The following is a 114,698-nucleotide window of genomic DNA, read 5'->3' on the forward strand; positions in this document are numbered from 1 at the left end:
TTGTCGTGCATGTCGGCGCCGGTGTCGCGCATGGTGCGGATCACCCGGTCCAGCGAGATGAAGTGCTCGCCATCGCCGCGCAGCGCCATCTGCGCCGCGTTGATCGCCTTCACCGCGGCAATCGCGTTGCGCTCGATGCACGGCACCTGCACCAGCCCGCCCACCGGGTCGCAGGTCAGCCCGAGGTTGTGCTCCAGGCCGATCTCGGCGGCATTCTCCAGCTGCGCCGGGGTCGCCCCCAGCACTTCCGCCAGCCCCGCCGCCGCCATCGCGCAGGCCGAGCCGACTTCGCCCTGGCAGCCCACTTCGGCACCCGAGATGGACGCGTTCTTCTTGCACAGGATGCCCACCGCCGCCGCGCCGAGGAAGAAGTTCACCACGTCGTCCTCGGTGGCCTCGGGGTTGAAGCGCATGTAGTAGTGCAGCACCGCCGGGATGATCCCCGCCGCGCCGTTGGTGGGCGCGGTGACCATGCGCCCGCCGGCGGCGTTTTCCTCGTTCACCGCCAGGGCGTAGAGGTTCACCCATTCCATGGCGCTCATGGTGCTGCCGATCACGTTCGGCTTGCCCAGTTCCTGCAGGCTGCGGTGCAGCTTGGCGGCACGCCGGCGCACGTTCAGCCCGCCGGGCAGGATGCCTTCGTGGCCAAGACCATTGCTCACGCATTCCTGCATGGCGTCCCAGAGTTTCAGCAGTCCGGCGCGGATCTCCGCTTCGCTGCGCCAGGCCTTCTCGTTGGCCAGCATCAGCTCGGCGATACGCAGGTTGTGGCGCTGGCAGAGTTCCAGCAGCTCTTCGGCGCTGGAGAAGTCGTAAGGCAGCTCGGTGGTGTCCTGGTCGAGCTGGCCGGAGCGGGCCTGGGCCTCGTCGACCACGAAGCCGCCACCGATGGAGTAGTAGGTGTCGCGGTGCAGCTCACCCGCCTCGCCTTCGACGATCAGCGTCATGGCGTTGGGGTGGTACGGCAAGTTTTCCTCGAGCAGCAGCAGGTCGCGCTGCCAGTCGAAGGCCACCGGGTGGCTGCCGCCCAACAGCAGTTCGCAGGACGCCTGCAGCGCCTCGATGCGCGGGGCGATCTGCTTCGGGTCGACCCGATCCGGCCATTCGCCCATCAGCCCGACCAGGGTCGCGCGGTCGGTGCCGTGGCCGACGCCGGTGGCCGACAGCGAGCCGTACAGGCGCACCTCGACCCGCGTCACCTGCTCCAGCAGGCCGCGCTCGCGCAGCGCCGTGGCAAACAGCGCCGCCGCCCGCATCGGGCCCACGGTGTGCGAGCTGGAAGGGCCGATACCGATCTTGAACAGGTCGAACACGCTGATAGCCACGAGGCAACTCCGGTAAGGATCACACTTGGCGCCATGATCGACATTTCAACGAAGCAAGGACTTCCCACACCGACTTGCTCGTATCCAAATACGTCGTGCCCGATGCACGGAACGGCCTGCCCTTGCGGGAGCGAATTCATTCGCGAATGGTGTACGCAGTGACTCCACAAGGAAGAAAGGGGCAGGCCCAAGGCCTGCAATCGCGATTGAAATCGCTCCCACAGGCGATCCCGCGCTCCCACCTGTTTCCTTGCATTACCCGCGACAGATAAGTTCTGAGTGCGACCGGGTCGGTAGTCAGGCGATGCGTCTGGCCCGCATCATTCCCGCGCCCGGGGGCGGGGGCCTGCAGCAGTCCGACAGCCACGCGAGTCCGGAAAACGACAATAAATCCTGCTGTGGATGGACCCTTCCCATGACTCGACCCACCACTCCCCTGCTGGCAGCGTCGCTGCTGGCTGTGTCCCTGTTCAGTGCCCAATCGACCCTGGCCGCCGCCGATCCAGAACGCTGTTCCACGGTGCATTTCGCCGACGTCGGCTGGAGCGACATCACCGTCACGACCGCCGTCACCCGCCACGTGCTGAGCGAGCTCGGCTACATCACCAAGGTCAAACGCCTATCGGTGCCCGACACCTACAAGACGATGAGTGACGGCAAGATCGATGTCTTCCTCGGCACCTGGATGCCGGCAAGCGAAAACGACATCCGCCCCTACCTGGATAAAGGCACGGTGGAGAGTCTCGGCGCCAACCTCACCGGCGCCAAGTACACCCTGGCGGTAAACCAGGCGGCCTGGGAAGGCGGTGTCAAGAGCTTCGCCGACCTGGCGAAGTTCAAGCAGCAGTTGGGCGGCAGGATCTACGGCATCGAACCAGGTAACGACGGCAACAAGCTGATCCAGAAGATGATCGCGGGGAACACCTTCGGCCTTGCCGACTTCAAACTGGTGGAGTCCAGCGAGGGCGGCATGCTGTCCCAGGTGAAGCGCGCCGAGCACCTCAAGCAATGGGCGGTGTTCCTCGGCTGGGAGCCGCACCCCATGAACAACCAGTTGCAGATGCATTACCTGGAGGGAGGGGACGACTGGTTCGGCCCGAATTACGGGGGCGCCACGGTCTACACCACCGTGCGCAAGGGCCTGACACAGGAGTGCCCGAACCTGGGGCGACTGTTGAAGAACCTCAAATTCAGCCTGGCCATGGAGAACCACCTGATGGAGGCCATACTGAATCAGAGCACCAATCGTAGACGCGAAGCGAAGGCATGGCTGAAAGCCAATCCCGACACCCTGGCTGCCTGGCTGCAGGGTGTCACCGCGCGTGACGGCAGCGCGCTACCGGTGACCCTTACCCAGGCCAAAGCGCCGTGATGCGTCGCACCCTGCGATATCCATAGGCCATGTCGTCGCGCAACATATGAACGTCGCAAACCGACAATTGCCAAGGCCTCAAGGCTTTATCGTTGAGTCACCCGATTTCGTCGCTGTCGGTTCCCGTGGACCGGCAGACCGTGAGCACACCGCTCCGGACCGAAGAACACAAGCGGCGACCTCCCCCCGAATAGAGGTCGGCCTAATAAGAAATTTCGGAAGTACGCGCACCTCCGGCCGAGGTGCTGAACCCGCCCAGGGAATGGGTTTCGTAACACTGCCAGAGGGCTGCGAGGTTCTCGAAACATTGTTATCCACACAGGCAAGACAGTCGGCATCACCGGGCTGAGCGTCGTCGAGCGCCGGTTCTGGCTCCGTGTAGCTGTCCTGGATGTCTACTGAAGGGGAAATATCCCATGCAGTCTGGAAAGATCGTGGTTCAAAACCTCTACAAGGTTTTCGGGCAACAACCACAAGAAGCAATCGATTTACTCAAGCAGGGCTGGAGCAAGGAAAAGATCCTGGCTGAGCGCGGCGCCGTGATTGGCGTCAGCGACGTGTCTTTCAGCGTCAACGAAGGCGAGATCTTCGTGCTGATGGGCCTGTCGGGTTCGGGCAAGTCGACCCTGATCCGCTTGATCAACCGTCTTATCGAGCCAACCGCCGGTGACGTGTTCATCGACGGGCAGAACGTCGCCAAACTACCCACGTCGCAATTGATCGACCTGCGTCGCCGCGACATGAGCATGGTGTTCCAGTCCTTCGCCCTGATGCCCTCGCGCTGTGTGCTGGACAACGCGGCCTTCGGCCTGGAAGTAGCAGGCAAGAGCAAGAAGGAACGCGAGAAGCGCGCCATGGAAGTGCTGGAGCAGGTCGGCCTGGCCAGCTTCGCCCACAAGTATCCCCATGAACTCTCGGGCGGTATGCAGCAGCGTGTGGGCCTGGCCCGCGCCCTGGCCGTGGACCCGTCGATGATCATCATGGACGAGGCCTTCTCCGCCCTCGACCCACTCAAGCGCCGCGAGATGCAGGATGTGCTGCTGGACCTGCAGAAGAAGCACAGCCGCACCATCATCTTCGTGTCCCACGACATCGAGGAAGCCATGCGCATCGGTTCGCGCATCGGCATCATGGAAGGCGGCAAGCTGATCCAGGTGGGCACGCCCCAGGAGATCATCGAGAACCCGGCCAACGACTACGTGCGCAACTTCTTCAACACGGTCGATACCAGCCGCTACCTCACCGCTGGCCAGCTCAAGTCCGACAGCGTTCCGCTGTTCGTGCACAACGGCAAGGCGCCGGACGCACAGACGGTCTGCCAGAAGCTGCAGGCCCTGGACAAGCACTACGCCTTCATCGTCGACGAGAAGAACAACTTCCGTGGTTCCATCAGCCTCGAGAAGATCGCGCTGCTGGTCGAGGGTGGCCGCACCCTGGACCTGGAGCAGAACCTGCTCAAGCACATCGACCCAGTACCGGAAGACCTGCCACTCGACAGCGTCATCCAGCGCCTGGTGATCAACGAGGGGCCGATCCCGGTGGTCGACCAGAGTGGCCGCTATAGCGGTGCGATCAGCAAAGGCCGCCTGCTGAGCCGCCTGCGGGGAGAATGACGATGAGCGAGAAACTGGATCTTGGCAGCTGGGTGAATGACGTCGTCCAGCACCTGCTCGAAAACTACAGCGGCGCCTTCGAAAGCGTCGGCAACGTGGTCAGCGGCTTCTCCGAGCTGATCGAACGCTTCCTGATGTGGCCGCCGGCCTGGGTGCTGATTGCCGTATTCGTCGGCCTCGGCCTCTGGCGCATCGGCGTCAAGTTCGCCCTGTTCACCGCCGCATCGTTGATCCTGATCGTGCTGACCGGCTTCTGGGAGCAGACCGTGGTCACCCTCGGCCTGACCTTCTCGTCCACCTTGATCAGCCTGTTGCTCGGTATCCCGCTGGGCATCTGGGCGGCCAAGAGCGAGCGCGTCGCCGTGATCATCCGCCCGGTGCTGGACTTCATGCAGACCATGCCTGCGTTCGTCTACCTGATCCCGGCGGCCATGCTCTTCGGCCTCGGTCGCGTGCCCGGCATCATCGCCACGGTGATCTTCGCCATGCCGCCGGCGGTGCGACTGACCGCCCTGGGTATCCGCCAGGTGAACAAGGAAATCGTCGAGGCCGGTCAATCCTTCGGCTGCAACAGCTGGCAACTGCTATACAAAGTGCAGCTGCCGAATGCCATGCCGTCGATCATGGCCGGCGTGAACCAGACCATCATGATGGCGCTGTCCATGGTGATCATCGCGTCGATGGTCGGCGCCGGCGGTCTGGGTAACGACGTACTCGCCAGTATCCAGCGCCTGGACATCGGCCTGGGCTTCGAAAGCGGCATGGCCGTGGTACTGCTGGCGATCATCCTCGACCGCATCACCGAAAGCTTCGGTACCCGCCAGACATCGACCCGTGGCAGTGTCTTTGGCCGGCTCGGAGCCAAACTGCAGCGGCAGCAAGCGCACTAAGAACGCTTCACCTTTTCAATGTCAGGGAGTCGCTAATGAAAAAAATGAAGAAAGTCGCTGCATTGGGCCTGCTGGCCTGCGCGCTGGCCCAGGGTGCCTGGGCTCAGGAGCCGCAGAGCTGCAAGCAGGTTCGTTTCGCCGAGATCGGCTGGGCCGACATTGCCGCCACCACCGGCGTTGCCATGGTGCTGACCGAAGGACTGGGCTACACCCCGCGCAAGATCATGGCGTCTGTGCCCATCGCCTTCACCGGCGTGAAGAACAAGCAGATCGACGTCTTCCTCGGCTACTGGGCGCCCTCCATGGACGCGGTGATCGAGCCCTTCACCAAGGACAACGGCGTGAAGGTGCTGCCGACCCCCAACCTGGAAGGTGCCAAGTACACCCTGGCAGTTCCTACCTATGCAGCTGACGCTGGCCTGAAGAGCTTCCAGGACATCACCAAGTTCAAGGACCAGCTGGGCGGCAAGATCTACGGCATCGAGCCAGGCAACGACGGCAACCTGCTGATCGACAAGATGATCAAGGGCAACCAGTTCGGCCTGGGTGAGTTCCGTATGGTCGAGTCGTCCGAGGCGGGCATGCTGGTCCAGGTGCAGCGCGCGGTGAAGAAGAAGGAGCCAGTGGTGTTCCTGGGATGGGCACCGCACCCGATGAACACCCAGTTCGACATCACCTACCTGGCTGGCGGCGATGACGTGTTCGGCCCGGACTATGGCGCTGCCAAGGTCTTCACCGTGGTACCGCCGGACTACGAACAGCGTTGCGCCAACGTCGGCAAGCTGCTGAACAACCTGCAGTTCAATGTCGAAATGGAAAGCCAGCTGATGGAGAAGATCCTGGAGAAGGAAGATCCGGTGAAAGTCGCCACCGGCTGGCTCAAGGCCAACCCGGCCGTGCTCGACAAATGGCTGGCCGGCGTTACCACCTATGACGGCCAGGACGGCGCTGCTGCCGTGAAGAAACACATCGGCCTGTAATCCCCGGGCTCCTTCACGGAGCCCATTTCCTTGCATTTCGCCAATCGTGGCCCGGCGACGGGTCACGACGGGCACCGTCGCGAACCCGCCAGAGAACGGGCCATCGACCACGTAGTTGGCTGCCAATCCCACCTGATGGAGCAATACGTATGCGCAAGTTGAAATCCCTGTACCTGAAAACCCTCGGCGTCGCCGCCCTTGCCCTCGGCATGGGCATGGCCAACGCCGCTGACAAACCAACCCTGAAGATCGGTTTCGTGAACGGTTGGGACGACAGCGTCGCCGCCAGCTATGTCGCGGGCGAAATCCTCAAAGAGAAACTCGGTTATGGCGTCGAACTGAAGCCCGTCGAGCCGGCGATCATGTGGCAAGGCGTGGCCCGTGGCGATCTGGATGCCACCCTCTCGGCCTGGCTGCCCGCCACCCATGGCGAGTACTTCGAAAAGCTGAAGGACAAGGTCGTGGTGCTGGGCTCCAACTACAAGGGCGCCAAGATTGGCCTGATCGTCCCTGACTACGTGCAGGCCAAGTCCATCGAAGACCTGAACACCTACAAGGCCGACTTCGACGGCAAGATCACCGGTATCGACGCTGGCGCGGGTGTGATGCGCCGCACTGAGGATGCGATCAAGCAATACAACCTCGACATCAAACTGATGCCCAGCTCCGGCCCGGCCATGGCCACCGCCCTTACCCGCGCCGAGAAAGCACAGAAGCCGATCGTCGTGACCGGCTGGATTCCGCACTGGATGTTCGCCAAGTGGAAGCTGCGTTTCCTGGAAGACCCGAAAAAAGTCTATGGCGATGACGAGCACGTCGACACCGTGGTCAACCCTGGCCTGGAAGCCAAGGCCGCCGATGCCACCGCCTTCCTGAAGAAATTCTCCTGGAGCGGCGAAGAAGTGGGGGCCGTGATGCTGGCCATCCGCGAAGGCGCCAAGCCGGAAGCCGCTGCCAAGGAATGGATCGCCAAGAACCCGCAGCGCGTGGAGGAGTGGCTGAAGTAAGCCACGCTCGCGCAGTCCAAACGCCCTCGCCGGCCCTGCCTGCGGGGGCGTTTTGCTTTCAGGGAGTCCTGTGGGGTGAAATCATTCGTCAAGGGCGGCGAAGCTGCCCCTTTCAATCCCAGAGAGCAGGCCGTCCCTTCCCCCGATCAACCCGCTCGATTGATCGATCAATCAAATTCCCCCTAGACTGCGCGCTTCCAATTCCCACGCAAAATGGTGGAAGTACCCGATGCCCAAGGTCGGAATGCAGCCGATCCGTCGCTCGCAGTTGATCCAGGCCACCCTCGAAGCCGTCGACCAGGTGGGGCTCGGCGATGCCAGCATCGCCTATATCGCCCGCATCGCCGGCGTCTCAAATGGCATCATCAGCCACTATTTCCAGGACAAGAACGGCCTGCTGGACGCGACCATGCGCCACCTGATGGGGGCCCTGAGCAGCGCCGTACGCCAGCGACGCGCCGCCTTGCGCGAAGACACCCCCCGCGCGCACCTGCGTGCGATAGTCGCTGGCAACTTCGACGACAGCCAGGTCAGCGGCCCGGCCATGAAGACCTGGCTGGCCTTCTGGGCCGCCAGCATGCACCAGCCTTCCCTGCGTCGACTGCAGCGCATCAACGACCACCGGCTCTATTCCAACCTGTGCTGCGAACTGCGCCGTACCCTGCCCCAGGACCAGGCGCGTTCCGCCGCCCGCGGCCTGGCGGCGCTCATCGACGGTCTGTGGCTACGCGGCGCCCTCTCGGGTGATGGTTTCAATATCGAGCAGGCATTGCAGATCGCCTACGACTACCTGGACCAGCAACTGGCCAAGGCCGAGAGCTGATCCCTGAATTCGTTCGCGATGGGCAGCGCAGCTGACCCATTCAACATACCGGGGCAGACCTTCGGCCTGCTTGGCGATTGAAATCGCCTACAGGACAAGCGCCCAGGCGTCATAAAAAAGCCCGGTCCAGAGACCGGGCTTCTTCATTGCAGAGTTGTTGGCCGATCAGGCCGCTTCGCCATGCAACTGGACGACTTTCGGGTGCTTCGGCGCTTGCTCCAGCGCCGCCACGTCGGCCTTCATCTGCTTGAGCAGGGCGAACATGTAGAGCAGCAGCACTACCGAGAACGGCAGGCCCGCCAACACGACCACTGTCTGCATCGCCGTGAAGTTGCCGGCGAAAAGCAGGCCGATGGTCGCCAGGGTCACCACTACGGACCAGAAGATACGCAGCCAGTTGGGCGCGTCTTCGTCCAGGTCACCTTCCTCGCGAGACAGGTTGGCCAGCATCACCGAGCCGGAGTCGGCAGGCGTGAGGAAGAGCACGAAGCCAACACAGATCGACAGGCCGATCACCGCCTTGGACCAGGGGTAATGCTCCAGCAGCAGGTAGATGGACATGGCCGGCTGCTCCAGCGCGGCTTTGCCGAGATCCGCTGCGTTCTGGTTCATCACCAGGTCGATGGCACTGTTACCGAATACCGACAGCCAGGCCAGGGTGAATCCCAGCGGAATCAGCAGCACGCCGCTGACCAGTTCGCGCACGGTGCGCCCACGGGAGATACGAGCCACGAACATGCCGACGAAGGGCGCCCAGGAAATCCACCAGGCCCAGTAGAAGAGGGTCCACAGGCCCATCCACTCTTCGCTTTTGCCGGACTGGCCGGTGTAGACGTAGAGGTCGAAAGTCTTCAGCACCAGGCCGTTGAGGTAGTCACCGAGGTTCTGCACGAAGCCGTTGAGCAGGTGCAGCGTCTCGCCGGCCAGCAGCACGAACACCAGCAGGCCGCTGAACAGGATGATGTTCAGGTTGGACAGGCGGCGGATGCCTTTCTCGATCCCGGATACCGCGGCCAGGGTGGCTACCGCGCTCATCACCAGGATCACCGCCAGCAGTGAGCCCTGGCTATGGGGCAGGCCGAACAGGTATTCGAGGCCGGAGGACACCTGCAGCGAACCGATACCCAGGTTGGTCACCAGGCCCAGCAGGGTCACGAAGATGCCGAAACAGTCCACTGCATTACCCACCGCGCCCTTCATACGGCGCTCGCCAAACAGTGGGTAGAGCGCCGAACGCAGCGCCAGGGGCTTGTTGTGACGGTAAGCGAAGTAGCCAACCGCCAGGCCCACCAATGCATAGATGGCCCAGCCGTGCACACCCCAGTGAAGGAAGGTCAACTGCAATGCCTGGCGCGCGGCGGCCTGGCTGCCCGGCTCGCCTTCCGGCGGGTTGTAGAGGTGGTCGATGGGTTCGGACGCCGCGAAGTACAGCAGCGAAATGCCGATGCCCGAGGAAAACAGCATGCCGGCCCAGGCGCCGTAGCTGAAGTCCGGACGGCTGTCGTCAGCACCCAGGCGCAGGTTGCCGTAGCGGGAGAAGGCGACATAGAGGACGAAGAACAGGTACGCACCGATGGCCAGCATGTAGTACCAGCCGAAGCTGCGCGACAGCCAGGCCTGGGCCTTGCCGAGCACGCTGCCGGCGCCCTCGGGGAACGCAATCAAGGCAACCGTGAGAAGCATGATCAGCGCAGTGGAGCCGAAGAACACGACCGGGTTCAGGCGCACCTTCTCATGATTTTTTGTTGTTGGAGCTTTACTCATTTGGAAATACCAAGGCAGTGAAAGCAGGCGCCCACAGGGCGCAACGACAGACCCGCGCCCGCGACCGGCGACGGGTGGCAACCCCCGGCCGAAGGCCTGAAATCAGGTGCGGCGAACTGCCGCATCCCGTTCCATGGTGCGCAGCTTATTCTTTGTTGTTTGAACGTTCAATAAAAATAAAGTAGGCTGATTTTCGACCTACCGGAATGGTTCCGGAAGCGGAGGAAACCCATGCCAAAAGTCGGAATGCAGCCCCTGCGGCGCACCCAACTGATTCACGCCACACTCGAGGCGGTGGACCAGGTAGGCATGGGCGACGCCAGCATTTCCTACATTGCGCGGCTCGCCGGGGTTTCCAACGGAATCATCAGCCACTACTTCCAGGACAAGAACGGACTGCTGGAAGCCACCATGCGCTTCCTAATGAACGATCTGCAGGACGCAGTGCGCAAGCGCCGCAAAGCCATGCGCGACGACAGTGCGCGCGGCTACATCCGTTCCATCATCGACGGCAACTTCGACGAGACCCAGGTCAACGGCCCGGCCATGAAGACCTGGCTGGCCTTCTGGGCCAGCAGCATGCACCAGCCGTCCCTGCGCCGTTTGCAACGCATCAACGACCTGCGCCTCTACTCGAACCTCTGCTGGCAGTTCCGCCGCGAACTCGATGTGGAAAGCGCCCGTACTGCAGCGCGTGGCCTGGCCGCCCTGATCGACGGCCTCTGGCTGCGCGGCGCGCTCTCCGGCGAAGCCTTCGAAACCGAGCAGGCCCGCCGGCTCGCCTACGAATTCCTTGATCAACAACTGACCAAGCAGGCGGCCTGAGCCGCCCGCCTTGCGCATACAACACCTAGAGAGGACAACCACCATGGCCCGATTCGAAGAACAGAAGCTCTACATTGGCGGCCGCTACGTCGACTCCACCAGTGGCGCCACCTTCGAGACCATCAACCCGGCCAATGGTGAAGTCCTGGCCAACGTCCAGCGCGCCGGCAAGGAAGACGTCGAACGCGCCGTCGCCTGCGCCATCGAAGGCCAGAAGGTGTGGGCCGCGATGACTGCCATGCAGCGTTCGCGCATCCTGCGCCGCGCCGTGGATATCCTGCGCGAGCGCAATGACGAACTGGCCGAACTGGAAACCCTGGACACCGGCAAGCCGCTGGCCGAAACCCGCGCCGTGGACATCGTCACCGGCGCCGACGTGATCGAGTACTACGCCGGTCTGATCCCCGCCATCGAAGGCGAGCAGATCCCGCTGCGCGAAACCAGCTTCGTCTACACCCGCCGCGAGCCCCTGGGCGTGGTCGCAGGTATCGGCGCCTGGAACTACCCGGTACAGATCGCCATGTGGAAGTCCGCCCCGGCCCTGGCCGCTGGCAACGCGATGATCTTCAAGCCCAGCGAAGTCACCCCGCTGACCGCCCTGAAACTGGCCGAGATCTACACCGAAGCCGGCGTGCCGGACGGCGTATTCAACGTGCTGACCGGCAGCGGCCGTGAAGTCGGCCAGTGGCTGACCGAGCACCCGCAGATCGAGAAAATCTCCTTCACCGGCGGCACCTCAACCGGCAAGAAGGTGATGGCCAGCGCCTCCAGCTCCTCGCTGAAGGAAGTCACCATGGAACTGGGCGGCAAGTCGCCGCTGATCATCTTCGAAGATGCCGACCTCGACCGCGCCGCCGACATCGCCGTAATGGCCAACTTCTTCAGCTCCGGCCAGGTCTGCACCAACGGCACCCGAGTGTTCGTGCCGCGCGCCCTGCAGGCCCGCTTCGAGGACAAGGTGGTCGAGCGCGTGAAGCGCATCCGCCTGGGCAATCCGGAAGACGCCAACACCAACTTCGGCCCGCTGACCAGCTTCGCCCACATGGAAAGCGTGCTCGGCTACATCGAAGCCGGCCGCAAGGAAGGCGCACGCCTGCTGATCGGCGGCGAGCGCGTCACCAGCGGTGAATACGCCAAGGGCGCCTACGTGGCCGCGACCGTGTTCAGCGACTGCACCGACGACATGACCATCGTCCGCGAGGAAATCTTCGGCCCGGTGATGAGCATCCTGGTCTACGACACCGAAGAAGAAGTGATTCGCCGCGCCAACGACACCGACTACGGCCTGGCCGCTGGCGTCGTGACCCGTGACCTGGCCCGCGCCCACCGTGTGATCCACAAGCTGGAAGCCGGCATCTGCTGGATCAACACCTGGGGCGAGTCCCCCGCCGAAATGCCGGTGGGCGGCTACAAGCAGTCCGGTGTCGGCCGCGAGAACGGCCTGACCACCCTGGCCCACTACACCCGCATCAAGTCCGTACAGGTCGAGATGGGCGACTACTACTCGGTGTTCTGACCGACGCCAGCGCCCAGGCGGCCCGGAGCATACCGGGCCGCACCATAGAACAAGATGCCGTGCCCCGGAGGCGACTCCGGTTTTTCTAGCAGGTAAGCCACATGTCCCAAGAATTCGATTACATCATCGTCGGCGCCGGTTCCGCCGGTAACGTGCTGGCCACGCGCCTGACCGAAGACGCCGATGTCAGCGTCCTGCTGCTGGAAGCCGGCGGCCCGGACTACCGCCTGGACTTCCGTACCCAGATGCCCGCCGCCCTCGCCTATCCGTTGCAGGGTCGCCGCTACAACTGGGCCTACGAGACTGATCCGGAGCCCTACATGAACAACCGCCGCATGGAGTGCGGCCGTGGCAAGGGCCTTGGCGGTTCCTCGCTGATCAATGGCATGTGCTACATCCGCGGTAACGCCCTGGACTTCGACGGCTGGGCCAAGGCCCCGGGCCTGGAGGACTGGACCTACCTGGACTGCCTGCCCTACTTCCGCAAGGCGGAAACCCGCGACATCGGCCCGAACGACTTCCACGGTGGCGACGGCCCGGTGAGCGTGACCACGCCCAAGACCGGCAACAACCCGCTGTTCCACGCCATGGTCGAGGCCGGCGTGCAAGCTGGCTTCCCGCGTACCGACGACCTCAACGGCTACCAGCAGGAGGGCTTCGGCCCCATGGACCGTACCGTGACCCCGGAAGGCCGTCGTGCTGCCACCGGTCGCGGCTACCTGGACCAGGCGCGCAACCGCCCCAACCTGACCATCGTCACCCACGCCCTTTCCGACCGCATCCTGTTCAGCGGCAAGCGTGCCATCGGCGTTGCCTACCTCAAGGGCAACAGCGACACCCCGATCACCGCGCGTGCCCGCCGCGAAGTGCTGGTGTGCAGCGGCGCCATCGCCTCGCCGCAACTGCTGCAACGTTCCGGCGTCGGCCCTGCTGCCCTGCTGCGCGATCTCGACGTTCCGGTCGTACATGACCTGCAAGGCGTAGGCGCCAACCTGCAGGACCACCTGGAGCTGTACCTGCAGTACGCCTGCAAGGAGCCGGTGTCGCTGTTCCCCGCCCTGCAATGGTGGAATCAGCCGGCCATCGGCGCACAGTGGCTGTTCCTCGGCACCGGTCTGGGCGCCAGCAACCAGTTCGAAGCCGGTGGTTTCATCCGTACCCGCTCGCAGTTCGAGTGGCCGAACATTCAGTTCCACTTCCTGCCGGTAGCGATCAACTACAACGGCAGCAATGCGGTGAAGGAACATGGCTTCCAGGCCCACATGGGTTCCATGCGCTCGCCGAGCCGTGGTCGCATCCACCTGAAGTCGAAGGACCCGCGCCAGCACCCGAGCATCCTGTTCAACTACATGTCCCACGAACAGGACTGGCAGGAGTTCCGCGACGGTATCCGCATCACCCGCGAAATCATGGGCCAGCCCGCACTCGACCCGTACCGTGGCCGCGAGCTGAGCCCGGGCGCGAACCTGAAGTCCGATGCCGAGTTGGACGAGTTCATCCGAACCCACGCCGAAACCGCCTTCCACCCATCCTGCTCCTGCAAGATGGGCACCGACGACATGGCTGTGGTGGACGGCCAGGGCCGCGTGCATGGCATGGAAGGCCTGCGGGTGGTGGACGCCTCGGTCATGCCGGAGATCATCACCGGCAACCTCAACGCGACCACGATCATGATCGCCGAGAAGATCGCCGACCGAATCCGCGGGCGCAAGCCGTTGCCGCGCAGCACCGCCGACTACTACGTGGCGGGCGACAAGCCGGTGCGCGGAACCCCGGTTCGCAAGCTGTAAGGCACCTGCGCAACAACGAAGGCCCCTGGTGCAGCGCACCAGGGGCCTTTTCGTTTCGGGTCAATTTCCCTTGTGCGAATTCATTCGCGATCCGCGTGGCATCCCATTGCGGTTGAAACCGCTCCCACATCGGATTCCTGTTCGGCAACCCTACTCCGGCAGGTCCTGCCGAATCATCCAGTGCCCGCTGGGCGGCATCAGGCGGCTGATGTCGAATCGCTGAAGGCTGTCCTTGTCGATGACTTCGATTCGCGGGCTGACCCGCTGCGGCGACTGTTTGCCCTCCAGCGCACGGATCGCCAGATCCACTGCGACCCGTGCCTGGATAACCGGCGAGTCAGTGGGCGAGGCGAGGACCGTGCCGTCGGCGATTTCTTCCAGCACCCGCTCCGTGGCATAGAGCGAAACCACCTGGGCCTTGTAGCGGCTGCCGCCAGTACGCACCAGGTGGCCAGCAAAGGCCGCGGCCTCGGCATTGCCAAGGATGTAGTCGAGTCCGGGCTCACGCGCGAGTAACTGGCGCACCAGCACCGCCTGGGTGGAGCGGTCCACCGGGCCGTAGCCACCGCTTATCAGCGTCACCCCAGCCTGCGAGCCGAACTCTTTCAGCCCACGTTCGGCATCAGCGACCCAACCGGCATCCTCAGGGCCCGGCAACCAACCCACGCGCACCGGTCGCCCGCCGCTGTGATCACGGATGTAAGCCATGGCCGCCTTGGCCATATCGGCGAAATCCACCTGGGACATCGCGGTGATGCCCGGGCAGTCGATGCGGTTGATCAGGTCGATCACCGGGACCTTGTCGCGATGCAGCAGGGCGATCTCGTCGCACAGCCCCTTGGCACCGATTGCGGCGATCACATACGCATCGGCGGCGAGCTGGATGCAGCGGGTCAGTTGCGCGCGCTGCATGTCCGGGAACTGGTAACCGCCGGCCTCGTAAACGCCGAGCTGTATGCCCTGGCGCTGCGCTTCCTCATCCAACCCCCAGGCCACGCCCCACCAGTAACGGTCCATGCCGTGGGGCAACAGGGCACAGATGCGCCAGGGCTTGCTCGCGCCGGTGAGCGGCCGGTAGCTGGCATCGCGTCCATCCACCTCGACCTGCAACGGAAACCACTCCGCGGCCAGGCAAGGGGCGGCGCTCATCAAGCTCAGCAGCAGCGCACAGAGGGTCCGCATGGAGACATTCCTTCCATGGTATGGGTTGGGAGGTTCGGATACTGGCAAGCCTAGCAGCCGTCGGCCAGTACGCCGTGATCCTTCGCGGGTGGAAAGGGAAGCGGCCGGCGCCTAAAGTGCGCAGGGTCCCGTAAGTAAGGATCGACATGGCCGAGCCCGTCTCCCTCGATGCCCGCACCACCCGCATGCTGCCCTGGCTGGTGGCGGTGGCCTTCTTCATGCAGGCCCTCGACGGCACCATCCTCAACACCGCCCTGCCCGCCATGGCCCGCGACCTTGCCGAAGACCCGCTGCGCATGCAGTCGGTGATCATCGCCTACATGCTGACCGTGGCCCTGCTTATTCCGGCCTCCGGCTGGATCGCCGACCGTTTCGGAACACGCCGGGTGTTCTTTGGCGCCGTGCTGCTGTTCAGCCTGGGCTCGTTGTTCTGCGCGCTGTCCTCGAACCTGCCGCAACTGGTGGGCGCTAGAGTGGTGCAAGGCCTTGGCGGCGCGCTGATGATGCCGGTGGGCCGGCTGGTCGTGCTGCGCGCCTATCCACGCACGGAGCTGGTGCGGATCATGAGTTTCATCACCCTGCCCGGCCTGGTCGGTCCGCTCATCGGTCCGACCCTGGGCGGCTGGCTGGTGGAATACGTCAGCTGGCACTGGATCTTCCTGATCAACATCCCGGTGGGCCTGGTCGGCGGACTTGCCGCGTGGCGCTTCATGCCCGACCTGCGCGGCAGCGGATCGGTCCGGCTGGACCTCTTCGGCTTCCTGCTCTTCGGCACCGCCATGGTGCTGATCACCATCGCCCTGGAAGGCCTGGGTGAGCTTCACCTGCCCCATGTGCGGGTGATGCTCCTGCTGCTCGGCGGCCTGGCCTGCCTCGCCGTCTACTGGCTGCATGCGGTGCAAGTCGAGCGGCCGTTGTTCGCGCCTTCGCTGTTTCGCACCCGGACCTTCGCCGCCGGCATTCTTGGCAACCTTTTCTCGCGTCTCGGCAGCGGCGCCTTGCCCTTCCTCACACCGCTGCTGTTGCAGGTCGCGCTGGGTTACCCACCAGCCCAGGCAGGGATGACCATGATCCCCCTGGCGCTCTCGGCCATGGCCGCCAAGCCCCTGGCCAAGCCCTTGCTGGACCGCCTCGGCTATCGCCGCCTGCTGCTCGGCAACACGGTGCTGCTGGGGGCGATGATCGCCAGCCTGTCGCTGATCGACGCCAATACACCCTACCCGCTGCTGCTCCTGCACCTGGGAGTACTGGGAGCGGTGAACTCGATGCAGTTCACGGCGATGAATACCGTCACCCTGCTGGACCTCGACGACCACCAGGCCAGCAGCGGCAACAGCTTGCTGTCCGTGGTGATGCAGCTGTCCATGAGCCTCGGCGTAGCGGTGGCGGCGGCGTTGCTCGGCGGCTTTGGCAAACCCGACGCGCCCAGCGTGCTGGAGGCCTTCCAGGCGACCTACTTGTGTGTTGGTGCACTGACCCTGCTGGCGGCGGCAATCTTCTTCCAGTTGCCGCCCGATAGCGGGCGTGCGGTGCGCCGCGTGCACCGCGATATCGACGAGTGACGGGGGAGGCGCGCAGGAGCCTGCTAAACTGCGCGCCATTTAGACTTTCAGGCCCGCCCCGTGACCACCACCGCCTTCTCTTCCCTGCCCCTCTCCGAGGCCACCCTGGCCAACCTGGAGACGCTGGGCTACCGCGACATGACGCCGATCCAGGCCCAGGCACTGCCGTTGATCCTCAAGGGCAAGGACCTGATCGCCCAGGCCAAGACCGGCAGTGGCAAGACCGCTGCCTTCGGCATTGGCCTGCTGGAGCCGCTCAACCCGCGCTTCTTCGGCTGCCAGGCACTGGTGCTCTGCCCCACCCGCGAGCTGGCCGATCAGGTGACCAAGGAAATCCGTCGCCTGGCTCGTGGCCACGGCAACATCAAGGTGCTGACCCTCTGCGGCGGCGTCCCGTTCGGTCCCCAGGTGGGCTCCCTGGAGCATGGCGCCCACGTCATCGTCGGCACCCCTGGCCGTGTCCAGGAGCACCTGCGCAAAGGCACTCTGGTGCTCGACGGCCTCAACACCCTGGTGCTCGACGAAGCCGACCGCATGCTCGATATGGGCTTCTACGACAGCATCGCCGATATCATTGGCCAGTTGCCGGCGCGTCGGCAGACCCTGCTGTTCTCCGCCACCTACCCAGCCGGCATCGCCCAACTGGCCAAGACCTTCATGCGCGAACCGCAGCAGGTGAAGGTCGAAGCCCTGCACGACGACAGCCAGATCGAGCAACGCTTCTACGAAATCGACCCGCGTCAGCGCATGGATGCCGTACTGCGTCTGTTGCAAAGCAACCGTCCGCAGTCCTGCGTCGCCTTCTGCCATACCCGCCAGCAGTGCCAGGAACTGGAAGCCCATCTGCGCGACAACGGCATTTCCGTACAGTCGCTGCATGGCGACCTGGAACAGCGCGAGCGCGACCAGGTGCTGGCCCTGTTCGCCAACCAGAGCTGCAGCGTGCTGGTGGCCACCGATGTCGCCGCTCGAGGCCTGGACATCGCCGGCCTGGAAGCGGTGATCAACGTCGAGCTGTCCCGCGACCCGGAAGTGCACATCCACCGCGTCGGCCGCAGCGGCCGCGCTGGCGAGAAGGGCCTGGCCCTGAGCCTGGTGGCGCCGGCCGAAGCCAACCGCGCCCAAGCCATCGAAGACCTGCAGCAAGCTCCGCTGAGCTGGCAGCGCCTCGATGAATTGATCGTGAAGAACCGCGATCCCCTGCTGCCGCCCATGGCCACCCTGTGCATCAATGGTGGCCGCAAGGAGAAACTTCGCCCCGGCGACATCGTCGGCGCCCTCACCGGCGAGGCGGGGATTCCGGGCAGCCAGGTGGGCAAGATTGCCGTCTTCGACTTCCAGGCTTTCGTCGCGGTCGAGCGCGGGATTGCCAAGCAAGCGCTTAAACGCCTCAGTGAAGGCAAGATCAAGGGACGCACCTACAAGGTTCGCATCCTCTGACCTGCGTCGGAATCCGACCTCTGCGAACCATTCGCAGCGCAGTCATTCCGACGTGCAGGAGGCCTTGTCAGGGGCTGGACAGGCCGTGGCGGGCGAAGATGGACTGATAGGTGCCGTCTTCGCGCATGGCCTCCATGGCCTGGTCGAACTCCTCCACCAATTGCCGATGCCGTGGGTGGCTACGGCGCACCAGGATGTGCAAGCCATTCTCGCTGAGCGGCCGGGGCAGGAACTCCAGCTGGTCGCGAATGCCCGCCAGCTCTCCATTGAGGTAGAAACGCGCTACCAACTCGTCTTCCAGGGTCAGTTGCACACGCCCGGCGGCAAGCATTCGTGCCCCCATCTGGAAGTTCTTCACCGGCACCTTGCTCAGTCCCGCATCGGCATCGAAGCTCGGCAGATAGCTATAGCCACGCACCACGGCAATGCTCTGGTGTTTCAGATCGGCCGACGACTGGAACAGGAAATCGCTGCCCTTGCGCTTGAGGAAGAGGACGCGATTGGTCAGGTACGGCTTGGAGAACTCACCGTAGCCCGCTCGCTCCTCGCTGTACCAGGCATTGACGATCAGGTCGTAATCGCCCACCTGGACTCCGCGTAGGGCGCGAGCCCATGGCACCTGGACAAACTCGGGGCGGTGCCCGGCGCGCTTGAGCGCGGTGCTCACCAACTCGCTCGCAAGTCCATTGCCCGGCAGACTGGCATCGGTGAAGGGCGGCCAGACATCGGCGGCCATGCGCAAGGTTTCAGCAGGGGCACTCGCGGTGGCGAGAAGCAGGGCGAAGAAGGCAAAACCACAGCGTCGTCTCATGCAAAGGCATCCGAGAACAGGTCTGGCCGGCAGGTAGCCAAGACTGCACGAAAACTTCGGCAGCGACCAGATACCCGGTACTTCCGTGCCTGATTCAGCGACCCCGCAATGTGACTCGCGCCGCGCTCCAGCATCGAATGCGACAGGGTGGCTGACAGCGCCACCCGCTGCCCTTAGGCTGTACCCGGCAGCACAGCCGTACACGGACATTCGCCCACAAGGCCCCTATGCCCTCGACCCGATTCACTCAAACGCTGCGCCGCCTCTGGGCGCTGGACAAGTTCAGCTACAGCCTGCGCGTCTTCGTCGCCCTCACTGGGAGCATGGCGCTGTGCTGGCAGCAGGACCGCCTGGACCTGCTCATTCCACTCTTCCTCGGCATCATTGCCAGCGCCCTGGCAGAAACCGACGACAGCTGGCAGGGGCGCCTGACGGCACTGCTGGTGACCCTCGGCTGCTTCAGCGTCGCCTCGCTGTCCGTGGAACTGCTGTTCCCCTATCCATGGGTCTTCGTCGGCGCCCTGGCCGTGGCCAGCTTCGGCCTGACCATGCTCGGCGCCCTTGGCGAGCGCTACGCCACCATCGCCTCAGCGACGCTGATCCTCTCCATCTACACCATGATCGGCGTCGACCAGCGCGGCGGTGTGCTCACCAACCTCTGGCAGGAACCCGCCCTGCTGGTGGCCGGCGCCGCCTGGTACGGCCTGCTCTCGGTACTCTGGCAGGCGCTCTTCACCCACCAGCCGGTGCAGCAGAGCCTGGCCCGGCTGTTCCGCGAGCTGGGACAGTACCTCAAACTGAAGTCAGCGCTGCTGGAACCGGTGCGCCAGCTCGACGTGGAAGCCCGTCGGCTGGAACTGGCGCGGCAGAACGGCAAGGTCGTGGCCGCACTGAACGCAACCAAGGAGATCATCCTGCACCGGGTCGGCAACGGCCGGCCCGGCCCCAAGGTCAGCCGCTACCTCAAGCTCTACTTCCTGGCGCAAGACATCCACGAGCGCGCCAGCTCCTCCCATTACGCCTATAACGAGCTGGCCGAAGCCTTCTTCCATAGTGACGTACTCTTCCGCTGCCAACGCCTGCTGCGCCAGCAAGGCGGCGCCTGCCAGGCACTGGGCCGCGCGATCCAGATGCGCCAGCCCTTCGACTACCTGGACGGAGCCCAGGCCCTGGAAGACCTGAACAAATCCCTGGAGCACCTGCGCATCCAGAGCAATCCGGCCTGGCGCGGCCTGCTGCGCTCGCTCAACGCGCTGGCGCGCAACCTCGGCACCCTTGACCGCCTGCTGATCGATGCCAGCAACCCCGACGCCCTCGCCGAAGCCCAGGACGCCAGCCTGCTGGATCGCTCGCCGAAAGGACTGAAAGACGTCTGGGAACGCCTCAGGCAGAACCTCACCCCCACATCCCTGGTGTTCCGCCACGCGCTGCGCATGGCCCTGGCCCTGACCGCCGGCTATGGCGTGCTGCACCTGATCCACCCCGAGCAGGGCTACTGGATCCTGCTGACCACGGTATTCGTCTGCCAGCCCAACTTTGGCGCCACCCGGCGCAAACTGGTACAGCGGATCGTCGGCACTCTGCTCGGCCTGGCGCTGGGTTGGGCGCTGTTCGACCTGTTCCCCAGCGCCCTGGTGCAATCGGTCTTCGCGGTGGTCGCCGGGGTGATCTTCTTCGCCACCCGCGCCACTCGCTACACCCTGGCCACGGCCGCGATCACGCTGATGGTGCTGTTCTGCTTCAACCAGATCGGCAACAGCTACGGCCTGTTCCTGCCACGTCTGGTGGACACGCTGCTCGGCGCGCTGATCGCCGGCCTGGCGGTGATCTTCATCCTGCCCGACTGGCAGGGTCGCCGGCTCAACCAGGTGGTGGCCAACACGCTCGCCTGCAACAGCCGCTACCTGCGGCAGATCATGCAGCAGTACGCCATCGGCAAACGCGACGACCTGGCCTACCGCCTGGCCCGACGCAACGCCCACAACGCCGACGCGGCGCTGTCCACCACCCTCTCCAACATGCTCATGGAGCCGGGCCACTTCCGGAAGGAAGCGGACATCGGCTTCCGCTTCCTGGTGCTTTCCCACACGCTGCTGAGCTATCTCTCCGCGCTCGGCGCGCACCGCAGCGAAACCCCCGGTGAAGCCCTGACGCCGACCATCAATGAAGCCGCCGAACAGATTGCCGAAAGCCTCGACTGCATCGCCCAGGGCCTGACCGACCGTCGCCCGATCAGTATCCATCGCGACGAGGAGGATGCACTCGCCAAGGCCCTGGAGCAGCTTCCGGAAGACATGGACGACCGCCCACGCCTGGTGCAGACCGAGCTGGGACTGATCTGTCGGCAGCTAGGGGCGCTGCGGACCCTGGCGGCGCATCTGCTGAATGAGGGGAAGGTGGCGTAGGAGAGTCATCCGCCGCCTGCACCACATGCCTTGTGGGAGCGAATTCATTCGCGAATGCTTTCCCACAAGTCGTAGGGGTTCATCCGTTCGCTACATTCAGTGAATTCCCAGCTTCGGCAGGCGCCGGCTTCTGCCACGGACTTTTACAGTCTTTGCCTTCGACATCAGGACGCAATGGACATGCCGAGCAAGGACCTCAGGGCGGGCAGAATTTCTCTGCCCGGCCAGATCTACCACATCACCACCACTACGGAAGGCCGACGGCCCCTGTTCAGGGACTTCACCCACGCCCGAATCGCCATCGCCGAGCTACGTCGCTTGCATGAGCAGAATGTGATCAATTCATTGGCCTGGGTACTGATGCCTGACCATCTGCATTGGCTGTTTCAACTCAGGGGACCCATCTCCCTTTCGACCGTCGTCAAGGTCTTCAAGGGGCGGTCCGCGAGACAGCTCGGAATGCAGTCGGGCATTGACGGCGTGGTCTGGCAGCCCGGGTTCCATGGCCACGGTTTGCGGCGGGGCGAGGATGTGTTGAAGGTCGCTCGCTATATCGTGTCCAACCCTTTGCGGGCAGGATTGGTGGCCCACATCGGCGACTACCCCTTCTGGGACGCACACTGGCTCTGAATGGAACCGAGCTCGTGGGGGCGAGTTCATTCGCGATGCGGGCCACTGGCCAGTCTCATCCTGCCGAATTCATTCGCGGTTTTCGCGAATGAATTCGCTCCTACAGGAAAACGCCCTGAAACCCCGGGTTACGCCCCCATCAACTCCTTGATCGTCTCCCCCACCTTCCGCACCGCCGCTTCGATCGCCGGGGTCGGCTTGGAGGAGTAGTTCATCCGCAGGCAGTTCCGGTACTTGCCGGAGGCGGAGAAGATGCTGCCGGCGGCGATCTGTACGCCTTTGGGCAGCAAGGCGCGGTTCAGGCGCAAGGTGTCGAAATCCTCGGGCAGCTCCACCCACAGCATGAAGCTGCCCTGGGGCCGGCTGGCGCGGGTGCCTTCGGGGAAATAGCGCATCACCCAGTCAATCATCTGGTCGCGGCTGTGTTGGTACTGGCTGCGCATGCGCCGCAGGTGCGGTTCGTAGTGGCCCTTGCCGATGAACTCGGCCAGCGCCAGTTGCGGCTGGGTCGCCGTGGCGCCGGTGGAGATGTACTTCATGTGCAGCACGCGGTCGAGGTAGCGGCCGGGGGCGATCCAGCCGACGCGGATGCCCGGTGCCACTGTCTTGGAGAACGAACTGCAGAGCAGCACACGGCCGTCGTCGTCGAAAGACTTGATGGTGCGCGGACGCGGGTACTGGTAAGCGAGGTCGCCGTACACGTCGTCTTCCAGGATCGGCACGTCGTAGCGCTGGGCCAGCGTGACCAGGGCGCGCTTGCGTGCCTCCGGCATGATGTAGCCCAGCGGGTTGTTGCAGTTCGGGGTGAGCTGGATCAGCTTGATCGGCCACTGTTCCAGGGCCATTTCCAGCGCCTCCAGGCTGATGCCGTTGAGCGGGTCCGTGGGCAGCTCAAGGGCCTTCATGCCGAAGCCCTTCAGGGTCTGCATGGCGCCGTGGAAGCTCGGCGAATCCACCGCGACTATGTCACCCGGCTCGCACGTGGAGCGAATCGCTACCGACAGCGCCTCGTGGCAGCCAGTGGTGATGACGATATCGCTGGCGGGGATCTGGCAACCGGAATCCAGCGCCAGGCGCGCCACCTGTTCACGCAACGCCTCGGTGCCGTAGATGCTGTCGTAGTAGAGGCCGCTGCCGTCCTGGCGTCGGCTGATCTGGCCGAGGCTGCGCAACAAGGGTTTCAAGGTCGGGCTGGTGATGTCAGGCATGCCGCGACCGAGTTGCAGGACGTTGTCCTTGGCGCTGCGCTTGATCAGATCGAGCACGTCGTTCCACTGCGATACATCCACCGGCCGCTGCGGCGCGCGGCTCATCGCCGGCAGCGCGGGTGTCTGACGGCGCGGCGGCACGAAGTAGCCGGACTTCGGCCTGGGTTCAGCCAGTCCGCCATCCTCGAGAATCCGGTAGGCCTGCTGCACCGTGCTCAGGCTCACGCCGTGCTCCAGGCTCAGTGCACGCACCGAAGGCAGGCGGTCGCCGGGGCGGTAATAGCCCTGTTCGATGCGCTCGCCAAGAGTTTCGGCCAGTTTGATGTAGAGCTTCATGACAGTCTCCTGAATCGGAGTTAACACGCAGCAGGACCATTACAGATGGGTGCTGAACTGGGGATTCAGATAGAAAATCACGCAATCTGTATGAAGAAAATATACAGATCGTGAATCTGTATTGTGAAATTGCCGACGGACATCATGTTCTCACCCCGATCCACCACAGGGCATGAGGAACGCAATGATGAACGGCCTGAGCGATGTACGCCTGACTCTCCACGCACGGGAACTGGAACAGGAGCAGCGCACGCCTGTATCCCTCGCATCCGCCCTGTCGGGCAATCGCTGGGACCGTTTCTGGATGCGCCTGCACACCCGTCGCAAGCTGCTGGAACTGGATGACCACGCCCTGCGGGACATTGGCCTGACCCGCGAACAAGCGCTGGATGAGGCCCTCAAACCCTTCTGGAGAGTCTGAGGGCCGGCCCGGCTGCTTCCTCAGGCGAGACGGAAGCGGCCGGTGTTCTGGGTCAGGGCGTGGCTGCCCTGCTGCAGCTGCTGGGCGGCCACCTGGACGGACTGCGCGCCCTGCAGCAACAGGTTGGCGGCCTGGTCCACCTGCTGGATGCTGCCGCTCACCTCGTCCGCCGTGGCGGCCTGCTGCTCGGAAGCGGTGGCAATCTGCGCCAGGCGATCACTCACCCGCTGCACCGCCTCGGCGATCCCGGAAAGGTCGGCGCCCATGGCCAGCACGTTATCCACGTCGGTTGCGGCCTGGCCGAAGGCGGCCTCGATCTGTGCCACGGTCTCGCCCACCACGGTCTGCAACGCTGCGACCGTTTGCGCGATCTCGGCGGTCGAGTCCTGGGTACGCCGGGACAAGCTGCGCACTTCGTCCGCCACCACGGCGAAGCCACGCCCCTGCTCGCCGGCCCGCGCCGCTTCGATAGCGGCGTTCAGCGCCAGCAGGTTGGTCTGCTCGGCGATGCCCTTGATCACATCCACCACCTGGTTGATCTGCCGGGTCTGCTCGCGGAGCTGCTGCAACGCAGCCACGCTGTTGCCCAGGTTGCTGCTGAGCTGATTCATGCTGGCGCTGGTGCGCGCGCTGCGCTGGTTGCTCTGCATGGCGATCTCACGTGTGTGCAGCGCATCACGGGCGGCGTCCTCGCAACTCGAAGCGACGCTCTGGGCAGTTGCAGCCAACTGGGTGGCGGCAGCGGCAATCTGGCTGACCTGGCCCTGCTGCTGTTCCACTGATACCAGCGTATTCCGCGCCTGGTTGCTGAGCTGCTCGACCGTGCCGCCCAGCTGTTCGCTTTCGCGATTCACCCCCAGCAACGACTCGCGCAATTGCGCCAGGGCTGCGTTGAGGGCCTCGGCAATGCCCGCAAGGTCGTCGCGTCCATGGACCCTCGCCGTGACCCTGAGATCACCGCCGCGCAGCCCTTCGGTCGCTTCGGTGATGCTCGCGGTGCCCCGGCGGATGGACTGGTTCAGGCACAGGAGCATGTACAACGCCAGCAGCGTCAGCGCCGCGAACCCCCCCATCACCTCCGTCATGCTGCCCAGCGCTTGTTCGCGATACTCGCCCAGGCGCGACGCCATGCGTGCCTGCAGTGCCTGCTGCAAGTCCTGCAGGCGACCGTTCAGTGCGTCCACCAGACTGACGAACTGCGCAGGTGTCAGGGTGAAAGGCGTTGACTCGAAGACCTGTTTGTCCACCCCGGCGAGGAAGCCGGCCATGCCTTCGTCCGCTGCGGCGAACGGCGCTTCCAGCGCGCTCATGTCACCCGGCGCCAGGGCCAGCGCCTTGCGGGCCTTGCGCAACTGGCGCGCGGTGTCCCCCAGGGCGCGACGCAGGTCGCGCAGAGCCACCCGGCTCTGCAGGGTGAAGTGCTGCGCCACCAACGCCCCATGGCCGTTACTGGCGAAGCTGCCCAGGGTTTCCTGCAGGCGCGGTTGCACGCTGGTGAGCTGCTCCATCATCAGATAGGTGTCGAGCCAGGGATCGAGGATCAGCCCGGAATCGGTGGCAACCTGTTCGCGCAGTGCCTGGAGCACCTGCAGGATGCCCTGGTAGCGCTCCAGCCCGTCGGGAAGCGCCAGGGACAGTACCCCGTCCAGCTTCACCTGACTGGCACGCCCCTGGAGCTCATCGAACAGCACCTGGCTCTGCCCGGCGATGCCTTCCACCTTGAGCTGCACCGCCACCTGATCCAGCGCCTTGGCCAATGCGGCGGCACGCTGTTCCAGCGCCGGGCGCGCGCGCTCGTCGCCACCCTTGAGGCGCGCCAGCAGGAAGCGCTGGCCATCGAGTTCATGCTGCACGACGGAAAGGGCCTGCACGACTCGCAAGCCGCTCAGTTCGCCGTCCACGACCCCGAGGCGATCACGGTAATCACCAACTATCACGGACAGGGCATAACCCAGGGGCAGGATGAACAACAGGAAGAGCAACTGGAACTTGCGGGCGAAACTGAAGCGCTCGAGTAGGCGTACCCCTGGCGTGAGCAAAGCTGTCATTGCGACCCCTCGTCTGGTTCCGGTCACCCGTGCCAGGCGGGAGGGTGTCTCCCGGGCAATGTGTCCGGCCTTTCGTTCTTTTTGTGGAGGACTCCCCTGGGAACGGGGATTAACCGCCGGAGAATAGTAGCTTTGTGCTATTGCACAGAAGAGGCCGGTCACGATCTCGACCGAGGATGTCGCGCGGCTGTATCAGGGCCAGGGCTTCCAGTCCCGAGACGGCTTGTTCAATGGAGCCTGCAGCCGCTGGAAGCCAGGTTGCGCCTGGAGCTTGCGCAAGGCTTCGGTCAGGCGCTTGTCCACGTGGCTGCCACGCGGGGTATCCGGTACCAGCCACCTCACCGGATAGAGGCCGAAATCCTGGGCGCGCAGTTGTTCACGCAGTCCCAGGCGATCGATTTCGTGTTCGGTCTCGTTCACGGCGAAGACGTAGCCATCGATGCGGCCGCGCACCAGCTTCTGCAGGCTGGCCTCGATGCTGTTGCCAGACAGCGCCGGAAAGCCAAGCCAGGGCGCATGGGCGCGATCAGTCTCGACCTTGTAGGGAAAGGCCAGGCTGCGCAGGGCCGGTGTCACGGTCGGCGCGGCGAGCTGCTCCTGTAGCTCATCCACGCGCCAGCTGTGTCCCAGCAGCGGCATCAGTTGCGCCTGCTGGCCGGCATCGAGACCGCTTGCGGCCAGCCGCTCGCTACTGAGCGCATGGGCCGGATCAAGCAACTGGGCGACGCTCAGGCTATTGGCACGCCGGGTGAACAGACCGAATCGAACCTCCCAGAGCAGACCCGAGCCATAGCGCAACCCAGCCGGCAAACGCGGCAGGTTGCCGAGAAACGGCACCTGGAACTCGCACTGACCGTTCTGCAGCAGGTGAAAGGTGCGTGCGAAAGGGATGATCTGCAGCTCGAAATCGATATCCGGGAGCTGCTGGTCCATGGCTCGAACCAGGTCCAGCAGTGGTCCGGTGCCATCCGCTTCGGCCAGTCCGGGGACTTCAGCCACGGCCACTCGCCATTGCTCGGCAGCCGCGACGGTGCCGGCCCAGCACAGGCACAAACCGAGGCACAGCAACGAGAGTCGGCGCATGAAACACCCCAGGGCAGCAGTACGCCTGAGTATAGGTGCGCCCTCTATCGCAGCAGGCTGACCATGCGCTGGATCGCATCCTGGTGCGCGGACACCAGGGCCAGACCACCGTCGGCGTCCAGGGCATCCAGCGGAGGCGCCAGCTTACGGTAGGCGGCCAACTGCTCGATGGCTGGCAGCCGGGCCTGTCGCCCCTCATCGCGCAGGGCGTGGTAGAGCCCCAGGTTTACCAGATCGATCAGGCTGAGCCGGCCGCCACTGTCGACGTCCCACTGCCTGACGCTGCGCACGACGTCGATGTAGCTCTGATCCACCGCCCATTTCTTCAGCACGATCACACTCAGGGACTGGCCGTACTCCTGGCAGAGACGTGCGTAGACCTCTGGGCTCGGGACCTGGCTGGCGTCCTTGAAGGCGGAGAGCACCGCCAGATCGCCGACATCACAGAGCAGGCTGGCCAGCATTGCGTGGTCTGGCGAGGTGAAACCCAGGGGGCGGGCAAGCACCGCACTGATGGCGGCATGACGTGTAAGCCGTCCCCAGACACCGATGAACAGTTGCTTGTGGGCGGCGCTGTGGAGGGTGAAGAGACTTTTCAGGCTGTGGATCAGGGTGATGCGATCCACCTCCTGCAGGCCGAGCAGACGGATCACATCTTCCAGCGTCCGCGGCGGCGTGCTGGAGCGGAACATGATGCTGGAGGCGTGCTTCATCAGCAGCGCGCTGAGTGCCGGGTCCTTGCTGATCACCTGCTTCAAACGCGCGACGGATACGTTCGGGTCGGCCAGGGCGCGGCGGATGTCCAGGGTGATCATTGGCAGGCTGGGGAGTTGCTCCTCGCCATTCATCAGCTGCGTGACCACCTTTCGGTAGATCGAGTAATCCGACTCTGCTGCGCTCAACACGGTTCTCCCCATTTTTTGTGGCCGCAGTGTAGCTATGCGCCATCACGGCGCCCATGGGAGTCTGATGCCAATCGGACGGATTGCTCAGGGCAGCGGCACGCCATAGGGCCTGGCGAGATCCTTCAGCCGACCATCGGCACGCATCTGTTTCAGCACACGACCGATGTCGTCGCGCAGCTGTCGGTGGGATTCCCCCCTGGGCAAGGCGAAGTAGCCGACCTGGGTATCGATCACCGGCGTGAGCTTTCTCACCTTGCCGGAGATGCCCAGCTCCACTATGCGCGGCCGGGAATCGCGCTCGTTGCTCGCGGCCAGGTCGGCGCGGCCCGCCATCAGCAGCCGGAACGCCAGTTCGACCGAGGGCGTTACATGCAGGTCCAGCTGGCCGCGCATAGCCTCGAATCGCTCGCCGTAGATCCAGCCATGGATGATGGCGATCCGTTGTCCCTTCAGGCTTGCCAGGGTGCCGTCCCAGGCGGAGGACGTCTCACTGCGCGCGTAGAACACCACGCTGTCGCGATAGAAGCCGGGCTCGGCAAACTGGAAGCGAAGCTCCCGTGCGGCGGTCCGATAGGGGCCGATCAGCACATCGGCGCGGCCCTCCTCCACCAGCTTCTGGGCGCGCGCCCAGGGGTAGCTTTCGAAGCGCACCTGATCGCCCAGGTCGCTGGCGATCGCACGCATCACGTCGATGCCCAGACCACTGGGTGCGCCCTTGGCATCGAGGACATAGATTCCGGGGAATTCGGTGCCGACCGCGAGCAGTTCACGGCCATCGGCGAAGGGGATCAGGCCCAGCACCCAGAGAATGACGCAGAGGGTACGAAATCTCGGACGCATGTCCGCGGGCCTCGGTCGGCTGCTACCTATGAGCCTAGTCGGGCAGACATTGCTTTTCATGCCCCCGTGCGCTGGAGCCGAACACCGATGCTGGACCGATGGCGCGTGATCCGATCAAAGCGACGAGCCAGCTCCGGTCAGGTCGGCAGTTCTCGCCAGGTAAGGTAGATGCGCAGGTCGAACTCCAGCTGGTGGTAGCCAGGCAGCATGTGCTCGCAGAGCTGGTAGAAGGCCTTGGTGTGATCGCGCTCCTTCAGGTGCGCCAACTCGTGGACCAGGATCATCTGCAGGAACTCCGGAGCGGCTTCCTTGAACAGCGAGGCGACGCGGATTTCCTTCTTCGCCTTGAGCTTACCGCCCTGAACCCGCGATATCGCGGTGTTCAGGCCAAGGGCCTTGTGCACCACATCGAGCTTGTTGTCGTAGAGCACCTTGTCCGGCGCCGGAGCGTTGCGCAGGTGCTCCTGCTTCAGGGCCATGGCGTAGCTGTACAGCGCCTTGTCGCTCTGCACCTCATGCCGTCCCGGGTAACGCCGCTCCAGGTAATCACCGAGACGGCCGGTGGCGATCATTTGCGCGACCTGGTCCTGGAGGCTGGCCGGGTAGCCACGGAGGTACTTGAGACTGGTCATGACGAAACAGGCGGAAATTGAAGGCGCGACAGTCTACCCGAGCAGGGCGAACCGCGAGCGTCTCCCGACCAGTCGACTGCCTCCCGAAAAGTTCCCAGGGGCTTTGCGACGCAGTTCAAGGTTCCAGCAAATTCCCCTTCGAGCGCACCACAGACATCGCTGATAGCACCGAGCCAGAGCCTTTCAAAAAACCGGCGCGGCTGATCAGAAAATTTCCTTATCCATCAAGGCCGGTCATTTCCGGCCGTTTTCTGCTGCCCACGGAAAGGCAATATCGCAATACTGGCCAATGCCAGATTTGACGTATTATTGACGCCAATATGCCGACAATCGGTAACTGACAAAGGCACCAGCGCCTTCGTATAAAGCGCTCGCGAGACGGCCAAACGCCTTCGGACGAAACGGCGGGCAACTGCCACATGCAACCTCACTTTTGGTTCGAGCGACATTGGCCGGAACACTGTCCTGCATTCGTGTGACGTGGACTCGCAGCGCCCGACCGGAAGCTTCTTTCGAGAACTCCGTGATGATCGACCTCTCCACCTGGAACCTGACCCTTCCCGTAGGCGTACCCGCTGTCACCATCGAAACCCCGCTACTGGTGGGCGGCTACCGCGACTACTACTTCCAGAATGACGGCGCCACCGTGCGCTTCTGGGTACCGGTAAACGGCAGCACTACTGCCAACGCCGTCTACCCACGCAGCGAACTGCGCGAAACCTATGCCGATGGCAAGCTGCGCAACTGGACCTACCCCAGCGCCGACAACCTGCTCAGCGCCAACCTTGCGGTCAGCCAGGTACCCTCCACCGGCAAGCTGGTAATCGGCCAGATCCACGCCTACGGCAGCACCAGCCCCATGCTCAAGCTGGAGTACCAGTTCAAGACCAAGACGCAGACCGCCAACATCGTCGCCAAGGTGCGCAACTCTCCCGACAACGAAACCAGCGTGGTGATCCCTTTGCTCAGCGGCATCCCGCTCAACCAGCGCTTCAGCTACGTGATCGACCTGACACCCAACGGCCTGCTCAGCGTCATGGTCAATGGCAGCCTGTGGAGCCAACAGCTCTCCACAGCCTGGGCGCCGAAACCGCTGTACTTCAAGGCGGGGGTGTATGCGCAGGACAACGAAGGATATGAGACGGAAGCGGGAGCGGCGACCTTCTACAGCCTGAAGATCGAGCATCGGGCGCCTTGAGCCCCCTCCCCCCTGGCCCCTCTCCCTGAAGAGGAGAGGGGTGACTCGCGCCTGAATGCATGCAGACGCCGGAAACTGGGCGTGATGCCGAACTCAAACGACGGCCTTGGCACAAACTGGCGCCCCTCTCACTCAGGGAGAGGGGCTGGGGGTGACGGGCTCGACGCACCGCGCCAGCGCCTTCGGATCGAGCAACGAGCAGGGATCACCGCCCAGATAGCTGCGATACACCCTCAGCAGATCCCCTTCGCTGATCCGGCAATCGCCTGCCGGGCACTGGCTGGCGAACTCGAAGCGCCCAGCGGGCGGGTCGGCCAGGCGGATCTTCAACGACGGCCAGCCGGACGGTTTCGCCGCCGACGGCGTGAACAACCAGACGCCCTTGCGCTGCACCAGGGCGCCGCCGGCTTCGGCATAGTCGAAGACGAACATCAGGGTGCGCGATGTCTTGGTGGTGCAGTCGGTGCGATCCAGGCATTGCTGCGGATCGCTGGATACCGGCTCGGGCGGCGGCGCAGGGGCCACCGGCGGCTGGCCGGCGCAACCCGTGAGCAGCAGGGCGAAACCCATCATCAGGGGCAGGCGCATCGGAAACTCCTGTTGCCGGATACGAAAGAGCCCCGCATGGCGGGGCTCCTCGTGAAGCACGACGGGATCAGTTGACCTTGGCGGCCAGCTCACCCTTGGCGTAACGCTGGAACATACCTTCCAGGGAGACCGGCTTGATCTTGGAGGCGTTGCCGGCAGTGCCGAAAGCTTCGTAACGGGCGATGCAGATGTCGCGCATGGCTTCGACAGTCTTGGCGAAGTATTTGCGCGGATCGAACTCGGCCGGGTTCTTGGCCAGGAAGCTACGGATGGCACCAGTGGAGGCCAGACGCAGGTCGGTGTCGATGTTGACCTTGCGCACGCCGTACTTGATGCCTTCGACGATCTCTTCGACCGGCACACCGTAGGTTTCCTTAATGTCGCCGCCGAACTCGTTGATGATCGCCAGCCAGTCCTGCGGAACGGAGGAAGAACCGTGCATCACCAGGTGGGTGTTGGGGATGCGCTTGTGGATTTCCTTGATGCGGTCGATGGCGAGGATGTCACCGGTCGGCGGCTTGGTGAACTTGTAGGCGCCGTGGCTGGTGCCGATGGCGATGGCCAGGGCGTCCACCTGGGTCTTCTTGACGAAGTCGGCAGCCTCTTCCGGGTCGGTCAGCATCTGGCTGTGATCCAGGATGCCTTCCGCGCCAACGCCATCTTCCTCGCCGGCCTGGCCGGTTTCCAGGGAACCCAGGCAACCCAGTTCGCCTTCCACGGACACGCCGCAGGCGTGGGCGAAGGCAACGGTCTGCTGGGTAACGCGGACGTTGTACTCGTAGTCGGACGGGGTCTTGCCGTCTTCACGCAGGGAGCCGTCCATCATCACGGAAGAGAAGCCCAGCTGAATGGAGCGCTGGCAGACGTCGGGGCTGGTGCCGTGGTCCTGGTGCATGCACACCGGGATGTGCGGGAATTCTTCGATGGCAGCCAGGATCAGGTGGCGCAGGAAGGGAGCGCCGGCATATTTGCGAGCACCCGCGGAGGCCTGCACGATCACCGGGGAATCGGTCTTGTCGGCCGCTTCCATGATGGCGCGCATCTGTTCCAGGTTGTTGACGTTGAAAGCCGGAACGCCGTAGCCGAATTCGGCGGCGTGGTCCAGCATCTGGCGCATGCTGATGAGTGCCATGGTGTTTCAGTCTCCCGATTGGGTGGGCTGTCAAATTACAAAGCCTGCCGCAGGGGCAGGCCGGGTTCAAGTTCCCGGGGAGGAGCGGTCATCCGCCAACCCCGGGGGAAATCAAAAACGGGTCAGAGGGCCTTGCAGCCGCGACCGATCAGATCATCGGTCGCCACCCAGTAGACCAGGCCTTCATCACCCTTGGTGTGGAAAGCCAGGTTGCCGTCGCTGTAGAGCGCGCCGGAGCCCGAGGGTTCCCGCTTCAGGCGGTGGACGATGTCACCACCACCCAGGCGCAGGTCGATGCTCTCCTGAGTCGCATCACTGAAACGCCACAGCACTTCGGCCTGGCTGTCGCAGACCCAGCGGGCCCAGTCGTCGCTGGGGGCCTGCTGACCAGCGCAACCCGCCAACAGCGCGACGCCCGCGAAGGCGAACCATCCTTTCATCCACGTCTCCTTGGGGGATGGCTCCGGCCATCCGCGCACCGCTCCGTCATGGGCAGTGCTGTTGTCCTTCATCGCTCATAGTGGGGTCGCCACTGGCCTGAGCCTCCACCCGCTGGTCGTCCTGGTTGCTCGGGACTATCACCTGGGGCGGGCTGATCACTTCACAGGTGCTGGACGGCTTGCCACCGGCACAACCCCAGAGTCCAGCACAGAGAATCAGCAGAATCGCAGCGTAGCGCATGGCAGGCACTCCTCTTTGCATCCCCTATCAAGGGACCACGGGGGCCTGCCATGGTTTAGGCCTTTTACACCAGCGACACTGATCTTCACGGCCTCGCGAGCTAGAAAAGAGCAAGGCGAAAATGGCTGAAGACGCGGAGTTTACGACTGTAAATGAGCAGTCTGAAGCCATTTTCAACGCAGCTATTCCGACGCGCAGCAGGCCGTTACGCCTTGGCGCGCTGCTCCAGCACTTCCACGGCGGGCAGCACCTTACCTTCGACGAACTCCAGGAAAGCGCCACCGCCGGTGGAGATGTAGGAGATCTGCTCGTTCACGCCGTACTTGTCGATCGCGGCCAGGGTGTCGCCACCGCCGGCGATGGAGAAGGCCGGGCTTTCAGCGATGGCCTGGGCCAGGACTTTGGTGCCGTTGCCGAACTGGTCGAACTCGAATACGCCGACCGGACCGTTCCAGAGGATGGTCTTGGAGGACTTCAGCAGCTCGGCGAACTGGGCAGCGGTCTGCGGACCGATGTCCAGGATCATGTCGTCGTCGGCGACGTCGGCAATGGCCTTGACGGTAGCAGCGGCGCTCTCGGCGAACTCCTTGGCAACCACCACGTCAACCGGCAGCGGCACGCTGACCTTCGCGGCGATGGCCTTGGCGGTATCCACCAGGTCGGCTTCGTACAGGGACTTGCCCACCTTGTAGCCGGCGGCAGCGAGGAACGTGTTGGCGATGCCGCCACCAACGATCAGTTGGTCGCAGATCTGCGACAGGGAATTCAGAACGTCCAGCTTGGTGGAAACCTTGGAGCCGGCAACGATCGCGGCCATCGGACGGGCCGGGTTACCCAGGGCCTTGCCCAGGGCGTCCAGCTCGGCGGCCAGCAGCGGGCCGGCCGCAGCGACCTTGGCGAACTTGGCCACGCCGTGAGTGGAGCCCTCGGCGCGGTGGGCGGTGCCGAAGGCGTCCATCACGAAGACGTCGCACAGCGCCGCGTATTGCTGCGCCAGCTCATCGGCGTTCTTCTTCTCGCCCTTGTTGAAGCGCACGTTCTCGAACAGCACCACCTGGCCGGGGGCAACGTCGACGCCGCCCAGATAGTCGGCCACCAGCGGCACTTCACGGCCCAGGGCCTTGCTCAGGTAGTCAGCCACCGGCTTCAGGCTGTTCTCTTCAGAAAACTCGCCTTCGGTGGGACGGCCCAGGTGGGAGCAGACCATTACCGCCGCGCCCTTCTCCAATGCCAGCTTGATGGTCGGCAGGGAGGCAAGGATGCGCGCATCACTCTTCACGACGCCGTCCTTCACCGGCACGTTGAGATCCTCACGGATCAGCACGCGCTTACCCTGGAGGTCGAGGTCGGTCATTTTCAACACGGTCATGGGGTCAGTCCTTCACGGGGGCTGGTAGTTAACGAGAAGCAGCGGAAACCCGCAGATAGTGGTCTGCGGTATCGAGCATACGGTTGGCGAAGCCCCATTCGTTGTCGAACCAGGCCAGCAGGTTGACCAGGCGCGGGCCGGACACACGGGTCTGGCTGCCGTCGACGATGGCGGAATGGGGATCGTGGTTGAAATCGCAGCTGGCGTGGGGCAGCTCGGTGTAGGCCAGGAGACCTTTCAGCGGACCGCTTTCGGCGGCTTCGCGAAGCACACGATTGATTTCAGCGGCCGACGTGTCGCGGGCAGTCTGCAAGGTGATGTCCAGGCAGGACACATTCACCGTCGGCACCCGGATCGCCTTGGCCTGAATGCGCCCGGTCAACTCAGGCAGCAGGCGCTCGATACCACGGGCGAGCCCGGTGGATACCGGAATCACCGACTGGAAGGCGGAGCGGGTGCGGCGCAGGTCTTCGTGGTGGTAGGCGTCGATCACGGGCTGGTCGTTCATCGCCGAGTGGATGGTAGTAATGGAGACGTACTCCAGACCCACGGACTCGTTGAGAAGTTTCAGCAGCGGTACGCCGCAGTTGGTGGTGCAGGATGCGTTGGACACCAGTTTCTCGGTGCCGGTCAAGCTGTCCTGATTGACGCCAAAGACGATGGTGGCGTCGATGTCCGACTCGTTGGACATCGGCTGGGACAGCAGCACACGCGGCGCGCCGGCAGCGAGGAAACGCTCGGCCTGCTCGCGGTGCGTGTACTGGCCGGAGCACTCCAGCACCAGATCCACGCCCAGGGCGGCCCAGTCGATGCCCTCTGGCTCGGCGTGGCGCAGCACCTTCACGCAGTCGCCGTTGATGTGCAGGCAATCGCCGTCCACGCGGACTTCGCCAGGGAAGCGGCCGTGGGTGGAGTCGAAGCGGGTCAGGTATTCGATGCTGGCCTGATCGGCCAGGTCGTTCAGCGCGACGATCTCGAAGCTCGCCCCGCCACTACGCTCGTGGAGCGCGCGCAGCACGCAACGGCCAATGCGGCCGTAGCCGTTGAGGGCGACTTTGAAGGGGCGGTTGCTTGGCATGGTGCGCTCGCAGGGCCGGAAAGGAAGAAGAAACCCCGTAGGAGCGAGCCTGCTCGCGAAACAAACGCTTCGCGAGCAAGCTCGTTCCTATTAACGGGTCAGACGTCGAGCAGTTCTTCGGCGGTGGCGACGATGTTGTCGACGGTGAAACCGAAGTGTTCGAACAGTGCAGCGGCCGGCGCCGACTCACCGAAGGTGGTCATGCCGATCACGCGACCTTCCAGGCCGACGTACTTGTACCAGAAGTCCGCATGGGCAGCTTCGATGGCGATACGCGCGCCAACCTGTACCGGCAGCACGGCCTGCTTGTACGCGGCGTCCTGCTGGTCGAACAGGCTGGTGGACGGCATGGACACCACGCGCACCTTGCGACCGGCGGCAGTCAGCGCCTCGAAGGCCTGGACAGCCAGGCCCACTTCGGAGCCGGTGGCGATCAGGATCAGTTCCGGTTCGCCGTCGCTGTCCTTCAGCACATAGCCGCCACGGGCGATGTTCGCGACCTGGTCAGCGTCGCGAGCCTGGTGGGGCAGGTTCTGGCGGGAGAAGATCAGCGCGCTCGGGCCATCATTGCGCTCGATGGAGGACTTCCAGGCCACGGCGGATTCCACCGCGTCGGCCGGACGCCAGGTGTTCAGGTTCGGGGTGCAGCGCAGGCTGGCCAGTTGCTCCACCGGCTGGTGAGTCGGGCCGTCTTCGCCCAGGCCGATCGAGTCGTGGGTGTAGACGAACAGCACGCGCTTCTTCATCAGCGCAGCCATGCGCACGGCATTGCAGGCGTATTCCATGAACACCAGGAAGGTGGCGCCGTAGGGAATGAAACCGCCGTGCAGGGCGATGCCGTTCATGATGGCGCTCATGCCGAACTCGCGAACGCCGTAGAACAGGTAGTTGCCAGAGGCATCCTCGGCGGACACGCCCTTGCAGCCCTTCCACAGGGTCAGGTTGGAGCCGGCCAGGTCAGCCGAGCCGCCGAGGAATTCCGGCAGCAGCGGGCCAAAGGCATTCAGGGCGTTCTGGCTGGCCTTGCGGCTGGCGATGGTTTCGCCCTTGGCGGCCACCTCAGCGATATAGGCATCGGCCTTGGCGGAGAAGTCGGCCGGCAGCTGGCCCTTGATGCGGCGCTGGAATTCAGCGGCCAGTTCCGGATGGGCGGCGGCGTAGGCCTTGAAGCGCTCGTTCCACTCAGCCTCGCGAGAGGCGCCGGCGGCCTTGGCGTCCCACTCGGCGTAGATGTCGGCCGGGACTTCGAAGGGCGCATGGTTCCAGCCCAGGGCGGCGCGGGTCAGGGCAATCTCGTCGTTGCCCAGCGGGGCACCGTGGCACTCTTCCTTGCCCTGCTTGTTCGGCGAGCCGAAGCCGATCACGGTCTTGCAGCAGATCAGGGTCGGACGGTCGCTGGACTTGCGCGCGGTCTCGATGGCGGTCTTGATCTCATCGGCGTCATGGCCGTCGACGTTGCGGATCACCTGCCAGCCGTAGGCTTCGAAGCGCTTCGGAGTGTCGTCGGTGAACCAGCCGTGGACTTCGCCATCGATGGAGATGCCGTTGTCATCGTAGAAGGCGACCAGCTTGCCCAGACCGAGTGTGCCGGCCAGTGCGCAAACTTCGTGGGAAATGCCTTCCATCATGCAGCCATCACCGAGGAACACATAGGTGTTGTGGTCGACGATGTTGTGGCCGTCACGGTTGAACTGGGCAGCCAGGGTCTTTTCGGCGATGGCGAAGCCAACAGCGTTGGCGATGCCCTGGCCCAGCGGACCGGTGGTGGTCTCGACGCCGGCGGTATAGCCGTATTCCGGGTGGCCCGGAGTGCGACTGCCGAGCTGGCGGAAGTTCTTCAGGTCTTCGATGGTGAGGTCGTAGCCGGTCAGGTGCAGCAGCGAGTAGTTCAGCATCGAGCCGTGGCCGTTGGACAGCACGAAGCGGTCACGGTTGGGCCATTCGGGGTTGTTCGGGTTGTGCTGCAGGTAATCCCGCCAGAGCACTTCGGCGATATCGGCCATCCCCATGGGGGCGCCGGGGTGGCCGCTGTTGGCTTTCTGCACAGCATCCATGCTTAGGGCACGAATGGCATTGGCACGCTCACGACGGCTGGGCATCGCTTATCTCCTGCAGGTCTGAATAGACGGCTAATCGAAAAAAGGCCGCTATTTTCGCCCAGCCGGCAGGTCGCGGGCAATCACAGATGGTCGCTGTTCACCGGTCAGTTGCGCGAAAGTCCTCCCGCAGCCGCAAGGCAGGGCGCCTGGAACAGCTCTCCGTGCCAGAGTCCGGCCAGTGTCCGCGCCATCACTTGCAGCCAGATCAGCGCCAATCCGAGCGCCAGCGCCGCGCCAATCGGCCCGAAGAAGTCCATGCCGGTGCGCCGCTGGAGTTCAAAGGTGGCCAGGGTGAACACCGCCAGGGGGAAGGTGAAGCCCCACCAGCCCAGGTTGAATCGCATGTCCTGGCGCAGGTGGCGACGGGTGCAGAACAGCGCCATCACCAGCCACCAGAGCGCGGCGCCCCACAGCAGCAGGCTACCCAGCAGGCCAAGATCACGAGCGAGTTCCGCCACGCCCGCCAGTGGCGTGTCGGCAAAGGCAGCGGGCATGGCCTTGCCCAGGCTCAACAGCCCGAGGCAGCCAGTGGCCAGCGGCCCGACTGGCAGCCAACTGGTGGCGGCGAATTCGCTGCCCGGCAGCTTGTGCAGGGCCAGGCGCAGCAGCACCAGGGTGATCAGCGAGAACGCCAGGCTAAGGGACACGCCCCATAGCAGGTAGCCGACCACCAGCATCTGCCGCGCTGCTTCCGGGGCAAGATGCGGCGCCAGCACCCCGGCTGCGGCGGCGGCCACTTCCGGCGCGACGATGGGCAGCAGCCAGACTGCAGTGAGCTTCTCCAGGGCGTGATCCTGGCGGGTGAACATCAGGTAAGGCACCAGCAAGGCTGCGCCCAGGGCCAGCACCACATCCAGCCACCAGAGGCCATGGGCAAGGGCGATCACCTGGGAGCCCCAGTGCGGCGCGCCAAACAGCACCAGGCCATTGATCAAGGTCGCCAACCCCATGGGGATGGCGCCGAGGAACATCGACTGCACCGGGTGCAACAGCATGGGCCGCACGGTGTCGCGGAACAGCAGGACGCGGGCAAGGAACAGCAGGGCGAAGCCGCCAAAGAGCACGGCGTTGAACAACCACAGGCCTTCCGCAAGCTGCGCCTCGATCGCCCCGCCCCAAGGCAGTGCCGCCACCACCAATGCCAGCGCGCCAGTACCCATGGTCATGGCAAACCAGCTGGGCGTGAACTGACGAACGAAGGCGAAGGGTTCGGCAAGACGGGTGAAGGGGCGAGGCATCGCGGACTCCGGTCGGGTGATCCCGTGGCGGGATGAATGTCGGAGCCAGAGTAGGGAGCGCTGTGCTATATGAAAAATACATATTCAGCATCTTTGGCATGCCTTTCATCTATGAATCTTCATCACCTCAAGGTCTTTCTCGCGGTCGCCGAGAGCGGCAGCGTCAGCGCCGGTGCAGCACGCCTATTCATCAGCCAGCCGGCGGTGACACGGGAAATCCGTGACCTGGAAGCCAGCATCGGCCTGCCACTGTTCGATCGACGCCCGCGCGGAGTGAGTCTGACCGAAGGCGGCCAGCGGCTGCTGCATTACGCCCAGCGCATCTTCGCCCTGGAGGAAGCAGCCGAGCGCGACCTGCGCGGTTTCGCCAGCCTGGACGATGGCGAACTGCGCCTGGGGGCCAGCGCCACCCTGGGCAGCTACCTGCTGCCGGAGTTGATCGAGGGCTTCCACCGACTGCACCCCTGCGTGGCGATCGACCTGTCCGTGAGCAATACCCGCGAGGTGGCCGCGCAACTGGAGGACGGCAGCATCAGCCTGGGATTCGTGGAAGGCGCCTTCGATGAGCAGGCCTTCGCCAGCCACCTGCTGGACCGTGACCGCCTGCTCCCGGTTGCCGGACCGGCGCACCCATTGGCCGGGCGCAGTGGACTCGACGCACGGGAGCTCGCCGGTCAGCCCCACTACCTGCGCGAGGAAGGCTCAGCCACCCGCGCCAGCGTCGAGCAGGCCTACCGCGAGCGCGGCATAGAAGTGCGCGCGCGCATGTCCATCGGCAGCACGGAAGCGCTCAAGCGGCTGGTGCAGGATGGCCGTGGCATTGCCTGGCTCTCGCCGCACATGGTTCGCGAGGAACTGGCCAGCGGCCGTCTGGTACGCCTGGAGGTAGCGGACCTGCGTATCGAGCGCTCTTTGCATGCCATCTGGCGGCCGAAGCAGAACCTGAGCCCCGCCCCGGCCGCTTTCCTCGATCTGGTGCGAAAGGCCGACTAACCGTCGATCACCCAATATCAAAACTTTTTGATATTGGCATTGCGACGACCGGGACCGGGGGCTAGACTGCGCCACCTATGAGCCTGCGCGTACCCCAGATCCGTCATGACGACAGCGACGAGCTGGCCGCCCTGTGCAAGGCCGGCGGTGATCCGCTGCGCCTGAACGTGCTGCGGGTGCTGGCCAACGACTCGTTCGGAGTGCTGGAGCTGGCGCAGATTTTCGCCACCGGCCAATCCGGCATGAGCCACCACCTCAAGGTGCTGTCCCAGGCAGGCCTGGTGGCCACCCGGCGCGAAGGCAACGCGATCTTCTATCGCCGCGCCCTGGCGCAGAACGAGCGGATCGGCGGCATGTTGCACGCGGCCCTGCTGGCCGAAGTGGACGAGCTGGAGCTACCGACAGACATCGCCGGGCGCATCGCCGAAGTGCATGCCCAGCGCGAAGCGGTCAGCCGCGACTTCTTCGCCCGTGCGGCGGAAAAATTCCAGGCGCAGCAAGACCTCATCGCAGGATTGCCGCAATACCGTGACAGCGTGCTGGCATTGCTTGACGCACTGGGTTTCGAATCCGGCTCCACCGCCCTGGAAGTCGGCCCCGGCGACGGCGGTTTCCTGCCGGATCTGGCACGGCGATTCAGCCAGGTCACGGCGCTGGACAACAGCCCGGCCATGCTGGAACTGGCGCGCATGCGCTGTAACGAAGAAGGCCTCGGTAACGTAGAACTGCGACTGACCGATGCCCTGAATGACGAGCAGGCGGCCGCCGACTGCGTGGTGCTGAACATGGTCCTGCACCATTTCGCAGCGCCGGCCGATGCGATGAAACAATTGGCCCAGCGAGTGCAGCCAGGCGGCGCGCTGCTGGTGACCGAGTTGTGCAGCCACAACCAGAGTTGGGCCAGGGAGGCCTGCGGCGATCTATGGTTGGGCTTCGAACAGGACGACCTGGCCCGTTGGGCCAATGCCGCGGGGCTCACGCCCGGCGAGAGCCTCTACATTGGCTTGCGAAACGGCTTTCAGATTCAGGTGCGGCACTTCGCCAAACCGGATTCACGAAGCGAACTCACCCACCGGTAACGAATAGGAAAACCGATAGATGAGCGAATACTCCCTGTTTACCTCCGAATCCGTGTCCGAAGGCCATCCGGACAAGATCGCCGACCAGATTTCCGATGCCGTCCTCGACGCCATCATCGCCCAGGACAAGCACGCCCGCGTTGCCTGCGAAACCCTGGTCAAGACTGGCGTTGCGATCATCGCCGGTGAAGTCACCACCTCCGCCTGGGTCGACCTGGAAGAGCTGGTGCGCAAGGTCATCATCGACATCGGCTACGACAGCTCCGACGTCGGCTTCGACGGTGCCACCTGCGGCATCCTGAACATCATTGGCAAGCAGTCCCCCGACATCAACCAGGGTGTCGACCGCTCCAAGCCGGAAGACCAGGGCGCCGGTGACCAGGGCCTGATGTTCGGCTACGCCAGCAACGAAACCGACGTGCTGATGCCTGCCCCGATCTGCTTCTCCCACCGCCTGGTGGAGCGTCAGGCCGAAGCGCGCAAGTCCGGCCTGCTGCCGTGGCTGCGTCCGGACGCCAAGAGCCAGGTCACCTGCCGCTACGAAGGCGGCAAGGTCGTCGGGATCGACGCCATCGTGCTGTCGACCCAGCACAACCCCGACGTGAAGTACTCCGACCTGCGCGAAGGCGTGATGGAGCTGATCGTCAAGCACGTGCTGCCGGCCGAGCTGCTGCACAAGGACACCCAGTTCCACATCAACCCGACCGGCAACTTCGTGATCGGCGGCCCGGTGGGCGACTGCGGCCTGACCGGTCGCAAGATCATCGTCGACTCCTACGGCGGCATGGCCCGTCACGGTGGCGGCGCATTCTCCGGCAAGGACCCGTCCAAGGTTGACCGTTCGGCTGCCTACGCCGGCCGTTACGTGGCCAAGAACATCGTCGCCGCCGGTCTGGCCGAGCGTTGCGAGATCCAGGTGTCCTACGCCATCGGCGTGGCCCTGCCGACCTCCATCTCGATCAACACCTTCGGCACCGGCAAGATCAGCGACGAGAAGATCGTCCAGCTGGTTCGCGAGCACTTCGACCTGCGTCCGTACGCGATCACCAAGATGCTCGACCTGCTGCACCCGATGTATCAGCCGACCGCGGCCTACGGCCACTTCGGTCGCAATCCCTATGAAATGACCTACGGCGAAGACACCTTCACCGCGTTCACCTGGGAGAAGACCGACAAGGCCGAAGCCCTGCGCATCGCCGCCGGCGTCTAAGCCCTGACCGATCTGCAGAAAGCCCCGCCTCGTGCGGGGCTTTTTGTTGGGCAACCGGGGCGATCCCGAATGCCCACAACCAACCACGCCCGAACGGACAAGCGATTCAGCGCCCGCTGACAAATCCCGCTCCTAGACTGGCCGCCTTCCCGATGAGCAAGGAGGCTCGCCATGAAACCCTGGACATCCCTTCTCTTCTTCCTTCCCGGCCTCGCCCTGGCCGACGCCTGCCCTGATTGGCAAAGCGACCGCGCCAAAGCCGAACTTGCATCCCTCGCAAACCGAATCGCCGACTGGGATTTCGCCTATCACAGCGAGGGCCGCGCGACGGTGGACGACGAACTCTACGACCAGGCCCGTACGCGACTCGCCCTCCTGCGTGACTGCTTTCCCGATGCAGCATCGCCAGTACGCGATCCCCTTGCGGGCAACCCCGGCAAGACCCTCCATCCGGTTGCTCAGACGGGCCTAGACAAGTTGCGGGACATCGACGACCTGCGCCGTTGGATGGGCCAACGCCGTGACCTCTGGGTCCAGCCCAAGGTGGATGGCGTAGCCGTCACCCTGGTCTATCGCGAAGGCCGCCTGGTCCGGGCCATCAGCCGGGGCGACGGCAGCCAGGGGCAGGACTGGACGCATCAGGCCAGGCGCATTGCCGCCGTTCCCGAGCGTCTGGCCGGCATCGACGACGCCATACTCCAGGGTGAGCTGTACTGGCGGCTGGAAGGCCATGTACAGGCACAACGCGGGGGCCAGGGTGCACGCGGCAAAGTAGCCGGATTGCTCAATCGACGGGCGCTGGCCAAGCACGATGCCCGCGGCATTGGTTTCTTCGCCTGGGACTGGCCGGACGGGCCGGCGCAGATGGAAAAGCGCCTGCAAGGCCTTCAGGCCATGGGTTTCGCCGATGCCGTGGCGCTGAGCCGTCCCGTCGCAAGCGCCGAAGAAATCGCTGCCTGGCGCGAACGCTGGTACCGCTCGCCACTGCCGTTTGCCAGTGACGGCATCGTCATTCGCCAGGGTACGCGGCCCGCGGCAGGGAGTTGGAAGCCGCAACCGCCGAACTGGGCCGTGGCCTGGAAGTACCCGTTCGCCAAGGCCTTGGCGGAGGTGCGTTCAGTGGCGTTCAAGGTGGGGCGCACCGGTCGGGTCACGCCGCTGCTGAAACTGTCGCCGGTCGAACTGGATGGCCGGCGCATACAACGCGTCGGCCTTGGCTCGCTCAGGCGTTGGCATGAACTGGATATCCGCCCCGGCGACCAGGTCGCCATTGCACTGGCCGGTCTCACCATTCCACGGCTTGAATCCGTGGTTTTGCGTGCTACCGAACGGCCCTTGGTGGAGGCGCCTTCGCCCAGCCGTTATCACGCCCTCAGCTGCTTTCGCCCGGAACCCGGTTGCCAGGAGCAGTTCCTTTCACGCCTTGAGTGGCTGGGTGGCCCCAAGGGCCTGGCGCTGGAAGGGCTGGGACGCGGAACCTGGGCGCGTTTGGAACTGAATGGCCTGTTGGGCTGGTTGGATCTGGACGCCGCCGCATTGGCGGCTAGGCCGGGCATCGGCGCGACGCGCGCGACCGCCCTGGCGGAAATTTTCCAGCAAGCCCGTGGGCGGCCTTTCAGGCAATGGCTGCGCGCGCTGGGGGTACCGCCCGCAGGCGCGAAGGAGCCGCAGGGGGACTGGAAGGCGCTGGCGGGCAGGACAGCCGCGCAATGGCAAAAACTGGCGGGCGTCGGGTCGGGCAAGGCCAGACAACTGGTGGCCTTCTTCCAGCACCGCGAGGTACTCGCGCTGGCGGACCACCTTGAGGTCACCGGGGTAGATGGATTTTCCGCGCCTCAGTAGGCGCGGAACTCCTTGTGACAGGCCTCGCAGCTGTCTTCTACCTTCTGCACCAGCGGCGCAACGCCCTGGGCGGTAACCGGACGGGCCTGGGCGGCGCTGGCAAGCTGGCCTGTGCTGGCCTCGAGCTCACGCACCAGTTCCTTGAAACGCTCCTGGCGCTGCCAGACCTCGTCACGAGCAGCGCTGTCCGCGTCGCCTTCCTGAACCTGCGGGAAGTGCTGCCAGGGCTCGCGGGACAGTTGGTCGAGCTTGGCCGCCCCAGTGGCGAAGCGCTGCTCGTCGAAGCTGATACGGCCGCGCAGCATGCCGCCGAGATCCTCGCTGGTGCGCAGCATCTCCTTGAAGATCGCCTGGCGCTTGCCCAGCGGCGAATTGGGGTCCACGCCACCGCAGGCGGCAAGGCCCAGGCAGGCGGCAGCAAGGATCAGAAGCTTCATGGCTTTCATCGACAGGATCACGGGTAGGACTGGAGGCGGGCGACAGTATCCCCACCTGTCCGGCAAATACCAAGCCTGGCGACAGTTTGTCGCAGAACATGGAATTGGAGATCCGCGCCGTAGCGACGCGCTTCTCCAGCCACAATCAAGTCGTTCGCAGCCAAGGAGAAAACCGATGAAGCGACACCTTTCCCGCCCGCTCGCCCTGATCGCCAAACGCCAGGCCAAGCTGGAGGAGGTGCTAGCCGAGCTGGCCGCCGCGCAAGAGGCCTGGGACCGCTGACCGCGGGGATCAGACGGAAACGACGAACACTGCCGCGATCAAGCTCATGCCGGCGAACCACACCACGGAACGCAACGCAGCCCAGTCGGCCAGGTAGCAGATGAAATACAGCACGCGGCTGGCGATGAAGGCGACAGCGAGCATATCCAGAGTGTCCTGGCTGGCGGTGCCGGCCAGGTGGCCGATGATCACCGCCGCAACGAACGCCGGAGTGACTTCGAAGGCATTGAGCTGCGCGTTGTGGGCGCGCTTGCGCCAGCCATCGAGACTGGCGAGAAACGAGCGCGGATCGTGGTTCTGGCGGAGACCGAAATCACCCCCGGTGAACTTGGCCGCGGCGGTGGACAGGTAGGGCAGGAACAGCGCGATCAGTACGCACCAGTAGGCAAGGGTCACGGCAGCTCCGTGAGGGTTGGGTCAGGCGGCGAGCCTGCCCTTCCCTTTCACACACAGCCATGGCCGGCCGTTCGCAATGATCGGCACCTGGGCCAATGGCGCGGCCTATTCCTTGAACTGGTCCTTGATGTAGGTGATCTCCCGCTTGCCATGGGGCGCCGGCAAGCCATCTTCGCCAATGTTGACGAAGACCATCTTGTCGATGGTCAGGATGCTCTTGCGGGTGATCTTGTTACGCACTTCGCAACACAGGGTGATCGAGGTGCGGCCGAACTCGGTGGCGGTGATGCCCAGCTCGATGATGTCGCTCTGGCGCGCCGAGCTGACGAAGTTGATCTCGGAGATGAACTTGGTGACCACGCGCTGGTTGCCGAGCTGGATGATGGCGTAGATGGCCGCTTCCTCATCGATCCACTTCAGCAGGCTGCCGCCGAACAGCGTGCCGTTGGGGTTGAGGTCTTCGGGCTTGATCCATTTACGCGTATGGAAGTTCATGCAACGTCCTCCTTGTGTGGGATGGAATGGATCATGAACGGCCATCCACCGCTTGTCGCGGCAAGGCTTTCAATGGCTGCGATAGGTGCTCGTCGGGGCGACGGAAAGCCTTGGGCTTGCCCGCCAGCGTCGCTATAATCCGCAGGTTTTCCAAACGACCGGCACAGCCCGGTCGTTCCCGCCTCCCTTCCGAGGGGCGCTGCAGCAAGTGGTGCCTGTTTCGAATCAGGCTCCGCCTGTCAGGCTCGGAAGGGGCGTAGACCCGGTCGGCAACCCGCTGATCGACAAACGCATCAACGGCGCCCATTCGCACACTACGAATGGAGACTCACGCATGAGCGCTGTCATGACGCCCGCCGATTTCAACGACTTCAAGGTCGCCGACATTTCCCTGGCCGCCTGGGGCCGCCGCGAGCTGATCATCGCCGAATCCGAAATGCCCGCCCTGATGGCCCTGCGCCGCAAGTACGCCGGCCAGCAGCCCCTGAAAAGCGCGAAGATCCTCGGCTGCATCCATATGACCATCCAGACCGGCGTGCTGATCGAGACCCTGACCGCCCTGGGCGCCGAAGTGCGCTGGTCGTCCTGCAACATCTTCTCTACCCAGGACCAGGCCGCTGCCGCCATCGCCGCCGCCGGTATCCCGGTCTTCGCCTGGAAGGGCGAGACCGAGCAAGAGTACGAGTGGTGCATCGAGCAGACCATCCTCAAGGACGGCCAGCCGTGGGACGCCAACATGGTGCTGGACGACGGCGGTGACCTGACCGAGATCCTGCACAAGAAATACCCGCAGATGCTGGAGAAGATCCACGGCATCACCGAAGAAACCACCACTGGCGTGCACCGTCTGCTCGACATGCTCAAGGCCGGCACCCTGAAAGTCCCGGCGATCAACGTCAACGACTCGGTGACCAAGAGCAAGAACGACAACAAGTACGGCTGCCGCCACAGCCTGAACGACGCCATCAAGCGCGGCACCGACCACCTGCTGTCGGGCAAGCAGGCACTGGTGATCGGCTACGGCGACGTGGGCAAGGGCTCGGCCCAGTCCCTGCGCCAGGAAGGCATGATCGTGAAGGTTTCCGAGGTCGACCCGATCTGCGCCATGCAGGCCTGCATGGACGGCTTCGAAGTCGTTTCCCCGTACAAGAACGGCCTGAACGACGGCACCGAAGCCAGCGTCGACGCCGCGCTGCTGGGCAAGATCGACCTGATCGTGACCACCACCGGCAACGTCAACGTGTGTGACGCCAACATGCTCAAGGCCCTGAAGAAGCGCGCTGTGGTCTGCAACATCGGCCACTTCGACAACGAAATCGACACCGCCTTCATGCGCAAGAACTGGGCCTGGGAAGAAGTGAAACCCCAGGTGCACAAGATCCACCGCACCGGCAATGACGGCTTCGACCCGCTGAACGAGGACTATCTGATCCTGCTGGCCGAAGGCCGCCTGGTTAACCTGGGCAACGCCACCGGCCACCCGAGCCGGATCATGGACGGTTCCTTCGCCAACCAGGTGCTGGCGCAGATCCACCTCTTCGAGCAGAAGTTCGCCAACCTCTCGGCTGACCAGAAGGCCCAGCGCCTGACCGTGGAAGTGCTGCCGAAGAAGCTGGACGAAGAAGTGGCCCTGGAAATGGTCAAGGGCTTCGGCGGCGTGGTCACCCAGCTGACCCGCCAGCAGGCCGACTACATTGGCGTGACCGTGGAAGGCCCCTTCAAGCCGGACACCTACCGCTACTGATGGTCCGGGTGGACGGGCCCGTCCCGTTCACCCCCGTTTTCAGCCTGGCGGAGGGTACGCCCTCCGTCTCTAGCTCCCGAGCCTGGAAAGACCCATGTCCCAAGAACGCCGTTACAGCTTCGAGTTCTTCCCCGCCAAGACCGAAGCCGGGCACGAAAAACTGATGGCCACCGCCCGCACACTGGCCAACTACCAGCCGGATTTCTTCTCCTGCACCTATGGTGCCGGCGGCTCCACCCGCGACCGTACCCTGCAGACCGTGCTGCAGCTGGACGGCGAGGTGAAGGTGCCTACCGCCCCGCACCTGTCTTGCGTCGGCGACAGCAAGGCCGAACTTCGTGCCCTGCTGGCCCACTACAAGGACGCCGGTATCCAGCGCATCGTCGCCCTGCGCGGCGACCTGCCATCGGGCATGGGCATGGCCAGCGGCGAGCTGCGCTTTGCCAACGAACTGGTGGAGTTCATCCGTGCGGAAACCGGTGACCACTTCCATATCGAAGTCGCCGCCTACCCGGAAGTCCACCCCCAGGCGCGCAGCTACGAGGCCGATCTCGCCAACTTCGTGCGCAAGGTCAAGGCCGGCGCCAGCAGCGCGATCACCCAGTACTTCTTCAACGCCGACAGCTACTTCTACTTCGTCGAACGTGCTCGCAAGCTGGGTGTGGATATCCCGGTGGTACCGGGCATCATGCCGATCACCAACTACAGCAAGCTGGCCCGCTTCTCCGACGCCTGCGGCGCGGAAATCCCGCGCTGGATCCGCAAGCAACTGGAGGCTTATGCCGATGACGTGCAGAGCATCCAGTCCTTCGGCGAGCAGGTGATCACCGAGATGTGCGAACAGCTCCTCCAGGGCGGCGCCCCTGGCCTGCACTTCTACACCCTGAACCAGGCTGAACCGAGCCTGGCGGTCTGGAAGAACCTCAACCTGCCGCGTTGAGTTCTGCGTAGAAGACAAGAAGGCCGGGCACTGTCCCGGCCTTTTTATTTATGTACAAGCGATTTGAATCGCGAATGAATTCGCTCCCACAATCGGTGCCGGTTTCGCCAGTACGCCGCATCCCCCTCACATCCTGCTTATCGGGATAACCCCCGGTTATTTGCGGCCAGCGCCCACCAGATCGGTGTTTCCGGGTTTCTGCTCCCTCCCCGTCGCTTCCCGCACGTCCACCATCCTCACCTTTGGCTATGGGCATAAGGATTATTCAGAGGTCAGGACGCCACCGCCTTACCTAGGATGCCCCCGCACCTGTCATCAGGCTGCAAAGAAGCGTGTGCCCGGCGGGTCTTTCCGCGGGCCTTCTTTGACCAGGCGGAGAGCATCATGAAAAGAACAACAAAAGGCGCGGGGACCATGTATCCCAGCGTTCTGGCCCTGGCTGTAGCACTCTCGAGCGCGCAACCTGCAAAAGCCGCCAGTTTCAATATCGGGGAAATCGAGGGACGTTTCGACTCGTCGCTGTCCATCGGCGCCAGCTGGGCGATGGACGAGGCCGACGCTGCCTTCATCGGCAAGGCCAACGGTGGAACCGCGTCGACCCGCACCAGCGACGACGGACGACTGAATTTCAAGAAGGGCGAAACCTTCTCGAAGATCTTCAAGGGCATCCATGACCTCGAACTCAAGTACGGCGACACCGGCGTCTTCCTGCGCGGCAAGTACTGGTACGACTTCGAGCTGAAGGATGAGCACCGCCCGCTCTACGACATAGACGACAGCGGCCGCGACAACGCGGCCAAATCATCCGGCACCCAGCTGCTGGACGCCTTCGTCTACCACAACTACCTGATCGATGACCTGCCGGGCAGCGTGCGTGCCGGCAAACAGGTGGTGAGCTGGGGCGAAAGCACCTTCATCGGCAACGGTATCAACGCCATCAACCCCACCGACGTTGCCTCGTTCCGTCGACCGGGCTCGGAGATCAAGGAAGGCCTGATCCCGGTGAACATGCTCTACGCCACCCAGGGCCTGACCGAGAACCTCTCGGTGGAAGGCTTCTACCAACTGGAGTGGGACAAGACCGTTCTGGACAACTGCGGCACCTTCTTCGGCAGCGACACCGCGCCCCAGGGTTGCAACCTCGGCATGACCACTTTCGGCACCGACTTCGATCGTGACCCTGCACGCTATGGCTGGGTACCGCGCGAGGCCGACGACGACGCCCGCGACGGCGGCCAGTTTGGCGTGGCCCTGCGCTGGCTGGTACCGGAGCTGAACGACACCGAGTTCGGCTTCTACGCGCTCAACTACCACAGCCGCACCCCGGAGAGCGTGTGGACCGTGGGCCGCCCCAGCCTGGCCGCCATCAACGGCGCGCCAGGCCCGGCGACTGCACGCTACCACCTGGCCTACCCCGAAGACATCCGCCTCTACGGCATCAGCTTCGCCACCACCACCCCGGATGGCACCGCGTTGTCAGGCGAGATCAGCCACCGGCCGAACATGCCGCTGGCGCTCAATGGCACCGATGTTTCCACCGCGGCCAGCGTTGGCCAACTGACGGACCTGCTGCGCCTCAAGGGCCTGGCAATCTTCGATACCGACTGGGCCGACACGGCGCCCGGCAGCCCGGTGCAGGGCTACAAGCGCATGCCCTTCACCCAGGCCCAGGTCACGGCGATACACAGCTTCGACCAGGTGCTGGCCGCGGACCGCCTGAACATCGTCGGCGAGGTGGGCTTCAGCCATATCGGCGATCTCGGCTCCACCGACGGTACCGACCTGCGCTTCGGCCGCAGCAGCGTCTACGGCATGGGCTCGCTGGCGGGGGCCGGCACCGCGACCATCCCCGGTGTGGGCACGCTGCGCGGCAACCAGCTGTGCACCCGCCTGCTTAACACCGCTAACCCCGACCAATGCACCGACAAGGGTTTCTATACCCAGAACTCCTGGGGTTACCGCCTGCGCGCGCAACTGGAGTTCAACGACGCCATCGCCGGTGTGAACCTAAAGCCCAACCTGGCCTTCGCCCATGACGTCGAGGGCTACGGCCCGTCCTTCACCGAAGGCAACAAATCGGTGAGCGTCGGCCTCGACGCCGACTACCTGTCCACCTACACCGCCAGCCTGAGTTACACCGACTACTTCGGCGGCGACTTCAACACCAACACCGACCGCGACTTCCTCGCCTTCAGCGTCGGCGCGAGCTTCTGAGGTCCCTGCACATGAGATTGAACATGATCGATTCACGACTCCTGCGCGCCGGCTGCTTCGGCCTCGGCCTGATCGCCACCCAGGCATTGGCCGCAGTGCCTGTCGACCAGGCCACGCGCCTCGGCGCCGACCTCACGCCCATAGGCGCGGAGAAGGCCGGCAATGCCGATGGCAGCATCCCGGCCTGGACCGGTGGCCTGGCCAAGGACGCCGGCACCCGCGATGCCGATGGTTTCCTTTCCGACCCGTATGCCGCCGACCAGCCGCTGTTCACCATCACTGCGCAGAACGCCGAGCAGTACAAGGACAAGCTGACCCCAGGCCAGTTGGCCTTGTTCAAGCGCTACCCGGACAGCTACCGGATTCCGGTGTACCCGACCCGTCGCTCCATCAGCCTGCCCCAGGGCTACCTGGACGCCAGCCGCGAGAATGCCACCCACACCCAGCTGGCGGAAAACGGCAACGGCCTGCAGAACTACAAAAGCGGCGGCCTGCCCTTCGCCATCCCGAAGGACGGCCTGGAGGTGATCTGGAACCATATCGGCCGCTACCGGGGGCTGTCCCTGCAGCGCCAGGTGGTGCAGGCCTCGCCCCAGGCCAATGGCGCCTACACGCCGAGCCTGGTCAAGCAGCAGTTGGCCTACCCGGTGGGCCTCTCCGATTACTCGCCCACGGAGATGGAGAACATCCTCTACTTCTACCGCGAGGAATTCCTCTCTCCGGCGCGCTTGGCCGGCGGTGTGCTGCTGATCCACGAGACCATCAACCAGGTCAAGGAACCGCGCATGGCCTGGCAGTACAACGCCGGCCAGCGCCGCGTGCGTCGCGCGCCGCAGATCGCCTACGACAGCCCCGGCGCCGAAGGCATGCGTACCCTGGACGACTTCGACATGTTCAATGGCGCGCCGGATCGCTTCGACTGGAAGCTGGTGGGCAAGCAGGAGCTGTACATCCCCTACAACGCCTACAAGCTGGGTTCGCCCAAGCTGAAGTACAGCGACATCATCAAGCCCGGCCACCTCAATCCTGAGCACACTCGCTATGAGCTGCACCGTGTCTGGCATGTGACCGCGACCCTGAAGCCGGGCCAGCGCCACATCTATTCGCGACGCGATCTCTTTATCGACGAAGACAGCTGGCAAGCCGCCGAAGCAGACGCCTACGACGGTCGCGGCAACTTGTGGCGCGTTTCCGAAGGTCATACCAGCTTCTTCTATGATCAGCAGATGCCCCTGTTCAACGCCGAGACCCACTACGACGTGCAGTCTGGTCGCTACGCGGTGAATGCTCTCTACAACGAAGAGAAGAACGCCTACCAGTTCGGCATCAACTACAGCCGCAAGCAGTTCACTCCCAACGCCCTGCGCGCCACGGGTATCCGCTGATTTGCATCGTGCTCCACCTTGGCGGCCCTCGGGCCGCCTTTTTCTTGACCGGATCGGGCCATGGACACCTTGTAGGGGCGATTTCAATCGCCAGGCAGGCCGAAGGTCTGCCCTTGAATACTGCTGGGGGCAGCTACGCCACCCTTGGCGAATGAGTTCGCCCCTACGGGAGAAGCGAATCCGCGAACGCTCTGCACAGCCGCACCGGCTGAAACGTCTCTTTACAGCACCCGGCCCACTTTTTGCCTTACAGTCGGCCCCACCACCGAACTCATCCGGGCCCATTCATGAAGTTGCACCAGCTCCGCGCCATTGTCGCGATCTGCGAGAGTGGCAGCATCCAGGAAGCCTCGCGGCTGCTCCACATTTCCCAGCCCGCCCTGTCCAAGGGCATCAAGGAACTGGAAGCCGAACTCGGCGTACCTCTGCTGGTGCGTTCCAACCGCGGCATCACCCTCACCGAATTCGGCGAGCGCCTGGTACGCCGCGCGCGGCTGATCCTCGAAGAGGTGCGCCGCGCCCGTGACGAGATCGAAACCCTCAAGGGCGTCATGGACGGCAAGGTCTCCATCGGCGTCTCTCCGGTAACGCCCGGCGCCCAGTTCATCGCCAGCCTCAACCGCTACCGCAAGCGCTACCCCAAGGTGCAGGTGCAGATCCACGAATTGCGCCCCTCCAAGCTGATGGAGGGCCTGCGCGAAGGCCTGCTGGATCTGGTGCTCACCTCCCTGCCCGCCTCCCGCAGCAGTGACGGCTTCCACTGGACCGAACTGTTCACCCAGCCGACGGTGCTTGCCGTGCGCAAAGGCCATCCGCTGCGCCATGTGCGCACCCTGAACGAGTTGCGCGACCAGGAATGGCTGCTGCAGGACTCACTGGAGCAGTCACGGGTCGGCTGGATGTTCGAGAACTATCAGGTGGAGCCGCCGGAGCGGATCATCGAATGCGCCTCGGTGGTGTTGTTCTCCGAACTGGCGCTGAATACCGATGCGATCAGCTATTGGTCGCTGCGGGTCCTCGACCATGTGCGCAAACTCGGCCAGGAACTGGAGATCATCGATCTGGTGGAACAGGTGCCGCCGATGAACATCTCGCTGGTGTGCCGCGACCAGGAACTGATGACGCGCGAAGCCCAGGCGCTCACCGACGAGCTGGTCTACGCCTACAAGAACCCCGCTGCCAAGGCCGGCCAGTCGCTGAACCCCACCTCCTGAGGCAATCCGCCTCGTCCCACCGTGCTGCCGTCGCCGCAGTGCGTGCATAACCAAAGCCGATACGCATGCCCAGAGGTGATTATCCCGGCCACCCTGGGCTGCGGCATGCTGCGCGCCATGCTGAACACGACAACAAGGGCAAACCATGCAGCTCATCCCACAGATCCTGGCCTGGCAGGATGAATTCGCGCAGATTCGGCGCCAGATCCACCAGCATCCCGAACTTGGCTTCGAGGAACGGATCACCAGCGAATTGGTGGCCGGCTACCTTCGCCAGTGGGGCTATGAAGTTTTCGCGGGCGTCGGCGGTACCGGCGTCGTCGGCGTGCTGCGCAACGGCAGCAGTGCGCGCAGCATCGGTATCCGCGCCGACATGGACGCCCTGCCGATCCAGGAAGAAAGCGGCGTCCCCCATGCCAGCTGCGAAGCCGGCAAGATGCACGCGTGCGGCCATGATGGGCACACCACCATCCTGCTTTGCGCAGCACGCTACCTCGCCGAAACCCGCCGGTTCGACGGCACCCTCAATCTGATCTTCCAACCCGCAGAGGAAACTCTGGGTGGTGCGCGACGCATGATCGAAGACGGCCTGTTCGAGCGCTTCCCCTGCGATGCGGTCTACGCACTGCACAACATGCCGGGACTGCCGGTGGGGGCTTTCCTGACCCAGCCCGGCGCCATGAGCGCGTCGTCCGACGTGGCGACCATCCGCCTGATCGGCGTCGGTGGACACGGCGCCATGCCACACAAGGCCCGCGATCCCATCGTCGCTGCCGCCGAGTTGTTGCTGGCGCTGCAAACCATCGTCGCGCGCAACGTGCCAGCCGGCGAAGTGGCCGTGGTCACCGTCGGCGCCATCCAGGCCGGTGAGGCCCATAACGTGATCCCGGATGTGGCCACGCTGAAGCTCAGCGTTCGCTCCACCCATCCGGATATCCGCAAGCTGCTGCGCCAACGTATCAGCGAGATCAGCCAGGGCGTCGCCCAGGTCCATGGCATCGAGTTGGACCTGGACTACGAAGAGCGCATCGGCGTGCTGATCAATACCCCAGCCGAAACCGCACTGCTGCAACAGGTGGCGCGTGAGCTGGTGGGTGAGGAAGCAGTGCTGACGAGCGTTCCCAGCGGTTATCTCGGCAGCGAGGATTTCGCCTCCATGCTGGAAGTGCGGCCCGGCTGCTACATGGTGCTGGGTAACGGCAACAGCGGGCCGAGCGGCTGCATGGTCCACAACCCCGGCTACGACTTCAACGACGCCGCCATCCCTTTCGGCGCCAGCCTCTGGGCACGCCTGGTGGAAACGAGCCTGAACGAGGCAAACGCATGAACGCCCCTTCCGACAGCCGCCGCCCGCTGGTGGTAGCGCTGCTGATGACCGTGATGGTCATCAGCGTGCTTGACAAGAGCATCTTCGCCTTCGCCGGCCCGCAGATCATCGACGAGCTGAAGCTCTCACCCGAGCAGTTCGGCTTCATCGGCAGCGCATTCTTCTTCCTCTACTCCATTTCCGGCGTGCTGGTGGGCTTCCTCGCCAACCGCCTACCGAGCCGCGGCATCCTCGCCGGCATGTCGGTAGTGTGGATGGCCGCCCAATTGTTGACTGCCCTTTCCAGCAGCCTCTTCGCCCTGGTGGCGAGCCGCATGCTGCTTGGCGCCGGCTGCGGCCCAGGCACCGCGGTAACCCAGCACGCCTGTTTCAAATGGTACGACCGGCGTGAGCGAGTCCTTCCCGCTGCCTTGATCCAGGTGGCGATCATGCTCGGAGCCATCCTCGGCGCACTCTCGCTGCCGCTGCTGATCCAGCACCTGGGCTGGCGCTCCGGCTACCTGATCCTCGCCACCATCGGTCTCGTCTGGCTGGTGCTGTGGTTGATGGTGGGCCGCGAGGGCGGGCACGATGACGCCGAGAACGAACCGGGCCATGGCGCCGTGTCCTACCGCCACCTTTTGCTGAACCGAACTTTCGTCTTCATCACCCTGGCCGGCTTCTGCACCTACCTGCCCACGGCACTGATCTACAGCTGGGTTCCCACGTATCTGCAAAAGGGCCTGCACATGAGCCCAATGCAATCCGGCTACGTGGTAATGGCAGCCACTGTCGGGGTGATCGTCCTCAACCTGGTGGTTTCCGGCCTCTCCCAGCGCGCCCTCAAGCGTGGCGCCAGTGTGCGGGTGGCCATGGCCCTGCCGCCAGTGGTGGCCTGCCTGATCGGTGGCGTCGCCCTCAGCTTGATGGGCTTCTTCGAACAGGGCCTACTCGCCACGCTAGGCCTCTACCTGCTGGGCGGGATCGTGGTGAACCTGCTGCCCGCCTTCGCCAACTCCATCGTCGCCTACATCGCCCCAGCCCGACAGCGCGGCAGCATGTTGGCCATCCACATCGGCCTGATGACCAGCGCCGGCATGCTCGCCCCCCACGTAGTCGGCCAGGCCATCGGTTGGGAAGGCGGCGATCTGGTCCTCGGCTTCGAGTTGGCCGTCGGCCTGTTCGGTACAGCCCTGCTGGCCGGAGGCCTGCTGGGCCTGTTTCTGATCGACCCCGAGCGCAGCCGCCAGAAACTCGCCGCTCGCGCAGCCCAATCCCCCAACGCCCCGGCCCCGTGCCAGGCCTGAGTCAGGAAATCGCTCCATGTATCAACGTGTCAAAGCCCCGCAGCAGCGGCCCGCCACCCTCGAGTTGCAACCCACCTGGCGCGAGGCCGAGGTCGAAGACGGCTTCTGCGTGGTCGCCGTTGGCGACATCATCATCACCCACGCCATCGCCCAGAAGCTCAAGCGCAAGTCGCCGGAGTTGCTGGCAATCCTCGGCCGGGGCGATGTGGTGGTCGGCAACTACGAAGGCTCGGCCATCGACCTGAAGACCTACGACGGCTACCCGGAAGCCGAGTCCGGCTTCGCCTGGCTGATCAGTGACCCGGACGCCCCGGCGGACCTCGCCGCCCTGGGCTTCAACCTGATGGCCCGCGCCAACAACCATGCCCTGGACTGGGGCGCGGCAGGCATGCGCATGACCAATGAGCTGCTGGATGCCGCCGGCATCGCCCACGCAGGAACCGGCGCCAGTCTCTCCGCCGCTCGCGCCCCGGCCTTCGTCAACACGGACTGCGCGCGGGTGTCACTGATCTCCTACGCAACCACCTTCGAAGCCAATTCACCGGCCAACGATGGCCTCGGCGTGGTGCCGCCGCGTCCCGGCCTGAACCCGCTGCGCACAACGCCCCATCGACTGGTATCGGCCGAAGACTTCGCCGTACTCAAGCGCCTCAATGACCAGGAAGCGTTCCAGGACCATTACCTGCTCAAAGCCCTCTACGGCCAGCACAGTGTGCACCTGGGGATGGCACTGCACTACCGCGTCGACCCAAGCGCCGCGCCGGGCTCCCTGCGCATCCACTACGAGTGCGACAAGCGCGACCAGGCGGACATCCTGCTGAACCTGCGCCAGGCCAAGCAAACCTCCGACTTCACCATCGTCGCCCAGCACACCCACGAGCCGGACAACTTCACCTCCTCAGTGCCCAATTACCTGCCGGCACTGGCCCGCAGCCTGGTGGACAACGGCGCCGACATGCTCTGCGGCCATGGCCCGCACCAGATCCGCGGCATCGAGGTCTACAACGGCAAGCCGCTGCTCTACTCCCTGGGCAATTTCTGCTTCATGGACAACAGCCAGCAGGTGATTGCCCGTGACGAGTGGGAAGAAATGGAATGGATGGCCGCCGAGGCCATCGTCGGCCCCAAGGGCATCACCAACCCGCGCATTTCCACTCCGGCCGAATTCCTCGAGTGGAAACGCGTGGTGGGCATCTTCAGTGAGCCGATCTGGTTCGAAAGCGTGGTTGCCGAATGCCGCTTCAACGCCGAAGGCCGCCTCAAGGAACTGCTGCTACACCCCATCGAACTGGGCTTCGAAGGACGTGACGCCGAGCGCGGCATTCCGCGCCTGGCCTTCGACAGCGAGGACAACCAGCAGCAGGCACGGCGCATCCTCGAGCGCCTGCAGGTGCTGTCCGCGGAATTCGGTACACGGATCGAGATCGACACCGTGGAGTTCGGCCAACGCATCAGCAGCATTGGCCGGGTGCTGATTCCGACAACCTGATCGACTCGCGCCACATCTGGCGGCCCACCCGGCCTCCGGACGCTCTCCAACCCTGATTCGCTGTCGCCAGGCGCCGGCCACAAGCCGGTGCCCGGGCACGGCTGCGCCCGTGAACGACCAAGGGCGCCTGACCCGGAACCTGAAATGGACCTGACCTGTTTCTCTCGCGATTACGCGGAGGCCCGCGAAAAATTCCTCGAAATCTGCCACCAGCGCCGCCTCACCGTGGAATCCCATAACCACCCGATGCAGGGTCGCGACAATGAGCAACTTGCACTGGATGTGGCCTTCAGTGGCCCGCGCGACGCCACCAACCTGCTGGTGATCAGCAGCGGCTGTCACGGCGTCGAGGGATTCTGCGGCTCGGCGATCCAGATCGACCGTCTGCGCGACGGAGACTGGAACGAGCGCTGCCGGCGCGACAACCTCGCCGTGCTTTACCTACACGCACTCAATCCCTACGGCTTCTCCTGGTTGCGGCGGGTGAACGAAGACAACGTCGACCTGAATCGCAACTTCGTCGACTTCGGCCAACCGCTGGCGGACAACCCCGATTACCGGGCGGTGGCCCCCTGGCTGATGCGGCCGGGGCTGCTGAGCGACTTGCGTCTGGTGGGCTATGCACTGCGTCATGGCAGGAAAAGCCTGCAGGCCGCTATTTCACGGGGCCAGCACAGTGACCCGCATGGCCTGTTCTTCGCCGGCGCCCGCCCAACCTGGAGCAACCTGACCCTGCGCCGGGTACTGCGCGAACACGCTCGCCAGTGCCGGCGTATCGCCTGGATCGACGTGCATACCGGGCTCGGACCACAGGGCGTCGGCGAGCGCATCTACAAAGGCCGCCAGCGTGCCGAAGACATCGCCCGCGCACGCCATTGGTGGGGCGAGCAAGTCACCAACAGCGCCGAAGGCAACTCGGTGTCGGCCCGACTCAACGGCACGCTCGACCAGATGGTGATGAGCGAATGCGCCCAGGCCCAGTACAACGGCCTGACCTTGGAATACGGCACGCTGCCCGGACGCAAGGTCCTCTCCGCACTACGTGCCGAGCAGTGGCTGCAAAACCACCCGAATACCGCTCCGGCGGTCCACCAGCGCATCAAGGAGCGCCTGCGCGGCGCGTTCTATCCGCAGCGGGACGGTTGGAAGCGCGAGGTGCTCGACCAGGCGCGCGAAGTGCTCGACCAGGCCCTGGCCGGGCTGGCCAGCCCCCTGGGTTGATGGCGACTGTAGCCGCCTTCGTGATCGCCCCAGTGGCGAAGGCGGTCACAGCTTCGGCGCATTGACCTTCGACTTACTACCCATCGCGCTTGCGGCCACGTAATCTGGCCACATGCCAGTACTTCGCATAGTCCTTCTCACCCTGCTCGCATGTCTCGGCTCAGCCGCCCTGGCCGAGCCCCTGCGCATTGTCAGCGAACCCTGGGCGCCCTACATATTCGAAGAAGAAGGCCAACTCCGTGGCCTGGATTACGAGGCCAGCGCCATCGTTTTCCAACGCATGGGCATCGAGGTCCAGTGGAGTCTGATGCCCTGGAAGCGCTGCCTGATGGAATTGGAAAACGGTCAGGCCGACGCGGTGCTGGACATCTTTCGCAATCAGGAACGCGAGTCGCAGATGGTCTTCCCCGCAGAACCGCTGTCGGAAGTGGAGTTCGTGCTGTTCTATGCGCGGCAACGACCCTACCCGTTCCAGCGCCTGGCCGATCTTCGGGGCCTCAAGATAGGTGTTTCCCCCGGTTACTGGTACGCCGACCAGGCTTTTCGTACCTCGCCACTGTTCACCCGCGAACCGGCGCCGACCCACGAGGCCAATCTCGGCAAGCTGGTGCGCGATCGGGTCGATCTCGTGGTCAACGACCGCCGCGCCGGCCTATACCTCGTCCACCAGATGGGCCTGGAAACGCAGATCGCCAGTCATCCCAGGGCGATCAGCCGCGACCGCTTGTACCTCGCCTTCCGCCGTCAATCGCAACTGGAAAGCCTGGCCGCGCCCTCCGGCGAAGCGCTCAGGCGTTTCAAGCAGGAACCGGCGTACGCACAGCTCGTGGCCCGTTACCGCGAACCGGGCCAGGAAATCTCCAGCAACCGTTGAGCGCCGCGATGGCTGTACATTCTCGAGGAGCTGTTATACTCGGCGCTCCGTCAGGCATACGCCCGGATGCTGAGCCACCCTAGAGCCAGCAGGACCGGTCGGGATCGCGAGCCATCGCTGCGATTCGAGCCAGACAAGATCACCCTTTCGGGCCAGCCCCTAGAACTACACAGGATCTCCCATGTCCTTTGCTTCCCTCGGTCTCTCCGAGGCATTGGTCGGCGCTGTCGAAGCCGCCGGCTACGCCCAGCCCACCCCCGTGCAACAGCGGGCGATTCCCGCCGTGTTGCAAGGTCGCGACCTGATGGTTGCGGCCCAGACTGGCACCGGCAAGACTGCCGGTTTCGCGCTGCCGATTCTCGAGCGCCTGTTCCCCAACGGTCACCCAGACAAATCCCAGCGGCACGGCCCGCGCCAGACGCGTGTACTGGTCCTGACCCCAACCCGCGAACTCGCGGCCCAGGTCCATGACAGCTTCAAGCTCTATGCCCGTGACCTGCATCTGGTCAGCACCTGCATCTTCGGCGGCGTCGGCATGAATCCGCAGATCCAGGCCGTTTCCAAGGGCGTGGACATCCTGGTGGCCTGCCCCGGCCGCCTGCTCGACCTGGTTGGCCAGGGCGCCGTCGACCTCTCCCATGTGGAGATCCTGGTGCTCGACGAAGCCGACCGGATGCTCGACATGGGCTTCATTCACGATGTGAAGAAAGTCCTCGCCAGGCTGCCGTCCAAGCGCCAGAACCTGCTGTTCTCGGCGACCTTCTCGAAAGACATCGTCGACCTCGCCAACAAGCTGCTACACGATCCCGAACGCATTGAAGTGACGCCGCCGAATACCACGGTGGAGCGCATCGAGCAGCGCGTGTTCCACCTGCCAGCCGGCCACAAGCGCGCCTTGCTGGCGCACCTGATCACGGTCGGTGCCTGGGAACAGGTGCTGGTCTTCACCCGCACCAAGCACGGCGCCAACCGTCTGGCCGAGTACCTGACCAAGCACGGTCTGCCCGCCGCGGCGATCCACGGCAACAAGAGCCAGAACGCTCGCACCAAGGCCCTTGCAGACTTCAAGGCCAACGACGTGCGTATCCTGGTGGCGACCGATATCGCTGCCCGCGGCCTGGACATCGACCAACTGCCCCATGTGGTCAACTTCGAACTGCCCAACGTCGAGGAAGACTATGTGCACCGCATCGGCCGTACCGGCCGTGCCGGCCGCAGTGGTGAAGCCATCTCCCTGGTTGCCCCGGACGAAGACAAGCTGCTCAAGGCCATCGAGCGCCTGACCAAGCAGAAGATCCCGGCCGGCGATACCCAGGGCTTTGACCCAGCGACTGTCGAAGCCGAACGCCCCGAAGCCCGGGCGCCGCGCCCCGAGCGCCAGCCGCGCGCCGACAAGCCCAAGCGCGAAGGCAAGCCGCAGCAAGCGTCCCAGGGTCCCAGTGAGGCCAAGGAAGCTGGCGACGACTCCGAAGCCAAGCCGCGCAAGAGCCGCAACCGCCGCAGGGGCAAAGGCAAAAGCCAGGAACAGCAGGGCCAGGGCCAGGAGCAGAAGGCCGCAGCCCCGCAGCAACAACCCAAACAGGCACGTCCGCAACGCCCGCCGCAGCCGGCGGCTGATCGTGACCCTGAAGAGTTCCTCGACGACGACGTGGACAACTTCGGCAATCGCGCCGACTACGTCAGCCCCTACCCGCCCAAAGGCCAGAACCAGGGTCGCAATCAGCGCCGTGGCGGCCAGGGCCAGGCTCAAGGCCAAAAACAGGGTCAGAAGCAGGGCCAGGGCCAGGGACAAGCCCAGGGCCGCAACGGCCAGGGGCGTGGGCAAGGCCAGGGTGAGAACCAGGGCCGGCGCCAAGGAGGTGGTGGTCAGGGCAGCGGCCAGAAGCAACAAGGCCAGAAGCAAGGCCAGCAGCGTCAGGGCAAGCCCGCCAACAAGACTCGCGGCAACGGCCAGCGCCGTGGTGAAGATCAACTGGTATCCCGTGGTCGCGACGAGCCAGCGGTTCAGGATCCTCGCGCCAACAAACCGGCTCCGAAGATCATCATGAAAGAGTCCCGCGCCGACCGTTTCCCAACGCCGGAGCAGTTGGACGAGCTGCAGCAGAGCAACCGCCCGCGCGGTGAGAAACCAGCATTGCTGACCCGCAATCGCTGAGTCCCTCCTGCTCATGAAAACGCCGGCCCAGTGCCGGCGTTTTCGTTTCCGGGGGTTCGTGCATTTTCGGCAGGAGGGGTTTCAACCGCAATGCAGGTCAAAGGCCTGCCTGCACGAATCGGCGGAGCTGCCTCACGTCGATTTCGCGGATGATTTCGCTCCCACAACGCCGGGCATCCGAACGCCCGCACGTCCCATGGTGAGCCGGACAGCAAAACGCCGGCTGTGAGCCGGCGTCCTGATACTGCGGGAAAGCGAGCTTAGGAACGCACACCCTCGAAGGAGATGATCAGCTCGGCTTCCTGGGAGGCCGGGCCGAGGTCCTTCTGGATGGCGAAGTCCTTCAGCTTGATCGTGGTGGTGCCTTCGAAACCGGCACGGTAGCCGCCCCACGGATCGTCGCCCTGGCCAACGAACTTGGCCTTGATCACGACGGGCTTGGTCACGCCGTTCAGGGTCAGGTTGCCGGTCACGTCGGCAGTGCCCTGGCCGGTGGACTTGACCGAGGTCGACTCGAAGGTGGCGGTGGGGTTCTTGCTAACGTTCAGGAAGTCGCCGCTCTTGATGTGCTTGTCACGCTCGGCGTGGTTGGTATCAACGCTGGCGGTCTTCAGGGTGACCTTGATCTTGCTGGCCTCGGGGTTCTTCTCATCGAAGCTGAAGGTGCCGTCGAAATCCTTGAAGGTCCCGTAGATGTAGCTGTAGCCCAGGTGGCCGATCTTGAAGTTGACGAAGGCGTGCTGGCCTTCCTTGTCGATCACGTAGTCGGCGGCCATGGCCTGGCCAGCGAACAGTGCGGCACCGAGGGTCAGGGCAGCGAAGGTTTTCTTCAGCATCGGTGAATCTCCTTGTTGAAAGGTTGCAGCATTATTTGGCGGCGCGTCCGAGCATGCGGGTCAGGGTCGCGTCGCGGTCGATGAAATGGTGCTTGAGAGCGGCCAGGGCGTGTATACCGGCGAAAATCAGCAGGCCCCAGGCAAGGTATTCGTGGATGGCGCCGGCGACATCTTCCTGGTCAGGAATGGCGGTGAGGGTGGCGGGCACTTCGAACAGGCCGAACACGGCAATGCCACGGCCCTCGGCGGTGGAAATCAGGTAACCGGAAATCATCAGGGCGAAGAGGCCGACGTAGAGCACCAGGTGACCGACCTTGGAGCCCAGGCGGGTCATCGGGCCATGGTTGGGCAGTGCCGGCGGCGGCGGGCTGATGAAGCGCCAGGCCAGGCGCGCGACCATCACCAGGAACAGCAGGATGCCGATGCCCTTGTGGATATCAGGAGCGGTCTTGTACCAGCTGCTGTAGTAGTTCAGACCGACCATCCACAGGCCCAGGGCGAACAGACCGACGAAGACGATGGCCACACCCCAATGCAGAAGAACACTGACCAGGCCGAAGCGGGACGGAGAGTTACGCCATTGCATGAAATGAATCCTTGGAAACACAGGCTGGGTGAACGCGACTGATAAAGCCTAGCGGCTAATCTATCGAATTAAAGCGGAAAATTTCGCTTTGAAATATCGAGCAATACGATCATTTATAACGAATGGATCTTTGCAGGATTTTGTCGAAGGAACTGACTGAAAGTTCGTCAGCCGCTGCCGAAAGGCGCGGCGGAGGGGACCGGCGGCGGAAAGACCCGCCGCCGGAGGTGCAACTCAGTTGAACAGGCGGGAGAAGAAGCCCTTCTTCTCTGCCGTGGCAGCCGCCTTGGGCGTCGCTACAGGCTTGGCTTCGGCCACGGTTTCGACCGGACCCACGGCCTTGCCGGCCTTGAGGTCGGCCACCTGGGTGGCGGCGCGCTGGCCGCTGCGCAGGGCCCCTTCTAGGGTCCCTGGATACAGCGCATCGGTATGCTCGCCAGCAAATACCACGCGCCCCAGAGGCTGCTCCCACATGCGCCAGTAGAGGCTGATTTCGCCCGGCCCATAGGCCAGGTAGGCGCCACCGGCCAACGCATCCTTGCCGTAACGACGCAGTTCGAAGCCCTTGAACTGTTCGCGGGCGCCTGGGAAATGCTTGTCGAAGCGGATCAGCACCTGATCGACCATCTGCCGGTCGCCGAAAGCCTGCATCAGGCGGGCGTTGTCGCCGGACAGGTTGATCAGCAGGTTGGCGCCGCCCTTCAGGGCCGGCTCGACCCAGAGCATACCCAGCCCCTGGTCGCTATAGACCTCGCCGGAAAGGCGGCTCTTGCCCCATACCGGTTTCTTGAACTGCAGCAGCATCTGATCGCGCCAGCCGTAGTTGATGTCCTTCAGCGCGCGCAGCTGCAGGGCCGACAGAGAAGGCGTCATGCTGATCTTGCCCAGGGCCGGCAGCGGTACGGCAAGCACGACGTAATCAGCCTGGTAGCCAGCACCGCCGACCTTCACGGTCACGCCGTCCTTCTCCTGCACGATGGCGGAGACGCGGGCGTTGGTCTTGATGGTCTTGATCTGCTTGGCCATGGCCTGGGCCAACCCCTGGCTGCCGCCGGGCAGGCGAGCAGCGCGCATCTCGGTATCCGGCAGGCCACGATAGACGCGCGCCTGCTGGGCGAGGTAAAGCAGCGACAGACGCGACGGCTCGTCGTAGCGCGAGCGGATGCGCTGATCCACCAGGGCCTTGGCAGCCGGCGGCAGGCTCAGCTTTTCCAGCCAGCGCGCCACGCTAATGGAGTCGAGGGTCTGCAGGGTGTGATTGGCCAGCGGCTTCATCGGATCGTCGATCGAGGCGGCCAGGTCATCCAGGCTCTTGTCGAAACGCTTCAGGCCTTCGACGGTACTGGGCGCTTCCTTGAGCAGGTCGGCCTCGGAGAAGTAGCGACCGTTCACCAGGTAGCCTGGATTGCGCACGTATCCCGGCGCGGGCACGGCCTTCAGCTTGAACTGGTCGAGGTAACGATACAGGCTCGGCTGCAGCTTGGCGCTACCGACCCACTCGCTGGCGGCCAGGCCAGAGCGCCCGCCGATGCTCGGCTTGGCCTCCAGCACGGTGACCTGCCAGCCCTTCTGCTGCAGCTCGTAGGCCGAGGTCAGGCCCGCCATGCCGCCACCGATGACGATGGCCGTCGGCTGCTTGTCCTTGGCCAGCGCAGTCGCACTCAGCCCTCCCACTATGATCAGCGCCAAGGCGCGCCAGGCTGCTGGCATGAAAATCTCCCCCGGTAAAACAGTGTCGTTCTGAATTGGCGCGCAGGATACGCCAGCCCCGACGGCCCGAACAGACGTGCCTTCCGGGCGGCAGGCAGCGTCCTGCTTGTCCAGGGCGGAGGCATTGCATAGGCTTCGCCGATCGCTACAGGAGAACGACCCATGGGCCTCAATGCCGACTGGATGCAACGCGACCTCGCTGTGCTCTGGCACCCCTGCACCCAGATGAAAGATCACGAACGCTTGCCGGTGGTACCGATCCGCAGGGGCGAAGGCGTCTGGCTGGAGGACTTCGAGGGCAAGCGCTACCTGGATGCCGTCAGCTCCTGGTGGGTGAACGTCTTCGGCCACGCCAACCCACGTATCAACCAGCGCATCAAGGACCAGGTGGACCAGCTGGAGCACGTGATCCTCGCAGGCTTCAGCCACCAGCCGGTGATTGAACTGTCCGAGCGCCTGGTGAAGATCACCCCCAGGGGCCTGGACCGGGTTTTCTATGCCGACAACGGCTCCTCCGGCATCGAAGTGGCGCTGAAGATGAGCTATCACTTCTGGCGCAACCAGGGACTGGAACGCAAGAAGCGCTTCGTCACCCTGACCAACAGCTACCACGGGGAAACCGTTGCGGCGATGTCGGTGGGCGACGTCGCCCTGTTCACCGAAACCTACAAGTCGCTGCTGCTGGACACCCTCAAGGTGCCCAGCCCGGACTGCTTCCTGCGTCCCGACGGCATGGGCTGGGAGGAACACTCACGCGCCATGTTCGCCCACATGGAGCAGGCCCTGGCCGAGCACCATGACGAGGTCGCCGCCGTGATCGTCGAGCCGCTGATCCAAGGCGCCGGCGGGATGCGCATGTACCACCCGGTCTACCTCAAGCTGCTGCGGGAGGCCTGCGACCGCTATGGCGTGCACCTGATCCACGACGAGATCGCCGTCGGTTTCGGCCGCACCGGCACCATGTTCGCCTGCGAGCAGGCCGGTATTGCCCCGGACTTCCTGGTGCTGTCCAAGGCCCTGACAGGTGGTTACCTGCCAATGGCCGCAGTGCTCACCTCCGAGGCCGTGTACCAGGGCTTCTACGACGACTACCAGACCCTGCGAGCGTTCCTCCACTCGCACACCTACACCGGCAACCCGCTGGCTTGCGCCGCCGCCCTGGCCACTCTCGACATCTTCGAGCAGGACCGGGTGATCGAAGCCAACCGCAAGCTGGCGATGCGCATGACCACCGCAACCGCGCACCTGGCGGATCATCCGCACGTGGCAGAAGTGCGCCAGACCGGCATGGTGCTGGCCATCGAGATGGTCCAGGACAAGGCCAGCAAGGCGCCCTTCCCGTGGCAGGAACGCCGGGGACTGAAAGTCTTCCAGCACGCACTGGAGCGCGGCGCCCTGCTGCGCCCGCTGGGCAATGTGGTGTATTTCCTGCCGCCCTACGTGATCACCGAGGAACAGATCGACTTCCTTGCCGAGGTGGCCAGCGAAGGCATCGACATCGCCACCCGCGACTCGGTGAGCGTGCCGGTGGCGGCGGACCTGCACCCAAACCACCGCGATCCGGGCTGATCACCGCCTCTGCGCAGGTTAGGCCGAACTAGACGAGGCCCGACGATCCAGTCTTGAAACTCGATTGTTGGGCTTCGCTGCGCTCAGCACCAACCTACACGGCATCGCCGCCAGGCCTTAAACTGCGCGCCTTGTCCCACCTTTGTCCTAACGCCCATGCGCCTTTCCCGCTTTTTCATCGACGCCCCGCTCTCCCTCGGCCAGCACGAGCTGCCTGAGGCCCAGGCCCACTACATTGGCCGCGTCCTGCGCCTTGCCGCTGGAGATGCCGTACAGCTGTTCGACGGCTCCGGCCAGGAGTACCTCGGCGAACTGATCGAAGTGGGCAAGAAGTCTGTAAGGGTCGATCTGCGCGAGTCCTTCGCCGGTATGACTGAATCGCCTCTGCGGGTGCACCTGGGTCAGGGCCTGTCGCGTGGCGAACGCATGGACTGGGCGATCCAGAAGGCCACTGAACTGGGCGTGGCCGAGATCAGCCCGATCGTCAGCGAACGTTGTGAAGTGCGCCTGAAGGACGAGCGCGCCGACAAACGCCTCGCCCACTGGCGCCAGATCGCGATCAGCGCCTGCGAGCAATGTGGCCGGTCGGTACTACCGGTTATCCACGCGCCAATCACGCTAGGCGATTGGCAGCGCGACATTCAGGCAGATCTCAAGCTGGTCCTGCACCCGGTAGCCGAGCCCCTGGCCAGCCACGCCAGGCCGGGCAACCTGGCCTTCCTGATTGGCCCCGAGGGCGGGCTTTCCGAGGCTGAGGTGGATGCCGCAAAGGCAGCGGGCTTCCACGCCGCGCGACTGGGGCCACGGGTGCTGCGCACCGAAACGGCACCGGTAGTGGCGCTCAGTGTTGCTCAACAACTCTGGGGTGATTTCTAGCCCCATGCTCTGGCCAGGTTGGTCTGAGCTGCGCGAAGCCCAACGAGCGAAATAGCCGGAGAAATGCTGGGCCCCGTTGCACAAGGACCAACCCACGGCATTCAGCCCCGCTGAATCAGATCAAACCGGCATCGGCCAGCATCTGCTCCAGCGCTACAAGGTCGGGGATCTTCGCCACGTCGGTGCCGAGCTGCACCGAATCCAGCTCCAGCGCCGCCAGCGGCGCATTGGCACGGCGCACATCTTCTTCGAGCTTCAGCGAACGGGGAATACCTTGCAGCAACAAGGCAATGAACTTCACGTGCGGGCGACCGCCGAGGGCGTTGAGCACGGCCACCCGGGCACCTGAACCAACCTTCGCCTCACCACCGGCGGCGGCCTCGAAGGAGAGCAACGGCAGGCGCAGGTCGCGCCACGCCACCTGGCCCAGCAGCCAGGCCGGCAGTCCCGGTGTCGCCTGGGGAGCGCGATAGGGAATGAGTTCGGCCAACGCCACGTTGGGCACCAGCAGGGTACGGTCGGACAGCGGCAGCAGCAGCCCCGTAAGGCTGGCGGAACTGTTTTGGGTGGTAACGGCTTGGCTCATGTGAATTCCTTTAGCTGCACTGTGCGGCCAGATGTTCGACCAGCTTCGCTGCCAGCTCGCGCGGGTCGCCGCTGAAGCTGCTGTAGCCACCTTCGCGCAGACTGTCGGGCATGCTCGAGCAGGCGCAGCTCTCGGCGCTCTGTGTCCAGATCAGTCCACCTTGCCGGCGCAGGTAGGCAGCCGCGGCGCTGCCATCGCTCCCCATGCCGCTGAAGGCGATGACACCGCATTGGGCGCCGTAGTGCTGGGCCAGGTTGAGCATGGCCTGGTCGATGGACGGGCTGTAGGGCTCTGGCCAGGGGCGCTCGCTCACCTGCATCTGGCCGTCTTCGGTGAAATCCAGCTCACGGCTGATGGGCGCCACGACGACCTCGCCGCAGCGCACGGCATCGGCGTTACGAACCTGATTGACGTGCCACTGACTGTGGCGACCCACCGCCTGGGGCAGCGCGCCCTCGAAGCTGGGGTCGATGTGCTGGGCATAGATGAAGCCGATGGGCAGGCCACCGGGCAGGGCATCCAGGAACGCCTTGACCGCAGCCGGCCCGCCGAGGGAGGCGGCCAGCAGCCAAACCTGGCGTGCCGGCTCACCTGCCACCAGCGGTGTATCGGCCAGTGCCCTGGGCAATTCGAGACGCGCAGGACGCTGGGCATCCGCCAGCAGGCTCTCCAGGCTCGGCCCTACCGCCACCGCGGGGTCGCCGACGAGCTTCTTCAGCTTGCCGAACAGGCGCCGCTCCCAGCGCGGGTAGTGCTCGGAATGGCGTTCGGGAGCGTGGCCTTCGCCGAACAGGACCGGGGCGCTGGCATGTTCCAGCAGGCTGTCCACCAGGGGAGAGTCCTCGGACAGGGCCAGGTCCACCAGCCACAGGTCCGCCTCGCAGGCACCGAGGGCTTCGTCATCGAGGCGTGCCGGATCGCTGTTGAGTACGACCTGGTAGCCATTGCCGGTCAGAGCCTGCTGCAGCACATGGCGCTGCAGCGAAGTGTCGGCGAGCACGGCGATCCGTGCGGAAGTCTTCTCTGTCATGTCCGTTTGACCAGATGCTGGATGGATTCGAGCAGCAGCGATTCCTGGTAGGGCTTGCCCAGGTAGTCATTGACGCCGATGGCCATGGCGCGCTCACGGTGTTTCTCACCGGTACGCGAGGTGATCATGATGATCGGCAGGTCCTTCAGGCGTTCGTCGTGGCGGACCAGGGTCGCCACCTCGAAGCCATCCATGCGAGGCATCTCGATGTCCAGCAGCATGATGTCCGGACGCTGCTCCTGCAGCAGGGCGATGGCGTCCACCCCGTCCTTGGCGGTGAGTACGTTCATACCGTTGCGCTCCAGCAGGCGGCTGGTGACCTTGCGTACGGTCACCGAGTCGTCCACCACCATCACCAGCGGCGGACGTTCCAGATCCACCTCTGCCGGCAGGACTGTGGCGCTGGCCGAACGCAGTTGCGGCTGCACCAGGTGAGCGTGGCGCGTACGAATGGTCGCCAGCAGATCGAGGATCACGACCACGCGGCCATCACCGAGGATGGTGGCACCGGAGATACCGTGGACGCCGGCGAACTGCGGGCCGAGGCTCTTCACCACGATTTCGCGGGACCCCACAAGGGCGTCTACCTGCACGGCCACGGCGTGTTCGGAAGAGCGCACCAGAATCACCGGCAACGGCAGGCTCTGGCCCACCAGCTTGGGTTGCTGGCCGTTGTCCAGCAGGTCGCCCAGGTACTTCAGCTCGTAGTTCTGCCCGGCGTACTCGAAACGAGGCGCATCGGGCTGGTAGTAGGTTTCCAGCTCGTAGGGCGAAACACGCACGATGCCTTCGATGGTGTTCAGCGGGATTGCATAGAGGTCTTCGCCGGAAAGCACCATCAGCGCACGGTTCACCGACACGGTGAACGGAAGGCGGATAAGGAAGCGGCTACCCTCGCCCGGGATCGAGTCGATGCTCATGGTGCCACCGAGCTGCTTCACCTCGGAGTGCACCACGTCCATGCCGACGCCACGGCCGGAAATCTGGGTGACCTTGTCGGCCGTGGAGAAACCCGGTTCGAGGATGAACTGCAGCACTTCGTGGTCCGACAGGTCGGACTCCACGTCCATCATGCCGCGCTCGATCGCCTTGCGACGCACAGCTTCGAGCTTGATGCCGGCGCCGTCGTCAGCCAGGGTGAGGACAATGTCGCCACCCTCGCGGCCGAGATTCAGGCGGATGGTACCGCTCTCCGGCTTGCCGGCGGCGCGGCGCGCCTCGGCACTCTCGACGCCATGGTCGACCGCGTTGCGCAGCATGTGTTCCAGCGGCGCCACCATGCGTTCCAGCACGGTACGGTCCATCTCGCCTTCAGCGTTGCCGACGACGAATTCCACCTGCTTGTCGAGTTCGCTGGCCACTTGCCGGACGATACGGCGCAGACGGGGTACGAGGCGGTCGAAGGGCACCATGCGCGTACGCATCAGGCCTTCCTGCAACTCGGTGTTCACCCGCGCCTGTTGCAGCAGCAGGGTTTCCGCATCGCGGTTTTTCGCCGCCAGGGTTTCCTTGAGGTCGAGCAAGTCGGACGCGGACTCGAACAGCGCTCGCGACAGCTGTTGCAGCTGCGAGTGACGGTCCATTTCCAGCGGGTCGAAATCCTCGTAGCCAGCCCGCTCGGCTTCTGCCTGGTAGCGGCTGAGAATCTGCGCCTGGGTCTCGGTGTCGAGACGGCGCAACTGGTCACGCACCCGCTCGATGGTGGACTCCATCTCGCTCAAGGTGAAGCTGAAGTCGCTGACTTGCTGTTCCACCCGGCCACGGAAGATGGAGGTCTCACCCGCCAGGTTGACCAGGCCTTCGAGCAGTTCGGCAGGTACCTTCACCAGCTCCTGAGGCGCGCGACGCGCGGCGGCCTCCTGTGCGGCTTCACGGGCACGGTGAACGAACGGCAACACTCGTTCTTCACCGACCACCAGAGGCTGAACGCTGGCGGCGACGATTGGCGCGACCAATTGGGGCACTTCCGGCTGGTTCGATACGTGCGGCGGCGCCAGGTCTTCGGCGATGCTCTGATCGAGTTGCTGGCGCAGGTCTTCCAGCTCGGCCTGCAGACCTTCGTATCCCGATTGCACATCGAGGAACAGGCTTTCCGGCCAGGGTGCGCCCTGTTGCTGGGCCTCGACCAGGTGTTGTTCGAGATCGTGGGTGAGGTCGCCCAGGCGCTTCTGTCCGGCCAGCCGCGCACCGCCCTTGAGCGTGTGCAGCACGCGCAGAATCTCTTCCACATGGGCGCCGTCTTCGCGCGACTCCTCCCAGCGGCCGATAGCGGTTTCCATGGCCTCCAAGAGGTCGTCGGCCTCTTCCAGGAAGATGTCGAGGATATCTGCCTCGGCCACGGCTTCCAGGTCATCCGCGGCGGCAGGCTGCAGATGCACGGCACTCGGTACGCTCAACTGTTCGCTGGGATTGGTGCGCCAGCGCTGGATGGCGTCGATCAGTGCCTGCCCACCAGGCAAGGGGCGGCGTGCGCGCACCGCGTCGAGCATTTCGCTCAGACGGTCCTGGCAGGCCTGCAACAGACCGAACAGGGCCGGGCTGGCCCGCAGGCGACCGCCGCAAAGGCCTTCGTAGAGGAATTCCAGTTCATGGGCAAGGTCGCCGATGGGTCCGATCTCGGCCATCCGCGCACCGCCCTTGAGGGTGTGCAGGTCCCGTTGCAGGGACTCGACTTCCAGGCTGTTGTCCGGGTCCTCGATCCAGCGCTGCAGGGCGGCACCGGCACTGTCGAGGATGTCGAAACCCTCCTCGAGGAAGATTTCCACCAACTCCGGGTCCTGGTCGCTATCGAAGGGCTGGGGGGCGCTATAGGCGGCCGGCTCTTCAGCAACGCGCATTTCCAGCAACTCGGACAGGGACGTTTCGTCCATGACCTGGGTGGCTACATCCAGCTCCGACTCTTCAAGCTCTTCGTTGGCGGCTGCCAACGGCTCGCCCGGACCAGCGGCGTCTTCGTCGTCGAAATCCTGCTCGTCGAAGGCTTCGGCTTCGGGTAACGGCTGCACTACAGCGGCGGACAGGCTCTGCGCACCACCCTGGCGAAAGCCCCGAATGTCCTGGATCAACTGCAGCGGATCGGTCAGGGCGCGGCGGGCCTGGAGCTGTTCCAGCAGCGAAGCGAGGCAGTCGTGGCTCTTCTGCAGCAGTTCGGCCAGGCGCGGCGAATGGCTGTAGCGGCGGTCCACCAGACCTTCGTAGAGGGATTCCAGTTCGTGGGCGAGATCGCCGATGGGGCGGATCTCAGCCATGCGCGCACCGCCCTTGAGAGTGTGCAGGTCACGCTGCAGGGCCAGCAGGGCCGGTTTATTGTCCGGCTCACCGAGCCAGCGTTCCAAGGCCTTGCCGGCACTATCGAGGATGTCCACTGCCTCTTCGAGGAAGATCGACACCATCTCTTCGTCCAGGGCAGCCGGCACCTCATCCAGTGGCTCGGTCTCGGGCGCCTGTTCGGGATCGAAGGACGCCAGCTCGGGCAATGCCACTTCCTGCAGGGCCAGCGGCGCTTCCACCAGTTCGGGCAGCGGCGGGATGTCGTCGACGCGCGCCCAATCGGCGGCGTCCGCGTCCAGCTCCTCGATCTCCAGATCGGGGATGCCAGGCTCCAACAGCGCCAAGGCCGTCGGGTCGACCACGTCCTGCAGCAGGGTGCGCAGGGCCTGGGCACGCTCCGGCTGGGGCGTGACCTCCAGCGCTGCAGCGACCTGGTCCATCATGCCGATCAGGGCCTCGTGGGCAGCATCGGCTTCGCTGAAGAAGCGCTCGCTGACCGGCAGGCTGCCTTCGTCGACAGCGCCGTAGACATCCAGCAGGGCCTCGCAGAGTTCTTCGATCTGCGGCAGCTCGGCCATCTCGGCACCACGGCCGAGCGTATTCAGTTCTTCCAGCAGCGCGCCCAGTTCCTGGCGCTCGGCCGGGTGCTCACGCCAACGCCGCAGCAGATCTTCGGCGTCCAGCAGGATGTCCATGCCTTCCGCGAGGAACAGGGAGATCATCTGCGGATCGCGAGTCTCGCCCTTGTCATCACGGCGAGCGGCGCTGGCCGCGTCCAATCGGTCCTGATGCAGCTTCTGGATGCGCTCCAGCAGTTCATTGGTGCCGGGAATCGCCGCCAACGGCGTGATGTCGAGCTGGGCCACGCCCTGATGCAGGAGGTTCAGCGCCTCGCGCAGCAGCTCGGCCTCGGAAAGGTCGATGCTGAGCAGGTTGGTCTTGTATTCCTTGGCCAGTTTTTCCAGCGGCGTGGCGATCTCGGCGATCGGCAGGATGCCCGCCATGTGCGCGCTGCCCTTGAGGGTGTGCAGGGCACGCTGGAGGTCATCGTTGATGGTCTGTGGCAATTCGTGGTCGCAGGCCTTGATGAAGCCGGCGAGGGTTTCCAGGTGCAGTTCCGCCTCGTTACGGAAGATTTCCAGCAGTTGCGGGTCCAGCGCCTCGCCGGACTCGGTGATGACCGGAGCATGCGGCTCGCCCACGGGCTCGATGGCCTGATCTGAACCCGGGGCTTCAGATTTTGGGAGGAGTTGCCCCTTGGCCAGGGCGTGAGCCGTGGCGGCCAACTGGTCGACGTCATCACGCTGGCGCTGGGCCTTGCCGGCGTAGTCCTCGACCAAGGCGGGAAGCAGGTCGACCACATCCTGGACCACCTGGTAGACCGGCTCACTGGTCTCGATGCTGCGATCCAGCACGCGGTTGAGCAGGTTCTCCACCGACCAGGACAGTTCGCCAATGACCAGTGCACGCACCATGCGTCCACTGCCCTTGAGGGTGTGGAAGGCGCGGCGCACTTCGCCCAGGGCGTCACGGTCATTGCTATCGGCACGCCAGCGCGGCAGGTACTCGGCCAGGGTCTCCAGCACTTCGCCGGCTTCTTCGATAAAGACTTCCTGCAGCTCGTCGTCCACGGGTTCTTCGTCGGCTGGCGGTGGCAGCAGACTCGGCGGCACCTCGCGGGCCGGCGGATTGAAGGCGGGCACCGGGGCTGCCATGACTTCGGCCAGCGACAGCGGCCGTTCCGCAGGCTCTTGCACCGGCGCTTCCTCCGGTGCGCTGGGCAACTCCACTTCCGGCAGGCCAAGTTCGGCGAGGGCGGCTTCGTCCCACTCCAGCGGAGCCGGCAGGTCCTCCAGGTTCATGGCTTCCAGCTCGACTACCGGTTCGGCGTCGGGCAGGGTATCCAACTCGTCGAAGTCCAGGCTCGGCAGCGCCTCGAGGTCGGCTTGCGGCATTTCCAGCGCCGGCTGATCACCAGGCAGGGCCGGCGGGAGTTCTTCCAGGTCGGCGAGGTCGAAGCTCGGCAACGGCTGGTTCTCGTCGAACTCCAGCGGCGTGTCGAGGCTGAAGTCGAGCAGTTCGCCGTCCTCCGCCAGCGGCTCCTCGGCCAAGGCGGGCAGGCTGTCCAGCTCGGCCAGATCAAAGCTGGGCAGGACCTCGTCACCCTTTATCGGCTCGAGTTCCAGGCTCGCAACGGCCTCGGGCTCCAGCGGAGTGTCCAGGCTGAGTTCGATGGTATCAGCCGCCTGCTCGGCCTCCAGCGCGTCCAGACTCCAATCGTCTTCGGAGAGCAGCAGTTCGCTTTCGGCAGTAGGTAGCTCGGCCGAAAGCTCCAGGGGAGCATCCAGGCTCAAGTCGATGCTTTCGGCGGCGGGTTCGGTCTCCAGCTCGCCCAGGCTCCAGTTGTCATCAGAGACCAGCAGTTCGCTCTCGGCGACCGGAACTTCAGCAGCAGCCAGTTCCAGCGGCGCGTCCAGGCCGAGGTCGATAGCTTTGGCGGCCGGCTCTGCCTCAAGGTCGTCCAGGCTCCAGCTATCATTGGATGCGGTCAGTTCACTTGCAGCAGTTGGCGTTTCAGTCGCAGCAGCCAATTCCAGCGGTGCGTCCAGGCTGAGATCGATGCTATCGGCGGCCGGCTCGGCCTCAAGCTCTCCCAGGCTCCAGTTGTCATCGGAAACCAGCATTTCGCTCTCGACGGCCGGTGTTGCGGCATCGCCAAGCGGTTCGGGTTCTACATCCAGGCCGAGGTCGACGCCATCGGCGGCCGGCACGAACGAGAATGCCTCGGGCATCACCGCTTCCGGCTCGTCTTCAGGATCAAGATGCTGGTGCAACTCCGACTCTTCGGCCGCCAGCACTTCGATTTCCTGAAGCGGATTGACCAGGGGGGCCGGGGCCTCGCCCTCATCCACCCGATCGAGGATGGATGGCTTTTCCTTCAACGGGTAACCCAGGGATTCCAGGCTTTCCTCGGCCACGTCGAGGATCAGGTCGCCCTGGGCAGCATGGTCCTCGGATAGGCGTTCGAGGTAGTACTCCACGCTGGTGATGGCATCGGCCAGGGTATCCAGGCTCTGCCAGTTGGGCACGGCCTTGCGGGCCAGCAGCTGTTCCTGGATGTAGCGGTTGCAGGCTTCCAGCAGGGCGGCGGCGCGCGGTAGCGGAATCATCGCCAGACCGCCTCGCGCCTGGGTCAGCAGCTCCGGGACGCGAGCCAGGTGCTCATGGTTCCACTGCGAAGCGATGAACTCGATAATCGCGTCCTTGGCCTGTTCCAGGCCATTGCGCGCCTCCTTGATGACCAATTGGTGAATCTGCGCCACGTCGGTGCTGGGCAGGTGGCTTTCTTCCGCAGCGCCTTCGTCCGCCGGACCGACCATGCCGGCCAGGGTGGCTTCGACGTAGAGCAGCGCGCCGGCGACATCCATCAGTACCGCGTCGCTGGGCTCACGCTGGCCAAGCGACAGGCCGTGAATAACGTCGATCTGATCGAGGATGACCTTGCGCGGCTGGCCGAAGCCCAGCACCGCCAGGGTGTCGGCGATCTGCTTGAGCGGCGGCAGCAGGGAGTCCAGTTCGGCGACCCCACTGCGGTCGCTGCGAACGAAGAGGTCGAGGCTGTCCTTGACCCGCACCAGCTCCTCACAGAGCGCAGTAACCACTGAGCGCATGGCATCGCGGTCGGGGCCGGCAAGGCGGGCGCGTTCCTCGTCTACCACGGCGGTGTCGGGCAGGGCTTCATCGAGGCGATAGCGCTCCTTCAGGGCGCGGATACGCGGCGACTGGGCCGGAGCCTTGGCGATATAGAACAGCAGGTTTTTCACCAGGTCTTCCGGAGCGGCCTGGTTGAAACCATCGGCGCCCTGTTCAAGCAGGCGCTTGAGCTCCTTGTCCACTTGGCGCAGCAGGTTGCGCACCGAGGAACCGTTGACCACCGAGCCATTGGCCAGGCCTTCCACCAGGCCCGAGGCGATCTGCCAGAGTGGGCCGAGAGGCGCGTCCTGGCAGAGTGATTCGAGGCGCGCGAACACTCGCGCCATGTAGCCGAGGTTGGCGGCCAGGTCCTGGTTGCGGATTACACCGACCAGGGCGGTTTGCAGCATCTGCCGCAGCTTGCGCAGGAGGACCGGTAGTTCGGCAGTACGCATGCGCGCCAAGGTGTCCATCGACAGCGCAGGCAGCATGCTGGAAAGGTCCGGCGCGAACAGACTGGTTTCCGAGAGCAGGTTGTCGCCGCGGGCGGCACGCAGGTCGTTGAGCAGCGGGAGCAGGACCATCGGCAAGTCACGACGGGCGCTCTGGATGCGGTCCAGGTAGGGAGGCAGCTGCAGGATGGCCTGCATCAGCACTTCCAGGGCCTCGCCCCGGTTGGCCGCTCGGCCTTCCATCAGCGCCTGGGCCAGTCGCTCCATTTCCTCGGCGAGCAGGGCCGCGCCATAGAACTCGACCATCTGCAGCGTGCCCTGGACCTGGTGGATATAGGTCAGGCAGAAACGCATGCGCGTCGGGTCCTGCGGGTTCTCGACGAAGGCCTCGAGGGCCTGCCGTGCCTGCTTCAGGGTTTCCGCGATCTCGCCCTTTACCCACTCGAGGGCAACGTAGTCGTGCCGATCAGTCATAGCCGTCTGCTATCCCTTCCGGGTGAATGCCAGAACCTGTTCATTGGCCACCGGCTCAAGGTCCGGATGTTGCCAACCTAATACTTCGCCCACGCCCAGCACCATCAGGCCTCCCGGCGCCAGGCTCTCGGCCAGGCGATTGAGAATTTCCCGACGGCGCCAGCGGCGGAAGTAGATCAACAGGTTCTGACAGAAAATTACGTCCATGCCGGACATTGGCGCCTTGGCCAGTTCCAGCACATTGAGCCGGGCACAGCACACCCGTGCGGCCAAGCTCGGCACTATCTTGTAGCGACCATCGTCCTGGGCCTGGAAATAGCGCTCGGTAAGCGCTTTTTCCAGTTGTTCCAGGCGGCGGGCGCCATACAGGCCCTCACGGGCCTTGGCCAGGGCATTGAGGCTGATGTCGGTGCCGGTGACGCCGAAATACTCCGGCTGCTCGGTGCCGCCCAGCGCCTCGGCCGCCACCATGGCCAGGGAATAGGGTTCTTCACCGCTGGAGCAACCCACGCTCCAGATCTCCAGGGGCCTTGCCAAGCCACCTTCGACACGCCCACGCAGGTAATTCGCAAGCAGTTCGAAGGATGCCGGGTGGCGGAAGAATCGAGTCTCCTGCACGGTCAGGCGATCCAGCAGGGTCGACCATTCCACCGCGCCACGCGGCCCGTCGGTGACCTGGCGGTAATAGCTGGCGTAGTCCTGGACCCCCAGCTCGCGCATGCGCGCGCTGAGATTGGCCTGGAGGAAGGACCGACGCTGGTCGCTGACCACCACGCCGGTGCGTTCCTCGAGTAGCTTCTGCCAGTCGTGAAACTCGGCTGTCGTCATGTCGGCCAGGGGTTTCAAGGCCCAGACGCCGCCCGACTGCATGCTGTCGTGCCCTTGATTCATGGCCATCGTGCCGCGACCTCAGGCCGCGGCGCCTCCCCTGGTCAGGCTATGTCCTGAGCTTCCGGCAGCTTGAAGCCGGAAACCGACTTGCGCATCTCGCTCGCCATCTTCGCCAGGTTGCCGATGCTCTTCGCGGTGGCGGTGGTACCGGCAGAGGTCTGCGAGGTGATCTCCTGAATCACGTTCATGGTGTTGGAGATATGGCCGGCGGAGGACGCTTGCTGACGAGCGGCGTTGGAGATGTTCTGGATGAGCGCCGCGAGGGTCTTGGATACCTTCTCGATCTCTTCCAGAGCCACACCGGCGTCCTGGGCCAGGCGAGCACCACGGACCACTTCGGAAGTGGTCTGCTCCATGGAGATAACCGCTTCGTTGGTGTCGGTCTGAATGGTCTTCACCAGCGCCTCGATCTGCTTGGTCGCGGCGGAGGAACGTTCTGCGAGGCGCTGTACCTCGTCCGCTACCACGGCGAAGCCGCGGCCCGCGTCACCGGCCATGGACGCCTGGATCGCAGCGTTAAGGGCGAGGATGTTGGTCTGGTCGGCGATGTCGTTGATCAGGCTCACGATGTCACCGATCTCCTGGGACGATTCACCGAGGCGTTTGATCCGCTTCGAGGTGTCCTGGATCTGCTCACGGATGTTGTCCATGCCGGTGATGGTGTTGTGCACCACTTCGTTGCCCTTGTTGGCGATGGCTACGGAGCGTTCCGCTACCGCCGAGGACTCGGAGGCGTTCGCCGATACCTGGTCAATGGACACGGCCATCTCGTTGATCGCGGCAGAGGCGCCGGCAATTTCCTGGGCCTGGTGCTCGGAAGCCTCGGCCAGGTGCATGGCGGTGGCCTGGGTTTCCTGGGCGGCGGCGGCCACCTGCACGGCAGTCAGGTTGATGGTTTCAACCAGCTCGCGGAGCTGGTCGATGGAGTAGTTGATGGAGTCCGCAATCGCACCGGTGAAGTCCTCGGTCACGGTCGCTGCCACGGTCAGGTCACCGTCGGCGAGGTCGGCAATTTCGTCGAGCAGACGCAGAATCGCCGCCTGGTTACGTTCGTTCTTCGCGGCGGTTTCGGCCAGTCGGCTACGGGTGCTCTGTACCATCACCAGGCCGATGAGGATGATCGCGCCCAGTGCGAGGGCGCCCAGCACGTAACCGGCCAGGGTGTTCAGGCCACGGCCATTGGCCAGGTTCTCGAAGCCGGTGGTCAGGGCGGACGCCTTGTCCAGCAGGGTCTGGGAGCCAGTGAAGATGGTGTTGGCGGATTCACGAACCTGGAAGAGTTCCGGCGAGGTCTCGAGGATCTCGTCCACCGAACCAGAAACGAATTCGAAGAGTTCGGAAATCTCCTGCAGGCGCTCCAGCGCCTCGGTGTTGGTGACCTTGGAGATATCCATCGCCGCGTTGCCTTCGAGCATCGCGTTCAGTACGCGGCCGAACAGGCTGGCGTCACGACCGAACATGTCGGCGGCCTGCACCGAATCTTCGTCACCGGCCAGAACCTTGTTCACCGAACCCAGGATACGTTCTGCCAGCAGCGACTGGCGTTGGGCCACGGAAACCTGGCTGGCGGGCGCGCCGCTTTCGAGGAGGATGTCCACGACTTCCTCGTACTCGACCTGCAGCTGCGGAATGGTTTCTGCAAGGGTGGCGGCTACCTGGTGCAGGGACAGTACGGTCTGTTCGCTGGCCAGGATGGCGTCGGCGTTCTTGCGCAGGCTGTCCCAATCCTTCTGCACCGTATCCACTTCGCCCTTCACGGCAACAGGTGCGGCAGGCAGGCCGGTAGAGGCGTCGCCCTTGACCAGGAAATTCCAGCGCTTCTCGAAGTCGTTACGCGCGTCTTTCAACAGGGCGAAGGCCTCGGCCTTGCCCGCCGCGGCCTCGGTGGAGTTCTTGGCGATACGCTGGGACAGCACGCGCAGCTCGCCTGCGTGGCTGATGTATTCCTTGTCGTAGTTCGCCTGGGTGTTGAGGTACGCGAAGTTCGCGAACAGCAGCACGATGGCGATGATCAGGACCACGAAGAGTCCAGCGATCAGCGACGTACTGCGCACCCCTGAAAACAGATTGCCTGCGTTTAGTCTTTTCATTATCGGGCCCCCGCCTGGACCAACCACTTTATTCCCATGTAACGCCAAAGGGCCGGCAAAGCCGGCCCAACCTTGAAGTCACGGCCCCGGGGTTCTGCCTCTGGGACCGATACAGGGCGCTGGGCGCCCTGCGTAATAACTAGACAGCTACCTCGAGGAACTCCTGGTGCTGTGCGAGTGCGTGCGGGCTGAATACCAGCCAGGGCTGCTCGCGATGGAAAACACCATGGATGAAGGGCTGGATACTGGCCTCCAGGGGAGGCAACTCCTCGCTGAAGGAATCCACCAGGAAATGCTGCATGCCGAAGACTTCGTCGACGATCAGCCCGGCGAAGATCTCCTGGTGGTCCACCACCAGGACGCGGCGCTGCTTGCGCAGGGGCGACAACTCGCTGCCGAAGAAACCGCATAGATCCATGACCGGCAACAGGCGTCCGCGCACGTTGGAAACGCCCTTGACCCAGGTCTTCACACCGGGAAGCGAAGTGTGGCGCGGCTCGTGCAGCACTTCACTGACCTCGCCCATAGGCGCCACGAACAGGCGCTCGCCCATTCGGAAACCAATGCCGCTCCAGCTCTGCACCACCTGCTGTTGCGCAGGCAGGCCCGCCGCCAGCGCGCGACAGCGCTGGTCGATTTCGAACAGGAGCTGGAAGGGAGTCTGCGAATCCGACATGACGACCGGCCTTGGCCTTTTTCTAATAATTATCTTGCAGGGACCGGCTCGGCATTCAACCGGCCAGTACTGCGCTCAGGGTCTTGATCAGGGTGTCTTCTTCAATCGGTTTGGTCAGGTAATCCTTGGCGCCCTGACGCTTGCCCCAGACCTTGTCGGTCTCTTGGTCCTTGGTGGTAACGATGATCACCGGGATGTGGCTGGTTTCGGCGTCCTTGGTCAGCTGACGGGTCGCCTGGAAACCATTGAGGCCGGGCATCACGATGTCCATCAGGACGGCATCCGGCTTCTCCTGGCGGGCCAGGGCCACGCCATCGGCGCCATTCTCGGCCTTGAGTACCTGGTGACCGTGCTTCTCGAGCATGGCGGTCAACTTGTACATCTCGGTAGGCGAGTCATCAACAATCAGAATTCGAGCCATGGTGTTCCCCATACGGAAAGGCTTCACCGGCCATAAGGCCGGACTTCAGGAGGCTTGCTCCACCGGGGTGAAATCGGGGACGTGAGTCTTGATCGCGCCGAGCAGCTCTTCCTTGCTGAAAGGCTTGGTGAGGTACTGATCGGAACCGACGATGCGACCCTTGGCCTTGTCGAACAGGCCGTCCTTGGAGGACAGCATGATCACCGGGGTGGATTTGAAAGCACTGTTGTTCTTGATCAGGGCGCAGGTCTGATAACCGTCCAGGCGCGGCATCATGATGTCGACGAAGATGATGTTCGGGTGGGAATCGGCGATCTTGGCCAAGGCGTCGAAACCATCAACTGCAGTGATGACCTCGCACCCCACTTTCTTGAGCAGAGTCTCGGCTGTGCGACGAATCGTTTTCGAATCGTCGATCACCATGACCTTCAAACCCTCGGAATGCTGTTCCATGTTCGCCCTACCATCGCCTCGGTGAGTCGTTATTCTGCTTTATATATGTGCCTGAGGCCCTACAACCGACGGGCTGCGACCCAATCGTCGGGCATTTTTAGCACAGTCTCCAGACGCAAGCTACACGGCGTCCGCATCTGCCTCACCTCCCCTGTCGAGGAAGGTTTTTCCCTTGACCGCAATCAATGCCGGCGCCACCCTGAGCGCCTTATCCAACCGGCCCGCCTGCCTTGGCGCGCCCCTTGAAACCTGTTGCGGAGACCCCCCATGAGCGTTCGCCTCGGGATCGTCATGGACCCCATTGCGCAAATCTCCTTCAAGAAGGACAGCTCCCTGGCCATGCTACTGGCCGCCCAGGAGCGCGGCTGGTCGCTGTTCTATATGGAGCAGCAGGACCTATACCAGAAAAACGGTGAAGCTCGCGCGCGCATGCGCCCACTGAAAGTTTTCCTCGACCCCGAACACTGGTTCGAACTGGAGGCCGAGGCTGACACCCCGCTTGCCGAGCTGGACGTGATCCTGATGCGCAAGGACCCGCCCTTCGACAACGAGTTCGTCTACTCCACCTACCTGCTGGAACAAGCCGAGCGGGCCGGCGTGCTGGTGGTGAACCGCCCGCAGAGCCTTCGCGACTGCAACGAGAAGTTCTTCGCCACCCTGTTCCCCGAGTACACGCCGCCAACCGTGGTCAGCCGACGAGCGGACATTCTGCGCGAGTTTGCCGAAGAACAGCGTGACATCATTCTCAAACCCCTGGATGGCATGGGTGGTTCCTCGATTTTCCGTCACCGCGCCGGAGACCCGAATCTCTCGGTGATCCTGGAAACCCTGACCGCCCACGGTAGCCAGCAGATCATGGCGCAGGGCTACCTGCCGGCGATCAAGGACGGCGACAAGCGCATTCTGATGATTGACGGCGAGCCGGTGCCCTACTGCCTGGCGCGCATTCCGGCTGCCGGCGAAACCCGCGGCAACCTGGCCGCAGGCGGTCGTGGCGAGGCCCGTCCGCTGACCGACCGCGACCGCGAGATCGCCACCGCTGTCGGCCCGACCCTGCGGGAGAAAGGCCTGCTGTTCGTCGGCCTGGACGTGATCGGCGAGCACCTCACGGAGATCAACGTCACCAGCCCCACCTGCATTCGCGAGATCGACAAGGCCTACGACACACGCATCGGCGAACGATTGATGGATGCGATCGCCCGCAAGCTCGAGGCGCGGAGTGCTTCATAGACTTTTATGCGGACGCTCGGCAGACTGCGCCGCTATCTGAAGCAAGCTGACTGTCGATGAACGCAGCCGTGAATACCTCCACCGAACTGTCCGCCGGCGTCCGCCCGGCGGATCGGTTGGGCTTTACCCTGTTCCTCGCCGCCGTGTTGCACGTCGCGCTGATTCTCGGCGTCGGTTTTACCGTTGCCGACCCGCAGCAAATCAGCAAGACCCTGGAAATCACCCTCGCGACTTTCAAGAGCGAAGAGAAGCCGAAGAAAGCCGACTTCCTCGCCCAGGCCAACCAGCAGGGCAGCGGGACGCTGGAGCACAAGGCCAAGCCGAAGACCACCGAGCAGGCGCCGTTCCAGGACAAGGAAATCCGCAAGACGACGCCACCTGCCGCCCCGCCCCAGGCGCCAAAGAAAGAAGCCCAAAAGGCAGCGGTGGCAACCAAGAGCCCGCAGCAGCAGAAGACCACGGTCAAGCGTGAGCAGACCAAGCCACAACCCGACAGTACGCCGGCACCATCCTTCGACAGCTCACAGCTGTCTGCCGAAATCGCCAGCCTCGAAGCGGAACTGGACAAGGAGCGCCAGCTCTATGCCAAGCGCCCACGCATCCACCGCCTCAACGCGGCCTCGACCATGCGTGACAAGGGCGCCTGGTACAAGGAGGAGTGGCGCAAGAAGATCGAGCGCGTCGGCAACCTCAATTATCCGGAAGAAGCCCGCCGCCAGCGCATCTACGGCAACCTTCGACTCCTGGTTTCAATCAACCGCGACGGCACTCTCTACGAAGTGCAGGTGCTGGAATCATCCGGCCAGACGGTACTGGACCAGGGTGCCATGCGCATCGTGCGCCTCGCGGCGCCCTTCGCGCCTTTCACCGGCGACCTGGCGGACATCGATCGCCTGGAAATCATTCGCACCTGGCGTTTCGAGCGCGGCGACCGCCTGTCGAGCAATTGAGAGCGGCAACTGCGTCTAGGCTCTAGGCTTCTATTCAGCGCCCCGCGACACAGGCGCTCACGCCTCAGCCTTGCCGCTTGAAGCCTGCCGTCTTAAGCCTGAAACTAGCCGACATGAAAAGCGCACCGAGCTACCTCAAGCACCACTTCCTGATCGCCATGCCGCACATGGCCGATCCGAACTTCGCCCAGACCGTCACCTACCTGGTGGAACACAACGAGCAGGGTGCGATGGGCCTGGTGATCAACCGCCCCAACGGCCTCAGCCTGAGCGATGTGCTCGAACAGCTGCGCCCGGAATTCACCCCGCCAGCAGGTTGCCAGGGCCTGCCGATCTACGCCGGCGGCCCGGTACAGACTGACCGCGGATTCGTCCTGCATCCGAGCGGCCACAGCTTCCAGGCCACCCTGGAACTCGGCGAACTGGCACTTTCCACTTCCCAGGACGTTCTCTTCGCCATCGCCGATGGCGGCGGCCCGCAGAAGTGCCTGGTCGCGCTCGGATATGCCGGCTGGGACGCCGGCCAGCTGGAAGCTGAGCTCAGCGACAACGCCTGGCTGACCTGCCCAGCCGACCAGGCCATCCTCTTCGAAACTCCGTCTGAACAGCGCCTGTCGGCTGCCGCTGCGCGACTGGGCGTGAATCTAAGCCTGCTCACCGCCCAGGCCGGGCACGCCTGATGGCCGACTCGAAACCCCTGCGTCTGCTGCTCGGCTTCGACTACGGCACCAGACAGATCGGCGTAGCCGTGGGCCAGGCTGTGACCGGCCAGGCCCGCGAGCTGAAAGTGTTGAAAGCCCAGAATGGTGTACCGGACTGGCAGCAGGTCGAATCCCTGATCCGTGAATGGCAACCCGATGCCATCGTCGTCGGCCTGCCGCTTAACATGGATGGCACACCCAGCGAAATGAGCGCCCGCGCGGAAAAATTCGCCCGGCGCCTGAATGGCCGCTTCAATCTGCCGGTATTCACTCACGACGAGCGCCTGACCACCTTCGAGGCCAAAGGCCAGAGACTGGCCCAGGGGCAGCGCGACGGCTACCGCGAGCGTCCGGTGGATGCTCTGGCTGCCGCCCTGCTGCTGGAAGGCTGGCTGGCCGAAAACTCCGCAACTTCCTGATTCCAGAACGCGAGGACCGCCGATGACCCTGCCCAAGCCCGCCGAGCTGCTGCCGAGGATGGCCAGCGACCTGAAAGCCCACCTGAAGTCCCGCGCCATCGCCGAGCCCCGCTACATAGGCATTCGCACCGGCGGCGTGTGGGTCGCCCAGGCTTTGCTGGAGCAACTGGGCGTATCGGGCCCGATGGGCACCCTGGACGTATCCTTTTATCGCGACGACTTTACCCAGAGCGGTCTGCATCCGCAGGTGCGCCCCTCAGAGCTGCCTTTCGAGGTCGAAGGCCAGCACCTGGTGCTGATCGACGACGTGCTCATGAGTGGTCGCACCGTACGCGCCGCCCTCAACGAGCTCTTCGACTACGGCCGCCCGGCCAGCGTGACATTGGTGTGCCTGCTCGACCTCAATGCCCGCGAGCTGCCGATCCGCCCGGATGTGGTCGGTGCGACCCTGTCCCTGGGCGCCACGGAACGGGTAAAATTGCTCGGCCCCGCGCCGCTCACCCTCGAGCGTCAGGACCTCGCTTCACCCGCCTGACCTCCCGATTTCTCGTAACCTTTCAGGGCCTGCCCCATGCCGACAGACGCCAAGCGCCCGCTGCAGCTCAACGATCAGGGCCAGCTGCGCCACTTCCTCTCGCTCGACGGTCTGCCCCGCGAGCTACTGACGGAAATCCTCGACACTGCCGACTCCTTCCTCGAAGTCGGCGCCCGCGCTGTGAAGAAAGTCCCGCTGCTGCGTGGCAAGACCGTGTGCAACGTGTTCTTCGAGAACTCCACTCGCACCCGCACCACCTTCGAGCTGGCGGCCCAGCGCCTGTCCGCCGACGTCATCACCCTCAACGTCTCCACCTCCTCTACCAGCAAGGGCGAGACGCTGTTCGACACCTTGCGCAACCTGGAGGCGATGGCCGCCGACATGTTCGTGGTGCGCCATGCCGATTCCGGCGCGGCCCACTTCATCGCCGAGCACGTGTGCCCGGACGTGGCCATCATCAACGGCGGTGACGGCCGCCACGCGCACCCGACCCAGGGCATGCTCGACATGCTCACCATTCGCCGCCACAAGGGCAGCTTCGAGAACCTCTCGGTGGCCATCGTCGGCGACATCCTGCACTCGCGCGTAGCCCGCTCGAACATGCTCGCGCTGCGCACGCTGGGCTGCCCGGACATTCGCGTGATCGGACCGAAGACTCTGATCCCGGTGGGTGTCGAGCAGTACGGCGTGAAGGTCTACACGGACCTCGCCGAAGGCCTTAAGGATGTAGACGTAGTGATCATGCTGCGCCTGCAGCGCGAACGCATGCAGGGCGGCCTGCTGCCCAGCGAGGGCGAGTTCTACAAGCTCTACGGCCTGAACTCCCAGCGCCTCATGCTGGCCAAACCGGATGCCATCGTCATGCACCCGGGTCCGATCAACCGCGGCGTCGAAATCGAGTCGGCGGTAGCCGACGGCGCGCAGTCAGTGATCCTCAACCAGGTCACCTACGGCATCGCCGTGCGCATGGCCGTGCTCTCCATGGCCATGAGCGGCCAGACCGCGCAACGCCAACTGAACCAGGAAGCCGAGGAGCTGAACTGATGCGTACCCATATCCTCGGTGCCCGGCTGATCGATCCAGCCAGCGGCCAGGACCAGATCACAGACCTCTTCCTCGAAAGTGGCAAGGTTGCCGCCATCGGCCAGGCGCCGGCAGGTTTCGAGGCGGACAAGACCCTCGACGCCAAGGGTCTGGTCGCTGCTCCCGGCCTGGTGGACCTGTCGGTCGCCCTGCGCGAGCCCGGCTACAGCCGCAAGGGCAGCATCGCCAGCGAAACCCTGGCCGCCGTGAGCGGCGGCGTCACCAGCCTCTGCTGCCCGCCGCTGACCCGCCCGATCCTGGATACTCCGGCGGTGGCCGAGCTGATCCTCGACCGCGCCCAGGAAGCCGGTCACGCCAAAGTTTTCCCCATTGGTGCCCTGACCAAGGGCCTGGCCGGTGAGCAACTGTCCGAACTGGTCGCCCTGCGCGACGTGGGCTGCGTGGCCTTCGGCAATGGCCTGGCCAGCTTCGCCAGCAATCGCGTGCAGCGCCGTGCCATGGAGTACGCCGCCACCTTCGACCTGACCGTGGTCTTCCACTCCCAGGATGCATCCCTGGCCGAAGGCGGACTGGCCCACGAAGGCCCTACTGCAAGCTTCCTCGGCCTGGCCGGCATTCCGGAGTCCGCCGAAACCGTAGCACTCGCCCGAGATCTGCTGCTGGTGGAGCAGAGCGGCGTGCGCGCTCACTTCAGCCAGATCACCAGCGCGCGTGGCGCCGAGCTGATCGCCCAGGCCCAGGCCCGCGGCTTGCCAGTGACCGCTGACGTGGCCATGTACCAGTTAATCCTCACCGACGAGGCGCTGATCGACTTCTCCAGCCTCTATCACGTGCAGCCGCCGCTGCGCACACGCGCCGACCGGGACGGTCTGCGCGAAGCCGTGAAAAGCGGCGTGATTTCGGCCATCTCCAGCCACCATCAGCCCCATGAACCAGATGCCAAGCTCGCGCCCTTCGGCGCCACTGAGCCCGGCATCAGCAGCGTGGAGTTGCTGCTTCCGTTGGCCATGACCCTGGTTCAGGACGGCCTGCTAGATCTGCCGACCCTTCTCGCCCGCCTCACCGCCGGCCCCGCCCGCGCCCTACGCTTGCCCGCTGGCCGCCTGGCCGTCGGCGCGCCGGCGGACCTGGTACTGTTCGACCCGCAAGCGTCGACCCTGGCCGGCGAAACCTGGAACTCCAAGGGCGATAACTGCCCCTTCATCGGCCACTGCCTGCCGGGCAAAGTGCGCTATACCCTGGTGGACGGCCGGATCATCTTCCAGGCATGAAGTCGCTGTACGAAAAAGCCCGCCATTCGGCGGGCTTTTTCATTTCAGGCGTGGCGGGGATCAACAGGCCTCGATGCAGTTGCGCCGCTGCTTGGCACGATAGAGACCGTCATCCAGGCGCTTGAGCAGGGATTCGATCCCTTCTCCAGCCTGCATCCCTGCCACAGAGAAACTGGCCGTCAGCCCCAGCGGCAGGCTGGGATCGGCCTGGGCGACCAATAGGCGCAGGCGCTCGGCCAATTGCAATGCGGCGTCCTGGCCGGTTTCCGGCAGCAGGGCGATGAATTCCTCTCCCCCCCAACGGGCGAAGCAATCCTCTTCCCTGAGCGCTGTGCGCACGGTTCGGCTGACTGCCACCAGAGCGCGATCACCGATCTGGTGACCGTGGCTGTCGTTGATGCGTTTGAAGTGATCGAGATCGAACATCAAGAGCGATGTGACATGCCCGTGGCGCTGGAATCGCTGCCACTCGCTATGCAGGTTGCGCTCGAAATGGCGACGGTTGGATACCTGGGTCAGCGGGTCGGTCTCACTGAGACGCATGGCGCTTGCGACCTGCTGTGCAAGCGCCTCGTTGGCCTGGCGCAGGGCCTCGGTGCGCGCATCTACCAATGCCTCGAGCTTGCGGTTTAGGGCCAGCAGTTCCTCGTTCTTTCGCTGCAATTCCAGGCTGGCCATCTTGCGCTGATGGATATTGCGGTGAGCGCCGACCATTCGCGTCGGCTTGCCGGCACCGTCGAATTCGACGAAGCGGCCATGGTCGCTGACCCACAGATAACTGCCGTCGCGGCAGCGGCAGCGGTAGTCCTCGGCATAGATCAGGCTCTCGCCATCCAGGTAAGCCTGGAAGCTGCGCATCACCCGCTCGATATCGCCAGGATGGATCACCGATTTCCAGGTATTCACGTCCTCCGGCAGGCTATCCAGCGCATAGCCGAGCATGGAGTACCAGCCGGGGCTGCGTTTGACGTGGTTGGTGAGGATGTTCCAGTCCCAGATACCGTCGCTGACGATATCCAGGGCGAAGCGCAGGGTGCGCTCGATCTCTTCGAGGGTGGTGCCATAGCAATGGTCGAGGGGCTCAAGCTTGTCCATAAGCTTCCTGCGGGCCGAACGCCCGGTTGGGACCGCTACGCCCGGGCGTCTACCCGAGCGTCACAAACGCTTACCCCCGGTCTCAGGCCTGGATGGTCGCAGCCGGGTTGATCACCCGGCCGAGGCCCAGATTACGCAGGGCGAGATGCAGCGAGCTGTGGATGACCTGCGGGTTGTCGATGGCCAGCAGTTGATCCAGAAGCTCCTTGGCCTTGGTCATCGTGACCTGGCGCAGCAGCCACTTCACCTTGGGCAGGTTGGTGGCGTTCATCGACAGGCTGTCGAAGCCCATGGCCAGCAGCAGCACGGCAGCTGCAGGATCACCTGCCATCTCACCGCAGATGCTCACCGGCTTGCCTTCGGCGTGGGCGTCATCCACCACTTTCTTCAGCGCCTGCAGCACCGCGGGGTGCAGGTAGTCATAGAGATCCGCCACGCGCGGGTTGTTGCGATCCACCGCCAGCAAGTACTGGGTGAGGTCATTGGAGCCCACCGAGAGGAAGTCCACCTGGCGCGAAAGCTCCTTGGTCTGGTAGACAGCAGCGGGAATCTCGATCATCACCCCTACCGGCGGCATGGGGATGTCCACGCCCTCGTCACGCACCTCGCCCCAGGCGCGATGGATCAGGTGCAGCGCCTCCTCCAGCTCATGGGTGCCGGAGATCATCGGCAGCAGGATGCGCAGGTTGTCCAGGCCCTCGCTGGCCTTGAGCATGGCGCGCACCTGGACCAGGAAGATTTCCGGGTGGTCGAGGGTTACACGGATGCCGCGCCAGCCAAGGAAAGGGTTGCTTTCCTTGATCGGGAAGTACGACAGCGCCTTGTCGCCGCCGATATCCAGGGTACGCATGGTCACCGGCAGCGGGTGGAAGGCAGCGAGCTGCTCGCGGTAGATGGCGAGCTGTTCCTTTTCGCTGGGGAAGCGCTCGTTGATCATGAACGGCACTTCGGTGCGATACAGGCCGACGCCTTCGGCGCCGCGCTCCTGTGCACGGGTCACGTCGGCGAGCAGGCCAGTGTTCACCCAGAGCGGCATGCGCTGGCCGTCCAGGGTCTCGCAGGGCAGGCTGCGCAGCGCATCCAGGCCCTTGACCAGCTGGCGCTCCTCTTCCACCACTTCGCTGTACTGCTTGCGCAGTTGCGCCGAGGGGTTGGTGAAGACTTCGCCGTGGTAGCCGTCGACGATCAGTTCGATGCCGTCGACCTTGGAATACGGCAGGTCGACTACGCCCATCACGGTCGGGATGCCCATGGCGCGCGCAAGGATGGCAACGTGGGAGTTGCCCGAGCCCAGTACCGATACCAGGCCCACCAGCTTGCCTTCAGGCACCTCCCCGAGCATCGCTGGGGACAGCTCCTCGCTGACCAGGATGGTGTTTTCCTGGTAGACCAGGTTCTGCTTGCGCTCTTCCTGCAGGTAGGCGAGCAGGCGGCGGCCAAGATCCTTGACGTCGGAAGCGCGCTCGCGCAGATAGGCGTCGTCCATCAGTTCGAAGCGGGTGACGTGCTCCATTACGACCTGGCGCAGGGCACCCTGGGCCCACTGGCCGGTGCGGATCACGCGCTTGACCTCCATGCCGATGGAGGCGTCGTCGAGCATCATCAGGTAAACATCGAAGAGAGCACGCTCTTCGGGGCGCAGTTGGGTTTCCAGCTTGCTGGATAGCCGGCGCATGTCTTCGCGCACCGCCTCCAGGGCTTGCTTGAAGCGCTCGACTTCGGCCTCGATGTCATCGACCGTGCGATCAGGCACCACTTCCAGGTCGGCCGGCGGCAGCACCACCACCGCGGTACCCACCGCAGCACCGGGAGCGCCCGGCACACCGACGAACTTGGTTTCCTGGATCCCCTTGCCCTGGCGACCCAGGCCGCGAATGGAGCCGGTCGCTTCAGCGTGGGCGATAACGCCCGCGAGCTGCGCGCTCATGGTGACAAGGAAGGCTTCCTCGCCTTCGTCGAACTGGCGGCGCTCCTTTTGCTGCACCACCAATACGCCCATCACGCGACGGTGGTGGATGATCGGAGCGCCGAGGAAGGAGGCGAATCGCTCTTCACCGGTTTCGGCGAAGTAGCGGTAACGGGGGTGATCAGCGGCGTGCTCGAGGTTCAGCGGTTCCTCTCGGGTACCCACCAGGCCAACCAGGCCTTCGTTGGGAGCCATGCTGACCTTGCCGATGGAGCGCTTGTTCAGGCCCTCGGTTGCCATGAGCACGAAGCGGTTGGACTCCGGGTCCAACAGGTAGACCGAGCAGACCTGGCTGCCCATGGCCTCCTTGACCCGCTGCACGATGATCGCCAACGCCGCCTTCAGATCCTTGGCGGCGTTCACTTCCTGGACGATCTTGCGCAGCGTGTTGAGCATGGCTAGTCAGCCTTTCTCCGGGTCAGTCTTGCGCCAGGAGGCGCGGTGCTAGTTCCTTGAGGGCCCGGCGATAGACTTCACGTTTGAAGGTCACCACCTGGCCCAACGGGTACCAGTAACTGACCCAGCGCCAGCCGTCGAATTCGGGCTTGCCGGTCAGATCCATCCGTACCTTGTTCTCGTCCGACTGCAAACGCAGCAGGAACCACTTCTGTTTCTGGCCAATGCACAGCGGCTGGCTGTTTGTACGCACCAGACGCTGGGGCAGACGATAGCGCAACCAGCCACGAGTGCAGGCAAGAATCTTCACATCCCGCTCTTCCAGGCCGACTTCTTCGTTCAATTCCCGGAAAAGTGCCTCTTCAGGTGTCTCGCGCGGATTGATACCACCCTGCGGGAACTGCCAGGCATCCTGGTTGATGCGCCGAGCCCAAAGCACCTGCCCGACATCATTGGCGAGAATGATGCCGACATTCGGGCGAAAACCATCGGAATCGATCACGGCACTCAACCTCGCAAACGCATGTTTCGGCATTGTTCCATAAAGGCCGCAAACGCAGCAATGCGAGCCTTTCTCGCGATGGGCAGCTCCGCTCAAAGCGGCTATTCTGGCCGCCCTTCGAAGCCTTGATGCAAGGAAAAACGACGTGCGTTTGGCTCTTTTCGACCTCGACAACACCCTGCTGGCCGGCGATAGCGATCACGCCTGGGGCGACTATCTGTGCGAACGCGGCATCCTCGACGGGATTGCCTACAAGGCGCGCAACGACGAGTTCTATCAGGATTACCTGGCGGGTCGCCTGAACATCCAGGACTACCTGAACTTCAGCCTGGAAATCCTGGGTCGCACCGAAATGGTGCGGCTTGACCAATGGCATCGCGAATTCATGCGCGATTGCATCGAGCCGATCATCCTGCCGAAGGGCGAAGCCCTGCTGGAAGAGCACCGCGCCGCCGGCGACAAGCTATTGATCATCACCGCCACCAACCGCTTCGTCACTGCGCCGATCGCGAAGCGCCTGGGCGTGGAAACCCTGCTGGCCACCGAGTGTGAAATGGCCGATGGCCGCTTCACCGGCCGCACCACCGACGTGCCCTGCTTCCGGGAAGGCAAGGTCACCCGCCTGGCGCGCTGGCTGCAGGAAACCGGCCTCAGCCTGGACGGCAGCAGCTTCTATAGCGACTCCCTGAACGACCTGCCCCTTCTGGAACAGGTGAGCCATCCGGTGGCAGTGGACCCCGACCCGAAACTGCGCGCCGAAGCACAGCAACGCGGCTGGCCGGTAATTTCGCTGCGCTAGGGCAGACGGTAGCGTGCGCCATGTGTCCCGGCTGAACACGCAGCGCACCCTACGAGGAAAGCCGGCCCGGGTCGGTCAGAGCGGCTTGACCACCATCAGCGCGTACACCACCACCAGCAATACCAACGCGAGAACCGCCAGCCAGGTGCGCACAGCCACATGGCTGGCCACCTGAGGCGCGAGAGGCGTGCCATCCCGAAGCGCCCGGCGCGCCAGGTTGCGTATACGCACCTGCAGCCAGAGCAGAGGCAGCCAGCAGAGCGCAGCCAGTAGATAGATTCCTACACTCCACAACAACCATCGCTGACCCAACGGCCAGCCTCCGACATTGGCCAGCGCCACGCCACTCAACGGCAAGAGCACCGCGGAACTGGCGATCAACCAGAATTCCAGCCTCACCAGAGAAGCGAAGGTCGCGGCCATTTGCCGAGGATCAGCCTCTTTCCACGCCCGACGGGCAAAGAACAGCCCAGTCAGCGCCGCGCCGAAGAGCACGGCGGCCAGCAAGCCATGGAAGGTCTTGAGCAGGAAATAGAGGGTCATGCCTGGCGCTTGCACCGCATCAAAGCGGTTTGGCCAGCATCATTGCCAGCACGGAGATGAACAGCAGCAGGCCGGCCATACCGTAGGCAGCACCGAACTTGAGGCTGCGGCGAACAGGTGCGGAAGCTGGTCCGCCATCGGCCAGAGCCTGCTCCCGCAGTCGAGCAACACGCCGAAACAGCAACAGCCACGCGATACAACCGAACAGGTAGAGGATGGCGCCGCCGAGCAACCAGGTCTGACCCAGCGGCAGACCAGCCAGGTTGACCATCCACCAGCCGCTGACCGGCAGTGATACGGCGGCGAGAATCAGCAGCGGCACGCCAACCAGCAGGATGCGCCGCAGGCTCGGGCCAATCAGCGCGGCATCGCCGGAGCGAAAATTGCGCCAGCCATACCACCCCAGCCCTGCCAACCCGCCGAAGAACAGCACGGTGGCCAGGCCGTGGAGGATGCGAAATACCAGATAGTTTTCCATGAAACGGGTCCTTGTCAGCGTGGGCGGCTGAGTCAAAGCCTAGCAGCCGCCCAATCCAGCACCCCGGTTTACGTCAGCCCAGGAAGAGCTGGTATGCCGGGTTGTCGCTCTCATCCCAGTAGGGATAGCCGATCTCGTCGAGGGCGGCATGCACCAGCGAGCGCTCCTCGGCCGGAACCTGCAGACCGGCCACCACACGACCGTCGGCTGCGCCGTGGTTGCGGTAATGGAACATGGTGATGTTCCAGCGGCCACCCAGCTTGTTGAGGAAGTTGAACAGCGCACCCGGACGCTCGGGGAACTCGAAACGGAATACCAGTTCATCGCTGATGCGCGCTGCGTGCCCGCCGACCATGTGACGGATATGCAGCTTGGCCAACTCGTTGTCGGTGAGGTCCAGCACCGGGAAGCCCTGGCTGCGCAGATTTTCCACCAGAACCGCACGTGGGTCGGTTTCCGGGTGAGTCTGCACGCCAACGAAGATGTGCGCTTCGGCGTCGGTGTTGTAGCGGTAGTTGAACTCGGTGATCTGACGCTTGCCGATGGCCTCGCAGAAAGCCTTGAAGCTGCCCGGGCGCTCCGGAATGGTCACGGCGATGATCGCCTCGCGCTTCTCGCCCAGCTCGGCGCGCTCAGCCACATGACGCAGGCGGTCGAAGTTGATGTTGGCGCCGGAGTCGATAGCCACCAGGGTTTGGTCGCGCACGCCTTCACGCTCGACGTACTTCTTGATCCCCGCCACCGCGAGGGCGCCGGCGGGCTCGGTGATGGAACGGGTATCGTCGTAGATGTCCTTGATCGCCGCACAGATTTCGTCGGTGCTGACGGTGATCACCTCATCCACATGCTGTTTGCAGATATCGAAGGTGTGCTGGCCGATCTGCGCCACGGCAACACCATCGGCGAACAACCCGACCTGCCCCAGCACCACACGCTCGCCAGCGGCCATGGCGGCCTGCAGGCAGTTGGAATCGTCCGGCTCGACGCCGATTACCTTCACCTCGGGGCGCAGGTATTTGACGAAGGCGGCGATGCCCGCGACCAGGCCGCCGCCTCCCACCGGCACGAAAATGGCGTCCAGGCGGCCGGGGTGTTGGCGAAGTATCTCCATCGCCACGGTGCCTTGGCCGGCGATCACTTCCGGATCATCGTAGGGATGGATGTAGACGTAGCCTTTCTCTTCCACCAGCTTCAGCGAGTGGGCCAGCGCCTCGGGGAAGGCATCACCGTGCAGTACAACCTTGCCGCCGCGGGCGCGAACGCCCTGCACCTTCAACTCCGGTGTAGTGCGCGGCATCACGATCGTCGCTTTCACGCCCAGCTCGCGGGCTGCCAGAGCAACGCCCTGGGCATGGTTGCCAGCCGATGCAGTGACCACACCTCGATTCAGCTCCTCGCGGGAGAGCTGGGCGATCTTGTTGTAAGCGCCTCGAATCTTGAAGGAATAGACCGGTTGCAGGTCCTCACGCTTGAGGAGGATCTGGTTGCCCAGGCGCTCGGTGAGCTGGCGGGCGGGCTGCAGCGGGGTTTCCACGGCGACGTCGTAGACGCGCGAGGTCAGGGTCTTCTTCACGTATTCTTCGAGCATCGCGGCTTCACTGGCGGGCATTTCACGGGAGGACCGAGTCTACCGCAGGGATTCGTCGGGCGACCACAGAGAATGCGGGGTTTTGCCCAGCCGACCGGCTATAATTCGCGCCCTCGACACTCCTCCTATCGGACCTCCCCAGCATGACCCAGGACCAGCTCAAGCAGGCCGTCGCCCAGGCCGCCATCGACTTCATCCTCCCCAAGCTCGGTGAAAAGAGCATCGTCGGTGTCGGCACCGGCTCTACCGCCAACTTTTTCATCGATCTGCTGGCTCAGCACAAGATGGCCTTCGACGGCGCCGTAGCCAGCTCCGAGGCCACGGCCCAGCGCCTGAAGGGGCACGGCATTCCCGTATACGACCTGAACGGCGTCAGCGACCTGGAGTTCTATGTCGACGGCGCCGACGAGAGCAACGAGCGCCTCGAGCTGATCAAAGGCGGTGGCGCTGCCCTGACCCGTGAGAAGATCGTCGCGGCGGTAGCCAAGACCTTCATCTGCATCGCCGACGAGAGCAAGCTGGTTCCGCTGCTTGGCGCCTTCCCGCTGCCGGTGGAAGTCATCCCCATGGCCCGCAGCCATGTGGCTCGCCAGCTGGTGAAACTGGGCGGCGACCCGGTTTACCGCGAAGGCGTGTTGACCGACAACGGCAACATCATCCTCGATGTGCACAACCTGCAGATCGACAGCCCGGTGAAGCTCGAAGAGCAGATCAACAACATCGTCGGCGTGGTCACCAACGGCCTGTTCGCTGCTCGCGCGGCCGACCTGCTGCTGCTCGGCACCAAGGACGGCGTCAGGAGCATGACTGCCTGACGCGGGCTCCCGGCCTGCGGGAAACCGTCTAGATTTGTTGGCTACGGCGTCTCTCGGCGCCGTCCACTGCCACGAACGAGGAGGTGCCCCATGGCCGGGAAATTCCACCTGAAGAAGGCCAACGATGGCCAGTTCCACTTCAATCTGAACGCCGGCAACGGCGAAACCATCCTCACCAGTGAACGGTACAAGGCCAAGGATTCCGCCTTGAACGGTATCGAGTCGGTCCGCAAGAACGCTGCTCGCGACGGTGCCTTTGAAAGCAAGACCGCCAGCAACGGCAAGTTCTATTTCGTGCTCAAGGCCACCAACGGCCAGGTCATCGGCCAGAGCCAGATGTACGCCAGCTCCTCCAGCGCCAGCGCGGGCATCGAATCGGTAAGAAACAACGCCCCCGGCGCCACCCTAAACGACGAAAGCTGATCAGTCGCTTGCCTGCTTACGGAACACGTAGAACAGGTTCGGCTCGCTGACCAGATAGAGGTTGCCGTCGTTATCCATGGCCACCCCTTCGGCCTGCGGCACCGCTCGCTGCAGGCCGTGCATGCCACGCAGCAGAGAGAGCGTGCTGATTGGGCGGCCATCGGCGTTAAGCTCCAGCACCAGCCGCGACTCGTCCGACAGCGCCAGCAAATGGCCGCTGCGCTCCTCGTATTGCAGGCTGGAAAGGTCACGAACGAAGAGCCGGGCATCACGCTTCGGGTCGTCCACCACGTGCACCGCGAACGGCTTGTCCGGATTGGTATGGGGGAATCCGTGGATCTCGTAGATGCGCACCGGGTCGCGTTCCTTGGCCACGAACAGGCGCTGCCCGATGGAGTCGTAGGCCAGGCCCTCGAAGCCCTTGTTTCCAGAAAGGCCGATGCCCAGGGACAGCTGCTGCGACGCACTGGCATCGATGGAGGTGGTGTTCTCTTCGACACGCACCTTGATGAGACGCTGCAGGCGCTCGTCGGTGATCACGTAGACGCCCTTGCTGATGTACTCGATGGCTTCCGGGTCGCCAAAACCCACCAACTGGATGCGGCGAATCAGGTTCCCGTCGAGGGACAGCTCGATGATTTCCGGACGCTGGTTGGTAACGGTAAAGAGGCTGTGGCGATCCGGGTCGTAGGTCAGCGCGGAGACGTCGTCCGACAATCCCTCGATGGGCTTGGCCTCGATGGCCACCTGGTAGTCCGGCAGCCAGATGGAACGCTCCCGCCACTCGGCGGCGTGGCGCCATTCTTGCAGCGCGAACAGACCGCGTTCGAAAAGCCGGAACTGCTGGGCGGCAATACCGAGCAGCACCAGCAGTAGCACCAGGAAAGCGCTGACCAGGCGCCACGGGGTCAAGAATGAACGCATCGATCAGGACTCTGGGGTTCAGGACGCGGCGAAGGATACAGAGCGCACCGGACTTCTACCTGAATTGAAGCTTAAAGCCCGCGGACAGGATATGGCGGGCGTTACAAAAGGGGACGGACATGGCCACCTCGCTGCTACCGGAAGAGCGCGCACTCACCACTCTGCACACTATCGCCCTGGCCGTGACCACATTGGCCAGCAGCGGCACCGACCGCCAGCTCCTGCTCGACGGCAGTGGCGTTTGCTGCGCCGATCTCGACACTCCCGACAAACTGATCACCCACGCCCAGGAATTGCGCGTCTTCGCCAATGCCCTGGCGATCACCCGCGATCCCTCGCTGGGCCTGTCCCTCGGCCTGCGCATGCACGTATCCGCCTACGGCATGCTCGGCTACCCGATGCTCGCCAGCCGCACCCTGCGCGATGCCCTGACCATCGCCCTCGGGCATCCGGCGCTGCTGGGCACCTACTTCAAGCTGAGCCTGGAGGAAAATGACGGCGAGGCGTGCCTCGTTGCGGTCGGCTACCGCTACGCGCCCGAGCTGACGGTGTTCAACAGCGAACTTTGCCTGACCTCGCTGCTCACCGTATTGCAGGACCTGCTCGGCACCAGCATTCGCCCGGCGCGGGTCTGCCTGTCCTATCGCCCGCCGCTGCATGCCGCCACCTATGAACAGATACTTGGCTGCCCAGCTGAATTCGGAGCCTCCCGCAATGCCCTCTGCTTCGATGCAGCCCTGCTCGACCGGACCCTGCCCCTGGCCGACCCGGTGACCTGCCACTACGGCCTGCAGCAATGCCTGAAGCTGGACGCCCAACTCAACAGCCGCCATGACGTGCTCGACCAGATCCGCCACCACCTGGCCGGCAACCTGCGCGACGCATGCGACCTGGACAGCGTCGCGCGCCAGTTGCACCGCTCCGAGCGCACCCTGCGTCGCCACCTGCAGCAGCTGAACACCAGTTTCCAGCGCCTGCTGGACGAAGTGCGCTACGACAAGGCGCGCCAGTTGCTGGTGCAGACCGACCTGCCCATCTACCTGATCGCCGAACAGCTCGGCTACAGCGAAACCGCGAGCTTCCGGCATGCCTTCCAGCGCTGGAGCGGGCAGTCACCGAGCCTGTATCGCCGCTAGGCCTGCCAGAGGCCATTGCGGGGGCGAATGAACTCGCCCCCGCAGGCTCCTTCTCGCCGCTTCGCGACCTTAATGACCGCCCGCAACTTGGCCGAAAATATCCCCTTTTGACCTGATCTATCGTTCTGCACCTACTAGGCTGCTGACAGAATCGGGACAAACAAGGGCCGCTTCACCAGCAGAAAAAGAAAAGCCCAATAAGAAAAAATCCTTAGAGCTTGTGATCAGCATGACTAGCGCGATCAGCGTCGAACGTGTGTGCATGGAGTTCGGTGATCCGGGGCAGGGCGTGAAGGCCCTCGACGATGTTTCCCTGGAAATCCGCGCCAACGAGTTCTTCACCCTCCTCGGCCCGTCCGGCTGCGGCAAGACCACTCTCTTGAGGCTCATCGCGGGCTTCGAGCAACCCAGCTCCGGCGCCATCCGCCTGTACGGCGAGCCGATGCAGGGCCTCCCGCCATTCCGCCGCCCGGTCAACACCGTGTTCCAGAGCTACGCCCTGTTCCCCCACATGACCGTGGCCCAGAACATCGCCTTCGGCCTGGAGATGCGCGGGCTCTCCCGCAGCGAAATCGAGCAGACGGTGCAGCGCATGCTGGAACTGGTGAAGTTACCGGATGTGGGCAAACGCCGCGCCGACCAGCTTTCCGGCGGCCAGCAGCAGCGCATCGCTTTGGCGCGCTCGCTGGCCAACAAGCCCAAGGTGCTGCTACTGGACGAATCGCTCTCTGCGCTGGACCAGAAACTGCGCAAGGAAATGCAGATCGAGCTCAAACGCCTGCAGCACGAGACCGGCATCACCTTCATCTTCGTTACCCATGACCAGGAAGAAGCCCTGACCATGTCCGACCGCATCGCGGTGATGAGCAAGGGTCGCGTCCTCCAGGTCGGCACTCCGACGGAAATCTACGAAGCGCCCCTGAATCGCACGGTGGCGGACTTCATCGGCGAAACCAACTTCCTGGAGGGCGAAGCCCTGGAGCGCGGAGTGCTGTTGCCCGACGGTCAGTTGCTCAGCGCCTTCAGCCCGCGCCGTGGTGCCGTGACCCTGGCGATCCGTCCGGAGCGCACCTGCCTAGACGAGCAGGGCAACCTGGCAGGTGAGATCGAGAACGTGGTCTATGTCGGCACCGATACCGTGTACCACCTGAATATCGCCGGGCAGAGCGGCTTCCGAGTTCGCCAGCAGAACCGCAATGGCGCGCTGAACGTCTATTCGGCCGGTGAGAAGGTGCGAGTACAGGTACCCGGTGAAGCCATCCGGGTACTGGTCGAATGAGCACCCTGCGCGCCCAGGCGGAACGCCGCCAATTACGTCGGCGCCTGGCACTGACCAGCCCGGCCATGCTCGCCCTGCTGGTGTTCCTGGTGCTCCCACTGGGGATCATGTTCCTGGTGTCGATCCTGGCCCCGGGCGACTATGGCGGCGTGAAATGGGACCAGTATTCGCTGGAGGCCTATGTCAACTTCCTCTACGAACGCGATCTGGATGACAGCCTGGTGTTCAACACCGACTACCTGCAGATCTTCCAGCGCTCGTTCTGGCTGTCGGTACTGACCACTGTCGGCTGCCTGCTGATCGGATTCCCCACCGCGCTCTATCTGGCGCTACAGAGCGAGCGCAAACGCAACCTGCTGCTGTTCCTGGTCACCGTTCCCTTCTGGACCAACCTGCTGGTGCGGGTCTATGCGTGGATCCTGCTGCTACGCAACGGCGGTCTGGTGGACAGCGGCCTCGGCGTATTCGGCCTCTCGGACGGCGCGCTCGGCCTGCTGTACACGGATGTGGCGGTGGTAATCGGCCTGCTCTACACCTTCTTGCCGTTCATGGTGCTGCCCATCTACACCAGCCTGGAGAAGCTCGACTGGCGCCTGGTGGAAGCCGCCTTCGACCTCGGTGCCAACCGTTTCCAGGCCCTGCGCCGAGTCATCGTACCGCTGGCCATGCCCGGCATAGTCGCCGGCGCGATCCTGGTGTTCATCCCGTCGCTCGGCAACTACATCATTCCCGAGCTGCTCGGGGGTGGTAAGTCACTGATGATCGGCAACCTGATCCAGCTGCAGTTCGGTGCATCCCACAACTGGCCACTGGGCGCGGCACTGTCCTTCGCCCTGCTCGGCTTCGTGTTGCTGGCGATGCTGCTCTACAGCCTGCGCTTCAAGCAGGCCGCCGACGGAGGCCATCCATGAACATGCAGAACCCGCTCTGGCGATTCACCGGCGTACGCCCCACCGCCTGGCTGTTCTTCGCCTTCCTCTATGTACCGATCCTGGTGCTGGTGGCACTGAGCTTCAACGGCGGGCAGTCGGCGACGATCTGGGAAAGCTTCAGCCTCAAGTGGTACTCGGTGGTAGCCAACGATCCGGAAATCGTCCGCGCTGCGAAGAACTCGCTGATCGTTGCCACCTTCGCCACCCTGATCGCCACCGCCCTGGCCACCCTCGCCGCCCTGGGGATGCGCGGCCGCGCCTTCCGCGGACAGACATTGATGAGCGGGGTGCTCGGCCTGCCGCTGCTGGTGCCGGAGATCGTCACCGCCGTGGCCACCCTGATGTTCTTCGCCTTCATCGGCCTGAAGCTTTCGCTGTTCACCATCCTTATCGCCCACGTGGTGTTCTGCATTCCATTCGCCTACTTGCCAATCCGCGCCCGCCTGGAAGGCATGGACCCGCGCCTGGCCGAAGCCGCAGCCGATCTCTACGCCTCCCCCTGGAAGGCTTTCTGGAAGGTGACCTTCCCGCTGCTGATGCCCGGCATCCTTTCCGGCGCCATGCTCGCGTTCATCATTTCCATGGACGACTTCGTCATCACCTACTTCGTCGCCGGCGCCGGTTCCACGACCCTGCCGGTGTACATCTTCAGCTCGATCAGAATGGGTATTTCGCCAAAGATCAACGCGATATCCTCGATTATCCTCGTGATTTCCATAGCTTTCGTTGCATTGTCCTACTACGTCGGGCAGCGCAAGCGCTGACCCGTCCTCGACCAGCAAGGAGCTTGACCATGACACGTCGTACCCCGCTCGCACTTGCCGTACTGTTCGCCTCCGGCCTTGCCGGCTCGGCCCAGGCGGCAGGGACCCTGCACTTCGCCAACTGGTCGGACTACTACCCGCCGGAGCTGTTGAAGAAATTCGAGAAGGACACCGGCATCAAGGCCACCCTGGATGCCTACGACAGCAACGAGACCTTGCTGGCCAAGCTCAAGGCAGGCGGCGGCGCCTACGACGTGGTGGTGCCGTCCGATAGCTTCATCCAGATCATGGCCGGTGACGGACTGCTGCAGAAACTCGACAAGACCAAGCTACCCAACCTGAAGAACCTCAAGGCCAACTTCCAGACTCTCGACTTCGACCCTGGCCACGACTACAGCGTGCCTTACCTCTGGGGCACCACCGGCTACAGCTATGACAGCAAGCAGGTGCCGGGCGGCAAGCTGGACGAGAGCTGGAAGCCCTTCTTCGAGCCATCGGCCGAACTGAAGGGCAAGGTTGTCGCGTTGAACTCAATCGAAGACCTGTACATAGCCGCGTCTCACTATCTGTCGATCGACCAGTGCACCGAAGATCCGAAGGAAGCGAAGAAGATCCAGGACCTCCTGCTGGCACAGAAGCCGCTGCTCGCGATGTACAACAGCGATGGCACCATCGAGCGCATGGCCGCCGGCGAAGTGGCCATGCACATGCAGTGGAACGGCGCCTTCCATCGCGCCCACGCCCAGCGCGAAAGCCTGGTCTACGTCTATCCGAAGGAAGGCATCCACGTCTTCATCGATAACCTCGTGATCCCCAAGGACGCGGTGAACGTCGAGGAAGCCCACGCCTTCATCAACTGGATGATGCTGCCGGAGAACATCGCCGCCGCCTCCAACTTCGCCAAGTACAACAACGCCATCGAGGGCTCGGACAAGTTCATGGAGAAGGAGCTGTTCGACGATCCGGCCATCAACACCCCGCAAGACAAGCTTGATCGCCTGCGTACCTTCAAGCTCTGCTCGCCCAAGGCCCTGAGCCTGCGCAGCAAGGTATGGACGAAGCTGAAGAAGTAAGCCCCATTCGGAAGGGTGCGCGCAGCGCACCCTTCCCATTCTCGCCTGTCGCCCCCCTGTTCACGCCCAGAGCTTGCCGGGGAGCTGTCGCTTTTCAGATCGACCCATGGCGCCCTCCGAACCCTCGAATGATGGACTGGCGGAGCGCAGGACACCCTACGCACTGGTTCCTTCTTTCTTAGAGAGAGTCGTTACTCCGGCCAGCCATATTGGCCATTTCGATCCCTTTTTGACCCTTTGCGGGGTTCTTCGACTTGCCGGGCGCTGACAAAATCGAAGCGCATGCCACTAGCGGGCGCCTCACTGCGGCGCCGATTCAACAAAAAAAATGGCTAGAGAGATATGACGATGTCCCGTGCACCTGCGCCTCGAACCGCCCTTCCCTCTTCCGTCCAACGGACGCCGCAACTCCACCCTTACTGAATGCCCGCGCACAGCCGGATGCGCAACGGACCCGGCCTCGCACGCGCATGGATGGCTCGCATCGCGACCCAGGCGCCGCCCAGCGGCGCGCAGTAGATTGGAGAGAAGAATAAATGCCCACCCCGTCCGCCGGCCTCGAAAACAGCGGCAGCGTGCCCAACGATTTCACCCACAGCGCCCAGGGAACCTCCCTGCGCCGGATACTCGGGCTGCCCGCCCTGGTGTTCTTCGGCCTCGTCTACATGGTGCCGCTGACCATCTTCACCACCTACGGCGTGGTCACGCAGATGACTGGCGGCCGCACCGCCCTGGCCTACGTGGTCACTCTGCTGGCGATGATCTTCACCGCCTTGTCGTACAGCTTCATGGTCCGTCGCTATCCCATCGCCGGCTCCGCGTACTCCTATACCAGCCTCAGCTTCGGCGCCGGCGCGGGCTTCCTCACTGGCTGGTCGCTGCTGCTGGATTACCTGTTCCTGCCGATGATCAACTACCTGGTGATCGGCCTGTTCCTCAACGTGGCCTTCCCCGAAGTACCGGCCTGGGTCTTCGTGGTCAGCGCCATTGCCCTGGTCACCGCACTGAATGTTCGCGGCATCAATTCGGTGTCGAGCATGAGCAACCTGATCGTGGCCGCCCAGGTGATCTTCGTCCTGGTGTTCCTGGCCATGGCCGGCAAGAGCCTGTTCGGTGCCCCCATCGATTTCACCGCGCCCTTCGTCGGCGACGGTAGCCAGCCCGGCCTGGCGCCCCTGATGGCTGGTGCGGCAGTGCTCTGCCTGTCGTTCCTCGGGTTCGATGCGGTATCGACGCTGGCCGAGGAAGCCCGCGATCCGAGGCGCGACATCCCGCGCGCCATCGTCATCACCACCCTGATTGCCGGCGTGCTGTTCTTCGTCCTGGCGCTCGTCGCCCAGTTGGTATTCCCCGGCAGCGCCTTCCAGGACGTGGACGCCGCGGCCAATGAAGTGATGCTGAAAGCCGGTGGCCAGTTCCTCGCGGCCTTCTTCACTGCCATCTATGTTGCCGGCTCCGTCGGCTCGGCCCTGGCTTCCCAGGCCTCGGTGTCGCGCATCCTCTACAGCATGGGTCGCGACGGCATCCTTCCGCGTCGCCTGTTCGGCACCCTGTCCGGGCGCTTCCAGACGCCGACTACTGCCATCCTGATTGTCTCGGCCGTATCGCTGCTGGCGGTGGTTATCGACCTCGCGACCCTCGCTTCGATGATCAGCTTCGGCGCCCTGGTGGCCTTCTCCGCCGTGAACCTCGCGGTGATTCGCACCCACCTGTTCGACCGCCGCCCGCGCCAGTCGGGTGACCTGTTGCGCTACGGCCTGATCCCGGCCATCGGTTTCGCCCTGATCGCCTGGCTCTGGACCAGCCTCTCGGGCCTGACCCTGGCGATCGGCCTCGGCTGGTTCGTCGTAGGCGTGGCCTACCTCGCCGTGCAGACCAGCGGATTCCGCCGCAAGGCGCCGCACGTGCAATTCTCCGAATTCGAATGACCCAGATGAAACCGCTAGCCGAAAGGAGACGCTGATGCTGACGATCTATTCCGACGACCACCACCTGCACCACGGCAAGCACGAACTGATCGGGGGCCAATTCACCCCCTGCTTCGAGAAGCCAAGCCGCGCCGACATGGTGCTGGACCGCGCCAAGGCGGTGAACCTCGGCCCCATCCAGGCACCAGTTGACTTCGGCCTGTCGCCCATCCTGCGGGTGCACAGCGAAGGGTTCGTGAACTTCCTGAAGAACGCCTGGAGCGACTGGCAGGCCAAGGGCCGCAGCCATGACATGCTACCCATCGCCTGGCCGACCCGACGCCTGCGCCAGGTGGAACCCACCGACATCGATGGGCGCTTGGGCTACTACTCCTTCGATGCTGGCGCGCCCATCACCGCTGGCACCTGGCAGGCCATCACCAGCTCTGCCAATGTCGCCCTCAGCGGCGAGGCGGAACTGCGCAAAGGTGCTCGCGGCATCTTCTCCCTGTGCCGGCCACCGGGCCACCACGCCGCCGCCGACTACATGGGCGGCTACTGCTACCTGAACAACGCCGCCATTGCCGTGCAGTCCATGCTGGACGCTGGCGCCAAGCGGGTCGCAGTGCTGGACGTGGACTACCACCACGGCAACGGTACCCAGGACATCTTCTACGACCGCGCCGACGTACTCTTCACCTCGATACACGGTGATCCGCGCTTCGAGTACCCCTACTACCTGGGCTTCGCCGACGAAAAAGGTGTGGGTGCGGGGGAAGGCTTCAATTTCAACTACCCACTGGCCTCGGGCATCGACTGGTCGGTATGGAGCCTCGCCCTCGCCGACGCCTGCCGGCAGATCGCCGAATACGCCCCAGATGCGCTGGTGGTTTCGCTGGGTGTGGACACCTACAAGGAAGACCCCATTTCGCAGTTCAAGCTGGATAGCCCGGACTACCTGCGCATGGGCGAAATCATCGGCAAGCTCGGCCTGCAGACGCTGTTCGTAATGGAAGGGGGTTATGCGGTGGAGGAGATCGGCATCAACGCGATCAATGTATTGCAGGGGTTCGATAGCGTGGCGTGAGGGGCCCTGGGAAATGGCATTTGTGGGGGCGAAATCATTCGCCCCCACAGAGTTTTATCAGTTGACCCGCTCGACGAATTCCACATCCACCTCGCGACCCATCAGGTCGCGATCCACTTCGCCGGTCAGCTTGACCGTAGCCTTGTCGTCGATGGACATCGGCGGCCAGTCTTCATCGTCGATTTCCACCTTCATGGTGCCAGTGGAGTCCTTGAACTCGTAGATATCACCCTTGATGCGCTTGACGATCTGCCCCTGCAGCACCACCGGTGCATCGTCGGCGGCCTCCAGCGCGGCCGCGACAGTGGTGATCTGGGAAGTGGCGCCGGGGCCGGTGTAGCTGTTGGCCAAGGCGGCAGTAGAGAACAGCGGCGCGGCCAGCAGGGCGAGGTATTTGGTTTTCATGGTCGTGATTCCGTTGAGTGGTTGACGGAATCAGGCTAGGGCGGCTGGCTGAAACGAGGCTTAAAAGCGCCTTAAGCGAAGCTTAAAGACAGGCGCTCCCGGTGATCAGGATTCACCTGGTGGCTCGCCACCCGGCACTGGCCACCAACTCCTTGCGGAACACGTAGAACAGGTTTGGCTCACTGACGACGTAGATGTCGCCACTCTCGTCCATGGCCACACCTTCGGCGCGGGGGATGCGGTTTTCCAGGCCATTCATGCCGCCGAGCAAGCTGATGAAGCTGACAGGCTCGCCCTGCTCGTCCAGCTCCAGCAGCAGATTGGACTGGGCGGAGAGCACCAGCAGATGGCCGGTGCGCGGATCGATGCTGAGTGCGGAGAGATTGCGCATACCCAGGCCATAGCTGGGCAACGGTCGAAGTACATCGCTGAGGCCTTCGCTGCCGTCGCTGCCGAGGCTGAACAACGCAACGGGGCCACGCTCCTTGCCGAGAATAAGCCGGCCCTGGGCCGGGTCCCAGGCGATGCCTTCGAAGCCCTTGTTGCCCGAGTCGGGGAAACCGAGGTCGAACTCAGGCGTACTACCGGCGCTCAACTCGCGGGTTTCCGGGTCCAGCTCGAAAATCGACAAGGTGCGGCGGCGTTCATCGGTCACCGCAACATGGCCACCTTCCAGCACGGCTACACCTTCGGGGTTGGAGAAGCCCTTCAGTGGAATCTTGCGCAGTACCTCGCCGTCTCGGCTCAGCTCCACCAGGGTGGGTGACTTGCCGGTGACGGTGAACAGGGTACCGGTAACAGGGTTGTAGGCCAGGTCGGAGGTTTCGTCGTTCTCCAGGCCCGCCAGGGGCTTGCCCTGCAGCACGGCCTTGTAGCCTGGCAGCCAGATGCTGGCGGCGCGCTGCTCCTGGCTCACCTGCTGCTCGCCGAACCACACCAGCGCACGGTCATCCCAGTGCATGTACCGGGTCAGCGCGGTGGCGCCGACAGCAACGGCGACCAGGCCCAGGATCAGTCGGCGACGGCGAACGAACGACAGAAGGCGGCGCGGCATCGGGTACTACTCGAAGAAGGGGTCGGCAAGAGATAGCCAAATGCCAGTGAAAGTTCCGTAAAACCCCGACCGGCGGTCGGCCGGGTCAGATGACCCGGCTTTCGAAACTGCTGTGCCCTACCAGCTCCAGCACCAGCTCATCGCCCTGGTTCAGCGGGCCAACGCCCACCGGAGTGCCGGTGAGGATGACGTCGCCCGGCTGCAGGCTGAAGTGGCCGGCCATGTGCTGGATGAGCGGCAGGATGGCGTTGAGCATGTCACGGCTGTTGCCGTCCTGGCGGACTTCTCCGTTGACGCTCAGGCGGATGCCGATGTCGTCGAGGCGCTCCGGGGCGTCGCCCGGCACGAAGGGCGCCAGCACACAGGCGCCATCGAAGGATTTGGCGATTTCCCAGGGCAGGCCCTTCTCCTTCAGTTTCGCCTGCACGTCGCGCAGGGTCAGGTCCAGTGCCGGGGCGAAGCCGGAAATGGCGTCGCGCACTTCCTCTTCATCGGGACGACGCGACAGCGGCTTGCCGATCAGCACAGCGATTTCTGCCTCGTAGTGCACCGCACCACGATCCAGCGGAATGCTGAATCCACCCACCAGCGGCACCACGCAGGAACCGGGCTTGATGAACAGCAGCGGTTCGGTCGGCACTGGATTGTTCAGTTCCTTGGCGTGCTCGGCGTAGTTACGACCGACGCAAACCACCTTGCCCAGGGAAAAGTGGATAGGGGTGCCATCGACATACTGGTGCTGGTAGCTCATTTACCGACTCCTGAACGGTATCCATACGAAACAGGCGGTGGATCGCTCCACCGCCTGCCTGTCTGCTCAACTAAAGATTTTTCCGGGGTTCATGATCCCGTTGGGATCGAACACTGCCTTGATCGCCTTCATCACGGCAATCTCAGGCTCCGAGCGGCTATAGCCGAGGTAATCGCGCTTGGTCATCCCCACGCCGTGCTCGGCAGAGATGGAGCCGTTGTACTTCTGCACGGTCTCGAACACCCACTTGTTCACGGTGGCGCACTTGGCGAAGAACTCGTCCTTGGACAGGTTATCCGGCTTGAGAATGTTCAGGTGCAGGTTGCCGTCACCGATGTGGCCGAACCAGACCACTTCGAAGTCCGGGTAATTGGCTTCGACGATCGCATCGATGTCGTGCAGGAAGGCCGGCACTTTGGAAACGGTGACCGAAATGTCGTTCTTGTATGGCGTCCAGTGGGAGATGGTCTCGGAGATGTACTCGCGCAGTTTCCAAAGGTTCTGCAGCTGTTGCTCGCTCTGGCTCATGACGCCGTCCAGCACCCACCCCTGCTCGACGCAGTGCTCGAAGGTGGCCAGGGCATCGTTGGCGATTTCTTCACTGGCGGCTTCGAATTCCAGCAGCGCGTAGAACGGGCAATCGGTCTCGAAGGGCGCCGGCACGTCGCCGCGAGCCAGGACCTTGGCCATGGCCTTGTCGGAGAAGAACTCGAATGCGGTGAGGTCCAGCTTGCTCTGGAAGGCGTGGAGCACCGGCATGATGGAATCCAGGTCCGGCGAGCCCAGCACCATGGCAGTGAGGTTCTTCGGCGCGCGATCCAGGCGCATGGTGGCTTCGACCACGAAGCCCAGGGTGCCTTCAGCGCCGATGAACAGCTGGCGCATGTCGTAGCCGGTGGCGTTCTTGATCAGGTCCTTGTTCAGCTCCAGCAGGTCACCGGCGCCAGTGACCACTTTCAGGCCGGCGACCCAGTTGCGGGTCATACCGTAGCGAATCACCTTGATTCCGCCAGCATTGGTGCCGATGTTGCCGCCAAGCTGGCTGGAACCGGCGGAAGCGAAGTCCACCGGGTAGTACAAGCCCTTTTCCTCGGCGAAGTTCTGCAGCTGCTCGGTGATCACGCCTGGCTGGCAGACCACGGTGCGGTCGAACTCGTTGAATTCGAGGATCTGGTTCATATAGTCGAAGGCGACGACCACTTCGCCGTTGGCCGCCACGGCTGCAGCGGACAGGCCGGTACGACCGCCGGACGGCACCAGCGCCACCTTGTGCTGGTTGGCCCAGCGAACGATGGCCTGGACCTGCTCGATGCTCTTGGGAAACACGATGGCGCTGGGCGCGGGGGCGAAATGCTTGGTCCAGTCCTTGCCATAGGCGTCCAGGGAAGCGGCGTCGGTCAGCACCTTGCCGGGGTCAACCAGGGTCTTCAGCTCTTCGATCAGGGCAGCGTTGGTCATCAGCGAAACTCTCAAATCATTCATGGTCGCCCTGAGAACGTTTCAGGTCGCAACCGAGCAAGGAAAAAGGAGATCATGCTAGCATACGCACCCCGCGAATCGTGCGCTCCAGCCGATTTTCCGGGTAGCAGCCCGCGCTCCCCCACGGCCCGCTTCTGACATTTTTACCGGGATACATAGGTACGCAGATGAGCAAGACCTCTCTCGAAAAGAGCAAGATCAAGTTCCTTCTCCTCGAAGGCGTCCACCAGAACGCCGTGGACACCCTGAAGGCCGCCGGCTACACCAACATCGAGTACCTCAAGGGCGCACTCTCGGGTGACGAACTGAAGGAAAAGATCGCCGACGTGCATTTCATCGGCATCCGCTCGCGCACCCAGCTCACCGACGAGGTGTTCGACTGCGCCAAGAAGCTCATCGCCGTCGGCTGCTTCTGCATTGGCACCAACCAGGTCAACCTCAATGCCGCCCGCGAGCGTGGCATCGCCGTATTCAACGCCCCATACTCCAATACCCGTTCGGTAGCCGAACTGGTGCTGGCCGAGGCCATCCTGCTGCTGCGCGGTATTCCGGAGAAGAACGCCTCCTGCCACCGCGGCGGCTGGATCAAGTCCGCAGCCAACTCCTTCGAAATCCGCGGCAAGAAGCTGGGTATCGTCGGCTACGGCTCCATTGGCACCCAGCTCTCCGTGCTGGCCGAAGCGCTTGGCATGCAGGTGTTCTTCTATGACACCGTGACCAAGCTGCCGCTGGGCAACGCTACCCAGGTGGGCAACCTGCACGAACTGCTGGGCATGTCCGACATCGTCTCCCTGCACGTGCCCGAGCTGCCGTCCACCCAGTGGATGATCGGCGAGAAGGAAATCCGCGCCATCAAGCCGGGCGGCATCCTGATCAACGCCGCCCGCGGCACCGTCGTGAAGCTGGACGCCCTGGCCGAAGCCATCAAGGACGAGCACCTGATCGGCGCCGCCATCGACGTGTTCCCGGTCGAACCCAAGTCCAACGACGAGGAGTTCGAGAGCCCGCTGCGTGGCCTGGACCGCGTGATCCTGACCCCGCACATCGGCGGCTCCACTGCCGAAGCCCAGGCCAACATCGGCCTGGAAGTGGCCGAGAAGCTGGTGAAGTACAGCGACAACGGCACCTCGGTGTCCTCCGTGAACTTCCCGGAAGTGGCCCTGCCGTCCCACCCGGGCAAGCACCGCCTGCTGCACATTCACGAGAACGTGCCGGGCGTGATGAGCGAGATCAACAAGGTGTTCGCCGACAACGGCATCAACATCTCCGGCCAGTACCTGCAGACCGACGAGAAAGTCGGCTACGTGGTGATCGATGTCGATGCCGACTACTCGGACCTCGCCCTCGAGAAGCTGCAGCACGTGAATGGCACCATCCGCAGCCGAGTCCTCTTCTGAATCGGGGCAGCTGCGAGTCGGCGATCATTCGCCGGACATGAAAAAGGGAGGCCTCGGCCTCCCTTTTTCTTTTCCGGCGTCTTTACTTGACGATCACAGTGATCTTTTCCGCTATCACCGGCGGGTCCAGTGGCACATGGTTCTTGTCCCCCACCAGCAGTTGCAGGCTGTGTTTGCCGGGCGGAAGGGTGACCTGGGTTTCGGTCTGGCCCTTGCCGAAGTGGCGGACGTTATCGGTCATGGGCAGGGGCATATCCATCGCTGGCGCCTGGTCCAGGTCAATCAGCAGGTGGTGATGGCCAGTGGCGGGCGCATCGACGCCAGCCGGCGCGACGCCCATGCCCTGGAGGCCGAATTTCACCGTGAAGGTCTGGCCAACGGTGGCGCCATCAGCCGGTTCGATGAAGTACACCTTTGCGCCATCCGGCGCCGGGGTGCGCGGAACAGCCGCGTGGGTGGCGGTGGCGGCGCCAAGCAGCAGGGCGCCAAGGCTCAGGAAAGACAAAGTCCTCATTACACATCTCCATGTTTTTGTGAGCCAGACACCAGACCCGATGCAACCAGTTAGGTTCACTCGCTGTCCGAGCAAGGCGCTGCACCCGCGCCAGCGAAAAACATAACGAGACGAGGAAGTTCCCCATGCGCCTGCTTTACTGCCTGCCCACTCTATTCGCCCTATTGAGCCCCCTGGCCCAGGCCGAACTGCTTGACGATGTATGGGAACGCGGCAGCCTGCGCATTGCCCTGGAGGAGAACAATCCACCCTACAGCTACCGGGAAAACGACAAACTGACCGGCTTCGACGTGGCGCTGGGGCGCGCCCTGGCTGCGGAGATGAATGTGGATGCGGAGTTCGTCGTGGACGACGACGGCAAGATGCTCGAAGGCTTGCAGAGCGGTCGCTACGACATTGCCCTGGACCGCGTCGCGGCACCAGCTGAGGGCGAGCAGACCCTGGAGTTCAGCGAACCCTACGTCTTCCCGGTAAGCGAGAGTGAGGGCAACCTGGCGCAGCCTATGACGATTCCCTTCCAGAAGGGCAATCCCGCCTTCCGCGACACCCTCAACCGCGCCCTGACCAAGCTGCGCAGCGAGGGCAAGCTCGGTGCGTTGTCTGCGCAATGGCTGGGCAAGGATCTCAGCCAGCCCCCGGCTGCCGCCAAGCGTTGAACCTCAGTCTTCGTCCAGTTCGGCCAGGCGTGCAGCCGCCTGGGCCAGTTCCTCTTCGCTGAAGACTTCGACACCCGCGCGGCGCAGGGCTGCGGCGGTAACGCCTTCACCGGCGACTCGAACGCCGCTGAAACTACCGTCATAGTTTTCCCGATTGCCGCAGGATGGGCTGCGGGCCTTGAGCAACGCGATACGGATGCGGTTACGCGCCACCAGATCCAGAGCGATGCGCGCACCGGTGACGAACGCGTCGGTCACATCCTGGCCGTCGTCGGTGAGCACCGGCAGCTCGCCGTCCAGCACAGCGGCGCCGCGACCGCCGGCGATCTCGGCCGCTGCCCGCGGCGTCGGCAAGCCACCGGCCACTTCCGGGCAAAGCGGCACGATGCGCCCCTCCGCCTGCCAGCGCTCCAACAGGTCGAACGGGCCGTGGGCGCCACCGTCATAGCGTACTTTCTGCCCAAGCAGGCAACGACTGACCAGGATCTTCTGCATATTCATCTCCAGAGGGGCGCCTTCGAGGTCACCCCGGGTAACAACTGCGCCACCTGCGCGAAGTGGCGCCTGATCGAAGGTAGGGCCTGGGCCCGTTAACTGCCAAGCCGTTCTCAAAGGCAGGCGACAGGATTCCCCATCCTTCGGCGGGAAGCACTCTTCGCCACTGGCTGTGGCTCCCGCGGCCCTCCAGACTGCGCGCAACCTGCACAGGAGCGTGCCATGCCCAGAACAACGAACTACCTGCGACTCGCACTGGCTTGCGGCACCGCCCTGCTCAGCGGCACCGGCCAGGCAGCCCTTGAATCCCTGGATAACCAGGCTCTCAGCGAAATCAGCGGCCAGGCCGGAATCAACCTGCGCCTGGATGTCATGGCGCGCATCGACAGCATCAGCTGGAACGACGATGGCGGCAGCCTGTCATTGCGTAATGTGCGCATCGACAACGGCTGCCTCAAGCCTGGCGACTGCCCCAATGGTGCGGGCGGCAGCTTTCCCCTGGGCGCTGCGCAACTCGGCCTCACGCTCCCCATCTTCGGCGTCGATCAGCCGACCCTGAAGGTCGACGTGGTGAAGAACTCAGCCGGTACCCAGCAAGTCCGCCTGGAACTGCCCGATCTCACCACCATCAACGAACAACTCCAGGGCAGTGGCATTCCGGCCCAGCGCATCCGCGTGCGGGTCGCCGCCGACATGCACATTGGCGAGAGCCGGATCGGTAGCCTGGAAATTCGCGATATCACCGACCTGCGCGGCAACTTCAGGGTCTGGGGCCACTGACAGGCACGAGCTTCAGAGCGGCCCGCCGCGGCGACGGAACCATCCGGCGAGGGACAGGCGCTCGCGGTTCGCCGGCAGGACCTCATGGGGCAGTTCCGCGGACAGGAACACCACCAGGCTGCCGCCCTCGGGCAGCACATCCCGTTCACCTTGCGCCAGGTACAGGCGCAAGGCACCGCCCTGCTCCGGCTGCCAGTCGGCATTCAGGTAGGCCACCACCGACACGGCCCTGCGGTCATCGTCGCGAAAACGGTCCAGGTGCTTCTGGTAGAAGGCCCCGGGCGGATAGCAGGCGAAGTGGCATTCGAAATCTTCCAGGCCCAGGTAAAGCTCACGGTTGAGGAGCTGGCGCAACTCGTCCATCAACGCAAGATAGGCATCACTGGCGGCCGACTGGCCGGGCTCCAGCCACTGGATACGATCACCGCGCACCCCTTCACGAATCTGCTGCCCTTCGCCACGCCCGACGGAAGCGGGCGCGAGTGTTCCGGCAGCCCCGCGAGCACGGCACTCATCCGCGAGGGCATTGGTGAGGTCGACGGGCAGCATCAGGCACTGGTGGGACCATCCCTGGCTGGCCAGGTCATCAGCGATCGGGGTGAGCACGGGGTGATCTGCGGGTAGCGGCATGATTCCGGAATTCTACCAGCGAGCAGGAAATTACCTACATACACCGATGAAGATTCCGACACCTCGACAATAAAGCCCGAGTCCGCTGAGAATAGCCGCACGCTCAACCCCGCAACGCCCACCCGCCGCCACCGCCCTGCCCGCCGAACCGATGCCGTACGCGTGGGTCCGATACGAACAGCGGACTGCGTCATCAAGGAGACCCCATGCGCCTGCTCTTCGCCGTCACCCTCCTCCTCTTCGGTTTGCCTGCCCTGGCCGACGACCACGCCAGCCTTTACCAGGCGGCCGGCTGGCCGGAGCAGCGCGCGCACTTCAACGACGCCCTGACGGCGGCCCAGCAGCGTTACCAGAAGACCTTGCCGCCGGCGGTCTACCAGGCACTGGTGGACAACAGCAACCGTCGCTTCCAGCCCCAGTCCATCGACCAGCGCGCCCAGGTTGCGCTGCGTAGCCAATTACAGGACCCGCGTCCGGCACTGACCTTCTTCCAGTCGCCACTGGGCCGCAAGATCATTGCTGCAGAAACCCTGGCCACCCGCCGCGACCAGTTGGCGATGCACGCCAATGGCCTGCCGCGCATCGAGGCCGAAGCCACCCGCCGTCTGCTCATTGGCCACCTGGCCCAGGCCTTGCCGGCCCGTGAAGCCGGTGCGGAGGTCAGCCTGGCGCTGGCCGGCGTCGCTGCCGACAGCCTGAGTCAGATGCTTCCCGGCCTGCTCGGTGGCGGCCAGGCCCAGGGCATGATCGATGGCCAGCGCCAGCGCCTGATGGAGCAGATCGGCAACGATCTGGATAACACCCTGCTCTACGTCTATCGCGACCTTTCCGACCCGGAACTGGAAGAGTTCGTCACCTTTGCCGAATCAACCGACGGCAAGGCCTACTACCAGGCCGCGCTGGCCGCCGTGCGGGCCGGCCTTGCCGTGGGCCAGGACGCCTCCGCCAAGCAGGGGCTCTGAACGTTTCTCGCAGGTTGGCGCTGAGCGCAGTGAAGCCCGACAAAGGGGCCTTCAAGCAGCTCCGCCCCCGACCTACGAAAACTACCCCAGCCTTTCTCGCAAGAAACTGAAGTACCGCTCCCGATAAGCCGGCGATTCATTCACCAGGTGATGGCCGGCCCCCTCCAGCATTAGCACTTCGGGCTGGTCGAACTTTTCAGCCAGCACCGCCAGGTTGTGACGCCAGTCCACCGTCATGTCACCGTCCCCCTGGATCACCAACGGCCGGCGCCGGCTGCGTTGCGCCTTCTCGATACGGGGCACCCAGCGTGCCAGGGCACCGACCCAGGCAGTGGGCAGGGTTTGTGGCTGCAGCGGGTCCTTGTGGTGGACGAATTCGATGAACTCGGCATCGCTGGAGTTGACGCTGAATCGACGGGGAATGCCTTCGACGAAATGCCGCATCAACTGATAGCTGAACTTCGACCAGGCCCAGGCACGCGGCCGCACCAACGGGGCGAACAGCAGGGTCTCGCCCAGCTCCGGGCGTGGCGTACCTGTTAGCAGGTAATCCAGCAGGATTGCACCGCCGGTGCTCTGCCCGGCCAGGTGCCAGGGCTGTGGCAGGCCCAACGCGTCAGCCTCGCCCAGCAGGGCCTGGAGAGCGGCCTGATACTCGGCGAAATCGCCGATGCTGGCCCGCGTCCCGCTGGACAGCCCGTGGCCGGGCAGGTCGCAGGCGATCACCGCG

Annotated in this window: 100 protein-coding genes and 1 riboswitch (1 of these 101 running past the window's edge); of the genes, 53 read left to right on the forward strand and 47 right to left on the reverse strand. The window is 64.1% G+C overall.

The genetic code is table 11. The features are described from left to right. Window positions 1–1,325, reverse strand: a 1,325-nt coding sequence (locus E8E75_RS09395; protein WP_280358601.1) for an L-serine ammonia-lyase, incomplete at its 3' end; no start/stop codon positions are given. 415 nt (window positions 1,326–1,740) lie between these two features. Between E8E75_RS09395 and choX the strand changes: the two genes are divergently transcribed. From choX to betI (E8E75_RS09425), 6 genes are all read left to right on the forward strand, one after another. Continuing rightward, window positions 1,741–2,697 (forward strand): choline ABC transporter substrate-binding protein, encoded by a 957-nt coding sequence (gene choX / locus E8E75_RS09400; RefSeq protein WP_120653489.1) that lies wholly within the window; start codon window positions 1,741–1,743, stop codon window positions 2,695–2,697. Between the two features lie 416 nt (window positions 2,698–3,113). Beyond that, complete coding sequence (locus E8E75_RS09405; RefSeq protein WP_120653490.1) at window positions 3,114–4,310, forward strand: glycine betaine/L-proline ABC transporter ATP-binding protein; 1,197 nt, start codon at window positions 3,114–3,116, stop codon at window positions 4,308–4,310. Window positions 4,311–4,312: 2 nt separating this feature from the next. Next, window positions 4,313–5,200, forward strand: coding sequence for a proline/glycine betaine ABC transporter permease (locus tag E8E75_RS09410; protein WP_120653491.1), 888 nt, complete (start codon window positions 4,313–4,315; stop codon window positions 5,198–5,200). 35 nt (window positions 5,201–5,235) lie between these two features. Continuing rightward, window positions 5,236–6,180 carry a choline ABC transporter substrate-binding protein gene (locus E8E75_RS09415; RefSeq protein WP_120653492.1) on the forward strand — a complete coding sequence of 315 codons (945 nt, stop codon included), beginning with the start codon at window positions 5,236–5,238 and terminating at the stop codon, window positions 6,178–6,180. Between the two features lie 149 nt (window positions 6,181–6,329). Continuing rightward, on the forward strand, window positions 6,330–7,187 hold the full coding sequence (locus E8E75_RS09420; RefSeq protein WP_120653493.1) for a glycine betaine ABC transporter substrate-binding protein: 858 nt from the start codon (window positions 6,330–6,332) through the stop codon (window positions 7,185–7,187). A gap of 229 nt (window positions 7,188–7,416) precedes the next feature. Next, window positions 7,417–8,010: a transcriptional regulator BetI gene (gene betI / locus E8E75_RS09425; protein WP_120653494.1), complete on the forward strand. Its 594-nt coding sequence runs from the start codon at window positions 7,417–7,419 to the stop codon at window positions 8,008–8,010. A 165-nt stretch (window positions 8,011–8,175) separates the two neighbouring features. Here the strand turns inward: betI (E8E75_RS09425) and E8E75_RS09430 are convergent, their stop codons facing one another. After that, on the reverse strand, window positions 8,176–9,720 hold the full coding sequence (locus tag E8E75_RS09430) for a BCCT family transporter (protein ID WP_120655300.1): 1,545 nt from the start codon (window positions 9,718–9,720) through the stop codon (window positions 8,176–8,178). 285 nt (window positions 9,721–10,005) lie between these two features. Here E8E75_RS09430 and betI (E8E75_RS09435) point away from each other — a divergent pair, with 285 nt between their 5' ends. From betI (E8E75_RS09435) to betA, 3 genes are all read left to right on the forward strand, one after another. Continuing rightward, on the forward strand, window positions 10,006–10,599 hold the full coding sequence (gene betI, locus E8E75_RS09435; RefSeq protein WP_120653495.1) for a transcriptional regulator BetI: 594 nt from the start codon (window positions 10,006–10,008) through the stop codon (window positions 10,597–10,599). A gap of 43 nt (window positions 10,600–10,642) precedes the next feature. After that, window positions 10,643–12,115, forward strand: a complete 1,473-nt coding sequence (betB, locus tag E8E75_RS09440; RefSeq protein WP_120653496.1) for a betaine-aldehyde dehydrogenase — start codon at window positions 10,643–10,645, stop codon at window positions 12,113–12,115. A gap of 101 nt (window positions 12,116–12,216) precedes the next feature. Continuing rightward, on the forward strand, window positions 12,217–13,905 hold the full coding sequence (betA, locus tag E8E75_RS09445) for a choline dehydrogenase (RefSeq protein WP_153918783.1): 1,689 nt from the start codon (window positions 12,217–12,219) through the stop codon (window positions 13,903–13,905). 150 nt (window positions 13,906–14,055) lie between these two features. Here the strand turns inward: betA and torT are convergent, their stop codons facing one another. Then, window positions 14,056–15,087 (reverse strand): TMAO reductase system periplasmic protein TorT, encoded by a 1,032-nt coding sequence (gene torT, locus E8E75_RS09450; RefSeq protein ID WP_120653498.1) that lies wholly within the window; start codon window positions 15,085–15,087, stop codon window positions 14,056–14,058. 146 nt (window positions 15,088–15,233) lie between these two features. Between torT and mdtD the strand changes: the two genes are divergently transcribed. Both mdtD and dbpA read left to right on the forward strand, forming a co-directional pair. Further along, window positions 15,234–16,649 carry a multidrug transporter subunit MdtD gene (gene mdtD, locus E8E75_RS09455; RefSeq protein WP_153918781.1) on the forward strand — a complete coding sequence of 472 codons (1,416 nt, stop codon included), beginning with the start codon at window positions 15,234–15,236 and terminating at the stop codon, window positions 16,647–16,649. Between the two features lie 60 nt (window positions 16,650–16,709). Beyond that, entirely contained in the window at window positions 16,710–18,089 is a 1,380-nt protein-coding gene (dbpA, locus tag E8E75_RS09460) for an ATP-dependent RNA helicase DbpA (protein WP_120653500.1), read from the forward strand. A gap of 67 nt (window positions 18,090–18,156) precedes the next feature. Here the strand turns inward: dbpA and E8E75_RS09465 are convergent, their stop codons facing one another. Continuing rightward, a complete protein-coding gene (locus E8E75_RS09465) occupies window positions 18,157–18,900 on the reverse strand; it encodes a transporter substrate-binding domain-containing protein (RefSeq protein WP_120653501.1) in 744 nt (247 codons plus the stop codon). 227 nt (window positions 18,901–19,127) lie between these two features. Between E8E75_RS09465 and yccS the strand changes: the two genes are divergently transcribed. Next, complete coding sequence (yccS, locus tag E8E75_RS09470; protein ID WP_120653502.1) at window positions 19,128–21,305, forward strand: YccS family putative transporter; 2,178 nt, start codon at window positions 19,128–19,130, stop codon at window positions 21,303–21,305. A gap of 180 nt (window positions 21,306–21,485) precedes the next feature. Next, window positions 21,486–21,935 (forward strand): transposase, encoded by a 450-nt coding sequence (locus E8E75_RS09475; protein ID WP_305955669.1) that lies wholly within the window; start codon window positions 21,486–21,488, stop codon window positions 21,933–21,935. Window positions 21,936–22,063: 128 nt separating this feature from the next. Here E8E75_RS09475 and E8E75_RS09480 read toward each other — a convergent pair whose 3' ends face one another. Then, window positions 22,064–23,479, reverse strand: coding sequence for a PLP-dependent aminotransferase family protein (locus E8E75_RS09480; protein WP_120653504.1), 1,416 nt, complete (start codon window positions 23,477–23,479; stop codon window positions 22,064–22,066). A 187-nt stretch (window positions 23,480–23,666) separates the two neighbouring features. Here E8E75_RS09480 and E8E75_RS09485 point away from each other — a divergent pair, with 187 nt between their 5' ends. Next, a complete protein-coding gene (locus E8E75_RS09485; RefSeq protein WP_120655301.1) occupies window positions 23,667–23,900 on the forward strand; it encodes a DUF1127 domain-containing protein in 234 nt (77 codons plus the stop codon). A gap of 20 nt (window positions 23,901–23,920) precedes the next feature. Here E8E75_RS09485 and E8E75_RS09490 read toward each other — a convergent pair whose 3' ends face one another. From E8E75_RS09490 to E8E75_RS09510, 5 genes are all read right to left on the reverse strand, one after another. Further along, window positions 23,921–25,948, reverse strand: coding sequence for a methyl-accepting chemotaxis protein (locus E8E75_RS09490; protein WP_153918779.1), 2,028 nt, complete (start codon window positions 25,946–25,948; stop codon window positions 23,921–23,923). Between the two features lie 192 nt (window positions 25,949–26,140). Continuing rightward, entirely contained in the window at window positions 26,141–27,031 is an 891-nt protein-coding gene (locus E8E75_RS09495; RefSeq protein WP_120653506.1) for a hypothetical protein, read from the reverse strand. A gap of 44 nt (window positions 27,032–27,075) precedes the next feature. Then, entirely contained in the window at window positions 27,076–27,933 is an 858-nt protein-coding gene (locus tag E8E75_RS09500) for an HDOD domain-containing protein (RefSeq protein ID WP_120653507.1), read from the reverse strand. A gap of 87 nt (window positions 27,934–28,020) precedes the next feature. Beyond that, the gene (locus E8E75_RS09505) at window positions 28,021–28,776 is read right to left on the reverse strand and encodes a transporter substrate-binding domain-containing protein (RefSeq protein ID WP_120653508.1); all 756 of its coding nucleotides are present in this window, start codon (window positions 28,774–28,776) and stop codon (window positions 28,021–28,023) included. Between the two features lie 137 nt (window positions 28,777–28,913). Next, entirely contained in the window at window positions 28,914–29,408 is a 495-nt protein-coding gene (locus tag E8E75_RS09510) for a M48 family metallopeptidase (protein WP_120653509.1), read from the reverse strand. A 526-nt stretch (window positions 29,409–29,934) separates the two neighbouring features. Between E8E75_RS09510 and E8E75_RS09515 the strand changes: the two genes are divergently transcribed. Further along, a complete protein-coding gene (locus E8E75_RS09515; RefSeq protein ID WP_153918777.1) occupies window positions 29,935–30,606 on the forward strand; it encodes a polysaccharide lyase family 7 protein in 672 nt (223 codons plus the stop codon). A 132-nt stretch (window positions 30,607–30,738) separates the two neighbouring features. Here the strand turns inward: E8E75_RS09515 and E8E75_RS09520 are convergent, their stop codons facing one another. The 8 genes from E8E75_RS09520 to E8E75_RS09555 form a co-directional block, all read right to left on the reverse strand. Continuing rightward, window positions 30,739–31,194: a hypothetical protein gene (locus E8E75_RS09520; protein ID WP_120653511.1), complete on the reverse strand. Its 456-nt coding sequence runs from the start codon at window positions 31,192–31,194 to the stop codon at window positions 30,739–30,741. 67 nt (window positions 31,195–31,261) lie between these two features. Then, window positions 31,262–32,326 (reverse strand): class II fructose-bisphosphate aldolase, encoded by a 1,065-nt coding sequence (gene fba / locus E8E75_RS09525; protein ID WP_120653512.1) that lies wholly within the window; start codon window positions 32,324–32,326, stop codon window positions 31,262–31,264. Window positions 32,327–32,448: 122 nt separating this feature from the next. Next, window positions 32,449–32,766 (reverse strand): MliC family protein, encoded by a 318-nt coding sequence (locus E8E75_RS09530; RefSeq protein ID WP_120653513.1) that lies wholly within the window; start codon window positions 32,764–32,766, stop codon window positions 32,449–32,451. Between the two features lie 46 nt (window positions 32,767–32,812). Then, window positions 32,813–33,007 (reverse strand): hypothetical protein, encoded by a 195-nt coding sequence (locus tag E8E75_RS09535; protein WP_120653514.1) that lies wholly within the window; start codon window positions 33,005–33,007, stop codon window positions 32,813–32,815. 205 nt (window positions 33,008–33,212) lie between these two features. Further along, entirely contained in the window at window positions 33,213–34,376 is a 1,164-nt protein-coding gene (locus tag E8E75_RS09540; protein ID WP_120653515.1) for a phosphoglycerate kinase, read from the reverse strand. Between the two features lie 28 nt (window positions 34,377–34,404). Further along, window positions 34,405–35,454, reverse strand: coding sequence for an erythrose-4-phosphate dehydrogenase (gene epd, locus E8E75_RS09545; protein ID WP_120653516.1), 1,050 nt, complete (start codon window positions 35,452–35,454; stop codon window positions 34,405–34,407). A gap of 98 nt (window positions 35,455–35,552) precedes the next feature. Continuing rightward, window positions 35,553–37,553 (reverse strand): transketolase, encoded by a 2,001-nt coding sequence (gene tkt / locus E8E75_RS09550; RefSeq protein WP_120653517.1) that lies wholly within the window; start codon window positions 37,551–37,553, stop codon window positions 35,553–35,555. 104 nt (window positions 37,554–37,657) lie between these two features. Next, entirely contained in the window at window positions 37,658–38,791 is a 1,134-nt protein-coding gene (locus E8E75_RS09555) for a TDT family transporter (RefSeq protein ID WP_120653518.1), read from the reverse strand. A gap of 111 nt (window positions 38,792–38,902) precedes the next feature. Here E8E75_RS09555 and E8E75_RS09560 point away from each other — a divergent pair, with 111 nt between their 5' ends. The 4 genes from E8E75_RS09560 to ligB all read left to right on the forward strand — a co-directional run bounded on the left by E8E75_RS09560 (window position 38,903) and on the right by ligB (window position 43,915). Further along, window positions 38,903–39,784 (forward strand): LysR family transcriptional regulator, encoded by an 882-nt coding sequence (locus E8E75_RS09560; RefSeq protein WP_120653519.1) that lies wholly within the window; start codon window positions 38,903–38,905, stop codon window positions 39,782–39,784. A 77-nt stretch (window positions 39,785–39,861) separates the two neighbouring features. After that, window positions 39,862–40,863: a metalloregulator ArsR/SmtB family transcription factor gene (locus E8E75_RS09565; protein WP_153918775.1), complete on the forward strand. Its 1,002-nt coding sequence runs from the start codon at window positions 39,862–39,864 to the stop codon at window positions 40,861–40,863. Between the two features lie 19 nt (window positions 40,864–40,882). Continuing rightward, window positions 40,883–42,073 carry a methionine adenosyltransferase gene (gene metK, locus E8E75_RS09570; RefSeq protein ID WP_120653521.1) on the forward strand — a complete coding sequence of 397 codons (1,191 nt, stop codon included), beginning with the start codon at window positions 40,883–40,885 and terminating at the stop codon, window positions 42,071–42,073. A 171-nt stretch (window positions 42,074–42,244) separates the two neighbouring features. Beyond that, window positions 42,245–43,915, forward strand: a complete 1,671-nt coding sequence (gene ligB, locus E8E75_RS09575) for an NAD-dependent DNA ligase LigB (RefSeq protein WP_153918774.1) — start codon at window positions 42,245–42,247, stop codon at window positions 43,913–43,915. Here the strand turns inward: ligB and E8E75_RS09580 are convergent. The 3 genes from E8E75_RS09580 to E8E75_RS09590 form a co-directional block, all read right to left on the reverse strand. Continuing rightward, window positions 43,909–44,361 carry a cytochrome c gene (locus E8E75_RS09580; protein ID WP_120653523.1) on the reverse strand — a complete coding sequence of 151 codons (453 nt, stop codon included), beginning with the start codon at window positions 44,359–44,361 and terminating at the stop codon, window positions 43,909–43,911. The two genes, ligB and E8E75_RS09580, sit on opposite strands and share 7 nt — an antisense overlap. Before the next feature lie 283 nt (window positions 44,362–44,644). Then, complete coding sequence (locus E8E75_RS09585; RefSeq protein ID WP_280358613.1) at window positions 44,645–45,031, reverse strand: MAPEG family protein; 387 nt, start codon at window positions 45,029–45,031, stop codon at window positions 44,645–44,647. 105 nt (window positions 45,032–45,136) lie between these two features. Beyond that, on the reverse strand, window positions 45,137–45,526 hold the full coding sequence (locus E8E75_RS09590) for a hotdog domain-containing protein (protein ID WP_120653525.1): 390 nt from the start codon (window positions 45,524–45,526) through the stop codon (window positions 45,137–45,139). Between the two features lie 185 nt (window positions 45,527–45,711). Then, a riboswitch (S-adenosyl-L-homocysteine riboswitch) is annotated at window positions 45,712–45,838 on the forward strand. A gap of 22 nt (window positions 45,839–45,860) precedes the next feature. Here E8E75_RS09590 and ahcY point away from each other — a divergent pair. The 11 genes from ahcY to E8E75_RS09645 all read left to right on the forward strand — a co-directional run bounded on the left by ahcY (window position 45,861) and on the right by E8E75_RS09645 (window position 61,375). Next, a complete protein-coding gene (gene ahcY, locus E8E75_RS09595; RefSeq protein ID WP_153918772.1) occupies window positions 45,861–47,270 on the forward strand; it encodes an adenosylhomocysteinase in 1,410 nt (469 codons plus the stop codon). A 94-nt stretch (window positions 47,271–47,364) separates the two neighbouring features. Further along, a complete protein-coding gene (gene metF / locus E8E75_RS09600; RefSeq protein ID WP_120653527.1) occupies window positions 47,365–48,210 on the forward strand; it encodes a methylenetetrahydrofolate reductase [NAD(P)H] in 846 nt (281 codons plus the stop codon). 384 nt (window positions 48,211–48,594) lie between these two features. Further along, on the forward strand, window positions 48,595–50,424 hold the full coding sequence (locus E8E75_RS09605; RefSeq protein WP_280358615.1) for a DUF1302 domain-containing protein: 1,830 nt from the start codon (window positions 48,595–48,597) through the stop codon (window positions 50,422–50,424). Between the two features lie 23 nt (window positions 50,425–50,447). Further along, window positions 50,448–51,809, forward strand: a complete 1,362-nt coding sequence (locus E8E75_RS09610; protein ID WP_153918770.1) for a DUF1329 domain-containing protein — start codon at window positions 50,448–50,450, stop codon at window positions 51,807–51,809. A gap of 287 nt (window positions 51,810–52,096) precedes the next feature. Next, the gene (locus E8E75_RS09615; protein ID WP_120653530.1) at window positions 52,097–53,023 is read left to right on the forward strand and encodes a LysR family transcriptional regulator; all 927 of its coding nucleotides are present in this window, start codon (window positions 52,097–52,099) and stop codon (window positions 53,021–53,023) included. 145 nt (window positions 53,024–53,168) lie between these two features. Continuing rightward, window positions 53,169–54,350: a M20 aminoacylase family protein gene (locus tag E8E75_RS09620; protein WP_153918768.1), complete on the forward strand. Its 1,182-nt coding sequence runs from the start codon at window positions 53,169–53,171 to the stop codon at window positions 54,348–54,350. Continuing rightward, complete coding sequence (locus tag E8E75_RS09625) at window positions 54,347–55,636, forward strand: MFS transporter (RefSeq protein ID WP_153918766.1); 1,290 nt, start codon at window positions 54,347–54,349, stop codon at window positions 55,634–55,636. Before E8E75_RS09620 ends, E8E75_RS09625 begins: the two co-directional genes overlap by 4 nt. Before the next feature lie 16 nt (window positions 55,637–55,652). Continuing rightward, window positions 55,653–57,125 (forward strand): CapA family protein, encoded by a 1,473-nt coding sequence (locus E8E75_RS09630; protein WP_120653533.1) that lies wholly within the window; start codon window positions 55,653–55,655, stop codon window positions 57,123–57,125. 144 nt (window positions 57,126–57,269) lie between these two features. Further along, complete coding sequence (locus E8E75_RS09635; protein WP_120653534.1) at window positions 57,270–58,346, forward strand: M14 family metallopeptidase; 1,077 nt, start codon at window positions 57,270–57,272, stop codon at window positions 58,344–58,346. 112 nt (window positions 58,347–58,458) lie between these two features. Next, complete coding sequence (locus tag E8E75_RS09640) at window positions 58,459–59,220, forward strand: transporter substrate-binding domain-containing protein (RefSeq protein WP_153918764.1); 762 nt, start codon at window positions 58,459–58,461, stop codon at window positions 59,218–59,220. Between the two features lie 181 nt (window positions 59,221–59,401). Continuing rightward, the gene (locus tag E8E75_RS09645) at window positions 59,402–61,375 is read left to right on the forward strand and encodes a DEAD/DEAH box helicase (RefSeq protein ID WP_178123477.1); all 1,974 of its coding nucleotides are present in this window, start codon (window positions 59,402–59,404) and stop codon (window positions 61,373–61,375) included. Window positions 61,376–61,635: 260 nt separating this feature from the next. On the opposite strand, the gene E8E75_RS09650 is transcribed toward E8E75_RS09645, so the two are convergent. From E8E75_RS09650 to E8E75_RS09660, 3 genes are all read right to left on the reverse strand, one after another. After that, entirely contained in the window at window positions 61,636–62,211 is a 576-nt protein-coding gene (locus E8E75_RS09650; protein WP_120653536.1) for a YceI family protein, read from the reverse strand. A gap of 31 nt (window positions 62,212–62,242) precedes the next feature. Next, entirely contained in the window at window positions 62,243–62,797 is a 555-nt protein-coding gene (locus E8E75_RS09655) for a cytochrome b (RefSeq protein WP_120653537.1), read from the reverse strand. Window positions 62,798–63,031: 234 nt separating this feature from the next. After that, the gene (locus E8E75_RS09660; protein ID WP_153918762.1) at window positions 63,032–64,507 is read right to left on the reverse strand and encodes a flavin monoamine oxidase family protein; all 1,476 of its coding nucleotides are present in this window, start codon (window positions 64,505–64,507) and stop codon (window positions 63,032–63,034) included. A 162-nt stretch (window positions 64,508–64,669) separates the two neighbouring features. On the opposite strand from E8E75_RS09660, the gene E8E75_RS09665 reads away from it, so the two are divergent. Next, on the forward strand, window positions 64,670–66,076 hold the full coding sequence (locus E8E75_RS09665) for an adenosylmethionine--8-amino-7-oxononanoate transaminase (protein ID WP_120653539.1): 1,407 nt from the start codon (window positions 64,670–64,672) through the stop codon (window positions 66,074–66,076). Between the two features lie 156 nt (window positions 66,077–66,232). Further along, entirely contained in the window at window positions 66,233–66,952 is a 720-nt protein-coding gene (locus E8E75_RS09670; RefSeq protein WP_120653540.1) for a 16S rRNA (uracil(1498)-N(3))-methyltransferase, read from the forward strand. A 115-nt stretch (window positions 66,953–67,067) separates the two neighbouring features. Here the strand turns inward: E8E75_RS09670 and E8E75_RS09675 are convergent, their stop codons facing one another. The 8 genes from E8E75_RS09675 to pilG form a co-directional block, all read right to left on the reverse strand. Next, the gene (locus tag E8E75_RS09675; protein WP_153918760.1) at window positions 67,068–67,538 is read right to left on the reverse strand and encodes a chemotaxis protein CheW; all 471 of its coding nucleotides are present in this window, start codon (window positions 67,536–67,538) and stop codon (window positions 67,068–67,070) included. 10 nt (window positions 67,539–67,548) lie between these two features. Continuing rightward, window positions 67,549–68,568, reverse strand: a complete 1,020-nt coding sequence (locus tag E8E75_RS09680; RefSeq protein WP_120653542.1) for a chemotaxis protein CheB — start codon at window positions 68,566–68,568, stop codon at window positions 67,549–67,551. After that, complete coding sequence (locus E8E75_RS09685; RefSeq protein ID WP_153918758.1) at window positions 68,565–76,457, reverse strand: Hpt domain-containing protein; 7,893 nt, start codon at window positions 76,455–76,457, stop codon at window positions 68,565–68,567. The genes E8E75_RS09680 and E8E75_RS09685 overlap by 4 nt, the downstream gene beginning before the upstream one ends. Before the next feature lie 9 nt (window positions 76,458–76,466). Beyond that, window positions 76,467–77,327: a protein-glutamate O-methyltransferase gene (locus tag E8E75_RS09690; RefSeq protein ID WP_120655302.1), complete on the reverse strand. Its 861-nt coding sequence runs from the start codon at window positions 77,325–77,327 to the stop codon at window positions 76,467–76,469. Between the two features lie 62 nt (window positions 77,328–77,389). After that, window positions 77,390–79,438: a methyl-accepting chemotaxis protein gene (locus tag E8E75_RS09695; protein WP_153918756.1), complete on the reverse strand. Its 2,049-nt coding sequence runs from the start codon at window positions 79,436–79,438 to the stop codon at window positions 77,390–77,392. A gap of 139 nt (window positions 79,439–79,577) precedes the next feature. Then, on the reverse strand, window positions 79,578–80,114 hold the full coding sequence (locus tag E8E75_RS09700; protein ID WP_120653545.1) for a chemotaxis protein CheW: 537 nt from the start codon (window positions 80,112–80,114) through the stop codon (window positions 79,578–79,580). A gap of 55 nt (window positions 80,115–80,169) precedes the next feature. Next, entirely contained in the window at window positions 80,170–80,535 is a 366-nt protein-coding gene (pilH, locus tag E8E75_RS09705) for a twitching motility response regulator PilH (protein WP_077524194.1), read from the reverse strand. Between the two features lie 45 nt (window positions 80,536–80,580). Further along, window positions 80,581–80,988, reverse strand: a complete 408-nt coding sequence (gene pilG / locus E8E75_RS09710; protein ID WP_003455569.1) for a twitching motility response regulator PilG — start codon at window positions 80,986–80,988, stop codon at window positions 80,581–80,583. Window positions 80,989–81,255: 267 nt separating this feature from the next. Between pilG and gshB the strand changes: the two genes are divergently transcribed. From gshB to E8E75_RS09745, 7 genes are all read left to right on the forward strand, one after another. Beyond that, window positions 81,256–82,218: a glutathione synthase gene (gene gshB, locus E8E75_RS09715; RefSeq protein WP_153918755.1), complete on the forward strand. Its 963-nt coding sequence runs from the start codon at window positions 81,256–81,258 to the stop codon at window positions 82,216–82,218. Window positions 82,219–82,274: 56 nt separating this feature from the next. Next, window positions 82,275–83,168 carry an energy transducer TonB gene (locus E8E75_RS09720; RefSeq protein ID WP_120653547.1) on the forward strand — a complete coding sequence of 298 codons (894 nt, stop codon included), beginning with the start codon at window positions 82,275–82,277 and terminating at the stop codon, window positions 83,166–83,168. 113 nt (window positions 83,169–83,281) lie between these two features. Beyond that, window positions 83,282–83,848 carry a YqgE/AlgH family protein gene (locus tag E8E75_RS09725; protein ID WP_153918753.1) on the forward strand — a complete coding sequence of 189 codons (567 nt, stop codon included), beginning with the start codon at window positions 83,282–83,284 and terminating at the stop codon, window positions 83,846–83,848. Next, the gene (gene ruvX / locus E8E75_RS09730; RefSeq protein ID WP_120653549.1) at window positions 83,848–84,288 is read left to right on the forward strand and encodes a Holliday junction resolvase RuvX; all 441 of its coding nucleotides are present in this window, start codon (window positions 83,848–83,850) and stop codon (window positions 84,286–84,288) included. Before E8E75_RS09725 ends, ruvX begins: the two co-directional genes overlap by 1 nt. 22 nt (window positions 84,289–84,310) lie before the next feature. Continuing rightward, a complete protein-coding gene (pyrR, locus tag E8E75_RS09735) occupies window positions 84,311–84,823 on the forward strand; it encodes a bifunctional pyr operon transcriptional regulator/uracil phosphoribosyltransferase PyrR (RefSeq protein WP_120653550.1) in 513 nt (170 codons plus the stop codon). Between the two features lie 36 nt (window positions 84,824–84,859). Then, entirely contained in the window at window positions 84,860–85,867 is a 1,008-nt protein-coding gene (locus E8E75_RS09740) for an aspartate carbamoyltransferase catalytic subunit (protein WP_120653551.1), read from the forward strand. Continuing rightward, window positions 85,867–87,138: a dihydroorotase gene (locus E8E75_RS09745; protein WP_120653552.1), complete on the forward strand. Its 1,272-nt coding sequence runs from the start codon at window positions 85,867–85,869 to the stop codon at window positions 87,136–87,138. The genes E8E75_RS09740 and E8E75_RS09745 overlap by 1 nt, the downstream gene beginning before the upstream one ends. A 60-nt stretch (window positions 87,139–87,198) precedes the next feature. Here the strand turns inward: E8E75_RS09745 and E8E75_RS09750 are convergent, their stop codons facing one another. The 3 genes from E8E75_RS09750 to E8E75_RS09760 all read right to left on the reverse strand — a co-directional run bounded on the left by E8E75_RS09750 (window position 87,199) and on the right by E8E75_RS09760 (window position 91,097). Then, window positions 87,199–88,233: a sensor domain-containing diguanylate cyclase gene (locus E8E75_RS09750; protein WP_120653553.1), complete on the reverse strand. Its 1,035-nt coding sequence runs from the start codon at window positions 88,231–88,233 to the stop codon at window positions 87,199–87,201. An 82-nt stretch (window positions 88,234–88,315) separates the two neighbouring features. Continuing rightward, the gene (gene ptsP / locus E8E75_RS09755) at window positions 88,316–90,595 is read right to left on the reverse strand and encodes a phosphoenolpyruvate--protein phosphotransferase (protein ID WP_120653554.1); all 2,280 of its coding nucleotides are present in this window, start codon (window positions 90,593–90,595) and stop codon (window positions 88,316–88,318) included. 22 nt (window positions 90,596–90,617) lie between these two features. Beyond that, window positions 90,618–91,097, reverse strand: coding sequence for an RNA pyrophosphohydrolase (locus tag E8E75_RS09760; RefSeq protein ID WP_077524243.1), 480 nt, complete (start codon window positions 91,095–91,097; stop codon window positions 90,618–90,620). Between the two features lie 145 nt (window positions 91,098–91,242). Here E8E75_RS09760 and E8E75_RS09765 point away from each other — a divergent pair, with 145 nt between their 5' ends. Beyond that, on the forward strand, window positions 91,243–91,896 hold the full coding sequence (locus E8E75_RS09765; RefSeq protein ID WP_280358627.1) for an HAD family hydrolase: 654 nt from the start codon (window positions 91,243–91,245) through the stop codon (window positions 91,894–91,896). Window positions 91,897–91,971: 75 nt separating this feature from the next. Here the strand turns inward: E8E75_RS09765 and E8E75_RS09770 are convergent, their stop codons facing one another. From E8E75_RS09770 to ilvA, 3 genes are all read right to left on the reverse strand, one after another. Further along, a complete protein-coding gene (locus E8E75_RS09770; RefSeq protein WP_120653556.1) occupies window positions 91,972–92,439 on the reverse strand; it encodes a DUF2269 domain-containing protein in 468 nt (155 codons plus the stop codon). A 19-nt stretch (window positions 92,440–92,458) separates the two neighbouring features. Beyond that, window positions 92,459–92,917 carry a DUF2269 family protein gene (locus E8E75_RS09775; protein ID WP_153918747.1) on the reverse strand — a complete coding sequence of 153 codons (459 nt, stop codon included), beginning with the start codon at window positions 92,915–92,917 and terminating at the stop codon, window positions 92,459–92,461. Between the two features lie 73 nt (window positions 92,918–92,990). Then, entirely contained in the window at window positions 92,991–94,505 is a 1,515-nt protein-coding gene (ilvA, locus tag E8E75_RS09780) for a threonine ammonia-lyase, biosynthetic (protein ID WP_256660882.1), read from the reverse strand. A gap of 143 nt (window positions 94,506–94,648) precedes the next feature. On the opposite strand from ilvA, the gene rpiA reads away from it, so the two are divergent. Both rpiA and E8E75_RS09790 read left to right on the forward strand, forming a co-directional pair. After that, window positions 94,649–95,320: a ribose-5-phosphate isomerase RpiA gene (gene rpiA / locus E8E75_RS09785; protein WP_120653559.1), complete on the forward strand. Its 672-nt coding sequence runs from the start codon at window positions 94,649–94,651 to the stop codon at window positions 95,318–95,320. Between the two features lie 90 nt (window positions 95,321–95,410). Continuing rightward, a complete protein-coding gene (locus tag E8E75_RS09790) occupies window positions 95,411–95,743 on the forward strand; it encodes a YegP family protein (RefSeq protein ID WP_153918745.1) in 333 nt (110 codons plus the stop codon). Here the strand turns inward: E8E75_RS09790 and E8E75_RS09795 are convergent, their stop codons facing one another. Then, window positions 95,744–96,667 (reverse strand): SdiA-regulated domain-containing protein, encoded by a 924-nt coding sequence (locus E8E75_RS09795; protein WP_120653561.1) that lies wholly within the window; start codon window positions 96,665–96,667, stop codon window positions 95,744–95,746. 119 nt (window positions 96,668–96,786) lie between these two features. Between E8E75_RS09795 and E8E75_RS09800 the strand changes: the two genes are divergently transcribed. From E8E75_RS09800 to E8E75_RS09830, 7 genes are all read left to right on the forward strand, one after another. Continuing rightward, window positions 96,787–97,803, forward strand: a complete 1,017-nt coding sequence (locus E8E75_RS09800) for an AraC family transcriptional regulator (RefSeq protein WP_120653562.1) — start codon at window positions 96,787–96,789, stop codon at window positions 97,801–97,803. Window positions 97,804–98,032: 229 nt separating this feature from the next. Continuing rightward, on the forward strand, window positions 98,033–99,082 hold the full coding sequence (locus E8E75_RS09805; protein WP_153918743.1) for an ABC transporter ATP-binding protein: 1,050 nt from the start codon (window positions 98,033–98,035) through the stop codon (window positions 99,080–99,082). After that, window positions 99,079–99,993, forward strand: a complete 915-nt coding sequence (locus E8E75_RS09810; protein ID WP_153918741.1) for an ABC transporter permease — start codon at window positions 99,079–99,081, stop codon at window positions 99,991–99,993. The genes E8E75_RS09805 and E8E75_RS09810 overlap by 4 nt, the downstream gene beginning before the upstream one ends. Further along, a complete protein-coding gene (locus E8E75_RS09815; protein WP_153918739.1) occupies window positions 99,990–100,778 on the forward strand; it encodes an ABC transporter permease in 789 nt (262 codons plus the stop codon). The genes E8E75_RS09810 and E8E75_RS09815 overlap by 4 nt, the downstream gene beginning before the upstream one ends. Window positions 100,779–100,807: 29 nt before the next feature. Further along, a complete protein-coding gene (locus E8E75_RS09820; RefSeq protein WP_120653565.1) occupies window positions 100,808–101,851 on the forward strand; it encodes an extracellular solute-binding protein in 1,044 nt (347 codons plus the stop codon). A gap of 536 nt (window positions 101,852–102,387) precedes the next feature. Then, a complete protein-coding gene (locus tag E8E75_RS09825) occupies window positions 102,388–103,779 on the forward strand; it encodes an APC family permease (RefSeq protein ID WP_153918737.1) in 1,392 nt (463 codons plus the stop codon). A gap of 34 nt (window positions 103,780–103,813) precedes the next feature. Beyond that, window positions 103,814–104,845 (forward strand): histone deacetylase family protein, encoded by a 1,032-nt coding sequence (locus tag E8E75_RS09830; RefSeq protein WP_120653567.1) that lies wholly within the window; start codon window positions 103,814–103,816, stop codon window positions 104,843–104,845. A 57-nt stretch (window positions 104,846–104,902) separates the two neighbouring features. Here the strand turns inward: E8E75_RS09830 and E8E75_RS09835 are convergent, their stop codons facing one another. The 4 genes from E8E75_RS09835 to E8E75_RS09850 form a co-directional block, all read right to left on the reverse strand. Next, window positions 104,903–105,250 carry a NirD/YgiW/YdeI family stress tolerance protein gene (locus E8E75_RS09835; protein WP_153918735.1) on the reverse strand — a complete coding sequence of 116 codons (348 nt, stop codon included), beginning with the start codon at window positions 105,248–105,250 and terminating at the stop codon, window positions 104,903–104,905. A 112-nt stretch (window positions 105,251–105,362) separates the two neighbouring features. Next, a complete protein-coding gene (locus E8E75_RS09840; protein ID WP_153918733.1) occupies window positions 105,363–106,304 on the reverse strand; it encodes an SdiA-regulated domain-containing protein in 942 nt (313 codons plus the stop codon). 85 nt (window positions 106,305–106,389) lie between these two features. Next, window positions 106,390–107,055 carry a fumarylacetoacetate hydrolase family protein gene (locus tag E8E75_RS09845; protein WP_153918731.1) on the reverse strand — a complete coding sequence of 222 codons (666 nt, stop codon included), beginning with the start codon at window positions 107,053–107,055 and terminating at the stop codon, window positions 106,390–106,392. Window positions 107,056–107,121: 66 nt separating this feature from the next. After that, complete coding sequence (locus tag E8E75_RS09850; RefSeq protein ID WP_153918729.1) at window positions 107,122–108,513, reverse strand: FAD-binding oxidoreductase; 1,392 nt, start codon at window positions 108,511–108,513, stop codon at window positions 107,122–107,124. A gap of 188 nt (window positions 108,514–108,701) precedes the next feature. On the opposite strand from E8E75_RS09850, the gene serA reads away from it, so the two are divergent. Then, window positions 108,702–109,931 carry a phosphoglycerate dehydrogenase gene (gene serA / locus E8E75_RS09855; RefSeq protein ID WP_120653572.1) on the forward strand — a complete coding sequence of 410 codons (1,230 nt, stop codon included), beginning with the start codon at window positions 108,702–108,704 and terminating at the stop codon, window positions 109,929–109,931. An 82-nt stretch (window positions 109,932–110,013) separates the two neighbouring features. On the opposite strand, the gene E8E75_RS09860 is transcribed toward serA, so the two are convergent. Then, the gene (locus tag E8E75_RS09860; protein WP_280358634.1) at window positions 110,014–110,445 is read right to left on the reverse strand and encodes a DUF4399 domain-containing protein; all 432 of its coding nucleotides are present in this window, start codon (window positions 110,443–110,445) and stop codon (window positions 110,014–110,016) included. A 125-nt stretch (window positions 110,446–110,570) separates the two neighbouring features. Here E8E75_RS09860 and E8E75_RS09865 point away from each other — a divergent pair, with 125 nt between their 5' ends. Beyond that, window positions 110,571–111,101 (forward strand): transporter substrate-binding domain-containing protein, encoded by a 531-nt coding sequence (locus E8E75_RS09865; RefSeq protein WP_120653574.1) that lies wholly within the window; start codon window positions 110,571–110,573, stop codon window positions 111,099–111,101. Window positions 111,102–111,104: 3 nt separating this feature from the next. Here the strand turns inward: E8E75_RS09865 and E8E75_RS09870 are convergent, their stop codons facing one another. Next, entirely contained in the window at window positions 111,105–111,596 is a 492-nt protein-coding gene (locus tag E8E75_RS09870) for a DUF523 domain-containing protein (RefSeq protein WP_153918726.1), read from the reverse strand. Window positions 111,597–111,818: 222 nt separating this feature from the next. On the opposite strand from E8E75_RS09870, the gene E8E75_RS09875 reads away from it, so the two are divergent. Further along, window positions 111,819–112,376 (forward strand): DUF6160 family protein, encoded by a 558-nt coding sequence (locus E8E75_RS09875; protein ID WP_120653576.1) that lies wholly within the window; start codon window positions 111,819–111,821, stop codon window positions 112,374–112,376. A 12-nt stretch (window positions 112,377–112,388) separates the two neighbouring features. On the opposite strand, the gene E8E75_RS09880 is transcribed toward E8E75_RS09875, so the two are convergent. Next, a complete protein-coding gene (locus tag E8E75_RS09880) occupies window positions 112,389–113,006 on the reverse strand; it encodes a 2OG-Fe(II) oxygenase (RefSeq protein WP_120653577.1) in 618 nt (205 codons plus the stop codon). A 206-nt stretch (window positions 113,007–113,212) separates the two neighbouring features. Between E8E75_RS09880 and E8E75_RS09885 the strand changes: the two genes are divergently transcribed. Continuing rightward, on the forward strand, window positions 113,213–113,968 hold the full coding sequence (locus E8E75_RS09885; protein ID WP_153918724.1) for a DUF2059 domain-containing protein: 756 nt from the start codon (window positions 113,213–113,215) through the stop codon (window positions 113,966–113,968). Window positions 113,969–114,049: 81 nt separating this feature from the next. On the opposite strand, the gene E8E75_RS09890 is transcribed toward E8E75_RS09885, so the two are convergent. After that, window positions 114,050–114,698, reverse strand: the 3' portion of a protein-coding gene (locus tag E8E75_RS09890; protein ID WP_120653579.1) for an alpha/beta hydrolase. The gene runs 293 nt beyond the window's last position; the window shows 649 of its 942 coding nt (coding positions 294–942); the start codon falls outside the window, past its right edge — the gene reads right to left on this strand; it ends in the stop codon at window positions 114,050–114,052.

It is taken from the genome of Pseudomonas sp. BN606 (genome assembly GCF_029873115.1).
GTDB lineage: Bacteria > Pseudomonadota > Gammaproteobacteria > Pseudomonadales > Pseudomonadaceae > Metapseudomonas.

Excerpts from the sequence above, each read along its gene's own strand:
- choX (WP_120653489.1), top strand. The coding sequence starts at position 1,741 with ATGACTCGACCCACCACTCCCCTGCTGGCAGCGTCGCTGCTGGCTGTG.
- E8E75_RS09405 (WP_120653490.1), top strand. The coding sequence starts at position 3,114 with ATGCAGTCTGGAAAGATCGTGGTTCAAAACCTCTACAAGGTTTTCGGG.
- E8E75_RS09410 (WP_120653491.1), top strand. The coding sequence starts at position 4,313 with ATGAGCGAGAAACTGGATCTTGGCAGCTGGGTGAATGACGTCGTCCAG.
- E8E75_RS09415 (WP_120653492.1), top strand. The coding sequence starts at position 5,236 with ATGAAAAAAATGAAGAAAGTCGCTGCATTGGGCCTGCTGGCCTGCGCG.
- E8E75_RS09420 (WP_120653493.1), top strand. The coding sequence starts at position 6,330 with ATGCGCAAGTTGAAATCCCTGTACCTGAAAACCCTCGGCGTCGCCGCC.
- betI (WP_120653494.1), top strand. The coding sequence starts at position 7,417 with ATGCCCAAGGTCGGAATGCAGCCGATCCGTCGCTCGCAGTTGATCCAG.
- betI (WP_120653495.1), top strand. The coding sequence starts at position 10,006 with ATGCCAAAAGTCGGAATGCAGCCCCTGCGGCGCACCCAACTGATTCAC.
- betB (WP_120653496.1), top strand. The coding sequence starts at position 10,643 with ATGGCCCGATTCGAAGAACAGAAGCTCTACATTGGCGGCCGCTACGTC.
- betA (WP_153918783.1), top strand. The coding sequence starts at position 12,217 with ATGTCCCAAGAATTCGATTACATCATCGTCGGCGCCGGTTCCGCCGGT.
- torT (WP_120653498.1), bottom strand. The coding sequence starts at position 15,087 with ATGCGGACCCTCTGTGCGCTGCTGCTGAGCTTGATGAGCGCCGCCCCT.
- mdtD (WP_153918781.1), top strand. The coding sequence starts at position 15,234 with ATGGCCGAGCCCGTCTCCCTCGATGCCCGCACCACCCGCATGCTGCCC.
- E8E75_RS09465 (WP_120653501.1), bottom strand. The coding sequence starts at position 18,900 with ATGAGACGACGCTGTGGTTTTGCCTTCTTCGCCCTGCTTCTCGCCACC.
- yccS (WP_120653502.1), top strand. The coding sequence starts at position 19,128 with ATGCCCTCGACCCGATTCACTCAAACGCTGCGCCGCCTCTGGGCGCTG.
- E8E75_RS09475 (WP_305955669.1), top strand. The coding sequence starts at position 21,486 with ATGCCGAGCAAGGACCTCAGGGCGGGCAGAATTTCTCTGCCCGGCCAG.
- E8E75_RS09480 (WP_120653504.1), bottom strand. The coding sequence starts at position 23,479 with ATGAAGCTCTACATCAAACTGGCCGAAACTCTTGGCGAGCGCATCGAA.
- E8E75_RS09485 (WP_120655301.1), top strand. The coding sequence starts at position 23,667 with ATGAACGGCCTGAGCGATGTACGCCTGACTCTCCACGCACGGGAACTG.
- E8E75_RS09490 (WP_153918779.1), bottom strand. The coding sequence starts at position 25,948 with ATGACAGCTTTGCTCACGCCAGGGGTACGCCTACTCGAGCGCTTCAGT.
- E8E75_RS09495 (WP_120653506.1), bottom strand. The coding sequence starts at position 27,031 with ATGCGCCGACTCTCGTTGCTGTGCCTCGGTTTGTGCCTGTGCTGGGCC.
- E8E75_RS09505 (WP_120653508.1), bottom strand. The coding sequence starts at position 28,776 with ATGCGTCCGAGATTTCGTACCCTCTGCGTCATTCTCTGGGTGCTGGGC.
- E8E75_RS09510 (WP_120653509.1), bottom strand. The coding sequence starts at position 29,408 with ATGACCAGTCTCAAGTACCTCCGTGGCTACCCGGCCAGCCTCCAGGAC.
- E8E75_RS09515 (WP_153918777.1), top strand. The coding sequence starts at position 29,935 with ATGATCGACCTCTCCACCTGGAACCTGACCCTTCCCGTAGGCGTACCC.
- E8E75_RS09520 (WP_120653511.1), bottom strand. The coding sequence starts at position 31,194 with ATGCGCCTGCCCCTGATGATGGGTTTCGCCCTGCTGCTCACGGGTTGC.
- fba (WP_120653512.1), bottom strand. The coding sequence starts at position 32,326 with ATGGCACTCATCAGCATGCGCCAGATGCTGGACCACGCCGCCGAATTC.
- E8E75_RS09530 (WP_120653513.1), bottom strand. The coding sequence starts at position 32,766 with ATGAAAGGATGGTTCGCCTTCGCGGGCGTCGCGCTGTTGGCGGGTTGC.
- E8E75_RS09535 (WP_120653514.1), bottom strand. The coding sequence starts at position 33,007 with ATGCGCTACGCTGCGATTCTGCTGATTCTCTGTGCTGGACTCTGGGGT.
- E8E75_RS09540 (WP_120653515.1), bottom strand. The coding sequence starts at position 34,376 with ATGACCGTGTTGAAAATGACCGACCTCGACCTCCAGGGTAAGCGCGTG.
- epd (WP_120653516.1), bottom strand. The coding sequence starts at position 35,454 with ATGCCAAGCAACCGCCCCTTCAAAGTCGCCCTCAACGGCTACGGCCGC.
- tkt (WP_120653517.1), bottom strand. The coding sequence starts at position 37,553 with ATGCCCAGCCGTCGTGAGCGTGCCAATGCCATTCGTGCCCTAAGCATG.
- E8E75_RS09555 (WP_120653518.1), bottom strand. The coding sequence starts at position 38,791 with ATGCCTCGCCCCTTCACCCGTCTTGCCGAACCCTTCGCCTTCGTTCGT.
- E8E75_RS09560 (WP_120653519.1), top strand. The coding sequence starts at position 38,903 with ATGAATCTTCATCACCTCAAGGTCTTTCTCGCGGTCGCCGAGAGCGGC.
- E8E75_RS09565 (WP_153918775.1), top strand. The coding sequence starts at position 39,862 with ATGAGCCTGCGCGTACCCCAGATCCGTCATGACGACAGCGACGAGCTG.
- metK (WP_120653521.1), top strand. The coding sequence starts at position 40,883 with ATGAGCGAATACTCCCTGTTTACCTCCGAATCCGTGTCCGAAGGCCAT.
- ligB (WP_153918774.1), top strand. The coding sequence starts at position 42,245 with ATGAAACCCTGGACATCCCTTCTCTTCTTCCTTCCCGGCCTCGCCCTG.
- E8E75_RS09580 (WP_120653523.1), bottom strand. The coding sequence starts at position 44,361 with ATGAAAGCCATGAAGCTTCTGATCCTTGCTGCCGCCTGCCTGGGCCTT.
- E8E75_RS09590 (WP_120653525.1), bottom strand. The coding sequence starts at position 45,526 with ATGAACTTCCATACGCGTAAATGGATCAAGCCCGAAGACCTCAACCCC.
- ahcY (WP_153918772.1), top strand. The coding sequence starts at position 45,861 with ATGAGCGCTGTCATGACGCCCGCCGATTTCAACGACTTCAAGGTCGCC.
- metF (WP_120653527.1), top strand. The coding sequence starts at position 47,365 with ATGTCCCAAGAACGCCGTTACAGCTTCGAGTTCTTCCCCGCCAAGACC.
- E8E75_RS09605 (WP_280358615.1), top strand. The coding sequence starts at position 48,595 with ATGAAAAGAACAACAAAAGGCGCGGGGACCATGTATCCCAGCGTTCTG.
- E8E75_RS09610 (WP_153918770.1), top strand. The coding sequence starts at position 50,448 with ATGATCGATTCACGACTCCTGCGCGCCGGCTGCTTCGGCCTCGGCCTG.
- E8E75_RS09615 (WP_120653530.1), top strand. The coding sequence starts at position 52,097 with ATGAAGTTGCACCAGCTCCGCGCCATTGTCGCGATCTGCGAGAGTGGC.
- E8E75_RS09620 (WP_153918768.1), top strand. The coding sequence starts at position 53,169 with ATGCAGCTCATCCCACAGATCCTGGCCTGGCAGGATGAATTCGCGCAG.
- E8E75_RS09625 (WP_153918766.1), top strand. The coding sequence starts at position 54,347 with ATGAACGCCCCTTCCGACAGCCGCCGCCCGCTGGTGGTAGCGCTGCTG.
- E8E75_RS09630 (WP_120653533.1), top strand. The coding sequence starts at position 55,653 with ATGTATCAACGTGTCAAAGCCCCGCAGCAGCGGCCCGCCACCCTCGAG.
- E8E75_RS09635 (WP_120653534.1), top strand. The coding sequence starts at position 57,270 with ATGGACCTGACCTGTTTCTCTCGCGATTACGCGGAGGCCCGCGAAAAA.
- E8E75_RS09640 (WP_153918764.1), top strand. The coding sequence starts at position 58,459 with ATGCCAGTACTTCGCATAGTCCTTCTCACCCTGCTCGCATGTCTCGGC.
- E8E75_RS09645 (WP_178123477.1), top strand. The coding sequence starts at position 59,402 with ATGTCCTTTGCTTCCCTCGGTCTCTCCGAGGCATTGGTCGGCGCTGTC.
- E8E75_RS09650 (WP_120653536.1), bottom strand. The coding sequence starts at position 62,211 with ATGCTGAAGAAAACCTTCGCTGCCCTGACCCTCGGTGCCGCACTGTTC.
- E8E75_RS09655 (WP_120653537.1), bottom strand. The coding sequence starts at position 62,797 with ATGCAATGGCGTAACTCTCCGTCCCGCTTCGGCCTGGTCAGTGTTCTT.
- E8E75_RS09660 (WP_153918762.1), bottom strand. The coding sequence starts at position 64,507 with ATGCCAGCAGCCTGGCGCGCCTTGGCGCTGATCATAGTGGGAGGGCTG.
- E8E75_RS09665 (WP_120653539.1), top strand. The coding sequence starts at position 64,670 with ATGGGCCTCAATGCCGACTGGATGCAACGCGACCTCGCTGTGCTCTGG.
- E8E75_RS09670 (WP_120653540.1), top strand. The coding sequence starts at position 66,233 with ATGCGCCTTTCCCGCTTTTTCATCGACGCCCCGCTCTCCCTCGGCCAG.
- E8E75_RS09675 (WP_153918760.1), bottom strand. The coding sequence starts at position 67,538 with ATGAGCCAAGCCGTTACCACCCAAAACAGTTCCGCCAGCCTTACGGGG.
- E8E75_RS09680 (WP_120653542.1), bottom strand. The coding sequence starts at position 68,568 with ATGACAGAGAAGACTTCCGCACGGATCGCCGTGCTCGCCGACACTTCG.
- E8E75_RS09685 (WP_153918758.1), bottom strand. The coding sequence starts at position 76,457 with ATGACTGATCGGCACGACTACGTTGCCCTCGAGTGGGTAAAGGGCGAG.
- E8E75_RS09690 (WP_120655302.1), bottom strand. The coding sequence starts at position 77,327 with ATGCAGTCGGGCGGCGTCTGGGCCTTGAAACCCCTGGCCGACATGACG.
- E8E75_RS09695 (WP_153918756.1), bottom strand. The coding sequence starts at position 79,438 with ATGAAAAGACTAAACGCAGGCAATCTGTTTTCAGGGGTGCGCAGTACG.
- E8E75_RS09700 (WP_120653545.1), bottom strand. The coding sequence starts at position 80,114 with ATGTCGGATTCGCAGACTCCCTTCCAGCTCCTGTTCGAAATCGACCAG.
- pilH (WP_077524194.1), bottom strand. The coding sequence starts at position 80,535 with ATGGCTCGAATTCTGATTGTTGATGACTCGCCTACCGAGATGTACAAG.
- pilG (WP_003455569.1), bottom strand. The coding sequence starts at position 80,988 with ATGGAACAGCATTCCGAGGGTTTGAAGGTCATGGTGATCGACGATTCG.
- gshB (WP_153918755.1), top strand. The coding sequence starts at position 81,256 with ATGAGCGTTCGCCTCGGGATCGTCATGGACCCCATTGCGCAAATCTCC.
- E8E75_RS09720 (WP_120653547.1), top strand. The coding sequence starts at position 82,275 with ATGAACGCAGCCGTGAATACCTCCACCGAACTGTCCGCCGGCGTCCGC.
- E8E75_RS09725 (WP_153918753.1), top strand. The coding sequence starts at position 83,282 with ATGAAAAGCGCACCGAGCTACCTCAAGCACCACTTCCTGATCGCCATG.
- ruvX (WP_120653549.1), top strand. The coding sequence starts at position 83,848 with ATGGCCGACTCGAAACCCCTGCGTCTGCTGCTCGGCTTCGACTACGGC.
- pyrR (WP_120653550.1), top strand. The coding sequence starts at position 84,311 with ATGACCCTGCCCAAGCCCGCCGAGCTGCTGCCGAGGATGGCCAGCGAC.
- E8E75_RS09740 (WP_120653551.1), top strand. The coding sequence starts at position 84,860 with ATGCCGACAGACGCCAAGCGCCCGCTGCAGCTCAACGATCAGGGCCAG.
- E8E75_RS09745 (WP_120653552.1), top strand. The coding sequence starts at position 85,867 with ATGCGTACCCATATCCTCGGTGCCCGGCTGATCGATCCAGCCAGCGGC.
- E8E75_RS09750 (WP_120653553.1), bottom strand. The coding sequence starts at position 88,233 with ATGGACAAGCTTGAGCCCCTCGACCATTGCTATGGCACCACCCTCGAA.
- ptsP (WP_120653554.1), bottom strand. The coding sequence starts at position 90,595 with ATGCTCAACACGCTGCGCAAGATCGTCCAGGAAGTGAACGCCGCCAAG.
- E8E75_RS09770 (WP_120653556.1), bottom strand. The coding sequence starts at position 92,439 with ATGACCCTCTATTTCCTGCTCAAGACCTTCCATGGCTTGCTGGCCGCC.
- E8E75_RS09775 (WP_153918747.1), bottom strand. The coding sequence starts at position 92,917 with ATGGAAAACTATCTGGTATTTCGCATCCTCCACGGCCTGGCCACCGTG.
- ilvA (WP_256660882.1), bottom strand. The coding sequence starts at position 94,505 with ATGCTCGAAGAATACGTGAAGAAGACCCTGACCTCGCGCGTCTACGAC.
- rpiA (WP_120653559.1), top strand. The coding sequence starts at position 94,649 with ATGACCCAGGACCAGCTCAAGCAGGCCGTCGCCCAGGCCGCCATCGAC.
- E8E75_RS09790 (WP_153918745.1), top strand. The coding sequence starts at position 95,411 with ATGGCCGGGAAATTCCACCTGAAGAAGGCCAACGATGGCCAGTTCCAC.
- E8E75_RS09795 (WP_120653561.1), bottom strand. The coding sequence starts at position 96,667 with ATGCGTTCATTCTTGACCCCGTGGCGCCTGGTCAGCGCTTTCCTGGTG.
- E8E75_RS09800 (WP_120653562.1), top strand. The coding sequence starts at position 96,787 with ATGGCCACCTCGCTGCTACCGGAAGAGCGCGCACTCACCACTCTGCAC.
- E8E75_RS09805 (WP_153918743.1), top strand. The coding sequence starts at position 98,033 with ATGACTAGCGCGATCAGCGTCGAACGTGTGTGCATGGAGTTCGGTGAT.
- E8E75_RS09810 (WP_153918741.1), top strand. The coding sequence starts at position 99,079 with ATGAGCACCCTGCGCGCCCAGGCGGAACGCCGCCAATTACGTCGGCGC.
- E8E75_RS09815 (WP_153918739.1), top strand. The coding sequence starts at position 99,990 with ATGAACATGCAGAACCCGCTCTGGCGATTCACCGGCGTACGCCCCACC.
- E8E75_RS09820 (WP_120653565.1), top strand. The coding sequence starts at position 100,808 with ATGACACGTCGTACCCCGCTCGCACTTGCCGTACTGTTCGCCTCCGGC.
- E8E75_RS09825 (WP_153918737.1), top strand. The coding sequence starts at position 102,388 with ATGCCCACCCCGTCCGCCGGCCTCGAAAACAGCGGCAGCGTGCCCAAC.
- E8E75_RS09830 (WP_120653567.1), top strand. The coding sequence starts at position 103,814 with ATGCTGACGATCTATTCCGACGACCACCACCTGCACCACGGCAAGCAC.
- E8E75_RS09835 (WP_153918735.1), bottom strand. The coding sequence starts at position 105,250 with ATGAAAACCAAATACCTCGCCCTGCTGGCCGCGCCGCTGTTCTCTACT.
- E8E75_RS09840 (WP_153918733.1), bottom strand. The coding sequence starts at position 106,304 with ATGCCGCGCCGCCTTCTGTCGTTCGTTCGCCGTCGCCGACTGATCCTG.
- E8E75_RS09845 (WP_153918731.1), bottom strand. The coding sequence starts at position 107,055 with ATGAGCTACCAGCACCAGTATGTCGATGGCACCCCTATCCACTTTTCC.
- E8E75_RS09850 (WP_153918729.1), bottom strand. The coding sequence starts at position 108,513 with ATGACCAACGCTGCCCTGATCGAAGAGCTGAAGACCCTGGTTGACCCC.
- serA (WP_120653572.1), top strand. The coding sequence starts at position 108,702 with ATGAGCAAGACCTCTCTCGAAAAGAGCAAGATCAAGTTCCTTCTCCTC.
- E8E75_RS09860 (WP_280358634.1), bottom strand. The coding sequence starts at position 110,445 with ATGAGGACTTTGTCTTTCCTGAGCCTTGGCGCCCTGCTGCTTGGCGCC.
- E8E75_RS09865 (WP_120653574.1), top strand. The coding sequence starts at position 110,571 with ATGCGCCTGCTTTACTGCCTGCCCACTCTATTCGCCCTATTGAGCCCC.
- E8E75_RS09870 (WP_153918726.1), bottom strand. The coding sequence starts at position 111,596 with ATGCAGAAGATCCTGGTCAGTCGTTGCCTGCTTGGGCAGAAAGTACGC.
- E8E75_RS09875 (WP_120653576.1), top strand. The coding sequence starts at position 111,819 with ATGCCCAGAACAACGAACTACCTGCGACTCGCACTGGCTTGCGGCACC.
- E8E75_RS09880 (WP_120653577.1), bottom strand. The coding sequence starts at position 113,006 with ATGCCGCTACCCGCAGATCACCCCGTGCTCACCCCGATCGCTGATGAC.
- E8E75_RS09885 (WP_153918724.1), top strand. The coding sequence starts at position 113,213 with ATGCGCCTGCTCTTCGCCGTCACCCTCCTCCTCTTCGGTTTGCCTGCC.